118 protein-coding genes and 1 pseudogene (1 of these 119 running past the window's edge) are annotated in these 111101 nt (G+C 64.3%); 62 read left to right on the top strand and 57 right to left on the bottom strand.

Translation table 11 applies throughout. From position 1 onward, the window contains the following. Positions 1-95: 95 nt before the first annotated feature. The gene (locus LB538_RS15525) at positions 96-2129 is read right to left on the bottom strand and encodes a lytic transglycosylase domain-containing protein (protein WP_224525189.1); all 2034 of its coding nucleotides are present in this window, start codon (positions 2127-2129) and stop codon (positions 96-98) included. A 462-nt stretch (positions 2130-2591) separates the two neighbouring features. On the opposite strand from LB538_RS15525, the gene dapA reads away from it, so the two are divergent. The 3 genes from dapA (at position 2592) to LB538_RS15540 (ending at position 5001) form a co-directional block, all read left to right on the top strand. Continuing rightward, a complete protein-coding gene (gene dapA, locus LB538_RS15530) occupies positions 2592-3473 on the top strand; it encodes a 4-hydroxy-tetrahydrodipicolinate synthase (protein WP_224525187.1) in 882 nt (293 codons plus the stop codon). Between the two features lie 246 nt (positions 3474-3719). Further along, positions 3720-4199: an SsrA-binding protein SmpB gene (smpB, locus tag LB538_RS15535; RefSeq protein WP_224525185.1), complete on the top strand. Its 480-nt coding sequence runs from the start codon at positions 3720-3722 to the stop codon at positions 4197-4199. Between the two features lie 85 nt (positions 4200-4284). Further along, entirely contained in the window at positions 4285-5001 is a 717-nt protein-coding gene (locus LB538_RS15540; protein WP_411909023.1) for a GH25 family lysozyme, read from the top strand. 148 nt (positions 5002-5149) lie between these two features. On the opposite strand, the gene LB538_RS15545 is transcribed toward LB538_RS15540, so the two are convergent. Together LB538_RS15545 and LB538_RS15550 are read right to left on the bottom strand one after the other, a co-directional pair. Beyond that, a complete protein-coding gene (locus LB538_RS15545) occupies positions 5150-5464 on the bottom strand; it encodes a hypothetical protein (protein ID WP_224525183.1) in 315 nt (104 codons plus the stop codon). Between the two features lie 147 nt (positions 5465-5611). After that, entirely contained in the window at positions 5612-5968 is a 357-nt protein-coding gene (locus LB538_RS15550; RefSeq protein WP_224525182.1) for an EamA family transporter, read from the bottom strand. Positions 5969-6112: 144 nt separating this feature from the next. Between LB538_RS15550 and LB538_RS15555 the strand changes: the two genes are divergently transcribed. Beyond that, positions 6113-6586: an Lrp/AsnC ligand binding domain-containing protein gene (locus LB538_RS15555; RefSeq protein WP_224525181.1), complete on the top strand. Its 474-nt coding sequence runs from the start codon at positions 6113-6115 to the stop codon at positions 6584-6586. A gap of 33 nt (positions 6587-6619) precedes the next feature. On the opposite strand, the gene LB538_RS15560 is transcribed toward LB538_RS15555, so the two are convergent. After that, positions 6620-7291: a uracil-DNA glycosylase gene (locus LB538_RS15560; protein WP_411909024.1), complete on the bottom strand. Its 672-nt coding sequence runs from the start codon at positions 7289-7291 to the stop codon at positions 6620-6622. Next, positions 7288-7869, bottom strand: a complete 582-nt coding sequence (locus LB538_RS15565) for an NYN domain-containing protein (RefSeq protein ID WP_095766928.1) — start codon at positions 7867-7869, stop codon at positions 7288-7290. Before LB538_RS15565 ends, LB538_RS15560 begins: the two co-directional genes overlap by 4 nt. Positions 7870-8173: 304 nt before the next feature. Here LB538_RS15565 and rpoZ point away from each other — a divergent pair, with 304 nt between their 5' ends. The 4 genes from rpoZ to LB538_RS15585 all read left to right on the top strand — a co-directional run bounded on the left by rpoZ (position 8174) and on the right by LB538_RS15585 (position 12033). Further along, positions 8174-8575 carry a DNA-directed RNA polymerase subunit omega gene (gene rpoZ, locus LB538_RS15570; protein ID WP_095766929.1) on the top strand — a complete coding sequence of 134 codons (402 nt, stop codon included), beginning with the start codon at positions 8174-8176 and terminating at the stop codon, positions 8573-8575. 124 nt (positions 8576-8699) lie between these two features. Continuing rightward, complete coding sequence (locus tag LB538_RS15575; protein WP_095766930.1) at positions 8700-10931, top strand: RelA/SpoT family protein; 2232 nt, start codon at positions 8700-8702, stop codon at positions 10929-10931. 64 nt (positions 10932-10995) lie between these two features. Next, the gene (gene pyrE, locus LB538_RS15580) at positions 10996-11574 is read left to right on the top strand and encodes an orotate phosphoribosyltransferase (protein ID WP_224525179.1); all 579 of its coding nucleotides are present in this window, start codon (positions 10996-10998) and stop codon (positions 11572-11574) included. A 75-nt stretch (positions 11575-11649) separates the two neighbouring features. Beyond that, the gene (locus tag LB538_RS15585) at positions 11650-12033 is read left to right on the top strand and encodes a VOC family protein (RefSeq protein ID WP_224525178.1); all 384 of its coding nucleotides are present in this window, start codon (positions 11650-11652) and stop codon (positions 12031-12033) included. On the opposite strand, the gene LB538_RS15590 is transcribed toward LB538_RS15585, so the two are convergent. Further along, positions 12011-12235 carry a hypothetical protein gene (locus tag LB538_RS15590; RefSeq protein ID WP_224525175.1) on the bottom strand — a complete coding sequence of 75 codons (225 nt, stop codon included), beginning with the start codon at positions 12233-12235 and terminating at the stop codon, positions 12011-12013. The two genes, LB538_RS15585 and LB538_RS15590, sit on opposite strands and share 23 nt — an antisense overlap. 214 nt (positions 12236-12449) lie before the next feature. Here LB538_RS15590 and LB538_RS15595 point away from each other — a divergent pair, with 214 nt between their 5' ends. The 6 genes from LB538_RS15595 to LB538_RS15620 all read left to right on the top strand — a co-directional run bounded on the left by LB538_RS15595 (position 12450) and on the right by LB538_RS15620 (position 16860). After that, the gene (locus tag LB538_RS15595) at positions 12450-13037 is read left to right on the top strand and encodes a DUF2062 domain-containing protein (protein ID WP_095766933.1); all 588 of its coding nucleotides are present in this window, start codon (positions 12450-12452) and stop codon (positions 13035-13037) included. Then, positions 13034-13447 carry a holo-ACP synthase gene (gene acpS, locus LB538_RS15600; RefSeq protein ID WP_041009542.1) on the top strand — a complete coding sequence of 138 codons (414 nt, stop codon included), beginning with the start codon at positions 13034-13036 and terminating at the stop codon, positions 13445-13447. Before LB538_RS15595 ends, acpS begins: the two co-directional genes overlap by 4 nt. A gap of 79 nt (positions 13448-13526) precedes the next feature. Next, positions 13527-14276 (top strand): signal peptidase I, encoded by a 750-nt coding sequence (gene lepB / locus LB538_RS15605; RefSeq protein ID WP_095766934.1) that lies wholly within the window; start codon positions 13527-13529, stop codon positions 14274-14276. Next, a complete protein-coding gene (gene rnc, locus LB538_RS15610) occupies positions 14263-14997 on the top strand; it encodes a ribonuclease III (protein ID WP_411909030.1) in 735 nt (244 codons plus the stop codon). Before lepB ends, rnc begins: the two co-directional genes overlap by 14 nt. Then, positions 14982-15914: a GTPase Era gene (gene era / locus LB538_RS15615; protein ID WP_224525172.1), complete on the top strand. Its 933-nt coding sequence runs from the start codon at positions 14982-14984 to the stop codon at positions 15912-15914. The genes rnc and era overlap by 16 nt, the downstream gene beginning before the upstream one ends. Before the next feature lie 40 nt (positions 15915-15954). After that, a complete protein-coding gene (locus tag LB538_RS15620) occupies positions 15955-16860 on the top strand; it encodes an aminoglycoside phosphotransferase family protein (protein WP_224525169.1) in 906 nt (301 codons plus the stop codon). On the opposite strand, the gene LB538_RS15625 is transcribed toward LB538_RS15620, so the two are convergent. After that, complete coding sequence (locus tag LB538_RS15625; protein WP_224525165.1) at positions 16852-17379, bottom strand: GNAT family N-acetyltransferase; 528 nt, start codon at positions 17377-17379, stop codon at positions 16852-16854. The genes LB538_RS15620 and LB538_RS15625 overlap by 9 nt on opposite strands. Next, positions 17376-17654 carry a DUF1778 domain-containing protein gene (locus tag LB538_RS15630; protein ID WP_224525163.1) on the bottom strand — a complete coding sequence of 93 codons (279 nt, stop codon included), beginning with the start codon at positions 17652-17654 and terminating at the stop codon, positions 17376-17378. Before LB538_RS15630 ends, LB538_RS15625 begins: the two co-directional genes overlap by 4 nt. Positions 17655-17751: 97 nt before the next feature. Here LB538_RS15630 and recO point away from each other — a divergent pair, with 97 nt between their 5' ends. Next, complete coding sequence (gene recO, locus LB538_RS15635) at positions 17752-18510, top strand: DNA repair protein RecO (protein WP_224525160.1); 759 nt, start codon at positions 17752-17754, stop codon at positions 18508-18510. A gap of 12 nt (positions 18511-18522) precedes the next feature. On the opposite strand, the gene LB538_RS15640 is transcribed toward recO, so the two are convergent. Then, positions 18523-18987 carry an NUDIX domain-containing protein gene (locus tag LB538_RS15640; protein ID WP_224525159.1) on the bottom strand — a complete coding sequence of 155 codons (465 nt, stop codon included), beginning with the start codon at positions 18985-18987 and terminating at the stop codon, positions 18523-18525. Between the two features lie 349 nt (positions 18988-19336). Here LB538_RS15640 and LB538_RS15645 point away from each other — a divergent pair, with 349 nt between their 5' ends. Then, a complete protein-coding gene (locus LB538_RS15645) occupies positions 19337-22105 on the top strand; it encodes a DUF2339 domain-containing protein (RefSeq protein WP_224525157.1) in 2769 nt (922 codons plus the stop codon). A 28-nt stretch (positions 22106-22133) separates the two neighbouring features. Here LB538_RS15645 and LB538_RS15650 read toward each other — a convergent pair whose 3' ends face one another. Together LB538_RS15650 and LB538_RS15655 are read right to left on the bottom strand one after the other, a co-directional pair. Next, entirely contained in the window at positions 22134-22529 is a 396-nt protein-coding gene (locus LB538_RS15650) for a hypothetical protein (RefSeq protein ID WP_224525155.1), read from the bottom strand. Continuing rightward, positions 22522-22773, bottom strand: a complete 252-nt coding sequence (locus LB538_RS15655) for a prevent-host-death protein (RefSeq protein ID WP_224525153.1) — start codon at positions 22771-22773, stop codon at positions 22522-22524. The genes LB538_RS15650 and LB538_RS15655 overlap by 8 nt, the downstream gene beginning before the upstream one ends. A 215-nt stretch (positions 22774-22988) precedes the next feature. On the opposite strand from LB538_RS15655, the gene LB538_RS15660 reads away from it, so the two are divergent. The 7 genes from LB538_RS15660 (at position 22989) to LB538_RS15690 (ending at position 29682) form a co-directional block, all read left to right on the top strand. Next, entirely contained in the window at positions 22989-23507 is a 519-nt protein-coding gene (locus LB538_RS15660; RefSeq protein ID WP_224525150.1) for an RNA polymerase sigma factor, read from the top strand. Then, positions 23504-24298 carry an anti-sigma factor family protein gene (locus LB538_RS15665; protein WP_095766943.1) on the top strand — a complete coding sequence of 265 codons (795 nt, stop codon included), beginning with the start codon at positions 23504-23506 and terminating at the stop codon, positions 24296-24298. Before LB538_RS15660 ends, LB538_RS15665 begins: the two co-directional genes overlap by 4 nt. A 208-nt stretch (positions 24299-24506) precedes the next feature. Further along, on the top strand, positions 24507-25604 hold the full coding sequence (locus tag LB538_RS15670) for a GNAT family N-acetyltransferase/peptidase C39 family protein (RefSeq protein WP_224525147.1): 1098 nt from the start codon (positions 24507-24509) through the stop codon (positions 25602-25604). Positions 25605-25608: 4 nt separating this feature from the next. Then, positions 25609-27072: a RimK family protein gene (locus LB538_RS15675; RefSeq protein WP_224525143.1), complete on the top strand. Its 1464-nt coding sequence runs from the start codon at positions 25609-25611 to the stop codon at positions 27070-27072. Between the two features lie 203 nt (positions 27073-27275). Continuing rightward, a complete protein-coding gene (locus LB538_RS15680; RefSeq protein WP_224525140.1) occupies positions 27276-27548 on the top strand; it encodes a DUF3303 domain-containing protein in 273 nt (90 codons plus the stop codon). Positions 27549-27659: 111 nt separating this feature from the next. After that, on the top strand, positions 27660-28760 hold the full coding sequence (locus LB538_RS15685) for a hypothetical protein (RefSeq protein ID WP_224525137.1): 1101 nt from the start codon (positions 27660-27662) through the stop codon (positions 28758-28760). Between the two features lie 31 nt (positions 28761-28791). Further along, positions 28792-29682 (top strand): fatty acid desaturase family protein, encoded by an 891-nt coding sequence (locus LB538_RS15690; RefSeq protein ID WP_318011892.1) that lies wholly within the window; start codon positions 28792-28794, stop codon positions 29680-29682. A 44-nt stretch (positions 29683-29726) separates the two neighbouring features. Here the strand turns inward: LB538_RS15690 and LB538_RS15695 are convergent, their stop codons facing one another. The 3 genes from LB538_RS15695 to LB538_RS15705 all read right to left on the bottom strand — a co-directional run bounded on the left by LB538_RS15695 (position 29727) and on the right by LB538_RS15705 (position 33436). Continuing rightward, positions 29727-31868 (bottom strand): putative bifunctional diguanylate cyclase/phosphodiesterase, encoded by a 2142-nt coding sequence (locus tag LB538_RS15695; RefSeq protein ID WP_224525130.1) that lies wholly within the window; start codon positions 31866-31868, stop codon positions 29727-29729. Between the two features lie 66 nt (positions 31869-31934). Further along, positions 31935-32573, bottom strand: coding sequence for a YfbR-like 5'-deoxynucleotidase (locus tag LB538_RS15700; RefSeq protein WP_224525126.1), 639 nt, complete (start codon positions 32571-32573; stop codon positions 31935-31937). Next, the gene (locus LB538_RS15705; protein WP_224525123.1) at positions 32573-33436 is read right to left on the bottom strand and encodes a YgfZ/GcvT domain-containing protein; all 864 of its coding nucleotides are present in this window, start codon (positions 33434-33436) and stop codon (positions 32573-32575) included. Before LB538_RS15705 ends, LB538_RS15700 begins: the two co-directional genes overlap by 1 nt. An 85-nt stretch (positions 33437-33521) precedes the next feature. On the opposite strand from LB538_RS15705, the gene LB538_RS15710 reads away from it, so the two are divergent. Further along, the gene (locus LB538_RS15710; protein WP_224525122.1) at positions 33522-34853 is read left to right on the top strand and encodes a dihydroorotase; all 1332 of its coding nucleotides are present in this window, start codon (positions 33522-33524) and stop codon (positions 34851-34853) included. A gap of 49 nt (positions 34854-34902) precedes the next feature. Continuing rightward, positions 34903-35127, top strand: a complete 225-nt coding sequence (locus tag LB538_RS15715; protein ID WP_224525119.1) for a hypothetical protein — start codon at positions 34903-34905, stop codon at positions 35125-35127. 244 nt (positions 35128-35371) lie between these two features. Here the strand turns inward: LB538_RS15715 and LB538_RS15720 are convergent, their stop codons facing one another. The 4 genes from LB538_RS15720 to LB538_RS15735 form a co-directional block, all read right to left on the bottom strand. After that, positions 35372-36160, bottom strand: a complete 789-nt coding sequence (locus LB538_RS15720; protein ID WP_224525117.1) for a hypothetical protein — start codon at positions 36158-36160, stop codon at positions 35372-35374. A 124-nt stretch (positions 36161-36284) separates the two neighbouring features. Further along, positions 36285-36542, bottom strand: a complete 258-nt coding sequence (locus LB538_RS15725) for a hypothetical protein (RefSeq protein ID WP_040984202.1) — start codon at positions 36540-36542, stop codon at positions 36285-36287. Positions 36543-36895: 353 nt separating this feature from the next. Then, a complete protein-coding gene (locus tag LB538_RS15730) occupies positions 36896-37273 on the bottom strand; it encodes a TIGR02301 family protein (protein WP_224525208.1) in 378 nt (125 codons plus the stop codon). A gap of 71 nt (positions 37274-37344) precedes the next feature. Continuing rightward, a complete protein-coding gene (locus LB538_RS15735) occupies positions 37345-37770 on the bottom strand; it encodes an NUDIX hydrolase (protein WP_140842471.1) in 426 nt (141 codons plus the stop codon). A gap of 117 nt (positions 37771-37887) precedes the next feature. On the opposite strand from LB538_RS15735, the gene LB538_RS15740 reads away from it, so the two are divergent. Further along, positions 37888-38649 (top strand): SOS response-associated peptidase, encoded by a 762-nt coding sequence (locus LB538_RS15740; protein WP_224525115.1) that lies wholly within the window; start codon positions 37888-37890, stop codon positions 38647-38649. A gap of 110 nt (positions 38650-38759) precedes the next feature. Here LB538_RS15740 and LB538_RS15745 read toward each other — a convergent pair whose 3' ends face one another. Further along, positions 38760-38915, bottom strand: a complete 156-nt coding sequence (locus LB538_RS15745) for a hypothetical protein (protein WP_095766957.1) — start codon at positions 38913-38915, stop codon at positions 38760-38762. A 392-nt stretch (positions 38916-39307) separates the two neighbouring features. Between LB538_RS15745 and cysS the strand changes: the two genes are divergently transcribed. The 9 genes from cysS to LB538_RS15790 all read left to right on the top strand — a co-directional run bounded on the left by cysS (position 39308) and on the right by LB538_RS15790 (position 47350). Continuing rightward, positions 39308-40759: a cysteine--tRNA ligase gene (gene cysS / locus LB538_RS15750; RefSeq protein WP_224525113.1), complete on the top strand. Its 1452-nt coding sequence runs from the start codon at positions 39308-39310 to the stop codon at positions 40757-40759. A 202-nt stretch (positions 40760-40961) separates the two neighbouring features. After that, a complete protein-coding gene (locus LB538_RS15755) occupies positions 40962-41360 on the top strand; it encodes an endonuclease domain-containing protein (RefSeq protein ID WP_224525112.1) in 399 nt (132 codons plus the stop codon). Next, complete coding sequence (locus LB538_RS15760) at positions 41357-41743, top strand: VOC family protein (protein WP_224525110.1); 387 nt, start codon at positions 41357-41359, stop codon at positions 41741-41743. Before LB538_RS15755 ends, LB538_RS15760 begins: the two co-directional genes overlap by 4 nt. Before the next feature lie 21 nt (positions 41744-41764). Further along, on the top strand, positions 41765-42256 hold the full coding sequence (locus LB538_RS15765) for a GFA family protein (RefSeq protein ID WP_095766961.1): 492 nt from the start codon (positions 41765-41767) through the stop codon (positions 42254-42256). Next, positions 42253-42729, top strand: coding sequence for a GFA family protein (locus tag LB538_RS15770; RefSeq protein WP_095767181.1), 477 nt, complete (start codon positions 42253-42255; stop codon positions 42727-42729). Before LB538_RS15765 ends, LB538_RS15770 begins: the two co-directional genes overlap by 4 nt. Continuing rightward, positions 42726-43691, top strand: coding sequence for a prolyl aminopeptidase (gene pip / locus LB538_RS15775; protein WP_224525106.1), 966 nt, complete (start codon positions 42726-42728; stop codon positions 43689-43691). Before LB538_RS15770 ends, pip begins: the two co-directional genes overlap by 4 nt. Before the next feature lie 52 nt (positions 43692-43743). Next, positions 43744-45360, top strand: a complete 1617-nt coding sequence (gene cimA / locus LB538_RS15780; RefSeq protein WP_224525105.1) for a citramalate synthase — start codon at positions 43744-43746, stop codon at positions 45358-45360. Between the two features lie 311 nt (positions 45361-45671). Continuing rightward, complete coding sequence (rarD, locus tag LB538_RS15785; RefSeq protein WP_224525102.1) at positions 45672-46601, top strand: EamA family transporter RarD; 930 nt, start codon at positions 45672-45674, stop codon at positions 46599-46601. 62 nt (positions 46602-46663) lie between these two features. After that, positions 46664-47350, top strand: a complete 687-nt coding sequence (locus tag LB538_RS15790) for a glutathione S-transferase (RefSeq protein ID WP_224525100.1) — start codon at positions 46664-46666, stop codon at positions 47348-47350. A gap of 4 nt (positions 47351-47354) precedes the next feature. Here LB538_RS15790 and LB538_RS15795 read toward each other — a convergent pair whose 3' ends face one another. Next, the gene (locus tag LB538_RS15795) at positions 47355-48350 is read right to left on the bottom strand and encodes a transporter (protein ID WP_224525098.1); all 996 of its coding nucleotides are present in this window, start codon (positions 48348-48350) and stop codon (positions 47355-47357) included. 191 nt (positions 48351-48541) lie between these two features. Beyond that, entirely contained in the window at positions 48542-51079 is a 2538-nt protein-coding gene (locus LB538_RS15800) for an EAL domain-containing protein (RefSeq protein WP_224525207.1), read from the bottom strand. A 422-nt stretch (positions 51080-51501) separates the two neighbouring features. Here LB538_RS15800 and LB538_RS15805 point away from each other — a divergent pair, with 422 nt between their 5' ends. The 4 genes from LB538_RS15805 to LB538_RS15820 all read left to right on the top strand — a co-directional run bounded on the left by LB538_RS15805 (position 51502) and on the right by LB538_RS15820 (position 54152). Continuing rightward, the gene (locus LB538_RS15805) at positions 51502-51723 is read left to right on the top strand and encodes a DUF680 domain-containing protein (protein WP_224525096.1); all 222 of its coding nucleotides are present in this window, start codon (positions 51502-51504) and stop codon (positions 51721-51723) included. A gap of 303 nt (positions 51724-52026) precedes the next feature. Further along, entirely contained in the window at positions 52027-52998 is a 972-nt protein-coding gene (locus tag LB538_RS15810; RefSeq protein WP_224525094.1) for an MBL fold metallo-hydrolase, read from the top strand. Between the two features lie 36 nt (positions 52999-53034). Continuing rightward, positions 53035-53496: a tetratricopeptide repeat protein gene (locus LB538_RS15815; protein ID WP_224525091.1), complete on the top strand. Its 462-nt coding sequence runs from the start codon at positions 53035-53037 to the stop codon at positions 53494-53496. Between the two features lie 173 nt (positions 53497-53669). Then, on the top strand, positions 53670-54152 hold the full coding sequence (locus LB538_RS15820; protein ID WP_224525088.1) for a DoxX family protein: 483 nt from the start codon (positions 53670-53672) through the stop codon (positions 54150-54152). A 26-nt stretch (positions 54153-54178) separates the two neighbouring features. Here LB538_RS15820 and LB538_RS15825 read toward each other — a convergent pair whose 3' ends face one another. Both LB538_RS15825 and LB538_RS29180 read right to left on the bottom strand, forming a co-directional pair. Then, on the bottom strand, positions 54179-54961 hold the full coding sequence (locus tag LB538_RS15825) for a glucose 1-dehydrogenase (protein WP_224525084.1): 783 nt from the start codon (positions 54959-54961) through the stop codon (positions 54179-54181). Continuing rightward, positions 54948-55079, bottom strand: a complete 132-nt coding sequence (locus LB538_RS29180; protein WP_263481625.1) for a hypothetical protein — start codon at positions 55077-55079, stop codon at positions 54948-54950. The genes LB538_RS15825 and LB538_RS29180 overlap by 14 nt, the downstream gene beginning before the upstream one ends. Before the next feature lie 132 nt (positions 55080-55211). Between LB538_RS29180 and LB538_RS15830 the strand changes: the two genes are divergently transcribed. Beyond that, on the top strand, positions 55212-55586 hold the full coding sequence (locus tag LB538_RS15830; protein WP_224525081.1) for a FadR/GntR family transcriptional regulator: 375 nt from the start codon (positions 55212-55214) through the stop codon (positions 55584-55586). On the opposite strand, the gene LB538_RS15835 is transcribed toward LB538_RS15830, so the two are convergent. Both LB538_RS15835 and LB538_RS15840 read right to left on the bottom strand, forming a co-directional pair. Next, a complete protein-coding gene (locus tag LB538_RS15835; protein ID WP_224525078.1) occupies positions 55546-56574 on the bottom strand; it encodes an isopenicillin N synthase family dioxygenase in 1029 nt (342 codons plus the stop codon). The genes LB538_RS15830 and LB538_RS15835 overlap by 41 nt on opposite strands. 186 nt (positions 56575-56760) lie before the next feature. Further along, positions 56761-57531, bottom strand: a complete 771-nt coding sequence (locus LB538_RS15840) for a pyrroline-5-carboxylate reductase (RefSeq protein WP_224525073.1) — start codon at positions 57529-57531, stop codon at positions 56761-56763. A gap of 160 nt (positions 57532-57691) precedes the next feature. Between LB538_RS15840 and LB538_RS15845 the strand changes: the two genes are divergently transcribed. Together LB538_RS15845 and LB538_RS15850 are read left to right on the top strand one after the other, a co-directional pair. Next, on the top strand, positions 57692-58066 hold the full coding sequence (locus tag LB538_RS15845) for a hypothetical protein (RefSeq protein WP_224525071.1): 375 nt from the start codon (positions 57692-57694) through the stop codon (positions 58064-58066). 65 nt (positions 58067-58131) lie between these two features. Next, positions 58132-58983, top strand: a complete 852-nt coding sequence (locus LB538_RS15850) for a hypothetical protein (protein ID WP_224525069.1) — start codon at positions 58132-58134, stop codon at positions 58981-58983. Positions 58984-59010: 27 nt separating this feature from the next. Here the strand turns inward: LB538_RS15850 and LB538_RS15855 are convergent, their stop codons facing one another. Continuing rightward, positions 59011-59301 carry a muconolactone Delta-isomerase family protein gene (locus LB538_RS15855; protein ID WP_140842423.1) on the bottom strand — a complete coding sequence of 97 codons (291 nt, stop codon included), beginning with the start codon at positions 59299-59301 and terminating at the stop codon, positions 59011-59013. A 113-nt stretch (positions 59302-59414) separates the two neighbouring features. Between LB538_RS15855 and LB538_RS15860 the strand changes: the two genes are divergently transcribed. The 3 genes from LB538_RS15860 (at position 59415) to modA (ending at position 61170) form a co-directional block, all read left to right on the top strand. Next, positions 59415-60086: a LysR family transcriptional regulator gene (locus LB538_RS15860; protein WP_263482347.1), complete on the top strand. Its 672-nt coding sequence runs from the start codon at positions 59415-59417 to the stop codon at positions 60084-60086. Then, positions 60004-60294, top strand: a complete 291-nt coding sequence (locus LB538_RS29185; protein ID WP_318011891.1) for a LysR substrate-binding domain-containing protein — start codon at positions 60004-60006, stop codon at positions 60292-60294. Before LB538_RS15860 ends, LB538_RS29185 begins: the two co-directional genes overlap by 83 nt. Before the next feature lie 183 nt (positions 60295-60477). Continuing rightward, positions 60478-61170 (top strand): molybdate ABC transporter substrate-binding protein, encoded by a 693-nt coding sequence (gene modA, locus LB538_RS15865; RefSeq protein WP_224525068.1) that lies wholly within the window; start codon positions 60478-60480, stop codon positions 61168-61170. Positions 61171-61178: 8 nt separating this feature from the next. Here modA and LB538_RS15870 read toward each other — a convergent pair whose 3' ends face one another. Continuing rightward, on the bottom strand, positions 61179-61790 hold the full coding sequence (locus LB538_RS15870; RefSeq protein ID WP_095766979.1) for a TIGR00730 family Rossman fold protein: 612 nt from the start codon (positions 61788-61790) through the stop codon (positions 61179-61181). Positions 61791-61910: 120 nt separating this feature from the next. On the opposite strand from LB538_RS15870, the gene LB538_RS15875 reads away from it, so the two are divergent. The 4 genes from LB538_RS15875 to LB538_RS15890 all read left to right on the top strand — a co-directional run bounded on the left by LB538_RS15875 (position 61911) and on the right by LB538_RS15890 (position 66394). Then, positions 61911-63404, top strand: a complete 1494-nt coding sequence (locus tag LB538_RS15875) for a LysM peptidoglycan-binding domain-containing protein (RefSeq protein WP_224525067.1) — start codon at positions 61911-61913, stop codon at positions 63402-63404. Positions 63405-63498: 94 nt separating this feature from the next. Then, complete coding sequence (locus LB538_RS15880) at positions 63499-63834, top strand: ArsR/SmtB family transcription factor (RefSeq protein ID WP_224525066.1); 336 nt, start codon at positions 63499-63501, stop codon at positions 63832-63834. After that, positions 63834-65717: an ABCB family ABC transporter ATP-binding protein/permease gene (locus LB538_RS15885; RefSeq protein WP_095766982.1), complete on the top strand. Its 1884-nt coding sequence runs from the start codon at positions 63834-63836 to the stop codon at positions 65715-65717. The genes LB538_RS15880 and LB538_RS15885 overlap by 1 nt, the downstream gene beginning before the upstream one ends. 335 nt (positions 65718-66052) lie before the next feature. After that, positions 66053-66394 (top strand): antibiotic biosynthesis monooxygenase, encoded by a 342-nt coding sequence (locus LB538_RS15890; protein WP_411909025.1) that lies wholly within the window; start codon positions 66053-66055, stop codon positions 66392-66394. Here LB538_RS15890 and LB538_RS15895 read toward each other — a convergent pair. After that, positions 66370-67266, bottom strand: coding sequence for an SMP-30/gluconolactonase/LRE family protein (locus LB538_RS15895; protein WP_411909026.1), 897 nt, complete (start codon positions 67264-67266; stop codon positions 66370-66372). The genes LB538_RS15890 and LB538_RS15895 overlap by 25 nt on opposite strands. A gap of 137 nt (positions 67267-67403) precedes the next feature. Between LB538_RS15895 and LB538_RS15900 the strand changes: the two genes are divergently transcribed. Together LB538_RS15900 and LB538_RS15905 are read left to right on the top strand one after the other, a co-directional pair. After that, on the top strand, positions 67404-68141 hold the full coding sequence (locus LB538_RS15900) for a phosphatidylserine decarboxylase (protein ID WP_318011893.1): 738 nt from the start codon (positions 67404-67406) through the stop codon (positions 68139-68141). A 3-nt stretch (positions 68142-68144) separates the two neighbouring features. Then, on the top strand, positions 68145-68960 hold the full coding sequence (locus LB538_RS15905) for a CDP-alcohol phosphatidyltransferase family protein (protein WP_095766986.1): 816 nt from the start codon (positions 68145-68147) through the stop codon (positions 68958-68960). A 9-nt stretch (positions 68961-68969) separates the two neighbouring features. On the opposite strand, the gene LB538_RS15910 is transcribed toward LB538_RS15905, so the two are convergent. Continuing rightward, positions 68970-71192: an AMP-binding protein gene (locus tag LB538_RS15910; RefSeq protein ID WP_224525063.1), complete on the bottom strand. Its 2223-nt coding sequence runs from the start codon at positions 71190-71192 to the stop codon at positions 68970-68972. 301 nt (positions 71193-71493) lie between these two features. Continuing rightward, positions 71494-71901: a tautomerase family protein gene (locus LB538_RS15915; protein ID WP_224525061.1), complete on the bottom strand. Its 408-nt coding sequence runs from the start codon at positions 71899-71901 to the stop codon at positions 71494-71496. 111 nt (positions 71902-72012) lie between these two features. Here LB538_RS15915 and LB538_RS15920 point away from each other — a divergent pair, with 111 nt between their 5' ends. Further along, positions 72013-72867, top strand: a complete 855-nt coding sequence (locus tag LB538_RS15920) for a LysR substrate-binding domain-containing protein (RefSeq protein WP_224525058.1) — start codon at positions 72013-72015, stop codon at positions 72865-72867. A gap of 145 nt (positions 72868-73012) precedes the next feature. Here LB538_RS15920 and LB538_RS15925 read toward each other — a convergent pair whose 3' ends face one another. The 3 genes from LB538_RS15925 to LB538_RS15935 all read right to left on the bottom strand — a co-directional run bounded on the left by LB538_RS15925 (position 73013) and on the right by LB538_RS15935 (position 76500). Beyond that, a complete protein-coding gene (locus tag LB538_RS15925) occupies positions 73013-73930 on the bottom strand; it encodes a DMT family transporter (RefSeq protein ID WP_224525056.1) in 918 nt (305 codons plus the stop codon). Positions 73931-73967: 37 nt separating this feature from the next. Next, positions 73968-74864: a DMT family transporter gene (locus tag LB538_RS15930; protein WP_224525052.1), complete on the bottom strand. Its 897-nt coding sequence runs from the start codon at positions 74862-74864 to the stop codon at positions 73968-73970. 139 nt (positions 74865-75003) lie between these two features. Further along, entirely contained in the window at positions 75004-76500 is a 1497-nt protein-coding gene (locus tag LB538_RS15935; protein ID WP_224525050.1) for a S10 family peptidase, read from the bottom strand. 319 nt (positions 76501-76819) lie between these two features. Between LB538_RS15935 and LB538_RS15940 the strand changes: the two genes are divergently transcribed. After that, entirely contained in the window at positions 76820-77326 is a 507-nt protein-coding gene (locus LB538_RS15940; RefSeq protein ID WP_224525047.1) for an OsmC family protein, read from the top strand. Between the two features lie 14 nt (positions 77327-77340). Here LB538_RS15940 and LB538_RS15945 read toward each other — a convergent pair whose 3' ends face one another. The 18 genes and pseudogenes from LB538_RS15945 to LB538_RS16030 all read right to left on the bottom strand — a co-directional run bounded on the left by LB538_RS15945 (position 77341) and on the right by LB538_RS16030 (position 94065). Then, positions 77341-77565: a hypothetical protein gene (locus LB538_RS15945; protein WP_041008353.1), complete on the bottom strand. Its 225-nt coding sequence runs from the start codon at positions 77563-77565 to the stop codon at positions 77341-77343. A gap of 146 nt (positions 77566-77711) precedes the next feature. Next, the gene (locus LB538_RS15950; protein ID WP_224525045.1) at positions 77712-78455 is read right to left on the bottom strand and encodes an SDR family NAD(P)-dependent oxidoreductase; all 744 of its coding nucleotides are present in this window, start codon (positions 78453-78455) and stop codon (positions 77712-77714) included. Between the two features lie 59 nt (positions 78456-78514). Further along, positions 78515-79996: an amidophosphoribosyltransferase gene (purF, locus tag LB538_RS15955; RefSeq protein ID WP_224525040.1), complete on the bottom strand. Its 1482-nt coding sequence runs from the start codon at positions 79994-79996 to the stop codon at positions 78515-78517. 101 nt (positions 79997-80097) lie between these two features. Next, a complete protein-coding gene (locus LB538_RS15960) occupies positions 80098-80775 on the bottom strand; it encodes a CvpA family protein (RefSeq protein WP_140636064.1) in 678 nt (225 codons plus the stop codon). 42 nt (positions 80776-80817) lie between these two features. Beyond that, a complete protein-coding gene (gene radA / locus LB538_RS15965) occupies positions 80818-82221 on the bottom strand; it encodes a DNA repair protein RadA (protein ID WP_224525038.1) in 1404 nt (467 codons plus the stop codon). Positions 82222-82440: 219 nt separating this feature from the next. Next, complete coding sequence (locus LB538_RS15970; protein WP_095766996.1) at positions 82441-83931, bottom strand: replicative DNA helicase; 1491 nt, start codon at positions 83929-83931, stop codon at positions 82441-82443. Positions 83932-84567: 636 nt separating this feature from the next. Next, the gene (locus tag LB538_RS15975) at positions 84568-85533 is read right to left on the bottom strand and encodes a small ribosomal subunit Rsm22 family protein (protein ID WP_224525035.1); all 966 of its coding nucleotides are present in this window, start codon (positions 85531-85533) and stop codon (positions 84568-84570) included. 1 nt (position 85534) lies between these two features. Then, positions 85535-85858: a YnfA family protein gene (locus LB538_RS15980; protein ID WP_224525032.1), complete on the bottom strand. Its 324-nt coding sequence runs from the start codon at positions 85856-85858 to the stop codon at positions 85535-85537. 68 nt (positions 85859-85926) lie between these two features. Then, positions 85927-87213 carry an SAM-dependent methyltransferase gene (locus LB538_RS15985; protein WP_224525029.1) on the bottom strand — a complete coding sequence of 429 codons (1287 nt, stop codon included), beginning with the start codon at positions 87211-87213 and terminating at the stop codon, positions 85927-85929. 245 nt (positions 87214-87458) lie between these two features. Further along, entirely contained in the window at positions 87459-88043 is a 585-nt protein-coding gene (gene rplI, locus LB538_RS15990; protein WP_095767000.1) for a 50S ribosomal protein L9, read from the bottom strand. A gap of 217 nt (positions 88044-88260) precedes the next feature. Then, the gene (gene rpsR, locus LB538_RS15995; RefSeq protein WP_006203718.1) at positions 88261-88509 is read right to left on the bottom strand and encodes a 30S ribosomal protein S18; all 249 of its coding nucleotides are present in this window, start codon (positions 88507-88509) and stop codon (positions 88261-88263) included. Then, positions 88509-88994 (bottom strand): 30S ribosomal protein S6, encoded by a 486-nt coding sequence (gene rpsF / locus LB538_RS16000; RefSeq protein ID WP_095767001.1) that lies wholly within the window; start codon positions 88992-88994, stop codon positions 88509-88511. Before rpsF ends, rpsR begins: the two co-directional genes overlap by 1 nt. A 358-nt stretch (positions 88995-89352) precedes the next feature. Further along, positions 89353-90474 (bottom strand): ABC transporter permease, encoded by a 1122-nt coding sequence (locus LB538_RS16005; protein ID WP_095767002.1) that lies wholly within the window; start codon positions 90472-90474, stop codon positions 89353-89355. Positions 90475-90477: 3 nt separating this feature from the next. After that, a complete protein-coding gene (locus LB538_RS16010) occupies positions 90478-90654 on the bottom strand; it encodes a hypothetical protein (protein ID WP_224525210.1) in 177 nt (58 codons plus the stop codon). Between the two features lie 93 nt (positions 90655-90747). Further along, a pseudogene (locus LB538_RS29340) lies at positions 90748-91212 on the bottom strand (ABC transporter ATP-binding protein); the annotation flags it as partial. Further along, positions 91209-91772, bottom strand: a complete 564-nt coding sequence (locus tag LB538_RS16020; RefSeq protein ID WP_224551531.1) for an ABC transporter substrate-binding protein — start codon at positions 91770-91772, stop codon at positions 91209-91211. The gene LB538_RS16020 and the pseudogene LB538_RS29340, both read right to left, overlap by 4 nt. A gap of 47 nt (positions 91773-91819) precedes the next feature. Next, positions 91820-93049 (bottom strand): sulfotransferase family protein, encoded by a 1230-nt coding sequence (locus LB538_RS16025; protein ID WP_224525024.1) that lies wholly within the window; start codon positions 93047-93049, stop codon positions 91820-91822. Further along, entirely contained in the window at positions 93049-94065 is a 1017-nt protein-coding gene (locus LB538_RS16030; protein ID WP_318011874.1) for a type III polyketide synthase, read from the bottom strand. The genes LB538_RS16025 and LB538_RS16030 overlap by 1 nt, the downstream gene beginning before the upstream one ends. Positions 94066-94335: 270 nt before the next feature. On the opposite strand from LB538_RS16030, the gene LB538_RS16035 reads away from it, so the two are divergent. Both LB538_RS16035 and LB538_RS16040 read left to right on the top strand, forming a co-directional pair. After that, the gene (locus tag LB538_RS16035) at positions 94336-95106 is read left to right on the top strand and encodes a class I SAM-dependent methyltransferase (RefSeq protein ID WP_224525019.1); all 771 of its coding nucleotides are present in this window, start codon (positions 94336-94338) and stop codon (positions 95104-95106) included. Further along, the gene (locus tag LB538_RS16040; RefSeq protein ID WP_224525016.1) at positions 95103-96275 is read left to right on the top strand and encodes an NAD(P)/FAD-dependent oxidoreductase; all 1173 of its coding nucleotides are present in this window, start codon (positions 95103-95105) and stop codon (positions 96273-96275) included. The genes LB538_RS16035 and LB538_RS16040 overlap by 4 nt, the downstream gene beginning before the upstream one ends. A 203-nt stretch (positions 96276-96478) precedes the next feature. Here the strand turns inward: LB538_RS16040 and LB538_RS16045 are convergent, their stop codons facing one another. Then, positions 96479-98404 (bottom strand): LTA synthase family protein, encoded by a 1926-nt coding sequence (locus LB538_RS16045; protein ID WP_224525014.1) that lies wholly within the window; start codon positions 98402-98404, stop codon positions 96479-96481. Between the two features lie 276 nt (positions 98405-98680). Here LB538_RS16045 and fabD point away from each other — a divergent pair, with 276 nt between their 5' ends. The 7 genes from fabD (at position 98681) to gmk (ending at position 105657) form a co-directional block, all read left to right on the top strand. Next, positions 98681-99634: an ACP S-malonyltransferase gene (gene fabD, locus LB538_RS16050; protein ID WP_224525012.1), complete on the top strand. Its 954-nt coding sequence runs from the start codon at positions 98681-98683 to the stop codon at positions 99632-99634. A 302-nt stretch (positions 99635-99936) separates the two neighbouring features. Further along, complete coding sequence (gene fabG / locus LB538_RS16055) at positions 99937-100674, top strand: 3-oxoacyl-[acyl-carrier-protein] reductase (protein ID WP_140783695.1); 738 nt, start codon at positions 99937-99939, stop codon at positions 100672-100674. A 198-nt stretch (positions 100675-100872) separates the two neighbouring features. Then, positions 100873-101109 carry an acyl carrier protein gene (locus LB538_RS16060; RefSeq protein ID WP_006203723.1) on the top strand — a complete coding sequence of 79 codons (237 nt, stop codon included), beginning with the start codon at positions 100873-100875 and terminating at the stop codon, positions 101107-101109. 34 nt (positions 101110-101143) lie between these two features. Beyond that, entirely contained in the window at positions 101144-102406 is a 1263-nt protein-coding gene (fabF, locus tag LB538_RS16065) for a beta-ketoacyl-ACP synthase II (protein ID WP_224525009.1), read from the top strand. A gap of 243 nt (positions 102407-102649) precedes the next feature. Further along, on the top strand, positions 102650-103840 hold the full coding sequence (gene mltG / locus LB538_RS16070; protein WP_224525007.1) for an endolytic transglycosylase MltG: 1191 nt from the start codon (positions 102650-102652) through the stop codon (positions 103838-103840). Positions 103841-104087: 247 nt separating this feature from the next. Next, positions 104088-104978, top strand: coding sequence for a YicC/YloC family endoribonuclease (locus LB538_RS16075; protein ID WP_140842361.1), 891 nt, complete (start codon positions 104088-104090; stop codon positions 104976-104978). 4 nt (positions 104979-104982) lie between these two features. Further along, complete coding sequence (gene gmk / locus LB538_RS16080) at positions 104983-105657, top strand: guanylate kinase (protein WP_095767013.1); 675 nt, start codon at positions 104983-104985, stop codon at positions 105655-105657. Between the two features lie 185 nt (positions 105658-105842). Here gmk and LB538_RS16085 read toward each other — a convergent pair whose 3' ends face one another. The 5 genes from LB538_RS16085 to LB538_RS16105 form a co-directional block, all read right to left on the bottom strand. Continuing rightward, a complete protein-coding gene (locus tag LB538_RS16085) occupies positions 105843-106136 on the bottom strand; it encodes a DUF1330 domain-containing protein (protein WP_224525004.1) in 294 nt (97 codons plus the stop codon). A gap of 68 nt (positions 106137-106204) precedes the next feature. Further along, entirely contained in the window at positions 106205-107050 is an 846-nt protein-coding gene (gene rsmA, locus LB538_RS16090; protein ID WP_140842357.1) for a 16S rRNA (adenine(1518)-N(6)/adenine(1519)-N(6))-dimethyltransferase RsmA, read from the bottom strand. 7 nt (positions 107051-107057) lie between these two features. Next, positions 107058-108113: a 4-hydroxythreonine-4-phosphate dehydrogenase PdxA gene (gene pdxA / locus LB538_RS16095; protein ID WP_224525000.1), complete on the bottom strand. Its 1056-nt coding sequence runs from the start codon at positions 108111-108113 to the stop codon at positions 107058-107060. Between the two features lie 128 nt (positions 108114-108241). Continuing rightward, on the bottom strand, positions 108242-109162 hold the full coding sequence (locus LB538_RS16100) for a SurA N-terminal domain-containing protein (RefSeq protein ID WP_224524998.1): 921 nt from the start codon (positions 109160-109162) through the stop codon (positions 108242-108244). 235 nt (positions 109163-109397) lie between these two features. Then, on the bottom strand, positions 109398-111101 hold the 3' portion of the coding sequence (locus LB538_RS16105; protein ID WP_224524996.1) for an LPS-assembly protein LptD. 705 nt of this gene lie beyond the right edge of the window; 1704 of the gene's 2409 nt are visible here — the last part of the coding sequence; its start codon lies beyond the right edge, outside the window — the gene reads right to left on this strand; it ends in the stop codon at positions 109398-109400.

Here is a 111101-nt window from a genome sequence, read left to right on the forward strand (position 1 = left end):
AACCGCTCCCATGGCCTTCAAAAAACGCCTCATTAGCCCAACAAACAGAATTCACTCTCCCGTGCAAAGCCCTCACAGGGGGAGAAGGAAGAACCTCAGCTCCGCCCATTCACGAGATCGCCCACGATGTCGTATTTGCCTGAAATACGCATCTTGTAGACCTCGTAATTCTCCATCACACGCTGCACGTAACTTCTTGTTTCCGTGTAGGGAATCCGCTCGATCCAGTCGACGACGGCGTCGACGTCCTTGCCGCGCGGGTCGCCGTATTTCGCCACCCATTGGGCGGCGCGGTTCGGGCCGGCATTGTAGCCGGCGAAGGTCAGCACATAGGAGCCGCCGAAACGGTCGAGCTGTTCGCCGAGGAAGGCCGAGCCCAGCGTCGCGTTATAGCCGGCATCCGTCGTCAGCCGCGCCTGCGAGAAATTCATGCCGGCCTTTTTTGCCAACTGCTTGGCGGTGCCCGGCATCAACTGCAGCAGGCCGCGCGCGCCGGCGCTGGAAACGGCGCCGATATTGAACTCGCTTTCCTGGCGGGCGATGGCATAGGCGAGCGCCTTGCCGGATCCGGAAATGTTGGCCGAATCGGGAATGACGCCCAGCGGATGCGAAAGCGCGCCGACATCGATGCCGCGCTGGGCGGCGATCTTGCCGACCTTCAGCGCCATGAAATGGTTGCCCTGCTTTTCGGCCAGCACGGCTAGCAGCGCCAGCTCGCCCGGGCTGGTCAGCTGGCCGGCAAGGTCGCGGTAGAGCGTCTCGGCGTAGCGGTCATAGCCCGCTTCCTGCAGCCGTTTGATCGCGCTCACCACCTCGCGGCCGTCGAAGCTCTGGCGGTCGGCCGCGCTCGGCTTCGGATAGGCGATGTTTAGGGTCCTTAAGCCCACGCGCTCGCCGGCGAGCTGGCCATAGAAGGTCGTGCCGTAGCTGGCCGCGCGGTTGAAATAATCCTTGGCGCTGCCCGGGCCGCCGACTTCCGCCGCCCGGCCGAGCCAGTAATAGGCGCGCGACAGCGACACCGGTCCCTGGGCGAGCTCGGTGATGCGCTTGAAGTGAGTGGCCGCGGTCGCCGGATCGTTGAGGCCGCGCAGCGCGTACCAGCCGGCGTGGAATTCGGCCTCGGCGGCATTTGCCGGGCTTTCGGCCGCATGCATGGAGACAATCTTGTAGGCGGTCTTCATGTCGCCCCGGTCGACCAGCTCGCGCGAGAGCACGCGGCGTTCGACCCACCAGGCATCGGGGTCGACCAGCGAATCGCGGTTCGTCGGCGCTTTCATCACGGCAGCAGCGGCTTCGGCGAATTTCTGCTGCTTTCGCAGATACTCCGCCTCGGCGAAGAAATAGCCGGCGGAGCGCAGCACTGCGGGCACTGCCTTCAACAGCTTGGCGGCGTTCTTGTCGCCCTTGTCGACCGCCGCCCAGGCATCCGCCAGCGGCTGTGCGCCGGCGAGGCCGGCGACCCGCAGCGCCGACGACGGCCGGTCGGCATAGAACATGCGCTCCATGCGGTAGCGATGGTCGGCCGCCGGGATCAGCGTGCCGAATTCCTTGATGACGGCTGCCTCATCCTTCGCTTCCAGTTTTTCCGTGCGCCAAAAGGGTACCAGCACCGACCGCGCCGCGGCCTGGTTGCCAAGCGCCACTTGCGAGCGGGCGAGGATGATGACGCCCTCAGGCGTCAGCGGCTGGCTGCGGCCGAAGGCCTGCACGACCACCCGCGGCGGCGGGTTTTCGCGATAGAGCGCACGCTCGCTGTTCTTGCGCAGCGCGATCGTGCCCGGCCATCCAGGCAGCATCTTGGCCGCGTCGGCAATCTCGCCGCTCGGCACCTGGTCACCGCCGTAAAGCGCGATCGCCCAGGCGAGGATGTGCCGGTCGAGCGAGGTGGCGGGCAGCGTGTCGCGCGCATTGCGCGCGCCGACGATGTTGTTGGCGGCAAGCGCATCGAGCCCGCTCTTCAGTTGCGCTATGTCGAGGGCGGTCGGCGTCTGGCCCGGCGCCTGTGGCGCATCTGGCGCCGGAATCGAGGCCGTCGCGCGCGCGTCGACGCTGCCACCGATCGCCATGGTAGGCGTCAGCGCGACGATCGCGCCCAGCAGCGCGAAAAGATGGGGCCGCCTCGTCGGCATTTTATGATCCTAGCACATCGCCAGCAGGCGCGGGCATTGAGAACCCGATGCGAAGCCTAGACTTAGGTCGTGAAGGGCTCGTAAACAAAAGGTTATCGAGGCCGTTCGAATGGCGCTTGCTGGTATCCCGATTCTGAATTCGCATGACCTTGATATCGGGCGCGGCGCGAATTTCAGAATCGCAGGACACCAGCCAACTGTCGAATCCAGTATCGTTTTGGTTTTCGATGTTCGCCCCGAGCCTGATATCAACGTCTAGCGAACATCGAAAACCACGACACTGGCATTACACCGATGTTGCCGCTGAACCATGTCGAGACTATGGTGCGCGGCTTCGCTTTCGGGTAGAAGGCGCGCACTGACCGATCTGATGAAACACCGATGCATGTCGCCCAGAAGCGGAAACCGGTTTTGGGACGACGACATACATAAACCGACAAAGTTCCAAGGAGTTTGGACGACATGCTGAGAGGCTCGCTGACTGCGCTCGTGACACCGTTCGAAAAGAGCGGGCGCTTCGACGAGAAAGCCTTTCGCTCGTTTGTCGAATGGCAGATCGCCGAGGGCACCAAGGGTCTCGTTCCCGTCGGCACCACCGGCGAGTCGCCGACGCTTTCGCATGAGGAGCACCGCCATGTCGTCAAGGTCGCCATCGAGGTAGCCAAGGGCAGGGTGCCGGTGGTGGCCGGCGCGGGCTCCAACAACACCGAGGAAGCGGTCGGCCTGGTGAAGTATGCCGAACAGGCCGGCGCCGATGCCGCCCTTGTGGTCACGCCTTACTACAACAAGCCGACGCAGCGCGGCCTCTATGAGCATTTCGCGGCCATCGCCAGGGCGACCAAGCTGCCGATCATCATCTACAACATCCCGCCGCGTTCGGTGATCGACATGACGCCGGAGACGATGGGCAGGCTGCGCCACGACTTCAAGAACATTGCCGGCGTCAAGGACGCGACCGGCAAGGTCGAGCGCGTCTCCGAGCAGCGCATGACCTGCGGCAAGGATTTCATCCAGCTTTCCGGCGAGGATGCCTCCGCGCTCGGCTTTAACGCTCATGGCGGCGTCGGCTGTATTTCGGTCACCTCGAATGTCGCGCCGCGCCTTTGCTCCGAGTTCCAGGAAGCGACGCTTTCCGGCGACAGCGCCAAGGCGCTCGAGCTGCAGGACCGACTCTTGCCGTTGCACAAGGCGATCTTCATTGAGCCTGGCGTATCCGGCGCCAAATACGCGCTGTCGAAGCTGGGCAAGGTCGAGAACGTGGTCCGTTCGCCGCTGGTGACGGTCGAGTCCTCGACCGCCGAGAAGCTCGACGCGGCGCTCAAGCACGCCGGCTTGATTAATTAGCGAGCCCGTTTGGAAACTCTACTCCTGCGGCCATCTGAAGGCGCCACCTGCGCTTCCGGTGCTCACGTACTATATGTACGCTCCGCTCCGGTTCCGCGCATGGCCCCGAAAGCATCCGCTTTCGGAAAGGACCATGCGCAAAGTCGGGCTGCAGAGCGTCCTTTGCGCGTTTAGAAAACGCGCGGCGCTCTGTTGACACCTTCACCTGACTCGCAGGAGCGAGTTTCGAAACGGACTCTGGACGTCATGAATCAAGTCAAGAAAACCGATCCCAACAACAAGACCGTTGCGGAAAACCGCAAGGCGCGCTTTTCCTACGAGGTGCTCGACACGATCGAGACCGGCTTGGTGCTGACTGGCACCGAGGTCAAGTCGCTGCGCCAAGGCCAGGCCAACATCCAGGAAAGCTACGCCTCGGCCGAGGGCGGCGAGATCTGGCTGATCAATTCCTATCTGCCGGAATATCTGCAGGCCAACCGCTTCAATCACGAGCCGCGCCGCCGTCGTAAGTTGCTGGTCTCCAAGCGCGAGATGGCAAAGCTCTCGCAAAGCGTCGAGCGCGAAGGCATGACGCTGGTGCCGCTGAAAATCTATTTCAACGACCGCGGCCGCGCCAAGCTGCTTCTCGCCGTTGCGCGAGGCAAGAAGCTGCATGACAAGCGCGAGACAGAGAAGCAGCGCGACTGGTCGCGCGAGAAGGGCCGGCTGCTGAAGGAGCGCGGCTGAGCCTCCAGGGCTGGCAGCGCCGGCCGCCTGAAAAAAGCCACTGGCCGGTTCTCCGGTCAGGCGCGCACGAGCCTTTGCGGCAGGGGTGGTCTTGGGGAAGCGGATTGTTTTCTGGGGCCTTGCCGTAGCGGTTGTCGCCAGTGCCGTCGTGGCGGGCGCCTTCTTCTGGTTCCGCGGCTTTTCCCCGGATCGCGAGGAGTTTCCGATCCGGGGCATCGACGTCTCGCATCATCAGGGAAAGATCGACTGGCCCCGCGTCGCCGCCGACGATGTCGCCTTCGCCATCATCAAGGCGACCGAAGGCGGCACCCATGTCGATACGCAATTCTCTATCAACCTGCGCGAGGCCCGCGCGGCCGGCCTGGCGGTCGGCGCCTATCACTTCTTCACCTTCTGCCGGCCAGGCGCCGACCAGGCGAAGAACTTCATGTCGGTGGTGCCGCGCGGTGAGCCGCTTCTGCCGCCGGTGGTCGACATCGAGTTCGGCGGCAATTGTCCGCAGCGCCCATCGCCCGAGCAGTTGAACGCCGAGCTTGCCGCTTTCCTCGACCCGGTCGAGACGGCATTCGGCAAGCAGGCGATTTTCTATCTGACCGACGAGGCGGCAGACGCCTATTCCGGCAGCATTCTTAGCCGCCGGCGCTGGTTGCGTTCTCTGGCGACGAGACCGCGCGAGAACGATTGGATCTACTGGCAGTATCACAATATGGGTCGCGTCGACGGCATCGAAGGCGATGTCGATCTCAACGTCCTGAAGGGCAGCCGCGAGACGCTGGCGAAGTTGTTTGCGCCGACGCCTTGAATTGCCGGTCCTTGAATCGCTTGCCGTACCGCTGAAGGCTTACGATCTCCCGGCGCCGGTGCATTAAGGCGTCTATTGGCAATCCGCCCTCCGATCGCTGACAAGCCCATCCCGGCGGCCATGATGGCAATGGCTGCGAACTGGATCGTCATCGGCTCTTCGCCGAGTACCGCCATGCCGACAGCCACGGTGCGATGGGTATGCCGGGCAGGAACAGCGATGCCGTCTGCGGCCCCAACTGCCCGACGACATAGGTATAGAGGAACATGGCTGCCGCGCCGGCCAGAATCCCCTGGATCGCTATCTGGCTGATGATCTCCGTGGTGGCCGCGGCATGGATATGGCTTGGTGCGACGAAGTAGAGAACCGGCAGCGGCAGGCAGGACAGGAGCACTACCGCGGCCGTGGCCGTAACGGGATCGGCACGCCAGCGCCTGACAAGAACGGCATAGGCCGAAAACATCAGGCCCGATCCGATGAAAAGCATATCGCCGAAGAGAACGCCGCCGGTGCCGTCGCGCCCCGGCGCGATGAACAGCGACAGGCCGGCGACAATCGCGAGGACACCGATGGTCCGTTGCCGCGAAGCGCCGTCATTGAAGACGATGCGTCACAGCAGGAACGAAAAGAAGACGATCGACGCTGGACAAAGCGCGGCCGCATGGGCGGCAGGGGCATAGGTCAGGCCCCAATTGATGATCAGCGGATAAGGCAATCCGGCCAGCGCCGCCAATGCCAGGGCCCGGCGCCAACCGAGCGCCCTCATGCTTACAAAGCCGCCGTGCCAGACGATCGGCAGAAAGACCACCCCCGCGCCGCCAAAGCGCAAGGCGGCCAGATCCGTCGCCGTCAGATGCTCCCTGAGGCTGAAGCGGGCGGCGACGAATTGGATGGCGTAGATGCCGATCATAATGAGACCCGCGATGATCGCCAGCCTGGAGTTTCCTGAGTCTCGCGCGTCCGCCATGTTCCGCCGCCGTCGTGACATCGCCATCGAAGATCATCTCCGCACAAAGCGATGAAAGCGCAGGCTATTGCCGAAAAGCCCGCGGCAAAATACGCTCTTTTCTCGAAATTCGAGCGAAACTCGCAGATTGGAGGCAGATCTAGCGTGAATGCTGAAGCAAGCGACCTCGACGGCGTCGACCGCAATCTCCTGCGATTGCTGCAAGAAGATGGGCGTCGCACCACACTTGATCTGGCGGCGCGTGTCGGCCTCTCGCCGACCGGCACCAGCCTACGGGTGAAGCGGCTGTTTCGGGAAGGCTACATCACCGCGGTCAGGGCCGTGCTCAATCCGGCAAAGATCGGACGCGGTACGCTCGTCTTCATCGAGGTGCGTCTCGATCACACGGCGCCGCATATTTTCGAGCGCTTCGCCGAGGCGGTGACCAAGGCGCCCGAGGTTCTCGAGTGCCACATGGTGGTCGGCGGCTTCGACTATCTGGTAAAGGCGCGCATCTCGGAAATGGCCGCCTATCAGGATTTCCTGACGCGGGTCATTCTCGCACTGCCGGGAGTGAAGGAGACGCACACTTATACCTCCATCGGCGACGTGAAGCCGGATGCGCTGCTGCCGGTATGAGTGGGTCTCAGACCGACAGGAAGCCGCCTGAATCTAGCTCTTCAGGAACGCCGCAATCTCCTTGAACACGCTGACGAACATCTCCTGCGTCAGCACGCCCGTATTGGTGTTGTAGCGTGAGCAGTGGTAGCTGGAAAACAGCGCGATGCCGCCAGCTTGCTGCCTCCCGCCATGGCGGAACGGAAAGGCCGCGACGCGCTCGCCCAGCGCCCGCACCGTCGACTGATGCGCGATCGCACCCAGCGTCAGGATAGCGCGCAGGTTGGGAAAGCGCGCGATGGTCGGCTTGAGAAAGGTCCGGCAGGTGGCGATCTCGGCGCCCACCGGCTTGTTCTCCGGCGGCACGCAGCGCACCGCATTGGTTATGGCCGTGCCGACGAGTTGCAAGCCGTCATCCGGCCTTGCCTTGAACTCGCCACGCGCAAAACCGTGGGCGATCAGCGTGCCATAGAGCAGGTCGCCGGCATAGTCGCCGGTGAAGGGGCGCCCCGTGCGGTTGGCGCCGCGCAGGCCGGGCGCCAGCCCGACGATCAGGAGCCGGACTGAATCTTCACCCTCCGGCGGCAGGAAGGTCGGCACTGGCGCGTTGAACCAGCCGGGCTCACGCTCGCGCCAGGCGGCGATGAAATCATGCAGCCGCGGGCAAAGCGGGCAGTCACGGCTGGGTTCGGGGGAGGGCACGGCGGTCAAGGCCGCCGCCGTCAATAATCTTCCTCGTCGACTTCGGCGGGTTCCGGCCGGCGCGCCGGCCGCTCGGACGGATCGCGGCCGACCTCGCTCTTCAGCGTCATCAGGTCGATGAAATGATCGGCCTGGCGGCGCAGATCGTCGGAGATCATCGGCGGCTGCGAGGCCATGGTCGAGATGATCGACACCTTGCGGCCGCGCCGCTGCAGCGCTTCGACCAGCGTGCGGAAGTCGCCGTCGCCGGAGAAGATGACATAATGGTCGACGACATCGGCGAGCTCTAGCGCATCGACGGTCAACTCGATGTCCATATTGCCCTTGATCTTGCGGCGGCCGGTCGAGTCGGTGAATTCCTTGGCGGGCTTCGTCACCACCTTGAAGCCGTTATAATCCAGCCAGTCGATCAGCGGCCGGATCGACGAATATTCCTGATCCTCGACCAGCGCGGTGTAATAATAGGCGCGCAGCAGGTAGCCGCGCTTCTGGAAGCTCGACAGGAGCTTGCGGTAGTCGATGTCGAAGCCCAGCGCGCGGGACGTGGCGTAGAGATTGGCGCCGTCGATGAAAAGAGCGATCTTTTCACGGGGATCGAACATTGAAAAACATTCCTTTCGAAAATTTTTGTCGTCTAAAAGCGCTTGACGAATAGGTCCGGCAAATGGACCTTTGTACCGTCACCTCCGAGATAACGCGCAATTTGTGGATATCCAAGGGCATGGCCCTGTGTTGCAAGCAATTGTGATCGCCACTATGTGGGTAGCTTCACGGCGTGGCGCGATGATGAGCCGGGCAACGGCCCGCCAAGCCGGCGCTGGCGCCATAAAGCTTGTATTTCGGCCGCGCCCGCGTTATGGAGCGCGCCAGCTTTCCATCAAATCCATCGCATGAAAGGGGCAGTCCATGGCCCGCGTAACCGTTGAAGATTGCATCGACAAGGTCGACAACCGTTTTGAACTCGTGCTGCTCGCCGGCCATCGCGCCCGCCAGATCAGCCAGGGCGCGCAGATCACCGTTCCGCGCGACAATGACAAGAACCCGGTCATCGCACTGCGCGAGATCGCAGACGAGACGTTGTCTCCCGACGACCTCAAGGAAGACCTGATCCACTCGCTGCAGAAGCATGTCGAGGTCGACGAGCCGGAAGCCGAGGGCGAGGCGATCGCCGACCAGACCGGCGCGACCGCCGTTGCCGCCGACGCCGACGACGCCGAGGAGAACGTCACTTTCGACCGCATGAGCGAGGAAGACTTGCTCGCCGGCATCGAAGGTCTGGTGCCGCCGGAAAAGAGCGACGACTACTAAGTGCTTTTGTCCGGGTTGGATCAACCATCCAGGACTTCCGTATCTTAGGTTTCGTGGCTATCTATGAGATGCGTCGCACGTCGGTGCGGCGCATCAATCATTTCAGCACCGCGAGATCCCGCCCATGATGCGTCAGTATGAGCTTGTCGAGCGCGTCCAGCGCTACAAGCCTGACGTCAACGAGGCGCTGCTCAACAAGGCCTACGTCTATGCCATGCAGAAGCATGGCCATCAGAAGCGCGCCTCGGGCGATCCCTATTTCTCGCATCCCCTCGAAGTCGCGGCCATCCTCACCGACATGCATATGGACGAGGCGACCATCGCCGTTGCCCTGCTGCATGACACGATCGAGGATACGACCGCGACCCGCGCTGAGATCGACGAGCTCTTCGGCCCCGAGATGGGCAAGCTGGTCGAGGGGCTCACCAAGCTGAAGAAGCTCGATCTGGTCTCGAAAAAGGCCGAGCAGGCGGAAAACCTGCGCAAGCTCCTGCTCGCGATCTCCGAGGACGTCCGCGTTCTGCTCGTCAAGCTCGCCGACCGCCTGCACAACATGCGCACCCTCGACCATATGCCGGAAGCCAAGCGCCTGCGCATCGCCGAGGAGACGATGGAGATCTATGCGCCGCTGGCCGGGCGCATGGGCATGCAAGGCATGCGCGAGGAGCTGGAGGAAATAGCCTTCCGCTACATCAATCCGGAGGCTTACCGCGCCGTTACGGCAAGGCTTGCCGAGATTTTCGAGCGCAACAGGGGCGTCCTGCAGGAGATCGAGACGGCGCTGTCGGGCCTGTTCGAAAAACACGACATCAAGGCGAGCGTGAAGAGCCGGCAGAAGAAGCCGTGGTCGGTGTTCCGCAAGATGGAGGCCAAGGCGCTCTCCTTCGAGCAGCTCTCCGACATCTTCGGTTTTCGCGTCGTGGTCGATTCGGTCGACGACTGCTACCGCGCGCTTGGCGCCATCCACACCACCTGGTCGATGGTGCCAGGCCGTTTCAAGGATTACATCTCGACGCCCAAGCAGAACGACTACCGTTCGATCCACACCACCATCGTCGGCCCGTCGCGCCAGCGCGTCGAATTGCAGATCCGCACCAGGGAGATGAACAAGATCGCCGAATATGGCGTCGCCGCGCATTCGATCTACAAGGATACCGGCGGCAAGATGAACGGCGCGGGCCATGCGATCTCCAGGGAGACCAACGCCTATGCCTGGCTGCGGCGCACCATCGAGCAACTGGCCGAAGGCGACAATCCGGAGGATTTCCTCGAGAACACCAAGCTGGAGCTGTTCCAGGACCAGGTGTTCTGCTTCACGCCCAAGGGCATGCTGATCGCGCTGCCGCGCGGGGCTACTCCCATCGACTTCGCCTATGCCGTCCACACCGATGTCGGCGACACCTGCGTCGGCGCCAAGGTCAATGGCCGCATCATGCCGTTGATGACCGAGCTCAAGAACGGCGACGAGGTCGAGATCATCCGCTCCAAGGCGCAGGTGCCGCCCGCCGCCTGGGAATCGGTCGTGGTCACCGGCAAGGCGCGCGCCGCCATCCGCCGCGCCACCAAGAATGCGATCCGCAAGCAATATTCCGGCCTCGGAGCCCGCATCCTGGAGCGCGCCTTCGAGCGCGCCGGCAAGACATTCACCAAGGAGAGCCTGAAGCCGGTGCTGCACCGGCTGGCGCGCAAGGATATCGAGGACGTGCTGGCCTCGGTCGGCCGCGGCGAGCTGAGTTCCACCGATGTCATGAAAGCGGTCTTCCCCGATTATAAGGATGAGCGTGTCACCGTCGCGGCGCCCAAGCAGCGCGAGGAGGGCTGGTCGAAGATCCGCAACGCCGCCGGCATGCTGTTCCAGATGCCGGGCACCCGCGCCGCGAAGAAGGACAAGGACCAGCAGCGCGACGGCGCGGTGCCGATCCGCGGCGTGCGCGGCGACCTGCCGGTGCGTTTCGCGCCGGAGGGCGCTGTACCCGGCGATCGCATCGTCGGCATCATCCAGCCCGGCACCGGCATCACTATCTATCCGATCCAGTCGCCGGCTTTGCAGGCCTTCGACGACCAGCCCGAGCGTTGGATCGACGTGCGCTGGGACATCGACGAGCGCACCAAGGAACGTTTTCCGGCGCGCATCTCGGTCACCGCCATCAATGCGCCCGGTTCGTTGGCCGACATCGCTCAGGTCGTCGCATCCAACGATGCCAACATCCACACGCTGTCGATGATACGCACCGCACCCGATTTCACCGAGATGCTGATCGATCTCGAGGTCTGGGACCTGAAGCACCTCAACCGGCTGCTGTCGCAGCTCAAGGACAATTCGAGTGTCAGCGATGCGCGGCGTGTGAATGGATGAATAGAAGGTGCTCTCACTGCCATTAACCATTCACCCTTCACCACTCGCCAAGGGGGACCGAACAATGAACACCGACGAAGTGCTGGACATTTTCCGCGAGGCCGGCGCCGTGCTCGAAGGGCATTTCATCCTGACGTCCGGACTGCGCAGTCCGGTCTTCCTGCAGAAGGCCCGCGTGTTCATGCATGCCGACAAAACCGAGCGCCTGTGCAAGGCGCTGGCCGAGAAGATCCGCAAGGCGGTGCCGGGCGGGATAGACTACGTCGTTGGCCCGGCCATCGGCGGCCTGATCCCGGCCTATGAGACCTCGCGTCATCTCGGTGTCCCGGCGATCTGGGTCGAGCGGGAAGGGGGCGAATTCAGGTTGCGCCGCTTCGAGATTGCCAAGGGCTCGCGCGTCGTCATCGTCGAGGACATCGTCACCACCGGCCTGTCGATCCGCGAGACCATCGACTGCCTGCGCGAGCTTGGCGCCGAGGTCGTGGCCGCCGCTTGCATCATCGACCGTTCGGCCGGCAAGACCGATGTCGGCGTGCCGCTGATCGCGCTTGCCGAATATGAAGTGCCGGCCTATCCCGCCGACCGCCTGCCGCCGGAACTTGCCGCGATTCCAGCCGTTAAGCCGGGAAGCCGCAACATCTGACATCGCAATGTATGAAAACAGGCGCTTGAGCGCGTCGCTTGAATCTCTTTGCCGGAGACGCGCGCCGAGGTGACAATGATCGCCGGGATCGACCATTTCGTGCTGACGGTCCGCTCGCTGGAAGCGACCTGCGATTTCTACCGGCGGGTGCTCGGCATGCGGCGGCTCGACGAACCGAACCGGCCGACCGCGCTTCTGTTCGGCTCGCAGAAGATCAACCTGCACGAAGTCGGTCGCACCTTCGAGCCGAAGGCGAAGGCGCCGACGCCGGGTTCCGGCGATTTCTGCCTCGTGGCGGCAGTGCCGCTTGCCGAGGTCCAGGCCAGCCTCGAGGCCAATGGCGTGGCGATCGAAGTCGGTCCGGTCGAACGCACCGGCGCGCGCGGCAAGATGATGTCGGTCTATTTCCGCGATCCGGACGGCAATCTGGTCGAGGTCAGCGAGTATCAACTCGGCTGAGATCGAGCCGCATGGCGCAGCGCTGGCCCGTAGGCATGCCGTGCCTGGCCTCGTCGTCGAGCAGGCTTGCCAGCCGTTCGTCAATCTCGGCGTCTTCCAGGATGCGAAATCCGGCCTTGCGATAGAAGGGCGCGTTCCAGGCGACGGCGCGAAACGTGGTCAGCGCCCCGGCGTCCTCCGCCCGCGCCGGTCTAACGGTCATCATCGGCTCCGCATCCGGGTTGTTTTCCTCAGTTTCGCCAGAATGACGCTGTTGTTACAGGCTGCGGCAGACCATCGCGGCGGCGTTCGTTGTTGCGCGGCCCGGTCGTCGCTATATCAAAGCTTGTTGCCTTTCTGCGCCCTCGAAGCGCAAGATGTGTTTGCGCGACCCGGTGGGTAGGGGCAGCGCGTATTGGACCGGGAACTGGAACAGAGTGCTTTTTCGACGCCGAGAGCCTGATGGCTTCCTGGAACAGGTGCGTACTTATCTTTGGCCGCGCCGCTCGTTCTCGCGTTCCGTGCAGTATTTCTCAAAACGCATCCTGCGGCTGAAGGCGACGCCGCATTCCGTCGCCGCCGGTGTCGCCGCGGGCGTTTTCGCCTCCTTCTTCCCGCTTGGCTTCCACTTCATCGTCGCCGCCGTGCTGTGCTGGATCATCGCCGGCAATCTGGTCGCGGCAGCGCTCGGCGCGGTGTTCTTCGGCAATCCGCTGACCTTCCCGCTTTTGTGGGGCGCGTCCTGGGAGATCGGCAAGCTGCTCCTGCATGAGCATCTGCCGAAGCACGGCCCGCCCGAGCATCTGGGCGAAATGATGCACAAGCTTTCCTTCGCCAAGCTCTGGCACCCCATTCTGGAGCCGATGCTGATCGGCGCGGTGCCGCTCGGCCTGGTCTTCGGGCTCCTGTTCTACGCCATCACCCGCTGGGGCATGACGGTGTTTCGCGAGCAGCGCCGGAAGCGCATGGCCGAGCGTGCCGAGAAGAAAGCGCGGCAGGGCCGACGGGAAGTGCCGGCGGAATGATCATCGGCATCGGCAGCGACCTGATCGACATCAGACGTATCGAGAAATCGCTGGAGCGGCACGGCCAGCGCTTCGTCCAGCGCATCTATACCGAGGTCGAGCAGGCCAAGTCGGAAAAGCGTGCCGCCCGCGCGGCTTCCTATGCCAAGCGCTTCGCCGCCAAGGAAGCCTGTGCCAAGGCGTTGGGTACCGGCATGGCCGAGGGCGTGTTCTGGCGCGACATGGGGGTGGTCAACCTGCCGAGCGGCGCGCCGACCATGGCGCTGACCGGCGGCGCCGCGGCCAGGCTGGAGAAAATCCTGCCGAAAGGCCACCGCGCCCTCATCCATCTCACCATCACCGACGATTTCCCGCTTGCTCAAGCCTTTGTGATCATCGAGGCAGTGCCCGCCGAACAAGCGCCACATTGATTCCATCTGACCACGAGCGGCATGACGTTGCCCAGCGCCCGCCGAGACTCTATACCAACATCGCACAATCGAGGACGACATGAGCGTGGCTGAAAAATCGCAGAAGAAATCCGGCGGGCTTGGTGAGACCTTTTCCGTCATCATCCAGGCTCTGCTGCTCGCGCTCGTCATCCGCACGCTGCTCTTCCAGCCTTTCTCCATTCCGTCCGGCTCGATGCGGCCGACGCTGCTCGAAGGCGACTATCTCTTCGTCACCAAATGGGCCTATGGCTATTCGCGTTACTCGTTGCCCTTCGGTCCCGATCTCTTCTCGGGCCGCATCTGGGGTTCCGAGCCCAAGCGCGGCGACGTGGTGGTGTTCAAGTTCCCGCCGGATCCGTCGGTCGATTACATCAAGCGCGTCGTCGGCCTGCCCGGCGACAAGATTCAGGTGAAGGACGGCCAGCTTTTCATCAATGACGTCGGCGTGCCGCGCGTGAAGACCGGCCAGATCGACAATCCCGATGTCACCGAAGAAAACCGGCCGATCGATGTCTACCGCGAAACGCTGCCGAACGGCGTCAGTTACGACACGCTCGACATCAATTCCGATTCGATCGGCGACAACACGCGCGAATTCGTCGTGCCGCCTGGGCACTATTTCATGATGGGCGACAATCGCGACAATTCCTCCGACAGCCGCTTTGCCGTCGGCTATGTGCCGGCCGAGAACCTTGTCGGCCGCGCCAACCTCATCTTCTTCTCGATCGCCGGCAAGGCGAGCCCGCTCGAGATATGGAAATGGCCGTCGTTGATGCGCGCCGGGCGCCTGTTCCATTTCGTCCACTAGAGCGATGGCGGCCAGCAAGCGTTTGACCGCCGATGCCCTTGCCGAAGCGCTTGTCGAGCGCACCGGCCATGTCTTCGCCGACCGCCAGCGCCTGCAGCGGGCGCTGACCCATGCCAGCGCCCGTTCGACCCATGCCGGCGTTGACTATGAGCGGTTCGAATTCCTTGGGGACCGTGTTCTCGGCCTCGTCGTGGCCGACATGCTGCTCGCCTCCTTTCCCGATGCCGCCGAAGGCGAGCTTTCGCTGCGCCTCAACGCGCTGGTCAATGCCGAGGCGCTGTCGGAAATCTCCGAACAGATCGGCCTGCCGGAATTGGTGCGCGCCGGTTCCGATGTGCGCAATCTCGAGGGCCGCAAGCGCACCAATCTGCGCGCCGATGCGCTGGAATCGCTGATCGCCGTGCTCTATCTCGACGGCGGGATGGACGCGGCGCGCGCGTTCATCCACCGCTACTGGCAGCCGCGCTCGCAGGCGATGGGCGCTGCCCGCCGCGATGCCAAGACCGAATTGCAGGAATGGGCGCATCAGGCCGCCGCCGGCGCCGTGCCCGCCTACCATATCGACGGCCGTGACGGACCGGACCACGACCCGGTGTTCACGGTCAGCGTAAAAGTCGGCTCTTTCGCGCCCGCCGTCGGCAGCGGCCGCTCCAAGCGCGAGGCCGAGCAGGCCGCGGCGGCTACTCTTTTGCTGCGCGAAGGCGTATGGAGCGCGGCATGACAGAAACGGAAACCACTCAAGTCCCCGCGACGCGCTCCGGTTTCGTAGCGCTGATCGGCGCGCCAAATGCCGGCAAGTCGACGCTGGTCAACCAGCTCGTCGGCGCCAAGGTGTCGATCGTCACCCACAAGGTGCAGACCACCCGCGCCATCGTGCGCGGCATTGCCACGCATGACAACGCGCAGATCGTCTTCGTCGACACGCCGGGCATCTTCAAGCCGAAGCGGCGGCTGGACACGGCGATGGTGACCACCGCCTGGGGCGGCGCCAAGGATGCCGATGTCGTAGTGCTGCTGATTGACGCCGAGCGCGGCATCAAGGGCGATGCCGATGCCATCCTCGACCGGCTGAAGGACGTCAGGCAGCCGATGCTTCTGGTTCTCAACAAGGTCGACCGCGTCAAGCCGGAAACGCTTCTCGCCCTGGCCGCGACCGCGAACGAACGCGTGCCCTTCAAGCGCACTTTCATGGTCTCCGCGCTGACCGGCTCCGGCTGCAAGGACCTGCTCGATTATCTCGCCGAGACGCTTCCGGCCGGTCCCTGGTACTATCCGGAGGACCAGATCTCCGACCTGCCGATGCGCCAGCTCGCGGCCGAGATCACGCGCGAAAAACTTTATCTGAGACTGCATCAGGAGCTTCCCTATTCCTCGCATATCGAGACCGAGAAGTGGGAAGAGAAGAAGGACGGCTCGGTGCGCATCGAGCAGGTCATCTATGTCGAGCGCGACAGCCAGAAGAAGATCGTGCTCGGCCACAAGGGCGAGACGATCCGCGCCATCGGGCAAGCCGCGCGGATGGAGATCGCTGGCATTCTGGAGCAGAAGGTGCACCTCTTCCTGTTTGTGAAGGTGCGCGAGAACTGGGGCGACGACCCCGAGCGCTACCGCGAGATGGGGCTGGAGTTTCCCCATTGATGCATGCCGCGTAGAAGGACCCGGCAACGGGCCAGCGACATTGCATAATCCAAAGATAACCATCGATACCGATCTCGTCCGCCGGCTGGTCGATGCACAGTTTCCGCAATGGCGGCATCTGCCGGTCAGCCCGGTCGAGTTCGGCGGCTGGGATAACCGCACCTTCCATCTTGGCGATGAGATGACCATCAGGCTGCCAAGCGCGGCCCCCTATTCGCTGCAGGTCGAGAAGGAGCATCGCTGGCTGCCGAAACTTGCGCCGCTCCTGCCGCTGCCCATTCCAACGCCATTGGCCATGGGCGAGCCGGCGGCGGGGTATCCCTGGCATTGGTCCGTCTATCGCTGGATCGAGGGCGAGACGGCGAGGAATGCACGCATTGCCGATCTCCCCGCGTTTGCCGTCGCGCTCGCTGATTTCCTTGTCGCTTTGAGGGGCATCGAACCGACGGACGGGCCCGCGCCCGGCCAGCACAATTTCCATCGCGGTGGATCGCTGAGTGTCTATGACGGCGAGGCGCGGCAGGCCATCGCCGCGCTCGAAGGCCGGATCGACACGCAAGCCGCGACCACCGTGTGGGACGCGGCACTCGCCGCCACCTGGCATGGCTCGCCGGTCTGGTTCCACGGCGATGTCGCCTCGGGCAATCTTCTGGTCGAGGACGGCAGCTTGAGCGCCGTCATCGATTTTGGCACCTGCGGCATCGGCGACCCATCCTGCGATCTTGCTATAAGCTGGACGTTCTTCGAAGGCGAAAGCCGCGAGGCTTTTCGCACCCGCATTGCCGTCGATGACGCCACCTGGGCGCGTGGTCGCGGCTGGGCGCTGTGGAAGGCGCTGATCACCGTCGCCGGCCACGACGCCAACCAGGCAGAGGCCGAAAGGCAGCGCCGCGTGATCGACGCGGTGCTTGCCGATCATCGGCGCTGGGTTACGGGACTACAATAGGCCTTTGCCGCTGAAATCAGCTGCAAAGGACGCCAGTGGCATCACAAGCGTCAGCGGCCGCTCCAAAAGTGGCTCGGCTCCATATCCGCGGTACCAGCTAGCGGCGCGCTCGCTCTTGGCATCGATGATCAGCAGGAGGCCGCCGCTTTCGGCCGCAACCCGCAGGCAGCGCAAGGCCGCTGCGGCGAGGAGTTGGCCACCGAGCCCTTGTCCGGTCACGGTCAGATCGGTTGCAAGGCGGGCAAGCTTGAAACCGGACACTTCATGTCGGGCGAGCCCCTTGGTCAGGGTCGCTGGCACTTGCTCGTGGGCAACGGCGGACGGAGCGATCGTATAGAAGCCAAGAATGCGGCTTGGATTTGCGCCGTCGACAGCACAAAACGTTTTCGATGCGTTTTGCTCATGGCTCTGCCTGGCGAAGCGCCGCAGAAAATCGTTCATCTGCTCGTCGCCGCAGTCGAAGGACGCACGATCATGCGATTTCGAAATCGGCTCCTCGTGCCAACCTGGCAGCGTCATATGGTGTCAGGAAGCGCTGCGATGGCAGCCCGCAACTTCGCGTTGGGCTTAGGCGGATGCTCAAGCAAATCGAGAATACGCTTGAAATCGTGCTCGGAGACCTCAATTTTCTCGACCGCCTTGATCACGGCCTCAGCCTCGGGCAGCACTTTGTCGAGGATGAAGTCGGTCATATCCTTGTTCGACAGCGCCGCCGCGCGAGCTATCATGGCCTTTTGCGCCGGCCGTATGCGGATGTTGAAACGCTCGGATTTGTCGGTAGCTATTTTGGGCATGGGTATCTTCCTTCACGTCAAATATAGCGTACGCACATCATGCGTACAACTCTTCCCTCTCTTGATTTCACCACCCAACGGGTGAAAAGCTCTACTCATGGAATGGCGCGACGAGGGAATCGTTCTCGGCACTCGCAGGCATGGCGAAACCAGCGCCATCCTCGAGGTGATGACGCGTGTCCATGGCCGCCATCTCGGTCTGGTGCGGGGCGGGCGCTCGCGCAAGCAGCAGCCGGTGCTGCAGCCCGGCAACCGCGTCGATCTTCTGTGGCGGGCGCGGCTCGACGAGCATCTCGGCATCTTCCAGGCCGAAGCGATCGAGATGAACGCTGCGCGGCTGATGGACAGCGCCGTCGCCGTCTACGGCCTGCAGACCATGGCCGCGCATCTGAGGCTGCTGCCCGAGCGCGACGCCCATGGCGGCCTTTATGAGGCGCTCGCCGTGATGATTTCGCACCTGGACGATGCCGACGCGGCGGGAGAGCTGGTGGCGCGCTTCGAGCTGCTTATCCTCGATGAACTGGGCTTCGGCCTCGATCTCAGCCAATGCGCGGCGACCGGCACCAGGCAGGATCTTGCCTATGTCTCGCCGAAATCCGGGCGCGCCGTGTCGCGCGAAGCCGGCGCGCCTTGGCACGACAAGATGCTGGCGCTGCCCGCCTTCCTGCAGCGCGGCTCCGGCCTGCGCGCCGATGCGGCAGCCCTGGAGGACGCGTTCCGGCTGAGCGGCTTCTTCTTCACCCGTCACGTCTACGAGCCACGAGGCCTCGAGCCGCCCGATGCTCGCGCCGGCTTCCTCGCCGCGCTGCGCCGGCATCATGCCTCGGTGAGGGCGATTGCGGGCGAGGCAGGATAGCGAGGCAGCCGCCTATTCGGCGCTGCGTCGCTCCAGGAAATCGTCGAGCATGGGGCGTTGGCCCTTGAGAATTTTGACGCCGGCTTCGGGCAGCGAAAACCAGCCGGCCTTGTCGACTTCAGGAAACGCTTTCATGGTCCCCGATTTCGGCGGCCACTCCATCGTGAACATATTGCTCCTGACGGCATCCGCATCGATGTCCGCGTCGACGCTCCATGCGATGATGATCTTCCCGCCCGGCTGCTTGTAGCTGCCGAGCGGCCGGAAATCGCCGTCGACGGTGACGCCGAGCTCTTCTTCGGCTTCCCGCTTGGCGGCCTCGAGCTCATCCTCGTTATCGCCGATCAGTCCTTTCGGGATGGTCCACGCGCCTTCATCCTTTCTTGCCCAGAACGGCCCGCCCGGGTGGACGAGCAGGAATTCGAACACACCGGCGGTGCGCCTGTGAATCAGCAGGCCAGCGCTTTTTTGCGGCATCCGTCACCTCGCGGCATTTGCTTCGCCCGTGCGAGAATAGCATGAGTATTCCGCGTCAGAGGTCACGTAATCTCGCCGGCAATGCCGACGCCTCGGCGGCCCGACATTGGATAAACCGGCAAGTTGCTGGCAATCGGCGACGAAACATGCTCGATCTTGCCAGTGCATGCCGCCCAAAAATGCGCAGTGGTTTTGGGAGAACGACATGCACCAAAACAATGACTAAAGGCGCGTCGCCTGATTCCGTTTCGGCGCGAGGCGCCTTTAGCCGGCAAGACGCTGATTTGCACCAGCCGTCTCATTGCCGCATTCTTTGGCCACGACCGGTCTGGTTTTGAGGGAAACCGCCATGTTTTTCAGCCTGATCGCCATTGCCGCCGTCATAGCTCTTTTCGTCATCGTGTCACGACAGCAGAACCGCATTGCGCTGGTCGAGCGCGAGCTCGGTATCCTGCGCGGCCTTGTGCAGCCTGGAGCTTCGCTGTCGGCGCCCAACGCGGCGGACGCCGCGCAGGACGGTCTTGCCGAGAAGGCCAAGGCAGCCGCGGCGCCTGCCGCGCCGTTGGCGGATGGCGCGATCGTGGCCGAGGAGGTCGTCGCGACGCCCGAGACTGCCGAAGGCGAGGCCGTGGCCGGACCCTGGACGAAGGGCAAGGCGGCCCCGGTGCAATCCGCCGAACCGGCGCAACCTGCCACCGTAGCCGAGACGCCCGCGGCCGGATCCCCCGAGGCCCCCAAGGCGGCGCGCCAAACCGATGTCGAAACAGCGCTGGGCACTCGCTGGGCAGTCTGGGTCGGCGGCATCGCGCTGGCGCTGGGGGGCCTGTTTCTGATCCGCTACACCATCGAGGCCGGCATTTTCGGCCCTGGCGTGCGCCTCGCCATGGCCGGCATCCTCGGCCTGGTGCTGATTGCCGGCGCCGAATTCATCCGCCGCACCGGCTTCAGGGTGCCGGTGCAGGGCGCCGCTGGCGCCTACATCCCCGCGATTCTGACCGGGGCGGGAGCCTTCATCCTGTTCGGCACGGTCTACGCGGCGCACGCCATCTATGGCTTCATCGGTCCGGCGACGGCTTTCGCGCTGCTTGGCGTCATCGGCGTCGCGACCATTGGCGCTTCGCTCCTGCATGGCCTGGCGTTGGCCGGCATCGGCCTCGTCGGCGCCATGGTAACGCCGGCGCTGGTCGCCTCGGAAGCACCCAATCCCTGGGCCTTGTTCGTCTGTCTCGCGATCGTGCTTGCCGCCACGGCGGCAATCGCCCGCATCCGCGACTGGAGGGCGCTGGTGGCCGCGGCCTTTGCCGGCGCCGGCGTCTGGACCATTCTCTATATGGTCGACGCGCCGCAGGTGAACCTCGCCGCCGTCCTGTTCATCAGCCTGGCGACGCTCGCCGTGCTGGCTTTCGTCTGGCTCGGCCTTTTCTTGGTTACTGGCCGCGACGATACGGTGCGCGGCTTCGACTGGCCTTCGATCGTGCCCGGCTTCTTCATCGCCTTGAGCGCGCTCGGCCTGTCCGTCGATCCGGCCTTTGCCGGCGCCGGCGATGCCTTGCACGGGGCGATCCTGTTGGCTGCGCTGGTCGCGGTGGCGCTCTACCGGCCGCGCGCGCTTCCGCTCGTCTTTGCTGCCGGTATCGCGACCGTGCTGATCTATCTGGGTATCATCCCGCCCGCCACGATCGGGGCGGATGCGCTCGATGTCGGGCTCGACGCTCAGCCTTTGGCGTCGTCCGACACCCTGACTTTCCGCATCGGGGTCGCGCTCGGCATGATCTTCCTCGCCGCCGGTTTCTGGGCGGCACGCCGCTTCGCCGCCGCCGCTCCATTGCGCGCAGCCTGCTGGGCGGGCTGGGGCGTCATTGCGCCGCTGGTGGTGCTTCTGGCGCTGTGGCTGACCTTCGGCGATATCGACCGCGATCTCGGCTATGCGCTGCCGGCCCTGTTGCTGGCGCTCTCCTTTGCCGCCGGCGGCGAATGGATCGCGCGCGCCGAGGAGCCGCCGCTCAGCGGCGGCCCGGCCGTGTCATTCGCGTTCGGGGGCGCCGGCGTCGCAGGCCTGCTGATGCTGCACATGGCCTTCGGCTCCGGCTGGACGACCCTGCTGCTCGGCGCCGCCGCTGTCCTCCCGGCGCTGGCAACGCGCTGGCGCACCTACCCCGTGCTGGGCTGGATCGCGGTGGGCGCGGCGGTCGCCGTGCTCGGCCGCGTCGCCTTCGATCCGACCATCGTCGGCGCGGCGTCTCTCGCCAGGACGCCGGTCTTGAACTGGCTGCTGCCGGGCTATGGCGTGCCGGCGCTCGCCTTCGGTTTCGCCGCTTGGCAGCTCGCCCGCACCACCAATGGCCGGCCGCGCCTTGCCATGGAAGCGGCGTCGGCCCTGTTCGCGCTGCTCACCATTGCCATGCTGGTGCGCCATGCCATGCATGGCGGCGTCATCGACACCGGCACCGTCACTCTTGCCGAACAGGCGATCTACACGCTGATCGCGCTCGGCGCCGGCGCCATACTGGTCGCCATCGACATGCGTTCGCCGAGCTCGGTCCTGCGTTATGGCTCGATGGCCGCCGGCCTGGTTTCGGCCGGCCTGATCGCCGTCCAGCATTTCGTCGTGCTGAACCCGCTGCTGACGGACGAGTCGACCGGCACGGTTCCCGTCTTCAACCTTTTGTTTCTCGCCTATCTGCTGCCGGCGGTCGCCGCCGGGGCGCTGGCACTCTATGTCCGCGACAAGCGCCCGCAATGGTATGCGGCAATGCTCGCACTGATCGCCGCGCTGCTTGCCTTCGCCTATGCCACGCTCTCGGTGCGCCGCCTGTTCAAGGGCGAGTTCATCGCCCTGTGGAGCGGGCTCGGCCAGCTCGAGACCTATACCTACTCCGCGCTCTGGCTGGTCATCGGCGTGGCGCTGCTCGCCGCCGGCGTCCGGCTGAAATCGCAGGTATTGCGCATCGCGTCGGCGGCGCTGATCGCGGTTGCGGTGCTGAAAGTCTTCCTCTTCGACATGTCGGAACTCGAAGGCGTGCTGCGCGCGCTGTCCTTCATCGGTCTGGGTGCCGTGCTGATCGGGATAGGGCTGTTCTATCAGCGGCTGCTGACAAGGGCGGCGAGGGAAGCGTGAGAGGCTGGAGCTCCTTGGGTCGTTGCGGCTATTTTCGAACGATCCCGCGCAGCCGGCGCTGGTCGGCTGCCTCTTTGATGCGGCCAGCAATCTTTCGAACGAATGCTGGACTGAAAGAACCGATGGGTTTCACCGTGACGAGGTCGTAAGCTTCGTCGGTCCGCACCCGGTTGTACTCGTCGAGGATCAGCCATGACGGAAAATCGAGGCCGCCCCTCCGACACTCGATCTCACTGACTGCAATGTACGTGCGGGTCGCGTCGGGTTGCTGCGACGTAAGCGGGAACAGGAACAGCGTAGCCGGCGCGGTCGGCGCTCTGACCACGATGCAGGCAGGGCGCGCCTTGCGGCCGGATTCCTCACCGGCATCGGCCTGCCGCGCCCACAAATAGTGGTATCGAAGCAGGTCGCCGGGTTTAAACATCCGGCTCATCACCGACTATGATGGCTTCCAACCCCGACATCAGTTCGTCGTGGACCTCGTCCGGTGCGCCCTCCAGCGTGTAAGCGGCGGCATGAGACGAACCGACGAGTTGCCGGTATTGTCTGGCCGATAGGATGATCAGCTTCTCCTTGCCGCGTTTTGTGAGAGCGACGGGCTCAATCATCGCCGTTTCGAGGATTTCGCCCGACGCGCGGTTCATATCTGAAAAGGTGAATTGCTTCATTGGTCACCTCATACGTGATATACCTAGTATACCTATATTACGTAATTAAACACAATCCGTCCTGCGCACTTCGAGTCGGGAATAAACCGGCCTGCGCCATCGTTTTGAATATGCTTGGGTAACCGCAGCGGTTGGGCCGCTTCGCGCTGACTGCTTGCACCGCGCCGCAAAGGCGCGTTCTATCCGGATGGAAAGCGACCTCGAAACAAGCGGTCATGGACGACAAGAAGGCAGCGATCCTGAGCGAAATACCGCGGCTGCGGCGCTATGCGCGCTCGCTGCTGCGCGAGCGCGATTCCGCCGACGACCTGGTCCAGGATTGCCTGGAGCGGGCGCTCGTGCGGCTCGACAACTGGCAGACTGGAGAGAGCCCCCGGAGGTGGCTGTTTACGATCATGCATCACTTGTTCATCGACCAGATGCGCAAGGTCAACCGGCGAGGCGAGGCGGCGATACTGCCTCTCGAAGCCGGTGAGGCCCAAGCCGCGCCCGCCGATCAGGTCGAGACCATCGCCTCGCGCGAGATTATGGATGCCTTGCAGGCGATCAGCCCCGATCGCCGCGCGGCATTGGTGATGGTCGCCATCGAGGGCTTTTCCTATGCCGAGGCCGCCAACATCCTTGGCGTGCCGGCCGGCACGCTGATGTCGCGCATCGCGCGCGGCCGCGAGGAATTGCGAGGATTGCTCGACGACACATCGCGCCGCCGCTCGATAAGGATCGTCGAAAAATGACCCGCAGCGATTTTTCCGAACGCGATATCCATATGGCCCTCGACGGCGAACTGCCGGGCGAGGAGCGCATGGCTTACGACGCCTGGCTCGAAGCCAATCCCGAGATGAAGGCAAAGTCCGCGCGCTACATCGCCGACCGCGCCGCCATGCGCGCCGCCCTGGCCGGCGTGATGGAAGAGCCGGTGCCGGCAAGGCTGCGGCAGGTCGTGCTTGGCGAGGCGCCTGCAAAAGCATCGCCCTGGCGCTCGCGCTGGTGGCTCTCGGCCGCAGCCGCCGTTGTGCTCGCTGTGGGCGGCCTCGGCGGCTATGTCGCCGGCATCGACAGCGTCAGCCGCGGCGACGACGGCGACGACCAGCTCGCCGAGCAGGCGATCGCTGCCCATGTCTTGTACGCCGCCGAGAAGCGCCATGCCGTCGAGGTCCCGGCAAGCGACAAGGACCATCTCCAGACCTGGCTGTCGAACCGAGTCGGGCTGAAGCTGGTCGCGCCCGACCTGGCGGCCGAGGGCTTCCAACTGGTCGGTGGCCGGCTGCTGCCGGCCGGCGGCCAAGGCAAGGCGGCGATGCTGCTCTACGAGGACGCCAAGGGCGAGCGCATCTCGCTCTTCGTCACCGCCGAATCGTCGGCGACGTCCAAGGGCACCTATACTGCCGAGGGGGGCGAACCGGAGGCGGTCTACTGGCTGGATAAAGGCTATGCTTGCGCCGTCGTCGGCTCGTTGCCGCCGGAGCGGCTGTCGGATGTCGCAAAAACCGCTTATGGCCAGCTCGTGGCAGGCATATCGAGCTGAACCGGCTGCCTTTTTCGGCGGCCGGCAGCCCTTTGAACGGCAGTCCTGTTCAAACGCTTTGCCCTTTCCAGCCGGGGCGGAAACTGTCACAATTCAGCCCTAATCAAGGAGCGATAGCGCTTGATGAATACTGGCGGTCCGGCCGGTGTTCGCGACGCATCCACCGGGGCCGCTTTCTTTAATCCAATCGAGGTTCTCCCAAGCCCGCATGCCTGCCGAGATCCGCAAGGCCCGTGCGTCAGACGTCGATGACCTCGCCGCCATCGAGAAGGCGGTTTTTCCGGGCGACAGGCTCTCGCGCCGCTCCTTCCGCCAGTTCATCGAACGCGACACCGCCGAGATGCTGGTGGCCGAGAACGAGGGCCGCGTCGCCGGCTATGCGGTGGTGCTGTTTCGCAAGGGCAGCGGCGTCGCGCGGCTTTATTCCATCGCCGTCGGACCCTTCTTCGGCCGCCTCGGTATCGGCCGCCTTCTGCTGGCGGCCGCCGAGGAAGCGGCCTTCGAGCACGACCGGCTGTTGCTGCGCCTCGAAGTGCGCGAGGACAACGATCGCGCCATTCGTATCTACGAGCAGGCCGGCTATCGAAAACTGGGCCGCGAGCCCGACTATTACGAGGATGGCGCCACGGCGCTGCGCTACGAAAAGACGCTGCGCGGCGACACCCCGACCGCGACCAGGGTGCCTTTCTACCAGCAGACCTGCGAGTTCACCTGCGGCCCTTGCTGCCTGATGATGGCGATGGCCAATTTCGATCCTGGCTTCGTGCCCGATCCGGTCATGGAAATCCGCCTGTGGCGCGAGGCGACCACTGTCTTCATGATGTCCGGCCCTGGCGGCTGCGAGCCATTCGGCCTGGCGGTCGCCGGCTACGAGAGCGGACTCGCGGCCGAGATATTCGTCTCCTTTTACGGCGCGTTGTTCCTGCAGTCGGTGAGGAGCGAGGACAAGCGCCGGGTGATGGAGCTTGCCCAGGTCGATTTCCGCCGTCGCGCCGAACTTTACGGCATCCCTGTCAATTACCGTCCGTTCGGCATCGGCGACATCCGTGACGCCCTTGCCGAGGGCAAGCTGGTTGTGGTCCTGATCAGTGGCTTCCTGATGTTCGGCAAGAAGGTGCCGCATTGGGTGCTGGCCATCGGCGACGATGGCGACCATATCCTGATCCACGATCCCTGGGTCGAGGATGAAAGGCAGGAAACGATCCTCGATGCCGCGAACATTCCGGTGCCCTACGACATCTTCATGAATATGGCGCAGTTCGGCCGCGACGGTTTGCGCGCCGCCATCACTCTGGGAAAACGCTGAGACAATGACCTGGGTTATCCTGACAGGCAGGCAGAACGATCTCGATCAGGTGGCCACACCCCACAAGATCATCACCAACCGGGACTATCTCGCGCATCCGGCGCTGTTCCGCGGCCAGCGGCCGAAGGTGATCAACCTGTCGAACAATTACGGCTACCAGAGCCGCGGCTACTACGCCTCGCTTCTCGCGGGCTCGCGCGGCCACAGGGTGATCCCGACCGTCGAGACAATGATCGACCTTTCGGAGCGCAAGCTCTACGAGCACGCGCTGCCGGAGCTCGAGCTCGCCCTGAACAAATGCCGCAAGGATCTCGGCGGGATTTTTCCGGCCAAGGTAGCGATCTTCTTCGGCATCGGTCCGTCGAAAGTATGGGATCGTTTCGCCAAGCTGTTGTTCGACTGGTTCCGCGCGCCGGCGCTCGAGGTCCACATCAAGGACAGCGCCGAATGGGCCTCGATCCGCAAGATCGGCTTCCTGCCGCTTGCCCGCATGTCCGAGGATGAGGAAGAGTTCTTCCTGCAGTGCCTGGACACCTACACCAACCGCGAATGGCGCGATACCAAGGGCCGCACGCCGGCGCGCTACACGTTCGCGACGCTGGTCGACCCGCATGAGGAACTGCCGCCGTCGGAGATTTCCTCGCTGCGCTATTGGGCGAGGATCGCTGAGAAGATGGGCGTCGAGGTCGAGCCGATCACCAGGAAGGACCTCGCCAAGCTCGCTAACTACGACGCGCTGTTCATCCGCGAGACCACGGCGATCTCCAACCATACCTACCGCTTCGCGCGCCGCGCCCAGCAGGAAGGCATGCCGGTGATCGACGATCCGCTGTCGATGATCCGCTGCACCAACAAGGTCTATCTCAACGAGCTGATGACCTACAACAAGGTGCCGGTGCCGCCGACGGTGATGATCGCCGGCACGTCCGACTTCGAGGTGGCGGCGCAGACGCTCGGTTTCCCCCTGGTGCTGAAGATCCCGGATTCGTCGTTCTCGCGCGGCGTCAAGAAATGCGAGAACATGGCCGAGCTGACCAAGCTCGCGACCGAATGGCTGGACGATTCCGATCTCTTGATCGCGCAGAAATTCATCCCGACCGAGTATGACTGGCGCGTCGGCGTGCTCGGCGGCCAACCGCTGTTTGCCGTGCATTATCTGATGGCGAAAAAGCACTGGCAGATCGTCAACCACAAGGCCAGCGGCAAACCCGACCAGGGCGGTATCAAGACATTCACACTTAAGCAGACGCCGCCGCATGTCGTCGAGACGGCGGTGCGGGCGGCAAAATGCATCGGCGACGGGCTCTACGGCGTCGACCTCAAGGAGACCAAGGACGGCGTCTTCGTCATCGAGGTCAACGACAATCCCAACCTCGACCATGGCTGGGAGGATTCGGGTGAGAAGGACGAGCTCTGGGTGCGGCTGACGCAGTGGTTCCTGGAGCGCCTGGAGAGACCGGACAAGTAGCGGCGGGAGAAGAGGAACTGGGGAACTGAAGAACTGAGGAACTGAAATTGAAGAATTGAAGAATTGAAGAATGGAGTGTCTGGCGGAACCATCCGTCCTCGCTTTCTCAGCTCCTCGTTTCCTGATCTCCTCAGTTCATCAGTTCCCCAGTTCCCCAGTTCCTCAATTCCCCAATTCGCAATCACTCAAACCGAGGGAAACAAATGCTGTTCCTAGTGATCGAGGGCTTTCATGGCGCGGACCGCAAGGAGATCTATCGCCGCTTCCGCGACAAGGGCCGGCTGAAGCCTGACGAGCTCGTTGTCCACCACTCCTGGATCGCGGCCGATATGAGCCGCTGCTTCCTACTGGTGGAGGCCGATGACGTCACGATCCTGCAGCGCTGGGCCATCGAGTGGAACGACCTCGTCGAGTTCGAGATCATTCCAGTGGCGACGAGCAAGGACATGGTTGCGGCGCTGGCCGGGCATCTCTAAGCGAATATCCTGGCCCGCCGTTTCTTCAATTTGCACAGAACTGCCTAACTGCGTCTTAAGCCTGGCTTGCTATTCCGCCTATATTGTGGATTGCTCAGAGGCTCTAAAAAGATGATCAGGCTGTTTCAATCGGGCAATTGCGGCCAAATTCTTTACCTCGTTCTTTTGGTCTTCTTGATTGGGTTTGATTTTGCCAAGGGCCCTATCCAGCATTTTCTGGTCGGGACCAAAGAGAACATTCAAAGGCAGATCTATGCGGCTGACGGCAACAGTATGGCCCTGAGCCAAAAGTCCTTTGTCGAGGAACTGAGGACGCCGGACTATGGGATGCACGATAAGCCGAAATCCGCCGAGCAACTTGCTTCCGGCATGGTCGCCAGAGGGCTCGCTATGGAGGCAAAGAGCTCCGCCATCGGCACGGTCTATATCTCCATCCTTGTGGCGATGGGCTTTGCCACCATCGTCGCGATCATTTGGATGGTATTCGCCCGCGTGCGCGACATTGGTTGGCCGGCCGCGGTAGGGTTCGGCGTTCTTGCGCCGAAGCTTGCAATTTCAGTTCTTCCCGGCAGTCTTCCGCCGCCGGCCTTTGACATCCTGCAATACAGCTTCATCGCCGCGATAATAGTGCTTGGGTTCGTGCCGGGTGGATTTGCCCACGGACCGCGTGCCGAACCGGCTCGGCAGGCAATCATACCCGAGCCGGTGCCCCTGGCCAATTCGGTCAAAGACGGCGCTGAGTTGCGGCGCCAAGCGCCGGCGATCCAACGGCGCGCACGCATTCCCCAATCAGCCATTCGCGGAACGCCGCCACGATATCGCGTCCGGCGCCGCGTTCCGGGATCGTCGGGCAGTAGGGCTGGCGCAACTCCAGCGATCTGGCAACGGGCCGGACCAGCCGGCCGTCTTCCAGCGCCTGGGCGCAGTCGGCGCCTTGCGCCTTGCGCCAGCGCCATGCCCAGCCCTGAAATGGCGAGATCGAGCGCTGCCCGCGACGAATACGCGGAGAGACCGCTCTGCATTGCGTGGTCCGCTTCGCTTCCCCGTCGCCTCGAAGCAGTTGCGCCAGGATGGGAAAGATGCGCCGGTCGGTCCTCCGTCGGTCCGCGCAAGGAGCGAAGGGCGGCCATGACAATCCGAAAGAGAGAGGATTACCTTACCTATTTCGCAGAAATCCTCGTTTTTCGAGAGGTTTGTTTCTGGGTATCGTGATCTCATGAACGCAATCGACCACGACGCAGCCATCGACCATCGCTCCGTGATAGCCTCGCTGACGAATGAGGAGCGCAGTCGGCTGACCGGCAAATCGGATGGGCCGGCCCTTGTTCAGTTCGCGCTCCATCTCGGCGCGATCATCCTCCTTGGCGCGCTGATCGCGGCCAAGGTGCGTTTCTGGCCGGTCCTGATGCTGCCGCAGGGCATCCTGATCGTCTTCCTGTTCACGCTGCTGCATGAAACGGTGCACAGGACGGCGTTCGAAACGCAGTGGTTGAACGATACCGTCGCGCGCTTTTGCAGCCTGGCGCTTGCGCTGCCGGCCGACTGGTTCCGCTACTTCCATTTCGCCCATCACCGCTTCACCCAGGATCCCGAAAACGATCCGGAACTCGCATTCCCGAAGCCTGAGACGATGCGACAATACATCGTCCACGTCTCCGGGCTGCCGGTGTGGTGGGGGCATTTCAAGACGCTCTACACCAATGCAATGGGGCGCTGCCGCGACACTTACGTGCCGCCGAAGGGCTTGCCAAAAGTGAAGGCCGAGGCGAGGGTGATGATCGCCTTCTATGTCGTCCTGCTGGCGCTTGCGGTCTGGTTCAGTGCCTCGGTGCTGCTCTATGTCTGGATCGTGCCGGCGCTGCTCGGCCAGCCGTTCCTCAGGCTCTATCTGCTGGCCGAGCACGGCCGCTGTCCCTTTGTCGCCAACATGCTGGAAAACACCCGCACGACGCTGACCAATTGGTTCGTGCGCAAGCTCGCCTGGAACATGCCTTATCATGCCGAGCACCACGCCTATCCCGGCGTGCCGTTCCACCAGCTGCCGGAATTTCACCGTCTGATCGAGCGGCACCTCAAGGTGGTCGAGCCAGGCTATGTCTCTTTCCACGAGAAATACATCGAGACGCTGCGCTGACTTGAAGCGCGTCGCCCGACCTTTGGTGCGACGCGCTTTGGTCCTCAGCCTGACTGGCGCAACAGCGCCTGCGAGCGCAGCAGCCTGCCAATGTCGGACGCCTTGGCCGGCACGCCGATCAGAAAGCCTTGCGCCTCGCCGCAACCGGCTTTGCGAAGCATATCGAGCTGCGCTTCGGTCTCGACCCCTTCGGCGGTGACGGTGATGCCGAGCTCGGCGCCGAGCCCGATCACCGTGCGCACGATCGCCGCCGTGTCGCGCTTGTCGAGATCGCGGATGAAGGAGCGGTCGATCTTGATCTTGTCGACGGGGAAGCGCCGAAGGTAGCCGAGCGAGGAATAGCCGGTGCCGAAATCGTCGAGCGCGATGCGCACGCCGAGACCGCGCAACTGGCTCAGCGTCGTCTGCACCGCGTCGCTTTCGTCCATCATCACCGTCTCGGTGATTTCGAGCTCCAGGCGGTCGGCCGGGAGGCCGGAAAAGGCGAGCGCCGAGATCACGCTGCGCGCGAAGCCGCCGCTCTTGATCTGCGCGGGCGAGACATTGACGGCCATGCGCATATTCCGCGGCCAATTGGCCGCGACGTTGCAGGCTTTGCGCAGCGCCCAGTCGCCGAGCTGCACGATCAATCCGGTCTCCTCGGCGGCGGGAATGAAGGTCTCCGGCGATATCAGGCCGCGCGCCGGCGAGCGCCAGCGCATCAGGGCTTCCGCGCCGACGATCTTGCCGGAGCCGATGTCGAGGATAGGCTGGAAATCCAGCTCGAATTCGCGCTTGGAAAATGCTCCTTCGACATCGGCCTCGAGCGCCCGGCGCTCCCGCATCAGCGCATCCATACCCGGCTCGAAAAAGCGATAGACGTTGCGCCCTTCGCTCTTGCCCCGGTAGAGCGCCATGTCGGCGTTCGTGAGCAGCGTGTCGGCATCATGTCCGTCGCCGGGATAGAGCGCGATGCCGAGGCTCACGCCCACATGCATCTCGCGCCCTTTGTCGCGATAGGGCTTGCCGACGATCTCGACGATGCGCTTGGCGAGCTTTTCGGCGTCGGCGACGCTCTTGATGCTCGACTGGATGATGGCGAATTCGTCGCCGCCGAAGCGCGCCACCACGTCCTTGCTGCCGCGCACGGCATGCTGCAGCCGTTTGGCGACGCATTTCAGCAGCCAGTCCCCGGCCGGGTGGCCGAACGTGTCGTTGACGGCCTTGAAGCGGTCGAGGTCGAGCGAAAAGATCGCCAGCGGCTTGGCCTTGGTCTCGCCGAGCGCCTGATCCAGTTTCTCGCGAAACATCGAGCGGTTGGGCAGGTTGGTCAGCGTGTCGTGATGCGCAAGATGTGTCATGCGCTCTTCGGCGCGCCGGCGCTCGGTAACATCCTCGAACGTCGCCACCCAGCCGCCGCCCCGCATCGTCTGGCGCACGACCAGGACCGTCCTGCCGTCGGTAAGCTGGCGATACGTCGAATGCATTTTTGTCGCCTTCAGGCTGGCCTCCGCCTTGGCGACCTCGCTGTCGACGTCAAGCTCGGTGTAGACGCCGAGTTGCAGCAGTCGCTCGAGCGCATCGCGATGGGTGGTCCCGAGCGGGAAATCCGCTGCGGTGACGTTGAAGAGCTCCAGAAAACGCTTGTTGCGCACGATCATCCTGCCGTTGGCGCCGTACATCAGCAGACCTTGCGACATATTGGCGAGCGCGGCGTCGAAGCGGCGGTATTGCTCTTTCAACTCGGCTTCGGCGCGCCGCTGCTCCGTCACATCCTCGTAGATCGACACCCAGCCGCCGACGGCGATCGGCCGGTGCGAAATGACGATGATGCGCCCGTCCGACAGAATTTCCTCGTAGGTCGAAGGCTTGGCGCCGTCGATGTAAGGCTTGCGGATGGCGTAAAGCTCGTCGGCGCTCTGCGCGGCGACGCCGATGTCGACGCTGTGCTGCAGGATATCGAAGAAACGAATGCCGGGCTTCACCACTTTGGCGTCCAGGCGGAAGATCTCGATGTAGTTGCGGTTGCAGATAATCATCCGCTCATCGGCGTCGAACATGCACAGGCCATGCGACATATTCTCGACAGCCGCCGCGAAGCGCTCGTTCTGCGCGCGAAGTTCTTCGGCTATTCGTCGCACCGGGCCAACACCGGCCGCTTTTCGCTTGCCGGCGAACGAACCAGTCTTGACATGTGCGCCGGGCATGAGCACGCCTTCGGATCGTGACCGAACGCGAATACTGTCCTGCTCGCCGGTTAATTTAGCGTTCTATCAAGAGGTGGAATTGACCGCGCGCGACGACTGGCGCCTGGCTTCCAGCGTCTTGAAACGCCTGAGAAAAGCTGTTTGCGCCCAGGTCACGGATTTTGGCGTGAAGTCGAAGCTATCGGCGGAGAAGCCGCGCGGCCGGCCGAAATACTCGGTCGCCTCAGCGGTCGAAAAGCCGGCCAGCAGCGTCGCCTCGTAATAGGCGGCGATCTGGTCGGCGCGCTTGATGTCGTTGCGCAAGGAGGCGGCGAGTTCCGCCGGCAGCGAGAAACGCAGATGGATCGCGCGCTGCAGGCGCAGCTCGCAATCCTTGTAGGAACCGCCCATCACCGATTTGAAGGGCGAGATCATGTCGCCGATGACATATTCCGGCGCATCATGCAGCAGCGCCGCGAGCCGCGCCTCGGCCGGGGCTGCAGGCACCAGTTCACCGTAGAGAGCTTCGACCAGCAGCGAATGCTGCGCCACCGAGAAAGCGTGCTCGCCTCTGGTCTGGCCGTTCCAGCGCGCGACGCGGGCGAGCCCGTGCGCGATATCGGCGATCTCGATGTCCAGCGGCGAGGGATCGAGCAGGTCGAGCCGCCGGCCGGAAAGCATGCGTTGCCAGGCGCGCGGCGGCGCGCCGGCCCGGTCGGCCGCCATCAGGCCTCCTCCGCGCTGGCCGCACCTTCAGGGAAGGTGTACTTCACCCAGGCGGGAATGGCGAGCCTTACCGGAATCTCGCCCGCCGTGATCGCCTCGCCGGCATCCAGCGCCGCCTTGACGCGGTCGATGCGGGCAATGGCGAGACCGGTCCGGTGGCCGACAGACCCGAGCGTGCCCACCAGTCGGCCGGCCACGGTTAGCTCGGTCCCGGCGGCGGGCAGGGGGCTGTCGGCCGAAGCGATTAGCACACGACGCCGCGCGGTGCCGCGATGCTGCATGCGCGAGACCACTTCCTGGCCGATATAGCAGCCCTTCTTGAAACCGACGCCGCCCGTCTCGTCGAGCAGCACGTCATGCGGGAAGGCATCGCCAAGCTGGTAGTCGCTGCCGCTTTCGACAATGCCGTTGCCGATGCGCATGTTCAGCCAGCCATTCGGGTCGCCGCCGTCCCGCGCCTCGCCGCCATAAGTGCGCGTAACCGTGATATTTTGAAATCGCGTGTCGGAGAGCGCTGTTGAATCAGAACGTGAGGCGGTTGAATCATCACCCCATGCGACTGTGACAAGCACCTGATCCTGCTTGGCGATCTCGGCCTTTGCCCTTAGCCGGTAAAGCATCAGCCTGCGCACGAAGTCGTCGGCGATGTCGGCCCGGCATTCCAGTTGGAAGCCATCGTCGCCGGCGCGCGAGACCAGGAAATCGAACAGGATCTTGCCCTGCGGCGAAAGCAGTGCGCCGGGTCTCGCCTCACCGGGCGCAAGCATGTCGAGATCGGTGGTGAGGATGTTCTGCAAAAAATGCTCGGCATCGGGGCCCGACACGGAAACGAGCGCGCGGTCTTTGATTTGGGCAAAGGGCATGGGCGTGAAATCGGCCTGATCTTGCAAAACGTCCGGTCATTACGTAAGCCGGCCACACTCCCCCCGCAAGAGATTGGACCTGCCCATGGCAACCACCTTCGACCTCATCCTGACAGGCGGCACGGTGATCAACCATGACGGCGAGGGACGGCGCGACATCGGCGTGAAGGCCGGACGCATCGCGCGGATCGGCGATCTCGGCCAAGCTTCGGCCGGCGAAGCCATTGACTGCACGGGCCTGCACATCCTGCCGGGCGTCGTTGACAGCCAGGTGCATTTTCGCGAACCGGGGCTGGAGCACAAGGAGGATCTGGAAACCGGCTCCCGCGCCGCGGTGCTGGGCGGCGTCACCGCCGTCTTCGAAATGCCCAACACCAATCCGCTGACCACCAGCGAGGCAGCACTTGCCGACAAGGTGCGCCGCGCTACCGGCCGCATGCATTGCGACTTCGCCTTCTGGGTCGGCGGGACGCGCGACAATGCTCGTGATGTCGGCGAACTGGAACGGCTGCCGGGCGCGGCCGGCATAAAAGTGTTCATGGGCTCGTCCACCGGCGACCTTCTGGTCGAGGACGACGAAGGCGTCGCCTCGATCCTGCGCAACACCCGCCGCCGCTCCGCCTTCCACTCGGAGGACGAGTTCCGCCTGCGCGAACGGCTCGGCGAGCGCGTCGACGGCGATCCGTCGTCGCATCCCGTCTGGCGCGACGAGATCGCGGCGCTGCGTTGCACGGAGCGGCTGGTGCGCATCGCCAGGCAGACGCGTGCGCGCATCCATGTGCTGCACATATCGACGGCCGAGGAGATCGTCTTCCTCGAGCAGCACAAGGATGTCGCGACCTGCGAGGCCACGCCGCATCATCTGACGCTGAGCGCCGACGACTATGCGCGGCTTGGCACGCTCATCCAGATGAACCCGCCGGTGCGGGCGCCACGCCATCGTGAAGGCGTCTGGCACGGCATTTCGCAGGGCATCGTCGATGTCCTTGGCTCCGACCACGCGCCGCACACGCTGGCCGAGAAGGCGAAGCCCTATCCGGCCTCGCCGTCCGGCATGACCGGCGTGCAGACGCTGGTGCCGATCATGCTCGACCACGTCAATGCCGGCCGGCTCAGCCTGCAGCGCTTCGTCGACCTTTCCAGCCATGGTCCGCAGCGCATTTTCGGCATGGCCAGGAAAGGCCGCATCGCCGCCGGCTACGATGCCGATTTCACGATCGTCGACATGAAGCGGCGCGAGACCATTACCAATGCGCAGGCCGGCTCCAGGGCCGGATGGACGCCCTATGACGGCAAAGAGGTCACCGGCTGGCCGGTCGGCACCATTGTGCGCGGCACGCGCGTCATGTGGGAAGGCGAGATCGCGACACCCGGCCAGGGCAGGGCGGTGGAGTTCTCCGAGGCGCTGCCGGCCTGATCCCGCCGACATTGGATTTGTTAAGCGCTCTGCATTACTTGAGTGGGCTATGACCGCGAATATTGCGCCGATCATTCCTGCGGAGTTTCCTGAGCTCCAGGCGCTCGCCTGGAACCGCGATGTCGCGCGCCCTATTCCCGCGAAAGAGGCCTTTGCGCTTTACGAACGCGACTGGCGCTTTGTCGATCAAAAGCGCCTTACGGCGCGTGAGAAGCGGCTTATCATGAAATTGACCGACGAATTCGGTCACGGCATCCTTCTGACCACTGCCTGAGCCATCGCAACAATCCTCGGCAATAGGACGATCCGCTATGATCGTGTTTCTTCGCGCCCCCTCTGTCCTGCCGGACATCTCCCCCACGAGGGGGGAGATTGGCAGCTTCGGCGCCTCGCTCGCCCCACAGCGTTGGTGATTGGCGAAAGCCGGCGTGACATCTGATCTCCCCCCAAGTGGGGGAGATGTCCGGCAGGACAGAGGGGGGCGCTGTCCCGCCAGCCTTACCGAGTAAGGGCGAAATTCAATCCCCGGCGACGAAGAACAGCCACTGTCCCGTCGGCGTGATGCCGACGCGGTAAAAAATGTAGGCGCCGAACTGCTTCATGTCGTCATAGTCGCTGGCGGTGACCAGCTTGAACAATTCGACGCGCTGCCTGGCATCGAGCTTGTCGAGCGGCAGCGCGAAGAAATACGGCCAGACATAGAGTTCCTGCGGCGTACCGGTGTCGACATGGACGTAGCCGGCCGAAAGCACCTCTTCCAGGATGGCGAGGATTTCCTGGCCGTCGCCGTCGCCCGAAAGGCTCTTGAGGAAGGTGACTGGGTCCCCATCGATGTCGCCCAGCGACAGTTGCGTCATGGAATCGCCTTTGCCGATCAGCGGCCTCAGCTTCTCGATGTCGCCGGTCCGGCAGGCCTCGATGAGCAGCCCGTGCATGCGCTTGACTGGTTCGGGAAGCGTGTTGAGGTCGTAGACGACCGCGGGCGGCGGCGCGTCAGGGTCTGCGCGCGGGCTGGTGATGCCGCCATTGGCGGGCGGCGTCTCCGGCTCCGACTTGTCGGTGTCGTCGGCCGGCTGGCCGTCCGCGGGCTTGGTGCCGGGCGGCTCCGGCATCGGCACGGCAGCGCCGGGCGCGGCGCTGTCGCTATTGGCGGGCGGGGTGACCGGCGAAGGCACGTCCTCGCGCTGAATCTCGCTCAGCGCGTAGGAAGGCGTGCTGGTAAGGCACAGAGGCAGCGCCAGGCAGGAGGCGGCGATCAGGATGCTGAGGGCCAGCCCGCGCGGCCGACCTGACATCGAAAATCTCACCGCTTGCCTCTCCATGGTTCCCGGGTTCGGCCCGGCCGGCACATTCAATGTCCGAGCGCATGGACATGATGCCCAAACGGCGCGTCAAAAGTCACTATCAAAAAGTCGCTGTCAAAACGGGTGGCTAGTGCTTCAGCCGTTCCGGCTCGAACGCGCCGGCGATCACTTTTTCCCGCATGCGGTCGAGCAGGGCAAGCGCCGAGGTCTCGCCATTGGCGCGCAACATCTCGCCGAAAGCGGTCTCCAGCGCCGCTTCGGCGATGATTTCCGGTTCGATGCCGGCCGACAGGCCCTCGGCCCACGCTTCGCTGTGGCTCTCCACGGCAGTCAGCCGCTTTTCTTCCCTGACCAAAGCGTCGATGTCGCTGACACCATGTTCCATTGCGATATCCACTTTCTACAAGCGTCGATCCGACGAGGGATCCGGCTTGGTCTGTCAGTTCGTCCGCAGTCTCAATTAAGTCTTTGTAAATACGACATTTTTACGGTCGAAATCCACATTCCGGGCGAGACTGCCCTCAATTGATGCCGAGCTTAGCCGATTAGACCGGCTTGGGGCATCGAAACCTTCAGTTTGAGTTAATTCCACAACTGCGCGCTAACGTTTCATTAACACTGTTGCGCAAGTGCAACACATGATTGCACCAGAGCGGGACAGGACACAATAAGGCACGTCACATTGGCGCCGATTGCCCGCAACAAATCTGCGCAAAACACGCAGCGGCCGAGCCGGTCTCAATTCCCGTAGCGGGAAGCGATGTCGCGCGACAGCGTCTCGCCTTCCTTCATGTAGCGGGCGATGGCCTCGGTCGCCGACGGCGTGCATCGCGTGTAGGTGCCGCTGAAGGAGCGGTAGCCGCGGTTGAACGAGGCGATGAAGCGGGCGCGCCGGTCGGGATCGGGATTTTCCGATTCGAGCAGCTTTTCCATCTCGACCCGCCACTTGTCGCCCTTCTCGCCACACAGGTTGCGCAGGAAGTGCAGCGATCCCAGGACTTCCGCCAGCCGCATCAGCCCGGGCTCGAAAGGCGCCTCGGCGGCGGGCGCTGGGGACGCTGCGACGGTCATGCTGACGGCGAGGCACGCGGCGAGAAAAGCGGGAGCGCGGGTCATCAAAGCCTTGCGGTGAAAGGGCAGGGCTTTGTGGCGAAACATTTCGTCGCCTGCAAGGCCATTCTGGATGCTCACCGCCTTGTGCCTTGCGCTGACCCAAGCAATTCCTCGGCGACCGAGAACACGTCGCCCGCCAGCGGCATTCCTGCCATTTCCGCCAGCGTGTAGAACGCAGCGGTCTCGGCATCGTCGCTGGCAACGGGCTCGCCGCCGGCATAGGCAGCGCCGAACACGGTCAGCAGGTAGTCGACCGCGTGGTTTTCAGCATGGCCGTCGATATGGATGTCGCGTAGCGGCCGGTAGCCTGTTGCCTCGAGCCCGGTCTCTTCCTGCAACTCGCGCGCCGCGGCTTGCGCAAGCGTTTCGCCCGGCTCGACCTTGCCGCCGGGATAGGCATAGAGCCCTTGCGACGGCGCCCGCGCGCGCTTGACCAGAAGCACGGTGCCGCCGCGCACGACGGCGACGGAAACGGCCGGTATGATCTTGCGCTGTTCCATGCGTGCCGATCTTTCTGCAGCCTTTTGTGGATCGATTGGGCGAATCCAGCTTTAGCCGTTGCAGCCTGGCGGTTCCATCGCCACTTTCGTGGCACGTCAATCGAAGAACCCAGATCCATGTGCGGACGCTTTGCCCTGACCGCCACGCCGGACCAGACCGCCGCCTTGCTCGGCCTGGCGGAACTGGAGGAATTTCCCGCGCGCTACAACATCGCGCCGACGCAGCCGGTGCTTATGGCGCTTGCCGGGCCGCAACGGGAGCCGAGCTCGAACCTGCCGGACCGCCAGGCGATGCTTGTGCGCTGGGGCCTGATTCCTACCTGGGTCGAGGACACCAAGGCGTTTCCGCTGCTCATCAACGCCCGCTCTGAAGGCGTGCTGCAAAAGGCTTCGTTCAAGACTGCCATGCGCCACCGCCGTGCTCTGGTGCCGGCCTCCGGCTTTTACGAATGGCAGCAGTCGGGCGGCAAGAAGGGCCAGCCTTACTGGATCCGGCCGAAGCGAGGCGGGGTGATTGCCTTCGCCGGGCTGATCGAGACTTACTCCGAACCTGGCGGTTCCGAGATGGACACCGGTGCGATCATCACGACCGAGGCCAATGCCGGCATCGCCCATATCCACGACCGCATGCCCGTGGTGATCGAGGAGTGCGACTTCGCCCGCTGGCTCGATTGCCGCACGCAGGAGCCGCGCGACGTGCTCGATCTGCTGAAACCTGCCGAGCCCGATTTCTTCGAGGCGATTCCGGTTTCAGACCTGGTCAACAAGGTCGCCAACACCGGGCCCGAGATTCAGGAACGGGGCGTCGTCGGGCCACAGGCCGAGAAGCCCAGGCGCCAGAAGCCCGGCGCGGACGAAAACCAAATGACGCTCTTTTAGCGAAGGCTGCTCGCCTCGAGAGGCTGCTTTGGGGCCTTCATCTCCAGGGCGCTTGTTTGCGCCCTCATCGCCGGCGTCCCCATGATCGGGGACCGTGCCGGTCGTTCTTGTCAGGCGGCGCGCGGCGAGACGATCTTCTGCGTCGGCTTCTTCTTCTTCGCGGTGTGAAGAAGCGCTGCGACGATGGCCGCCGGGCCGATCGCGCGGTAGTGGCTGGCGAGAGCCGGCTGCGTTTGTCGGTCCTGTTCCTGCTTGGTGCGAGCCATGATTCTCTCCCTGATAACGGTTTCGTGTTCAGCGTTTGTCGGCTGATTCCGACCAAATCGTGACTTCTGGCGGTCTAGTCGGCGAATGTTTCATCACTGTGCCGACATGTTTAATAAAATGTTTCGGCCTGTCTTTACCTGTGACCCAACGACATCTTTCCTGAGCGGAGCGACTTGACGGCAACACCCGCCGGCGCGATAAAGCCGCCCATGAAAACGTCTTTCGCCATTTGTGGCATTTGCATTATTGGCTAGCCTCGCGCTGGTCCGGACGTTTTCGCCTCATCTTTCCCCAGATCGGAAAAAACGCCCCGGCCAGCAGGCTGGAGCCTGATTTGCGCCGTCGGCGCAGAGCCGGTTCCAGTGAACCCAAATTAAGGACCGGGAACCGCATGTCGGACGCATCGAAGGGCCTCAGCCTCTACAACACGCTGACGCGGGCGAAGGAACTTTTCGTTCCGATCGATCCGCACAACGTGCGCATGTATGTCTGCGGCCCGACCGTCTACGACTTTGCCCATATCGGCAATGCGCGTCCGGCGATCGTCTTCGACGTGCTCTTCCGTCTGTTGCGCCATCTCTACGGCGAAAGCCATGTCACGTATGTGCGCAACATCACGGATGTCGACGACAAGATAAATGCCAGGGCGCTGCGCGACTTCGGCGGCGACATCGCGGCCGGAAAGCTGTCGCTCAACGACGCGATCCGCAAGGTCACCGAAAAGACCGCCGATCAGTACCACAAGGATGTCGCCGCACTCGGTTGCCTTGAGCCCACCTACGAGCCGCGTGCGACCGAGTTCGTCGCGCCGCGCGCCGACGGCAAGGCCGACATGCTGTCGCTGATCCGGCAGCTGATCGAGCGCGGCCACGCCTATGTCGCCGGCGGCGAGGTGCTGTTCGACACCGCCTCGATGCCCGACTATGGCGAGCTCTCGAAGCGCAATCTCGACGAGCAGCAGGCTGGCGCGCGCATCGCTGTCGACGCGCACAAGAAGAACCCCGGCGATTTCGTGCTGTGGAAACTGTCGAGCCCGGAAGAGCCCGGCTGGGAGAGCCCGTGGGGCAGGGGCCGGCCCGGCTGGCACATCGAATGCTCGGCCATGTCGGCCGCCTATCTCGGCGAAGTTTTCGACATTCATGGCGGCGGGCTGGACCTGATTTTCCCCCACCACGAGAACGAGATTGCCCAGTCGCGCTGCGCCCACGGCACCAAGGTCATGGCCAATGTCTGGATGCACAACGGCTTCCTGCAGGTCGAGGGCCAGAAGATGTCGAAGAGCCTCGGCAACTTCTTCTCGATCCACGAGCTGCTGGAGACCGAGACTTTCGGCGGCCGCGCCTGGCCGGGCGAGGTGCTCAGGCTGGCGATGCTAATGACGCATTACCGCGAGCCGATCGACTTCTCCGTGCGCAAGCTGGAAGAAGCCGAAAACACGCTGCGCAAATGGAAGCGCGCCGCCGACCTTGCGCCTGTGGCGGCAAAAGAATTGCAGGCCGAGGTGGTGGAAGCGCTGTCGGACGATCTCGCCACCTACACTGCCTTCCAGCGGCTGACACAGCTCGCCGGCGAGGCGGTTGAGCACACCGGTGCCAATGAGAATACTGCCGCCGCTTCGCTGAAGACTGCGCTTGCCTTTCTAGGTTTCGATACGGGCGCGGCCAAGGTGGACGAGGCGGCGGTGGCAAAAGCGATCGCCGATCGGCTGAAGTTTATCGCTGCCAAGAACTGGGCCGAGGGTGATCGAATCCGCAACGAGCTCCTGGCGCAGGGCGTGCAGCTGAAGGACGGCAAGGATCCGGTTACCGGCGAGCGCGTGACGACCTGGGAGATCAAGCGGTGAGGGCGGATGTTCCTTTAGTGGAGAGGTTGGCGCGAGGCGCCCCCCTCTGCCCTGCCGGGCATCTCCCCCTCAAGTGGGGAGATCAGCAGCTTCGGCGACAGCGTCCCATCTCCAACGTTGGCGATTGGCGAAAGGTTAGGCGACATCCAATCTCCCCCCTTGAGGGGGAGATGTCCGGCAGGACAGAGAGGGGGGCCTCGCGATGACCCATCATCGGGTATCTCCCGCCAATCGCGGCAATGCGCGCAAGATGCGCAAGCAAATGACAGATGCGGAACTGAAGCTCTGGAACGAGATCAGGGCACATAGGCTCATGGGCCTGTCATTCCGACGCCAAATGCCTATCGCAGGATACATCGTCGACTTTGCTTGCCCCGACAAAAAGCTGATCGTCGAGATCGATGGTTCTCAGCACGCCCTTGAAGAAGTTTCGGCTTCCGACGCAGCGCGAACCGCGAAGCTCGAAGCTTTAGGCTGGACCATCCTGCGCTTCTGGAACGACGACGTGATCCGCGATATCGACAATGCCTGCCAGCACATCGTCATAGTGGCCGGCCTGGCCGATGCACCCGCGCCACAAACGGAGGAGCTCGTCCCGTGATCGATCATCTCGGCATCAATGTCTCCAACTTCGAAAAGTCCAAGTCCTTCTACGACAAGGCGATGGCGCCGCTGGGGGCTTCGCTGCTTTACATGGTGCCGGAAGAATATACCGGCGGCGCCAAGGTTGGCGGCTACGGCCGCGACCGGCCGGTGTTCTGGCTGAGCGATAGCAGGGACAAGCCCAAATCCACTCAGCATGTCGCCTTCACCGCACGCAGCCGCGCCGAGGTCGACGCTTTCCATGCGGCAGCGCTTGCCGCAGGCGGCAAGGACAATGGTGGGCCGGGCCTGAGGCCGCACTACCACCTCAACTATTACGGCGCCTTTGTCTTCGATCCCGACGGCAACAATGTCGAGGCGGTCTGCCATGATGCGGAGTAAGCCCATGATCAGGAGTGAGCGATGAGCCTCGACAACCGGCCGGTCTATACAGGCGGCTGCCAGTGCGGCGCCGTGCGCTTCCGTGTCGAGGGCGCGCTAGGTGACGCTTCGGTCTGCCATTGCCGCATGTGCCAGAAGGCGAGCGGCAATTTCTATCTGCCGCTGGTCTCGGTGCGCGGCGCCACGCTCGACTGGACGCGCGGCGAGCCGAAGCGCTTCCGCTCGTCCAACGCCGTCTGGCGCGGCTTCTGCGCCGAATGCGGAACGCCGCTGACTTTCGAGGCACCGGATGGCACAGCACTGGCGATCGCCGCCTTCGATGATCCGACCGGCATCGCGCCCACCATCCAGTGGGGCATCGAAGCAAAGCTTCCCTATGTCGACGCCATCCCCAAACTGCCGTCCGAGGACACGATGGCCGATATCGCGTCTGCGCCTTACCTGGCCGAGCTCGTCTCCTATCAGCATCCCGATCACGACACCGACCAATGGCCGCCGGAGGAAAGACCATGACCGATCAAGTTCGAACAGGCGGCTGCCAGTGCGGCGCCGTACGTTTCCGAGTCCACGGCAAGCTCGGGCGCCCGTCCATCTGCCATTGCCGTATGTGCCAGAAACAGTTCGGCAATTTCTTCGGCGCGCTGGTGACGGTGCCGAAGGACGGCGTCGAGTGGACCCATGAGGAGCCGAGCTACTTTCAGTCCTCGGTCAACATCGACCGCGGCTTCTGCGCCCGCTGCGGCACGCCGCTGACCTATCGCCAGCCCGGCTCGCTGGAGATCGCCATCGGCGCTTTCGACGACCGCTCCGACCTCGCGCCGCAGATCCAGGTGAATTATGCGGTTCGCCTGCCCTGGGTGGAAAAGATCTTCGAGGCGCCGATCCTTGACGACCCCGACTTCTATCGGCGGCAGGAGCAGATCATCTCCTTCCAGCATCCCGACCACGAGACGGCCAACTGGCCGCAGCAGGGCTTGAAACTATGACGATCCACAGCGGTTCCTTGCGTACGCTCTACCCCGAGATCGAGCCGTTCGATTCCGGCATGCTCGACGTCGGCGACGGCCACACCGTCTATTGGGAGCGCTGCGGCACCAAGGGCGCCAAACCCGCCGTGTTCCTGCATGGCGGCCCGGGCGGCACCATCTCGCCGAAGCACCGGCGCCTGTTCGACCCGAAACTCTACGACGTCATCCTGTTCGACCAGCGCGGTTGCGGCAAGTCGACACCCAACGCCTCGCTGGAGGCCAACACCACCTGGCACCTCGTCGCCGATATCGAGCGCCTGCGTGAGATGGCCGGCGTCGACAAATGGTTGGTGTTCGGCGGCTCCTGGGGTTCGACGCTGGCGCTCGCCTATGCCGAGACGCATCCCGAGCGTGTCAGCGAGCTCGTCGTGCGCGGCATCTACACGCTGACCCGCGCCGAGCTCGAATGGTATTATCAGTTCGGCGTTTCCGAGATGTTCCCTGACAAATGGGAGCGCTTCCTGGCGCCGATCCCCGAGGCCGAGCGCGGCGACATGATGGCCGCCTATCGCAGGCGGCTGGTCGGCTCCGACCGCAAGGCTCAAGTTGAGGCCGCCCGTGCCTGGAGCATCTGGGAAGGCGAGACGATCACGCTGCTTCCCGAGCCCGAGACCAGCGACCCGTTCGCCCGGGACGACTACGCGATCGCCTTCGCCCGTATCGAGAACCATTATTTCGTCCATGCCGGCTGGTTGGAGGAGGGGCAGCTTTTGCGCGACGCCTGGAAGCTGAAGGACATCCCCGGCACCATCGTCCACGGCCGCTACGACATGCCGTGCCCGGCGAAATATGCCTGGGCGCTGCACAATGCCTGGCCGAAGGCGGATTTCCACCTCATCGAGGGCGCAGGTCACGCCTATTCGGAGCCCGGGATACTGGACCGGCTGATCCGGGCGACCGATCGGTTCGCGGGGAAATAGTGATGCACGTCGCTCTCCACGGCGAAGGATCGCAGCCTTTCGAGCTACAGCCATGACCAAGCAACGCCTTTACCTCTTCGACACGACTCTTCGCGACGGCCAGCAGACGCCAGGCATCGACTTTTCCGTCGAGGACAAGATCGCGATCGCCAGGCTGCTCGACGACTTCGGCATCGACTATGTCGAGGGCGGCTATCCGGGCGCCAACCCGACCGACACGACGTTTTTCCAGAAGAAACGGACTGAGAGCGCGAAATTCGTCGCCTTCGGCATGACCAAGCGGGCAGGGGTCTCGGCTTCCAACGACCCGGGGCTGGCGGCGCTGGTGCAGTCGAAGTCGGACGCCATCTGCTTCGTCGCCAAGAGTTGGGACTATCATGTGCGCGTTGCGCTCGGCTGCACCAACGAGGAGAATCTCGAATCGATCAAGGCCTCGGTCGAGGCGGCGGTCGCTTCGGCCAAGGAGGCCATGGTCGACTGCGAGCATTTCTTCGACGGCTTCAAGGCCAATCCGGATTACGCGCTGGCCTGCGCCAAAATCGCCTACGATGCCGGCGCGCGCTGGGTGGTGCTGTGCGACACCAATGGCGGCACGCAGCCTTCGGAAGTACGTGCCATCGTCGAAAAGGTCATCGCCGGCGGCATCCCGGGCGATCATCTCGGCATCCATGCCCATGACGACACCGGCCAGGCGGTGGCGAATTCCCTCGCCGCCGTCGAAGCCGGCGTGCGTCAGATCCAGGGCACGCTGAACGGCATCGGCGAGCGCTGCGGCAACGCCAATCTCATCTCCATCATCCCGACGCTTTCGCTGAAGCCCGCCTTCGCCGATCGTTTCGAAACCGGCATTTCGACCGAGGCGCTGACCGGAATCTCCAGGCTCTCCCGCGCCTTCGACGAATTGCTCAACCGGGCGCCGGAAGCGCAGGCACCCTATGTCGGCTCCTCCGCCTTCGCCACCAAGGCCGGTATCCACGCCTCGGCCCTGGCCAAGGAGCCGGCGACCTATGAGCATGTGCCGCCGGAAGCCGTCGGCAACCGCCGTCGCGTCATGGTCTCGGACCAGGGCGGCAAGGCCAATTTCCTCGCCGAGCTGAAGCGGCGCGGCATCGACGTGCCGAAGGACGATCACCGGCTCGACGCGCTGATTGCAGTGGTCAAGGAGCGCGAGGCTGAGGGCTATGCCTATGAGGGCGCCGACGCCTCCTTCGAGCTGCTTGCCCGCAAGATGCTGCACGGCCTGCCGGAGTTCTTCAACGTCACCTCTTTCCGTTGCATGGTCGAGCGCCGCTTCGATGCCAACGGCAATCTGAAGACCGTCTCCGAGGCGATCGTGAAGGTCGAGGTCGACGGCGAGGAGAAGATGTCGGTGGCCGAAGGCCACGGCCCGGTCAACGCGCTCGACATCGCGCTGCGCAAGGATTTAGGCAAGTACCAGAGCGAGATCGTCGACCTCGAGCTCGCCGACTTCAAGGTGCGCATCCTCAACGGCGGCACCGAGGCCATCACCCGCGTTCTCGTCGAATCGCACGATTCCACTGGAGCCCGCTGGTGGACGGTCGGCGTGTCGGAAAACATCATCGACGCGTCCTTCCAGGCGCTGATGGATTCGATCGTCTACAAGCTGATGAAGAACCGCGAGATGGCCGGGCTGGTGGCGGCGGAGTAGGCCGCCGCCCTTCCTCGCCCCCACAAAGTGGGGGAGAGGTGTCCCGGCGCAGCCGGGACGGAGAGGGGGCGACCTTCGCGAAGCCAGAGTCGAAGCAAGAGAGGGCGCGAGGTTGGTCACCAGAATGCTTACCCGAAGCGGTGATTGTCAGCCGCGGCGCTGACCCCTCTCCGTCCCGGCTTCGCCGGGCCACCTCTCCCCACTCCGTGGGGCGAGGAACTGCGACCTCCTTGAACCATCACCAAAACTCCGTTGATCCATCATAATTTTGTGATGGTCTTGGGCGCTCCGCTGGGCCATAGCGTTAGGCCATGGTCACCGCTACAGCCGATCTCGATCAGGATGCCAAAGCCCGCCGCGGCTTCCTCCTGGCACTTGGCGCCTATTTCCTTTGGGGGCTCTTGCCCTTCTACATGAAGGCGGTGGCGCATCTGCCGCTTGCCGAGGTGATCGCCAACCGCGTCGTCTGGTCAGTGCCGATCGCCGCGGCGGTGCTCATCTGGGCCGGCCGCACCGTCGACTTCAAGGCGGCGATCCGCTCGCCGAAAAGCCTTGCCATGGCTGCGCTGACGGCAGTGCTGATCTCGGTCAACTGGGGCATCTATGTCTGGGCGATCGCGGTCGACCGCACCGTCGAGACGGCGCTCGGCTATTACATCAACCCGCTGGTCAGCGTCGTCGTCGGCGCCGTTCTGCTCGGCGAACGGCTCGACAGGCTGCAGATCGCCGCGGTGGCGCTCGCCACGATCGCGGTGACGGTGCTCACAGTCGAGGCCGGCAAATTGCCATGGGTATCGCTGGCGCTCGCCTTCTCCTTTGCCGCCTATGGCTTTTTCCGCAAGACGCTGCCGATCGGCCCGAGCCAGGGTTTCCTGCTCGAGGTGCTTTTGCTTTCGGTGCCGGCGCTTTGCTACATCGTCTACCTGATCGCCACCGGCCAGGATCATTTCATCTCCAGCACCCGTTTCGACACGGCCTTGCTGATCGGCTGCGGTCCCGTCACCGCAGTGCCGTTGCTGCTGTTTGCCTTCGGCGCCAGGCTGCTGCGCCTGTCCACCATCGGCATCATGCAATATATCGCGCCGACCATGGTGTTCCTGATCGCCGTGCTGATCTTCGATGAGCCGTTTGGCACCACCCAAGCCATCGCCTTCGCGCTGATCTGGACGGCGCTGGCGATGTATTCATGGTCGATGTTCAGGGGCCGCGAGGTCCGCCAGCCGGAGCCCGCGATAAAGTAACTTCCAGGAAAAGTCCGAGACGGTTTTCCGTCTAGGGTTGCAACAAACAGGGCAGGGGACTGATGTACGTTCTGCATATCGGCAACAAGAACTATTCGTCCTGGTCGCTTCGGCCGTGGTTGCTGATGCGCGTCCTCGACATTCCCTTCGAGGAGCGGTTGACGCCGTTCCCGAGCGGATCGAGTTTCGATTTCTACCGACAATTCTCGCCCAACGGCCGGGTGCCCTGCCTTATCGATGACGGCTGGGCGGTCTGGGATTCGCTCTCGATCGTCGAATACCTGGCCGAACGCCACCAGGGCATCTGGCCGGCGGAGGCGAAGGCGCGCGCCTGGGCGCGCTCGGCCGCCGCCGAGATGCATTCGAGCTTCACCGCGATGCGCAATGACTGCCCGATGAGCTGCGGCGTGCGCGTCGCGCCATTGCCGATGTCCGGCGCGCTGAAGCACGATATCTTCCGTATGGGAGATTTGTGGAACGACGGCCTTGCGCGTTTCGGCGGACCTTTCCTGGCCGGCGACCGTTTTGGTGCCGTCGATGCCTTCTTTGCTCCGATTGTATTCAGGGCGCAGTCCTATGGCCTGACTTTCGAAGGCGAAGCGGCTAACTATCCGCGGCGGCTGCTCGACCTGCCGGCCATGCGCGAATGGTACGCGGCCGGACTTGCCGAGACGTGGCGCGAGCCCGGCCACGAAGCCGAGGTCCAGGCCGCCGGCACCATCGTCGAGGATTTGCGGGGGACCGCCTGAAGCGCTACACGCGCCCCAGCCGTCGCACGAACATATAGATGATGCCGGCGATGACGACCGAGATCGCCGTCACCACCCAGAATCCCAGCGGCGTGCCGACCAGCGGCAATCCGCCGACGTTCATGCCGAACAGCCCGGAGATGATGGTCATCGGCAACAGCACCGCCGTCATGACGGAGAGGATATAGAGCAGCTGGTTCGACTGCTCGGTCAGCTTGGCCATCAGCTCGTCCTGCAACAGGCGTGTGCGCGCCTGCAGTTGCTCGCCGTCGTGATGCAGCGTGTGCGCCCGGTGCGAGAGCCTGGTCGCCATGTCGTTGATGGGGTCGGGCAGTTCGTTGCGATGCGAATGGTCGAGATGGCGGAAGAGGCTGGTGAGCGTCGCCATCTGCCGGTGGATCAGCACCAGCTGCCGGCGTGCGTCGACCAGCGCCTGGCGCTCATTGTGCCATGCGTCGCACACGATGCGGTCCTCGATGCCGTCGAGCGTGTCGCCCATCTTGTCGAGCTCGGCCGACATGCCGTCGAGCGACTGGCCCATCACCGCCTCGATCAGCTCGGCCGGCGTGCGGAATTTTCGCGCGCCGCTCTCCACCAGCTTGCGGATCTTGTCGACCGATTCCAGCGGCTGCTTGCGGGCGCCGATCAGCATCCTGTCGTTGAAGGCGAAGCGGAAATGGGTGAGCCCGCGCGCCTCGGCGAAATCGTGCCTGAGGTCGGGCAGGTCGCCATAGAGGAAGTCGTCCTCGAAATCGATCTGGCAGCCATGGCTGGGTGACAGGAACGCATCGCGCACCGGCGCCGGCAGGGCCTGCTCGGCGCCGATCTCCTGGCGGGCGCGCATGTCGGTGATCTGGTAGCTGCGCCAGCTCCAATGCGCCTCCGCTGGATCCTTGGTGCGGCTTCCATCGGCCTTGAAATGGTAGATGAAGAACAGCCCGTGCTCGTCCGGCAAATAGGGCGAGAGGTCGGTGCCTTCGGCGGGAAGGGCGATGTTCATGGCGGCTTCGCCGGCTCTTGATGCGGTCGGGGTCGCGGGGGGCGGCCACGGCAAACCTAGCATGGAGGTTGCCGCCTGGTGTGACAGTTCGATGACTACAGCTCCTGTCACTCTCGACAAGGCTGTCCTATCGTTGCTGGACAACCCGCGCGGCCGGCGGCGGTGCTGTCAACGGCAGCTCGCATCGTCCACTATGCCGTGGCCAGCCATTTGCGCGATATGGCGAAGGTCCTGAAGGATTTTGCGTCCATCGGGCGCCCGAATGCGTAGCCTTGCAGGATGTCGCAGCCGAGGTCCTTCAGGATGCGCGCATGTTCCATCGTCTCGACGCCTTCCGCCACGACGCCGATGCCGAGCGATTTGCCGATCTCGATGATTGACGATACCAGCCGCCGCTGCGCCGCCGAGCCGGTTATCGGCGTGACGAGCTGCCGGTCGATCTTGAGACGGCTCGGTTGCAGTTTGAGCAGGCTGACGACGGATGCATGGCCCGTGCCGAAATCGTCGATCTCGATGTCGATCCCGAGTTCTTTGATGTGCTCGATGTTCCAAGCGACAAGCTCGTCATTTTCGTCCAGGAAAATCGATTCCACGAGCTCGAATGAGACGGTTTCTTCCTTGATCGGCAGCTTGCGCAGGCCGTTGATGAGGTCTTTGTCCTCCAGCCTTCTTGCCGAGACGTTGACGGAAAAGCGCGGGATGTTGAGACCGTCGCGCGACCAGCGCTGGAAATTCTGCAGCGTTTGTTCGAGGATCATGCGGTCGATCAGCGAGACCACATTCAATTCCTCGGCCACTTTGAGGAAGATGTCGGGGGCGAGGATGCCGCGTCTTGGATGGCGCCAGCGAGCCAGCGCCTCGACGCCGACGATCTCGAGGGTCTTGGCATCGAACTGGGGTTGGTAGTAGGCGATGAATTCGTTGCGCTCCAGCCCGCCCAGGATCTCGTCCGCGGTCTGCTTGGTCCTGACGATCTCGCTCTGCAGCTCTTCGTTGAAGAACTCATAACGATTGCGACCGCGGCTCTTGGCTCGATAGAGCGCGAGATCGGCGTTGACCAGCAGCTGCTTTGCATCGACGCCGCTAAGCGCGGCAATCCCGATGCTGACTCCGAACCGGCATTGGTGGCCTTTATAGTCGACCGGCTGGCGCATCTCTTCGATGATACGGTCCGCGAGCGCGGCGAGCTCATTGTCATCGCGCCCTTGGCACACCACAACGAACTCGTCCCCGCCGATGCGCGCCACGAAGTCGCCTGCGCGGACGTTGGCTTTGATGACCTTCGAGGCATGCATGAGCATGGCATCGCCCGCCGCATGGCCGAGCGTGTCATTGATGTGCTTGAAGCGATCGAGGTCGAGATGCAGCAGCGCAGTGCGATCCTCGGGCGAATTGGCCAGCATCTCGTCGAGGTAACGGCGATTGGGCAGGCCTGTTAGCGAATCGTGCAGCGCAACATGCTCGATGCGCGCCTTGGCGGTCTTGAGTTCGGCATTCTTCGATTCCGACAATTGCCGTTCACGCACCAGATTCTCGTTGAGCAGAACGTCGCTGGTCACGTCCCATTCGGCCCCGACCATCTTCGGCGTGCCGTCGCTGTCCTGGAAGTAGCTTGCACGCGCCCGCACATGGCGGACGGTGCCGTCTGGGCGAAGCAGTCGATACTGCGACGAGTAGGGACCTTTTGCAGCCACGGCAAGGTCGAACTCGCGCTGTGCCCGCGCGATATCCTCGGGGTGGATCGCCAGTGCCCAGTCGTCGTAGCCGCGCGGCTTCCCGTCGGCGGGCTTGCTGTAGATCTCATTGACGCGATCGTCCCACAGCAACTCGTCGGTGACGAGGTCTTGCTCCCACACGCCGATGCCTGAAGCCTCCAGAGCCAGTTCCAGCCTCCCGGACAGGCGCCTCAATTCGGCATAGTTTTTCTGCCTTTCGCCGAACAGCCGTCCGGCCACCAGGATGGGCAGCACCACCAGCACAGCGGCGAGCGCCATGAGCGCCTGCAAGACCCGCTCATTCTTCGGCACGGTCGGCCAACCGCCCTTGGGGATTGCCGATATCTGCCAGGAACCGAACGGCAGCTGCACTTCTGCCGTCACCGGATTGTTCTTGACGATGTCGGCGCCACCGAAGAAGCGCTGGCCGCCACCGCCAAGCGCATCCTTTCCGGTAAGCGCCACATCTATGTCGAGACCGGGGTCGGTGAGGCCGCTTGCGGCGTAGAGCCGATCGATGTCGATAGCCGCCGAGACAAGGCCCCAGAAGCGATCGCCGCCCCCCGCTGTCGGCACGAAGACAGGGATCCGGCCGATGAAGGCGCGCCCGCCCTGCCTGAGGTCGACGGGACCGGCAAGCACCGATATGCGCTGGTCGCGCGCCCTAAGCGCCGCCAAGCGTTGCGCCTCGTTCTTGCGGTAGTCGAGCCCGATCGCCTTCTCGTTGCCCTCCATGGGATACATCAGCGAAATGACGAGATCCGGCGCGCCGCCAATGTTGCGCAGCTGCGATTTCTGCTTGAAGAGATTGGCAGCGAGGGAGGCAAATCTCTGCTGCCCCATATAGGGCTCGGTGACGATGGCCGAGACGAGGCCCTGAACCAGCTGGAGATTGCCGTTGATGTTTCCTTCCAGCTTGGCGCGGATGATGTTGACCTTGTAGAGGACGTCGGCGCGCGTGAGTTGATCGGAAACCGTTTTGTTCTGCTGGTCGACGAAGATCGCGCAGATCATGAGCACGACGAAGGCAATCGCCGCCGGCACGTTGGCGGAAGAGAAAACGGCCTGCCTGATACGACCGATGTTGAAATTTGTCGCGGTCAATTCAACCCGAATAGCTTTCCTGGGCGACGCTCCGTCGATCGGAGGACGATGCGCCATCGATCGGAGTTAAAGGAAAGTGCTTAAATTAGAACTTCCATGCCCGCCTCAAGTTGCGCCATTCGCGGCCTGGAGGCTTGCCTTGAGCCAACAAACTCAAGCCATGATTAACGCCGGCTAACCGGGCCGTTCATCGCGCAAAAATCGTGATCTTCCGTTGCCTCCAAAAAATTCTTTCCGCCCCCGGGGAATAAAGCCCGGGCCTTCCGGGTCTTGGCTGTAGCGAGGGCCATCCTCCCAAGGCACGCATCAACCTACCCGGAAGGAATACGCACATGAACAGAACCGCCTTTGCCGCAGTCGCCATCCTGGTTGTCACCGGCAGCGCCTTTGCCGGCAGCGACCACTTCTCCTGGACGAATGGCGGCCAGCAGGCTGCCGTCGTCGACACCACCACCACCGCCTCCATCGCGAGGCCCGAAATGGCCCGCCACGTCACGAAGCCGGCGGCCAGGATTGCTGCGGAAGAGCCCGGCCAGGGCATTTGGGGTCACTGAGCCGGCGGGACCGAAAGGTCCTCGCTCCGGAGCCCGGGGCGAAGGGTTCTGATCGCGGCGGGGAAGGCACGCCTCGCCGGGTCGGAAAACCACAAGTCCTGATCTCCGCGGAGCCGGTCGGTCTTCAGTCGGACCGGTCGGCGCCGGTTTCCGCAGTCTCGGCGGAGGGCAGCACCGGGCCCTCCGCCATTCCCTGCATGTCGCCCAAAAGTGCGCAGCGGTTTTGGGACAACGACATGCGGCAAACCAATGGACTACCGCCTGAAACCTGAAACAACCCGCAGCCATTAGAGGAGATTTCCGATGTTCAACATGACGCGTCGCATGGTGCTGGGATCCGCCGCCGCCGCTGCCGCCTTCGGCATTGCCGGCAAGCTGGAATTCGCGCCCGCGGCTTACGCCGAAACCCCGGTCGAGCCGCTGGTCGGCTTCTACAAATACAAGGTCGGGTCACTCGAAGTCACCGCGATCTATGACGGCATCTGGCGCAAGCCGCACGACCCGGCCTTCATAAAGGACGTGTCGATCGACGACACCAAGGCGGCACTCGCCAAGGCGGGACTGACGACGGAATTCATGCCAATCCCGCTCACCGTCGTGGTGCTCAAGATGAACGGCCGCACCATCATGATGGACGCCGGCTCCGGCGTCGGCCAATGGCAGGCCAACGCCACGCATCTGCCGGCCAACATGAAGGCGGCCGGCATCGACTATAAGGCGATCGACACCATCATGATCTCGCATTTCCATCCGGACCATGTCTGGGGCTTGATGGAAAAGGGCACCAACGATCCGGTGTTCCCGAATGCCGAGCTGATCGTCAACGCCACCGAGTATAATTGGTGGACCGATCCGAGCCGGCTGGCCAAGCTGCCCGAGGGTCGCAAGCCCGCGGGCAAGCGCATCGCCGAGAACTTCCCGAAATGGAAGAACTGGAAGCTGGTCGATGACGGCACTGAAGTGGTGCCCGGCATCCGCATCATGGCGGCGCCCGGCCACACGCCCGGCCATTCCGTCTACCATGTCGATGGCGGCTCCGAGCAGTTCCTCGTCTCGGCCGACACCATGTACGTGCCGGCGCTGCTCGCCCCGCATCCCGAATGGCAGGGCGCCTACGACCAGGACGGGCCGATGGCGATCGCCACGCGCCATAAGATCATCGACCAGGTGATTGCCGACAATGTCCGCATCTGCGGCTCGCACTTTCCGTTCCCCGGCACAGGCAACTTCGTCAAGGACGGCAATGCCTACGCCTTCACCCCAACCCAGATCTGATTTGAATCGGATCTTGAACAGAAAGCGACAGCTACAATGAAACACGCACTTTTCGCAGTGCTCGGTGCCATTGCGGTCTTGACGGCGGCCCCGATCGCCATCGCCGTTCCGGCCTATGCCGTGGACGACATCGAAGGCGCCGACGCGCCGGACCTGACGGCGGTGAAAGCCAAGATCGAGGCCAAGGACTATCAAAGCGCGCTGGCCGACCTGCGCGACCTCGCGCAGGACACGCAGCAGGCCGACGTCTACAACCTGCTCGGCTTCACGCTGCGCAAGACCGGCGACTACCAGACCTCGCTCACCTACTACACCAAGGCGCTGGAGCTTCAGCCCGACCACAAGGCGGCGCATGAATATCTGGGCGAGCTCTATGTCGAGACCGGCGACATGGCCAAGGCCAGCGAGCAGCTCGCCTCACTGCAAAAGCTCTGCCCTGCCGGCTGCGAGGAGCTTGCCGACCTCAAGCAGGCGATCGCCACCAAGGTGACGAAATAGGCGGCTCGCAAGAGCTCACCACCTTTTGGACGCCACGGCGGTAGCGCCCGAAAACCGGAGCCGGCGTTCCTCTCCCTCGCGCCGGCTCCGATCTTTCAATCTCAAGCGCACCTGCGTGGACGCGGGCGACCGCCATTTTTTAAACTGCCTGTTTCCAAAGACTGGACCCGACTATGACACCGATCGAACTTGCCGAAAAACTTCACGCCAGGGATGTCGTCCTGCTTGCCGGCCGGCTGCTGCTGTCGCTGATCTTCGTGCATGAAGGCCTGCAGCTGGCGACCCATTTCGAGGGCGCTGAGAAGGCGATGGCCGCGCTCGGCGTCGGCACGCCGCTGCTTCTCGCCACCATCGCGTTGCAGCTTGGCGCCGGCCTCTCGGTGGCGCTCGGCATCCTGGCGCGGTTGGGCGCGATCGGGCTCAGCCTGTTCTGCCTGATGACGGCCGGCCTCTTCCACACCAACTTCGTCAGCCAGAACGAATTGCTGCATTTCGAGAAGGACCTCGCCATTGCCGGCGGCATGTTCATCCTGGCGCTCGCCGGTTCCGGCAGGCTGTCGATGGACAGGGTGCTGACTGGGTTCGCGAAGGACACCAAGATCGATCCGCCCGTCGAGCAGCATCCGTCGGTGGGGGAGACGAGCTTGCCGGTTTGAGACACGGGTCCGCGTGAGGGCGGCCTCTACAACACGCTCGTGATCCCGCCATCCACCAGCAGCGTCTGTCCCGTCACGAAGCTTGCCGCATCCGACGCCAGGAACAGCGCCGCGCCCGCCAACTCTTCGACATCGCCCCAGCGCCGCATCGGGGTGCGGCCGGCGAGCCAGGTGGAGAATTTCTCGTCGGCGACCAATGCTGCGTTGAGCTCGGTCTTGAAATAGCCGGGCGCGATCGCGTTGACGCGCACGCCATGCTGGCCCCATTCGCCGGCCATCGACTTGGTCAGCATGGTGATGGCGCCCTTGCTCGCCGCGTAAGGCGCGATCGAGGGCCGGGCGAGCGCGCTCTGCACCGACGACACGTTGATGATCACGCCCTTGCCGCGCGCAATCATCCCTTTGACCGTCGCCCGGCTGACCTTGAACACGCCGTCGAGATTGGTCGCCATTAGCGCTTCCCAGTCGGCATCGGAAAAGGTCTCCAGAGGCGCGCGGCGCTGGATGCCGGCATTGTTGACGAGGATGTCGATCGGCGCGGTGCCGGCTTCGCTCGCCGCGATTGCCGCGTCGACCGACTGCGTGTCGGTCACGTCGATAACCGCTTCCGCCACCATGTAGCCTTCGGCGCGCAAACGGTCGCCGGCGGCCTTCAACTCGTCCGCCTTGCGGCCGCCGATGGTGACGCGTGCGCCCGCGGCAGCCAATGCCTCCGCGAAGGCGAGCCCCAGCCCGCGACTGGCGCCGGTGACGAAGGCATGCCGGCCTTCAAGGCCGAAGAGACGGCCGAGATAATCAGTCGAACGCAATTTGCACCTTCATCGATTGCGATTTGTCGCTGGCCAGTTTGACCTTGCGGGCCTCGGCGAGCAGCAAAGTGTTGCTGAGCAGGGGTGCCGGGATTGTTCCTCGCACAGCTAGCAGCAAAGCCCGGCTCCATTCAACCGATTCATCTGATAAATCGGACTAACAAGCGGGCTGTGCCGCCCTGGCAATTAGTCGGTGCGGTCGATCCCGCACGTGTAACACTCGGCGGCAGACTCGAACGGGCCGGGACAAATGGCGGGCAACCAGACCTCATCGGTGACGGATGACATAGCCAACAGCCTCGGCCGCGAGATACTCGGCGGGCTGTTTTCGTCCGGCGCGACGCTGCTTGGCGAGGAAGAGATCTGCGCCCGCTTCGGCGCCAGCCGAAGGGCCGCGCGCGAAGCGGTGAAGATCCTGTCGGCCAAGGGCCTGCTGCTCACCCGCCCCCGGCGCGGGTCGCGCATCCGCCCGCTGAAGGACTGGAATTTCCTCGACCCTTCGGTGCTGGGCTGGTTGCGCGCCAGTGCCACCCCTCGCCATTTCATCATCGAGCTTCTGCCGCGCTCTCGGCAGGCATTGGCATTCAAGCGGCGGCCGGCCGCCTTGGCTTGCGCAAAGTCTTGACGCCGGCCATCTCGACGAAGTTGGTCGCCGACTCCCACAGGTAATCGCCATAGAGGAACGGCGCGAAGTCGCTGGCGCCTTTGATCGGCAGCGGCGCGATCTCGGCGTCGACGCGCGGCTCATAGAAGAAGGGAATGGAGTAACGCGCCGTCTTCGGCGCGATCACCCGGTGGCGCGTCGCCTGCACCACGCCGCCCGTCCAGCGTTCCAGCAGCTGGCCGAAATTCACCGCCAGCGAGCCGTCGGCGGCCGGCACGTCGATCCATTCGCCGGCATGGCGCCTGGCCTGCAGGCCTTCGACGCCGTCCTGCGCCAAAAGTGTCACGAAGCCGGAATCGGCATGCTCACGGCCGATGACCAGCCGCCGCTCGCCCTTGTGCATGACCCAATATTCAGGCTTCGACAGGTCGACCGCGCCGTCCTCGCTGCGCAGCGGGTAGCGGATCAGCCTGAGCGTCGAGATGCCGCCCCGGAAATGGCCGTCGAAAATACCGTCCTCAAGCCCGAGGCTGCGCGCGATCGAGCCCATCAGCGCCGCGCCGACCTTCTCCATCGAGCGGTAGTAATGCGCGGCGGCCGCCTTCCATCCTGGAACATCGGCCTCGGCGGGAAGCGGCGTGCGCTCGAGCAGCGGATCGTCGGGCGCGAACCCGGCGTCGGCATGGGCGATGTCCGGCCCCATGTCGATGCCTTCCTTGTAGGACACCGCAGTCGGCTGCAGCGGGAACCAGCCGCGATAATAGTTCGATTTCGACGGGTCGAAATTCCAGCGCAGCAGCTTCCGCTTTTCCGCATCGGGCAAATCGAAGATCTTCAGGAGCTCGCCGCGCCGCTCGCGCGTCAGAAGCTCCGCGCCCGGAAAACCGCGCGCGGTCATGAAGCCGATGCCAGAGGCAGCAGTGAAGATCTGGCGGTCGGCCTCGTCGCGTGCGGGCGAAGTCGGGCCGAACAGCGGCGCGATGTCGATGGCGGGGATAGTGTCACTCATCTCATGATCCTAGCGGTGCTTGGGAGCCGTGTGCCGCAATCGTGGAGAAGCGCATGCGCGATGACAAGCCGCGGCAGACTTGGCGTTGTTCGAGCGGTCGGGCTTGGCGACTGGCTCAGCGCGCCGAGGCCGTCGCCGCGGATGCTGCCGGCTGAGTGATCGGCAATCGCCGCTTGGGTCCTCCGGCTACTTCCCCGCAATGCGCCGATGAACCCGCTCCAGGCTTTCCGCGAAGGCATCGAATGTTCCGCGCTCGGTCAGCTCGCGCAGCACCTGCTCGTTGATGCCGCCGCGCGTCGCATAGTCCTGCGCAAGATGCATGAAATCTTCGTCCGGCGCCGTATCCGGCGCATTGGCTAGCGCCTTGAAGATGCTGGTGATGTAGTCGCGTGCCCTGTCGCCCGAAACACCCTGGCTGCGCACCCAGGCGTGGATCGTGTCGAGACATTTGAAATAGCTGGCATAGGTCGCGGTGACGACGCTCAGCGCATCGAACTCGCTTTGGTCCTCGACCTCGATCACGCCGCCAAGCCTGCCGAAGAACGCCGCCGCCATCGGGTCCGGCGGGCAGATGATCGTCGCGCCCTGCAGCCGGGCGATCATCGGCATGGGCAGGGCTTTCGTCACCTGTGCCGCTGGCGCGACAAGCGCGGCGATCTCCTCGCGCGACACGGTGGCGATCAGGCTGACGACGTGATGGTCCGGCCGGAACCGCAGTTCCTTCAGCACCTCGCGCGCGATCTGCGGCCGCACCGCCAGCATCACGGTGTCGCAATCGTCGAGCACGGCCTGGTTGTCGGTAGCGACGCGCACGTCCGGATAGCGCGCGGCAAGCTCGGCGGCGATCGCCTCGTTGCGCGGCGAGACCACCACCGGCGTCGTCTCCCCCGGCAGCGATTTCAGCCCCGCGACAATGGCCGAGCTCAACGCGCCCGTGCCGACAAAGCCAAGTTTCATGGAAGTTTTCGCCTCTGTTTCGGATAGCCGCCGACAATAGCGACGGTTCCGTTGCCGGCAAGGGGAGGCCCGGTCCGACCGCGCTGGCAAGGATTCCAACTGTTACGCGCAATTAAGGCCAGACTGATAGATTCCGGGGCATTCGATCGGGGGTGTGGCCATGAGCCAGCGCGCGTTCATCACTCTGCTCGTCCTGATGGCGGTGCTCGTGGCACTGTCGGCCACATCGTTCCTGGGCGCCATGATCGGCTTCCTGTTCGGCATTGCCATTGCCTTCTTCGTTGCCGGGCCGGTGATGCTGATCGGCAAGGTGCTCGAGAAAAACGGTATTGCGATATCCGGCCAGACAGCCCTGTGGGTGCTCGCCGGCTTTTATGCGCTGCTCATTCTCGCCGCGGCATTCCAGATCTGGCGCCGGCTTCAGCGCCACGAGCCGGACCAAGCGCGATCCGCGGGGATGCGGCTGGCGCTGCTCGTCGCGCTTCCCGCGATGGCGTGGCTGTCGGTGAACGCGATGCAGGACGCCTGGCCGTGAGCCATCTAGGCTAGGTCGCAACAAACTGGCAGGATGGCTCGATCAACGCGATTTGGGGTGATCGCATGACTTTGCTTCAATTTCCGGTCACCGGCGAACAGGTCTCGAACGATGAGACGGAAGAGGTCATCCGCGAGGCCGAACCGCATCGCGCGCTGGTACGCTATCGCCCCGAGGGCGGCGAGCTCTTCATCCATACGCGGGTGAACATAGCGCTGCTGCGGGCCGCCGCCTCGCTGCCGATCCTGCGCCTGAAGCTCACACCGCGCCCAGACGAATTGACGGCGCGTGACACTCTGCTGACGCCCAGGGGGTCGCAGCGAAACTACGCTTTCCTCGAAAAGCTTTGCCACGATCTGGCTACTGCAAACTGCCCAGCCTGTTATATCGCCGAACAGCATGGCGCGGGCGGCCGCGATTTCTATTTTACGACCGAAGACATCGCCGGTTTCGAACAGATAGCTGGCAAGGCCGCCGAGGCGCTGGCCTTTCCGCTCACGCTGGAACAGCATTCGCTTGCCGCGCTGGCGCCGCTCATCCTTCCCGCCGAGGCGATAGGCGACCTCCGGCTGGAAATCGCCGCGGATGCCCGCATCCGGCCGACACGCTTCGAGTTCTGGGGCGCCGAGCCTTCTCTGGCAAAGCTGCGCACCGAACTTGAAAAGCGCGGCTACCGCTTCTTGAGTCTGGAGATAGTCTCGCGTGAGCTAAGGATGGCGAAGGACGTGCCGATCGACGGCGAGGGTTTCGGCTCCGTGCTGAAGGAAATCGTTCCGCTGGCAAGGTCGCTGCAATGCAGCTATCGGGGTACCGAGACCGTCGAGGGCCACGAACAGTTCCTGCTCACCCGCCCTCTGCCCGAGCGCTACAGCGGCGCGCGCCCGGGTATTTTCAGTCGTCTTTTCGGTCGCGGGTAGGCTGCCAGGTGGGCCGCCGCAGCGGCTTTACCGCTTCGGTCCGAAACCCGGATAAGGGTTGAGCGGCACGATGGCCGTGATGTCCATCATGCCGGCCTCGATCAGCGGCAGCGTGGCGAGATGGCCGCGCACTTCCTTCTCGTCGGCCGCTTCGAACATCATGCCGCTGCCGGGAACGTCGCCGCGGTTCCAGATCTGGCGCACGGCGCCTTGGACGTAGAGCGTCTTGCGCTGTTCGGATTCGGGCGGCAGCAGCGGCGCGAAATCGGCGTCACCGAACTTCTGGGTGTTGCGGGTGAGCAGGGCAAAGAACTGCATGGCGATCTCCTTGGTGGCCGGTTGATGCCGGGAGATATCGCGCCCGCTGGTCAGACTGTCCAAGACTGATTAGGCTAAAATCAAGACCTTTGAGGACTTGAGTTGGGGGGGGAATGCTCGACCTGCGCCAGATCAGATATTTTGTCGCTGTCGCCGAGGCCGGCAATGTCGGCCGCGCCGCCGAGCAGTTGCACATCTCGCAATCGCCCTTGAGCCGGCAGATCATCCAGCTTGAGGAACAGCTCGGTGTCGCCTTGTTCGAGCGGGCGAGGCAGCGTGTCCACCTCAATGCCGAGGGCAGGGCCTTTCTTGCCGAAGCCCGAGCGCTGCTTGCCAATGCTGCGCGGCTGGAAGAGCTCGGCCGCAACCTTGCCAGCGGCGCCACAGGCAGCCTCGCCATCGGCTATGTAGAGGGCGCGGTGCATTCCGGATTGGTCGCGGACATGCTGCGGGATTTCCGCCGCGCGCGGCCGGATTTTCATCTGCAGTTGCGCAGCCGGCGGACGGCTGCGCAATTCGAAGATCTGAGGCAGCGCGTCCTCGACCTCGGTTTCGTCTATGCGCCGGCGCCGCAAGGCGATCCGGATATCGAGAGCATATTGGTGCGGCGCGAGCCGCTGGTGCTTGCGATACCCGAAGGCGATCCGCTCGCCGCTGTCGCCGACATCGCGCCCGGCCAACGGCCGCGTTTGGATCACAGTCGTGCGCCAGCCCGGCGACACCAACCGCGCGCAGTTCCTGGCGGCCTGCGCCGAATCCGGCTTCATGCCCGACATTGCCTATGAGACTGCTGATCCCTTGACCTCGCTCGGCCTGGTCAGCGCTGGGCTGGGGCTGGCGACGGTACAGGAAAGCCTGCGCTCGACCGCGCCTCCCGGCATCGTCTTCCGGGACCTGTTCTGGTTCAAGCGCAGCGTTGAGATCCACCTTGCCTGGCGGCGCAATGATCGGAGGGCGGCGATTGCGGATTTGAGACGAACAGTAGGACAGTAGGGCAACGGTACGTCAATTCCAGGCATGCTCCAATGGGGCGGAAAGGTGCATTCTGGACATGATTTTGGCGCGATTCAGCGAGTCGATTTGACCAGAAGGTCGGCACCACCGGACGCGGAGCATGGAGTCCGGCCTTAGCTAGGTATTATAAGGAAGGCCGTTCGGCCGATTTCGGGTTAGGCCATGAATAACGCTGTCCGACTTTTTGGTGCTATTGCGGTTCGTCCCGCCGTGGTTGCACTCATATCCCAGTTCGAAAAGGCCACAGGATTCACAGTAGCGGCCAAGTGGGAGCTCAATCCGACAGTAAGAAAGCAGATTGAGGCTGGGGAACCTTTTGACCTTGTCATCACCAATCCGAACCTGATCCAGGGTCTGGTCGTCTCGGGAAAGGTCAAGGCCGGAAGCCAGGCGGCGTTCGGACGGGTATCAATGGGGGTGGCGGCCAAGGCAGGCAGTCGACAGCCTGACATTGGGTCCGTGGAAACATTCGAACATGCGTTGAAGAGCGCCAGATCAGTCGCCTACGCCAGCGAAGGGACCAGCGGTGGCTACTTCTCCGATTTGCTGGAACGCTTGGGAATAGCAGATGAGGTGAAGCCCAAGCTGGTTGCCATATCGGGAGGGCAGACAGCAGCGGCCGTAGGCCGTGGGGAAGCTGAGTTGGGGGTCATTCCCGTGACTTCGATTCTCGCCGCCGCTCCCGAGGTCACGCTTGTCGGTCTGTTTCCGGCGGAACTCGAAAGTTACGTTGAATTCGCCATTGGCCTCAGTACCGATCCAACGCGTGCAGAAGCCGCCAAGCAGCTATCAGGATTTCTGACGTCGATGGCCGTTGACGACATCTTGGCTGCAAAGGGCGTCGAGCGCCGCTAAGCGCGCCCTTACATCTTGTCGATCACCGACTGCACCCCTTCAGTCGGCGCGTCGACCGACGAGCCCGCCACCATGATGGCGGCGACGATCGCTTCCGGGTCGTCGACCACCAGTGGCTTCACCTTATGCGCGGTGTGGATGAAGCCTTCCTCGGACATATGCTCGATCAGCGTCAGCATCGGGTCCCAGAAACCTTTGACGTTGGCGAAGACGATCGGCTTGCGGTGGTGGCCGAGCTGCGCCCAGGTCATGATCTCGACGATCTCCTCGACCGTGCCGATGCCGCCCGGCAGCGCCACAAAGGCGTCGGATTTCTCGAACATGCTGTGCTTGCGCTCGTGCATGTTGTCGGTGATCAAGAGTTCGTCGAGCTTGTCGAGCGCGGTCTCGGTCGCCTCCTTGTTGATCAGGAAGCGCGGGATGATGCCGGTGACCTTGCCGCCGGCCTTGAGCGCGCCGTCGGCGACAGCGCCCATGATGCCCTTGGTGCCGCCGCCATAGATGAGGCGCAACCCGGATTTGGCAAGCGAGCGGCCAAGTGTGTGGCCGGCCTTGATATAGGCCTCGTCGCGGCCCGGAGACGAGCCGCAATAGACGCAGACGGATCGAATCGTGTTCATGGCGATGATTGGTGATGGGGACGGTCGGCCGGGTCAAGCCCGCGGACGGGCTTTTTCTTGTCGGACTCGGGAAAACACGCTAGACCGGGCGTTAGGTGGCTAAGGGGGCAATACGGAATTATGGCGATCAATCCTTCTAAGGCGTTTTTGTTCGCGGCGGGCGGCGTTGTCGCCGTCGCGGCGGTCGCCTACGGCTCGGGCGCGCTCGATCCTTACATCAACAGCCAGAAGCCGGCGCAGGTCGCGACGCTGCCGCAGACCGATGCGAAACCGGCTGAATCCTCGAGCACCGGCACAGAGGCGCGCGTGCCCCAGGCTCCGGCAAACACAATGGCTCCGGCCAACACGATGGCGCCAGCCAACACTATGGCGCCCGCCAATAAGATGGCGCCGGCCGCCCAGGCGCCCGCCGCCGGCCCGACACTGCCGACCTTCGATGTCGTGCGCGTCGAGGGCAATGGCTCGATCGTCGTCGCCGGCAGCGCCGCGCCCAACGCCAAGGTCGAGATCTTGAATGGCGGCACGGTGCTCGGCTCGACCGAGTCCGGACCCGACGGCGCCTTCGCCATCGTGCTCGACGATCCGCTGAAGCCCGGCGACTATACGATCACGCTGCGCCAGACGGTTGGCGGCATTGCCGTTGCCTCGGCCCAGACCGCCGTCGTGTCGGTGCCGCAGAGCCCGACCGGGCAGGTGCTGGCCATGGTCGAGGAGCCAGGCAAGGCCTCGCAACTGATTACCGTTCCTCAGACCGAGAGCAAGCCGGCGGCGACCGATCAGGCAGCGGCGCCTGCGACCCAAGCTCCGGCAACGACCGCGCCGGCGGCATCGGGCACGGCCTCGGCGCCGGCCGCGACCGCGCCGGCCGCCACAGACCAGGCGACCGCGCCGGCTGCGGCCGCCGCGGCGGAGCCCAAGATCGCGGTCGAAGCGGTCGAAATCGACGGCAGCAAGATCTTCGTCGCCGGCACGGCCGATCCCGGCCGCAAGGTGCGCGCCTATGCCGACGCCATCCTGCTCGGCGACGCCAAGACTTCGGCCGATGGGCATTTCCTGATCGAAGCGACGCGCGACATTCCGGTCGGCAGCTACACTATCCATGTCGACGGCTTGGACAATGACGGCGTCAAGGTCGTCGCCCGCGCTGCCGTCCCGTTCGAGCGCGAGGCCGGCGAGTCGGTCGCCGCCGTCGCCTCAAGCAAGACAAAGCCGGCAGAGGCCAAGCCGGCCGAGACCAAGACCGCCGAAACCACGACCGACACAGCAACGGCCGAAGCGGCAAAGCCCGCCCCGGCCGCCGGGGGCGCTGCCAAGGTTGCCGAGGCGACGCCCTCGACCGACGTGCCCGAAACGGTCGCGCCAAAGCTCGAACACGCCGACAGCTCCGTCATCATCCGCCGCAACGACACGCTCTGGCGCATCTCGCGCCGCGTCTACGGCCATGGCACGCGCTTCTCGACGATCTATCTGGCCAACAAGGACCAGATCCGCGATCCCGATCGCATCTGGCCAGGCCAGGTGTTCAAGGTGCCCTCGACTTCGAAGGAAGGCGAGGCCGCCGACATGAAGGCCATGGGCGAGCAGATGACAGCCGCGCCGGCGAAGACGGAGTAGGCGATTAGCTGATCTCCCCCACAAGGGGAGATTACGCTGCTACCCATGCGCCTAGCTTGCCCTCTCACCGTTCATCGTCTATCGCCGATGAACGATGTCCGAATCCCCCGAGACCCGCTGCACCGAAAGCCGTGCCATTGCCGCGCGGCTGGCGGCGCTGTCGCATCCGGCGCGCATCGAGATCCTGAAACATCTCTCGGCCAGCCGCTGCTGCTCCTGCCGTGAGGTGGTCGATCACCTCGATCTCGCACAGTCGACCGTTTCGCAGCATCTGAAGATCCTGGTCGAGGCCGGACTCGTCCGCTTCGAGACCGACCGCCAGCGCTCGCGCTACGCGGTCGACCACGACGCCCTCGCGGGCGTCTCCGCTTCGCTCACCCAGCTCGTCAACTCCTGCTGCCCCAGCCTCTCACCCATAAGGCAAGACTAGTGGCCGAAAAGACCGTATCCGCCGAAGCCGGCACCCTCACCACTTTGCGCAATCTGTGGCCCTATATGTGGCCGGCCGACCGCGCCGATCTCAGAGCCCGCGTCACCTGGGCGACGCTGCTTCTGGTCGTCGCCAAGGTCACATTGGTCGCCGGCCCCTATTTCTTCAAATGGGCGACCGATGCGCTGGCCCATGGCTCGAAGACACCGCCGCCGCTGCCATCCTTCCTGCTGGCGCCCGTGGCGCTGGTCATCGCCTATAACGTGCTGCGCCTGATCCAGCTCGGCTTCAACCAGCTGCGCGACGCGCTGTTCGCCCGTGTCGGCCAGTATGCGGTGCGCCAGCTCGCCTTCCGCACCTTCGTCCACATGCATCAGCTGTCGCTGCGCTTCCATCTCGAGCGCCGCACCGGCGGCCTGTCGCGCATCATCGAGCGCGGCACCAAGGGCATCGAGACCATCGTGCGCTTCATCATGCTGAACACGGCGCCGACCATCCTCGAATTCGCGCTGACGGCCGGAATATTTGCCTTCACCTATGGCTGGAAATACGTCGCCGTGGTCGCCGTCACCGTCAGCCTCTATGTCTGGTTCACCGTCAAGGCGAGCGACTGGCGCATCTCGATCCGCCGCGACATGAACGACAGCGACACCGACGCCAACACCAAGGCGATCGACTCGCTGCTCAACTTCGAGACGGTCAAATATTTCACCAATGAGCACATGGAGGCCGAGCGCTTCGACCGCTCGATGGCACGCTACGAGCTCGCCGCGACGAAAACCTGGACATCGCTCGGCTGGCTGAATTTCGGCCAGGGCCTCATCTTCGGCCTCGGCACGGTCATCGTCATGTGCATGTCGGCGCTGGAGGTGCAGGCCGGCAGGCAGACGGTTGGCGATTTCGTCTTCATCAACGCCATGCTGATCCAGCTTTCGGTGCCGCTCAATTTCATCGGCTTCATCTACCGCGAAATAAGGCAGGGGTTGACCGATATCGAGCATATGTTCGACCTGCTCGACGTGCCCCAGGAGATCGTCGACAAGCCGGATGCCAGGCCTTTGAAGGTCGGGCCCGGCAAGGTCGAATTCCGCGACGTCCATTTCTCCTATGACCCCAGCCGCAAGATCCTGAAAGGCGTCTCCTTCGAGGTGCCGGCCGGCAAGACCGTGGCCATCGTCGGCCCGTCCGGCGCCGGCAAGTCGACCATCTCCCGGCTGCTGTTCCGTTTCTATGACGTTCAGGGCGGCCAGGTGCTGATCGACGGCCAGGACATCCGCGACGTCACGCAGGAGAGCCTGCGGGCGGTGCTCGGCATGGTGCCGCAGGACACCGTGCTGTTCAACGACACCATCGCCTACAACATCCGCTACGGTCGCGTCGGCGCCGGCGAGGAGGAGGTGCGCAAGGCGGCCGAGCTCGCCCAGATCGGCCCGTTTATCCAGAAGCTGCCCGAGGGCTACAAGTCGATGGTCGGGGAGCGCGGGCTGAAATTGTCGGGCGGCGAGAAACAGCGCGTGGCGATTGCCCGCACCATCCTCAAGGCGCCGCCGATCCTGATGCTGGACGAGGCGACCTCGGCGCTGGACACCCAGACCGAGCAGGAGATCCAGGCAGCGCTCGACCTGGTCAGCAAGGGCCGTACCACGATCGTGATTGCCCACCGGCTGTCTACGGTGATTTCGGCCGACGAGATCATCGTGCTGAAGGACGGCCAGATCGCCGAGCGCGGCACCCATGCGGCGCTGCTTGCCAAGCACGGCCTCTACGCCTCGATGTGGGACCGCCAGCGCGAGGCGACCGAAGCCGAAGAGCGCCTGCGCATCGCGCGCGAAGGCGACGAGCTTGGGGTGATTGTGAGGAGAAGGACGTCGGAGGTGAGCTAGCGCCTCTTCCCCTTCTCCCCCTGTGGGAGAAGCTGGCCGCGAAGCGGCCGGATGAGGGGTGCTCCAGCGGAGTGAGACGCTGGCATTCCCTGGAACACCCCTCATCCGACCGAGCTTCGCGCCGATCCACCACCCGGCCCTTCGCAGGCTCAGGGCGTTCGAAGCTCGAAAAGCCAAGCAATTGGCTTTTCGTCCGCTAACGCGGACCGCTTCTCACCCCACAAGGGGAGTGGGTAAAGTCGGCGCTAAAAATCCCGCTTGACCTCAACCTATCTTGAGCTTGCAAACCGTCTCCGAGCCACCGCCAACAACCTTCCAAATCGGAGATGGATGAAATGAGCACCAACAATCATCGCACCGGTAGCGTCTTCCGCGTCGACAAATTCGTCGTGCCGGCGCAAGCGCGCGACGAAATCCTCAGCAAGGCCAGGATGACGCATGAACTGCTGCGCCAGCAGGAGGGTTTCGTGCAGGACTTCCTGCTTGAGCAGTTCTCCGGCCCCGGCGAGTTCAACCTTATCACCATGGTCGAATGGGAAAGCCAGGCCGCGGTCGACAAGGTGGTGCCGATCGTCAAGGCAGCGCACGAGCGCATCGCCTTCAGCGCGCAGGAAACGATCGCCCGCCTCGGCGTCAAGGCCGACATAGCCAACTATCGGCGCGTGCCCGAACTATAGGAAGGCCACCCGGCTCCGGGCACCGAAACAGCGGCGCTCAGCACCTGGCCGGTGCGGGCGTCGCTCACCATGTTTTCGAACCCACGCCATTCGGCGGCGGCGATGAACAACGTCCTGCCGTCGGAGCCGCCCAGCATGCAGGCAAAGCAGCCGCGATCGACCTCGACCCTGTCAATTTTCTCGCCGCCCTCGCGCACGCGCACGCAGTGCCGGTTGGGCACGTCGGCATACCAGACGCAGCCCTCGGCATCGATGCAGATGCCGTCGGGATAATTGTTCCCGAGATCGGCCCATACGCGCCGGTTTGAAAGGCTCCCATCTTCGGCGATATCGAAGGCGGTCAATCGGTTGGCGTGGGATTCGGCGACGACCAGTGTATTGTTGTCCGGCGTCACCGCCATGCCGTTGGCGAAGGCGATATCGTCGGCGACCTGCCGCACGCCGCCGTCCGGCCTGAGCAGCACAATGGTGCCCGGTCCGAAATGCTCGCCCGGCGCCGGTGCCGGCCCGCCGCCATTGACATAGATGTTGCCGCGCCCATCGACGACGATTTCGTTCCAGGGGTTCTTCGACAGATGCCTCAGATCGGCATGGGTGACGAGCGTCCCGCCTGCCTCCTGCCTCAGCAGCAGGCCTTCCCGACCCGAGACTACCAGAAGCCGGCCATCCGGCAACCAGTCGATCGAATAGGGCAGGACGGCCGGCACGGTAAGCATCACCTCGCTCCGGCCGTTTTCGTCCACCGCGACGATCTCGCCGGTGCCCCAGTTGCAGAGCCAGAGCCGACCGTCATGCCAGCGCGGCGACTCGCCGAAGGCGAGGCCTGTTGTGATGATATTGGCGCTCATTGCAGACGGTTTCGGCGAAGGCATTGGCGGGCTCCTTGGGTGTCCACTCGCCAAGGACGCGCGACGGAGCCGAGTTCCGACACCCGGAGCAAAATTTAGGCTTGCACGCCGGCGTTGCTGCCTCCCCCATTGTTGCGTTGCGGGGAGGGGGGCTTTCCGCTATTGAGGCGCAACCTGAAACAGGGACCGCCCCAAGCCCTATGACGCTTCTCGACTCGGTCAAGAATACGTTCGTTCCGATCCATCGCGAAGGCTACCCCTTCATCGCCGCCTTCGCCGCGGCAACGCTGTTCCTCGGCTATTTCTCCTCGATCCTGTTCTGGATCGGGCTGATCCTGACCGCGTGGTGCATCTATTTCTATCGCGATCCCGAGCGCGTCACGCCGGTCGACGACCGGCTGGTGGTGAGCCCGGCCGATGGCGTGATTTCTGCGGTCGGCCCCGCCGTGCCGCCGAGCGAGCTTGGCCTGGGCTCCGGCGAGATGACCCGGATCTCGGTGTTCATGAACGTGTTTTCGTGCCACATCAACCGCGCTCCGGTGCGCGGCCGGATCACGCGCATCGAGCACAAGCCCGGCAAATTCCTCAATGCCGAGCTCGACAAGGCAAGCGCGGAGAACGAGCGCAACGGCCTGGTCATCGACAGCCCGAACGGCACGATTGCCGCCGTGCAGATCGCCGGCCTTGTGGCGCGCCGCATCGTCTGCTGGGCCGAGGCCGGCGGCACGATCGCGATCGGCGAGCGTTTCGGCCTGATCCGCTTCGGCTCGCGCGTCGACGTCTTCCTCCCGTCGGGCGCCGTGCCGCGCGTCGCGGTCGGCCAGACGGCGGTCGGCGGCGAGACCGTGCTTGCCGAATTCGGTGGCACCGCGGTCACGCCCTTGGTCAGGGTTTCCTGAGCGTTGGGCGCGCCGTTCAAGAAATTCGAAGCCCATGCCAGCGGCGGTCCGCGCATCCGCGAGATCCCGATGCGCATGGTGCTGCCCAACCTGGTCACCGTGCTTGCCATCTGCGCCGGCCTATCCGGCATCCGCTTCGCCTTCGAGAACCGCTTCGAGATCGCTGTGGTCATGGTGTTGCTTGCCGCCTTCCTCGACGGCATCGACGGGCGACTGGCGCGCATGCTGAAGGCGACCTCGAAATTCGGCGCCCAGATGGATTCGCTGGCCGATATCGTCAATTTCGGCGTGGCGCCGGCCCTGGTGCTCTATGCCTTCCTGCTCGACCGCGCCGGCTCGCCAGGCTGGATCGCCGCACTTCTCTTCACCATCGCCTGCGGCATGCGGCTGGCCCGCTTCAACGTTCTGGCCGACGACGCCGAGCAGCCGGCCTGGCAGACCGAATATTTCGTCGGCGTGCCGGCCCCGGCGGGTGCTGTGCTGGTCATGCTGCCGCTCTATCTTTATTTCCTGCGGCTCGGTCTGGAGCCCAGCCGGCCGGCCGCCTTCGTCGCCACCGGCTTCACCGTGCTGGTCGCCTTCCTTCTGGTCAGCCGCCTGCCGGTCTACTCGGGCAAGAGCGTCAAGGTGCCGGGCGACAGGGTGCTGCCGGTCATCCTCGGCGTCGTGCTCTACATCCTCTTGCTGATGACCTATCCTTGGTACACGCTAACGGCTTCCGTCGCTGGGTACCTGCTTTTCCTGCCGTTGTCGGTGCGCGCCTATTCCAAGCGGGCCATGCGCGAAGGCGAGAAGGTGCCGCCGTCGGATATCGGGTAGCGCTGCGCCCTAGGCCGCCGCACTCAGCCCCAGCCGGTCGATCGCCAGCTTGCGCGCCGAGATGTAATCCGTCTTGCCCGAGCCCAGCACCGGGATCTCTTCCACCTTGATGATGTCGTTGGGCACCATCAGCTCGGCCGCGCCGGCCTTCTTGCCGAACTGGCGCAGCTCCTCGGCATTGGCTTCGTCGGCGGTGGTGACCAGCACGATGCGCTCGCCGCGCCTCTTGTCGGGCACTGCCACCGCCGCGTGGCGCTCTTCCGGCCATAGCGACTGCACCAGCATCTCGACGGCGCCCAGCGACACCATCTCGCCGGCGATCTTGGCGAAGCGCTTGGCCCGCCCGCGTATGGTGATGAAGCCCTCGCGGTCGACCGAGACGATATCGCCGGTATCGTGCCAGCCTTCCAGCCGCTGCAATTCGCCGGGACGGTCGGCGGTCATGTAGCCCATCATCATGTTCGGTCCGTCGAGCCACAGCCGGCCGCCCTCGGCGATGCCTTCGACCGGCTCCAGCTTCATGCGGATCGCCGGCAGCGGACGCCCGACTGTGCCGTCGCGGCTGTGGATGGCGGTGTTCACCGCCACCACGGGCGCGGCCTCGGTCAGCCCGAAGCCTTCCACGATCGAGGCCTGGAAACGGTCGCGGTAGGTGCGCCGCGTTTCCGGCTTCACCGCTTCGGCGCCGGCCACGACAAAGCGCAGGCTGGAGAAGTCGCCGTCCTTGGCGGTGCGGGCGTAGTTGGCCAGAAAAGTGTCGGTGCCGAACATCACGGTCGGCTTCACCTTGCGGGCGATCTCTGGGATGATCTTGTAGTGCAGCGGCGAGGGGTAGAGGAACAGCTTTACGCCCAGCACCAGCGGCAGGATGGTGCCGCCGGTCAATCCGAAGGAATGGAACACCGGCAGCACGTTGAGCAGGATGTCGGCCGGCGAGACGGAGACGCGCGCCTCGGCCTGCATGACATTGGCAAGCAGGTTGCGGTTCGACAGCACCACCGCCTTCGGCGTGCCTTCCGAGCCGGAGGTGAACAGGATGACAGCGGGCTTCGAGGCTTGCTGCCGCTGCAGCGGCAAACGCCACAGAAGCGCTGCGGCGACCTTGTCCAGGGTCGTCACATTGGCGCGCACATCTTCCAGCCACAGCATCTTGGCGCCACCCGCCTCGACCGCGGCGACGATGTCGTCGATGCCGGCCTTTTCGATGAAGGCGCGGGAGGAAACCACCGTTCTGATGACGGCAGTGCGGACCGCCGCGGTCACGCTCGCCGGGCCGGCGGTGTAGTTGATCATCGCCGCCACGCGGGCAGCTGAGACCAGGCCGACGAAGGTAAGCACCACACCATTGGCATTGGGCAGCAGCACGCCGACCGCTTCGCCGGGCGCGGTCACCGCCTCGAAATGGCGGCCGAGCACGCGAGCGCCGATGAACAGCTTACGGTAGCTGAGCGAACCGGAAATCACATCCTCGATGATCGGGCGCGAAGGTCCGATGCGGTCGGCGGCGTCGCGCATGGCGAACAAGAGCCCGCGATCGAGATTGGTGCCGTAAAGCCGCGCCTCGGCGAAGCGGTCGAACAGCGCGTTGGTGTTGGATGCCATGTCGGGGTTGCGCGCCACCAGCTCGGCGATGGTCATCGGCTCCAGCACACTCATCGAAAGCCGCGGGAACCAGTGGCGCGGCGCTTTTTCCTTCGGCGTCAGCGACACCGGCAGGTCACGCGTGCCGGCAACGAAGATCGGCACGATGCGTGCGTCGGCCTGCATGGCGATGCGGGTGATGGCACGAAATAGCCTGAAGGACTTGACGTCCGGCTCGACATTGTCCGGCAGATAGACGGCAAGCCGCCCCTTGCCCTTCAGCACACGCACCAGCCGGCGGCTGACGAAGATATGCTCGGCGTTGAAGGCGATGGTACGCGCAAGCTCGCGCCACGGCTCCAGCCAGGGCGAGCGCGCCGAAGCCTCGTCCAGGATATGCAGCGTGTCGTCGGGAAGCAGCGACAGCATCAGCGCCGGCTCGATGCGTGACTGGTGCCAGACGACATAGATGACCGGCGTCTTGGCGCTGCGGGCGATGCGCATGCGATTGTCGGCGATGCGGTAGGCGAGCTTGAACGGCACATAGAGCAGCGCCTGGGTGAAGCGCAGGTCGAGCCGGAACCGCTCGATCACGGCAATCAGCAGCCAGGCAAAGACAAGGCCCGCCAGCAGCGCCAGGGTCAGGATCATGCCGCTCTCTCCCAGTCTCCTCCAGGGCGCGGCTCTTGAGCGACCGCTTCGGTGGCAGAGGGTAGCGGAAGTGCGGGCAAGGTCAATGCGGGGTCGGAGAGCTTTCCCTTCTCCCCTTGTGGGAGAAGGTGGATCGGCGCGCAGCGCCGAGACGGATGAGGGGTGTTGGAAGAAATGAGGCGCTGGAAAATCCAGCTCTTGAGGCGCTTAGCTTGCGACGCCGCGCTCCGTCCAACACCCCTCATCCGACCGAGCTTCGCTCGGCCACCTTCTCCCACAAGGGGAGAAGGGGAAGACGGCGCTACGCCGCCTTCAACCTCCCGCTGATGAACCGGAACTCCTGGCTTTTGCCGCCATAGCCATAGGCCGCCGCCGGCACTTCGTGCACGAAGGCGTAGCTTTCCTCATGCACGCCGCCCAGCAGCCGGCCGAAGGCCCCGAAGATCGCCTTGAGATAGGCTTCGAGCTCGAGCTTGGTGTTGGTGCCGTCGACGACCTTGATGTCGAGCCAGAACGTGTTGGTGTCGTGCTCGGCCAGCGACTTGCCGCCGGCGAACCAGTGCTGCGAATCGATGTAGTTGACGGCGACCGCGGTGATCGTCGGATCCTTGTGCAACAGTTTCGCGGTGATATCGGTCGCCTCCCTGGCGATTGCCGCGGACAGCTTGGCGTCCGGCTTGCCGGTGACGCTCACATTGATGATCGGCATTTTCTATCCTCCGAGTTGGGCGCCTCGCGCCGACGATGGGAGGATCATGCCACCGGCATAGCATCAATAAAATCGAATTGTTTTTGATAAAAGCTTCGATATCATCGAAGTATGGAAACGCTCGATCCGGATCTTCTGAAAACCTTCCTTGCCTTTGTCGACGGCGGCTCGCTCGCCAAGGCCGCATCCACCGTCGGCCGCACACCGTCAGCGGTGACCGCGCAGATGCAGCGGTTGGAGGAGATCGTCGGCGAGCCGCTGCTCATCCCGCAGGGCAGGGGACGCGGGCTGACGCCGGCCGGCGAAGATCTTGTCGGCCATGCGCGGCGCATCCTTGCCGTTCACACCGAAGCCTGGCTGGCGCTGAAAGGCGCGCGCGCCGGCGGCCGCATCGCCATCGGCACGACGCAGGATTTCGCCGATCAAGGGCTGCCGGACCTGCTCCGGGCCTTCGCTGCCAGCCACCCGCGCGTCAGGGTCGAGCTGCGCGTCGGCCGCTCCCTGGAGCTCGGGTCGGCGTTGCAGGCGGGCCAGCTCGACCTCGCGATCACCATGCGCCATGCCCCGTTGCCGGATGAAGCGGCCCTGATCAGCGAGCCGATGCTGTGGCTCTGCTCGGAAAAAGGCCTGGCGGCGCGACAGGAGGTGGTACCGCTGGCCCTGCTCGATCCCTATTGCGGCTTCAGGGAGGCAGCGCTCAATGCGCTCGATGCAGCCGGCCGCCGCTATCGCATCGCCGCCGGCAGCGCCAGCCTTGCCGGCCTGCGCAGTGCGGTCAATGCCGGCATCGCGTTGACGCCGCGCACCCGGCGTTTCGCCTATTCCGGCATCGTCGAGGTATCTGCCGATTTCGACCTCCCGCCGCTGCCGATGGCCGATTTCGCCATCCGGCTCGGCCGCGAAGCCGCCCGCCCGGCGCGGGACCTGGCGGAGCTGCTTGCCGGCGGCCTGGCCCTTCCGTCCTGAGGCCGGTCGCCCAAAGAAAAAGCCGACCTTTTTGAGGGTCGGCTTCTAGTCGGACGGGTCGAGGGGTTTGGGGGGACTTGGGGGGTGACCCGTCGATCCAATAATGCTCCACGCGGATGATGGTTCCGTGACCGGCGAAATATTTTTATGAACCCGCCGATTTCGCCTTCAGCCAGTCGCGTCCGGCATGCGCAAAGACCGCGCAAAGCACGATGGCTCCGCCGATGATGCTGGCCATCGGTGGGAGTTCGCCCAGAAACAGCAGGGCAAACAGGATGGCGAACGGCACCTCTGCGGAACCGAGCAGGCCGGCTTCCGCCGACGGGATCAGCCGCGAGCCTTCCGTCCACAGGATCGAGGCGAGCGCGAAAGAGCAGCCGAAGGTGGCAAGCAGCGCCACGTCGCGGGCGGACACGGCCAGCGGATCGGTGACGAACCAGCCGAGCACGAAAAGCAGGAAGGCCGAGACAGCGCCCGCCCAGACGACCGGCGAGTCGCGAAAAGCGCGCACCATGATCATGTAGAGCGCGCTGCCGGCGGTCATCAAAAGCGCCAGCGCGTCGCCGAACAGGTGCCCGCTGCCGAGGCCGGCGCCCACCATCATGGCGACGCCGCAAAGCGATACGGCCGCGGCCAGCATCGTCTGCAGCCGGAATTTTTCCCGCACCAGAAGGAAGGCGAGCAGTGCGGCGATGAAGGGCGAGGTCGCGTAGATCACCGCGACATTGGCGACATAGGTGAATTTGAAGGCCGAGATGAAGGCGATGCTGGCGGCGGCGCCCTCGACCGCGAGCAGCCAGCCCCGCCAGCCGAGTTTCAGGCTTTCGCGCCCGCCCGAGCGGCGCCGGCGCCACAGCACGTAGAAGCTGATCAGGATCGAGCCAAAAAAACCGCGCCAGCAGGTGATCGTCAGCGGATCGGCATGGATCGACTTGGTCAGCACGCCAGTGAGCGCGAAGGCGATCGCCGATGCCGACACCAGGATAATGCCGAGCGTGCGCTCGGCAGCCACGTCGGCGGCGGCAGGCGCAAGCTTTTCCGGCATGTCGAGCGTGTCCGTCATGGCGCCAGCCTACCCGGTTGCTCCTGACAGCTCTCTGTCATGAGACCTGCTCCCGTCTGCGGAAATGCTCGTTGCCGACGATGAGCAGGCCGGCGCCGATGATCAGCGCCGCGCCCATGAACACTTCCGTGCGGGGCACGTCGCCCCAGATGGCGTAGCCCAGCGCGAAGGCCCAGACCAGCGAGGTGTATTCGAACGGCGCAATAATCGACACCGGCGCGCGCTTCATGCCTTCGAACAGCGCATATTGCGCCACCCCGCCGAGCGCCCCGACGCTGACAAGCAAAAGAAGCTGCCGCCAATCGGGCATGCGCCACCAAAGCAGCGCCGGCACGGCCGAGAAGAGCAGGAAATAGAAATTGTTGAGCACGAGCTGGATCGTCGTGCGCTCCTGCAGCGCCGTCTTGCGCAGCAGCACCACGGCGATCCCCCAAAGGACGGCCGCTGCCAGCACCAGGAGCACCGGCACGGAGAAGCCGAGCCGGGTCGGATCGCAGGCGATGAAGACGCCGACGAAGCCGATGAACACCGCCAGCCAGCGCAGCAGCGGCACCGTCTCGCCCAGGATCAGCACGGACAGCACGGTGACGATGATCGGCGCGGCGTAATAGATGGTGGTGAGCTCGGCAAGCTGCAGCGAGCGCGCGGCGTTGTAGTAGCAAAGCCAGGCGGCGAGCGTGAAGGCGCTGCGCACCAGCATCGGCCTGACGATCGGCGAATCGATCGTGTCGGCGAACAGCCGCCTGCCGCCGGCCGCGCCGCAGGCGACGAGCACGGTGATCGAGCGGACGAACATGATCTGCCAGACCGTCATGCCAGCGACCAGGAGCTTGATCGAGGCATCCTGCGCCGAAAACAGGAAATAGGCGGCGGCCGTGAGCAGGATGCCGGCCAGCACCCTTTCGCGGCTTTCCAGGATGACGACATCGGCCATAAGGGCTCAGCGTGTTTGCGTGAGGCGGTTCCGCCCCGGTCGGGACCGTTGCTCCAGCTATAGGGGCGAAAGCTTGCACTGCGCTGCTCCAGCGCGGCGCTTGCGTTGGCGCAGGTCGTTTGCCGGAGGCCGGTCGGCCTTACTGCGTCGCCTGATAGAGCTCCGATGCCGCATCCTTCAGCGCGCGCCGTCCGTCCGGCCGCAGATACATCATGTGGCCGCCCTCGACGACGTCGAGTCGGATCGGCCTGGCGCCTGACAGCGAAGGAAGCTGGTTCACCAGATAGCGCGAGGCGAGATAGGGGGTGACGAGGTCGGTATAGCCGTTGACGATGACGACACCCAGCGCCGGGTTGAGCGAGCGGGCGCGCTGCAGGTCGTTCATCACACCGGCATAGCCTTGGCCTGATGTGCCGTAATCCCAGCTGCGGCTGACCTCGCCATTGAGCAGCCGGTAGCTGACGTCAGTGCGGTAGTTCAGCTCGTCGCGGGCGTAAGCGACGAAGGCGGAGGTCAGCACCGGAACGCTGCGGTCGAGCACCGGGTCGGGGCCGGCCTCACGGGCGCTTTGCGGCGCGATGTCGGCAGTGCCGATGGTGGCGTCGTAGGGGCTCAGAACCTTGCCGGTGGCGCGCTGGAATTCCTTGGCGAAAAGCCCGATGGGGATGCGGGCGAAATTGCGCTGGACGAGCTCCAGCGGCAGGCCGGTGATCTCCGAAACGCGCCCGCTGGCGAGCTTGCTGCCTTGCTCCAGTCCGCTGTTCAGCGCCGTCAGGTAATCGCCGAGCGCATAATGCTCGACCTCGGCCAGCCTGTCGCGCAACGCGTCGCCACTCACGCCGACGCCCTTCAGCCGCGTTGCCGCCAGCGAAGGCAGCTCCAGCGCCCAGTGCAGCTGGTCGAATTGGTCGGGGCGCACCAGCATGAATTCCAGCGCCGGCGAGATCAGCACGATGCCGCTGGGGCTGAGGCCGACATCCTCCTGCAGCGTGCGGGCAAGCAGCGCCGCGCGAAAGCCGCCATAGCTCTCGCCGGCGAGGAACAGCGGCGATCCGGTGCGGCCGTTCTGCGCCAGATAGAGGCGGATGAAGGCGCCGACCGAGCTGGCGTCGGCATCGACGCTCCAGAATTCCTTCGGCTCGTGCCCAGGCGCCTCACGGCTGTAACCGGTGCCGACCGGATCGACGAAGACGAGATCGCTCATGTCGAGCCAGCTGTCGGGATTGTCGATGAGCTTCTGCGGCGGCCGCAGGAACTCGCCGTCGGCGGCGGTCTCGACGATGCGCGGCCCGATCGCGCCGAGATGCAGGTAAGCTGACGCAGCACCGGGCCCGCCGTTGAAGACAAAGGTGATCGGCCGCTCCTTCGCCGGGGCGGACGATTGCTGCGAGTAGGCGACATAGAAGATCTCGGCCGTCACCTCGCCCTTGCCGGATAGGAGGGACAGCGTGCCGGCCTTGGCCTGGTAATCCAGCTTGCGCCCGCCGAGCGTGATCGAATGCTCTGTCACCTGCGGAGGCGGCAACAGCGACAGCACGCCGCCGGTCGGGGCTGGACGCTCGGGTGCTTCGGCGAAGGTGGGCTGAGCGAAGGCGGCGAGCGCCAACAGGACGAGGGAGACGAGCTTGGATCGCATGTGGGCTCCGGAAATGGTCTCGGAATAGGTATGGCCTGGGCGTGTGAAGTCAAAACAACAATCGCAAACGTTGCGATCCTTCGCGCCCCCCTCTGCCCTGCCGGGCATCTCCCCCTCGAGGGGGAGATCAGATGTCGCGTCGGCCTTCGTCATTCACCCACGCTCGCTAATCTCCCACGCGCTGCAGAAAGGGCGCCGCCGGAGAAGCTGCCAATCTCCCCCCAAGAGGGGGAGATGTCCGGCAGGACAGAGGGGGGCGCTGTCCCGCCGGCATATCAGTGCTATCAAGGCATCAAAGGCTGATCGGAAGGACAACACAATGGACGCAACCGCCCTCAAGGCCATGCAGGCCCCGTTGAAGGACGCCTATCGCGAAGACGCCGCGCGAGCGCTGATCACGCTGAGAGCCCGCGGCACGCTCGACGACCAGTCGATCGCCTGCAAGGTGGAGACCGGTAGGGCGCTTGCTGTCGCCGGGCTTCATCCGGCCACCGGCGGCTCGGGCCTCGAGCTGTGCTCGGGAGACATGCTGCTGGAAGCGCTGGTCGCCTGCGCCGGCGTGACGCTGAAAGCGGTGGCGACCGCCTTGGAGTTCAAGCTCGGCAACGCTACCGTCGAGGCCGAGGGCGATCTCGATTTTCGCGGCACGCTGGGCGTCGCCCGCGACGCGCCGGTCGGCTTCCGCGAGATAAGGCTGAAATTCGATCTCGACACCGACGAGCCGCAAGAGCGCATCGATTCACTCATCAAGCTCACCGAGCGCTACTGCGTGGTGTTCCAGACGATCAACAACAAGCCGGCGTTGAGCGTGAGCGCGCGGCGCTGAAACGACGCTTCGCGCTACTGCGCCGAGGGCGTTTCCGCATCCCCTTCATCGGTAAAGGGCGAGGCGCTCGGCACGCATTGCACGGCCCAGCCCTGAGGGGTCGGCTGCTTCTGATATTCGGTGATGGCGTTGGTGCATTGTTCGCGGGTGTCGAAGGTGCTGGGCAGCACCACCATGCCGCCTTGCGGGCCGGCGATTACCAGATACCAGACCAACGCTACGCTGGGAGTAGCAGCCATGGGAATTCCTCGCTTTGAAATGTCGGAGTCGGGCCGATCCTAGCAACTCCCATGGAGCAGCGAAAGCAGCGAGGCGGCACACGCTTTCGCCGCCCCGTTCACAGACCCGTGAATAGAGGGGTCGCGACGCCTCAGGCACCCAGGCTTTATTCCGGCTTCCGGTAGGCGACGAAGCGGTTGTGCTTGGCCTGGAAGATCAGGCCGGTTTCCTTCAGTTCCGGGCTTGCCAGGGGCACGATGCGCTTGGCGATCTCGGACGGATGCGGCAGCGTCTCCGGGTCTTCGCCCGGCATGGCCTGCGCGCGCATTGCGGTGCGGGTTGCGCCGGGATCGGCGGCGTTCACCCTCAGCGGCAGGCTCTCGGTTTCATGGGCCCAGGAACGCATCATCGTTTCGACCGCCGCTTTCGAGGCCGCATAGGGCGCCCAGAAGGCGCGCGCCGAATGCGCCGCATTGGACGACAGGATGATGGCGCGGCCGGCGTCGGAGAGCCTGAGCAGCGGATCGACCGAGCGGATCAGCCGCCAGGTCGCCGTCACGTTGATGGTCATCACCTTCTCGAAGGTCTTGGCCTCGACATGGCCGATCGGCGAGATGACGCCGAGCACGCCGGCATTGGCGACCAGGATATCGAGCTTGCCCCAGCGCTCATGGATCGCGCCGCCCAGCCGGTCGATGCCGGCCATGTCGGCAAGATCGAGCGGCACCAGCGTCGCCTGGCCGCGGCCATCGGCCTTGATCTGGTCGTCCAGCTCTTCCAACCCGCCCACTGTGCGCGCCACCGCGATCACATGCGCGCCGGCCGCAGCCAGCTCCTTGGCGATGAAATAGCCGATGCCGCGCGAGGCGCCGGTGACGACCGCCACGCGGCCTGAAAGGTCGAGGGTCATGTGAGAGATTCCATAAGGCGCGAAACAGCTCGGCGAAGGCAATTGATAGTCCGGGCGCCCTACGCCCCGCCGCTCGCCAGCAGCGACAGCGTGCGCACATTGTCGTGGCCTTCGAAGTCGAGCAGGCGGGTGGGGTACTGTCCCGTGAAGCAGGCGTCGCAGAATTGCGGCTGGTCGTTGTCGCGGCGTGCCTCGCCGACGGCGCGGTAGAGCCCGTCGATCGACAGGAAGCCGAGCGAATCGACGCGGATGAACTCCGCCATCTCCTCGACCGACATGCGCGACGCAAGCAGCTTCGACTTCTCCGGCGTGTCGACGCCGTAGAAGCAGGACGCGCTGGTCGGCGGCGAGGCGATGCGCATATGCACTTCCCTGGCGCCGGCGTCGCGCACCATCTGCACGATCTTCTGGCTGGTGGTGCCGCGCACGATCGAATCGTCGACCAGCACCACGCGCTTGCCCTCGATCATGCGGCGGTTGGCGTTGTGCTTGAGCTTCACGCCCATGTGGCGGATGGAATCGCCTGGTTGGATGAAGGTGCGGCCGACATAGTGATTGCGGATGATGCCGAGCTCGAAGGGAATGCCGGCAGCCTGCGAGAAGCCGATCGCGGCCGGCGTGCCGGAATCCGGCACCGGCACGACGATGTCGGCCTCGACCGGGCTTTCCTGCGCGAGTTCCGCGCCAATGCGCTTCCTCACATCATAGACGTTGCGGCCTTCGACCGAGGAATCCGGCCGCGCGAAATACACATATTCGAAGATGCAGAAGCGCGTCTTCTGCGGCTCGAACGGGAAGATGCTTTCGATGCCCTTCGCGGTGACCACCACCATCTCGCCGGGCTTGATGTCGCGCACGAAGCGGGCGCCGATGATGTCGAGCGCGCAGGTTTCGGACGCGAGGATCCAGGCGCCGTCGAGGTCGCCAAGCACCAGCGGGCGGATGCCGAGCGGATCGCGGCAGCCGATCATCTTCTTGGCGGTCATCGCCACCAGCGAGAAGGCGCCTTCGACCTGGCGGATCGCATCGATGAAACGCGAATTCAAATCGCGCTCCTTGCTGGTCGCGACCAGATGCAGCAGCGTCTCTGTGTCGGAGGTCGAGGAGAAGATCGAGCCCTGCTTCTGCAGCGCGCGCTGCACGGTGAGCGCGTTGGTGAGGTTGCCGTTGTGAGCCACGGCAAGACCGCCTTCCGCGAGCTCGGCGAAGAAGGGCTGGATGTTGCGCAGCCCGGCGCCGCCGGTGGTGGCGTAGCGCGTGTGGCCGATGGCGCGGTTGCCTTGCAGACTGTCGATGACGCGCTGTTTGGTGAAGGTATCGCCGATCAGGCCGACATGGCGTTCGACATGGAACTGGGTGCCGTCATAGGAGACGATGCCGGCCGCTTCCTGGCCGCGATGCTGCAGGGCATGAAGGCCGAGTGTGACGATGGCCGCCGCGTCCTGCCGGCCGAAGATGCCGAACACGCCGCATTCGTCATGAAAATGATCGTCGGCCTCGGCGGAAAGGACCTCGCCTTCATCTGCCGTTGAGTCTGCCATCTGGTGCTCAAGCTCCGCTAAAGCCGCCATATAAGGCGATCTATCGCCGAACGCAACGCACGCTTTTTTGCATTCACAACCGGCGCCAGGCCGGCTCGCGATCAGTTTGCCGGCGCTGGAGCCGGTGCGGGCGCTGGCGTGGCCGGCGCCGGCTCGTTGTCGGCAGGCGCCTCGCCCTCGCTGTCGTCAGGCGCCGGCGCGTTGTCGTCGCCTGCCGGCGGCTCGGCCGCGGGCTGGTCGGTCGTGGCCGGTGCGCCGGCCTGCGGCGTGCCCTTATGGGTGTATTTGTTGACCAGTTCCTCGGTGTTTTCCGGCAGCACGCTTTCGAGCTTGGCGCCGATCGTCTCCAGCAACGGCCGCGACTTGGCGTTGGCGATCCAGGCAGGCGCCTTGGCGCCGGCCAGCCAGTTGAAGAACAGCAGCGCCACTGCGACCACCAGGATGCCGCGGGCCGCGCCATAGAGGAAGCCGAGCGTGCGGTCGAGCGCGCCGATGCGCGAATCGATGATCCAGTCGGCGAGCTTCATGGTGATGACGGAGACGACGATCAGCGCGATGAGGAAGACGATGCCCGCCGAAGCCGCCATCGCGATCTTGTCGTTGTCGACATAGGGCTGAACATAGGGCAGGACCGGCTTGTAGAAGAAGAAAGCCGCCGCCGCCGCCGCCGCCCAGGAAACCACCGAGAGCACTTCGCGGGAGAAGCCGCGCACCATGGCGAGCATTGCTGAGACCAGGGTGAAGCCGACGAGGATTCCGTCAAGCAGCGTAATCGGCATGGTTCTCGCCCCACTTCCTGTCTCACGGCCCGACGAGCCGCATCACTCCCCGTCGTCGGCACGACCGCGCCGTATGCCGGCTATGCGCGCCACGAGGTCGGCAAGCTCGGTGGGCTGGAAAGCGCCGGCCCCGATCCCCCCGGCAAGTTCCTCGCTGCCAAGCGGCAGCACCGCGCTTCCAAAACCCAGCTTTTCGGCTTCCTTGAGGCGCTGCTGCGCATGCGCAACCGGCCTCACGGCGCCCGATAGGCTGATTTCGCCGAAATAGACGCAATCGGCGGGAAGGGCAAGACCGGTGAGTGACGAAACCAGCGCCGCGGCGACCGCGAGATCGGCCGCCGGCTCCGAGATCCGATAGCCGCCGGCGACGTTGAGATAGACGTCGTGCTGGCCGAAGCGGACGCCGCAATGCGCCTCCAGCACGGCGAGCACCATCGACAGCCGCGCGCCGTCCCAGCCGACGACGGCGCGGCGCGGCGTGCCGAGCGAGGAAGGCGCGACAAGCGCCTGGATCTCGACCAGCACCGGCCTCGTGCCTTCCATGCCGGCGAAAACCGCGGCGCCCGGCGACTTTGCGTGGCGTTCGCCGAGGAAAAGCTCGGATGGATTGGAAACCTCGCGCAGCCCCTTGTCCGACATTTCGAACACGCCGATCTCGTCGGTCGGCCCAAAGCGGTTCTTCACCGTGCGCAGGATGCGGAAGTGATGATTGCCTTCGCCCTCGAAGTAGAGCACGCCGTCGACCATGTGCTCGACGACGCGAGGGCCGGCGATCTGGCCTTCCTTGGTGACATGGCCGACGAGCACGATCGCCGCGCCTGTGGATTTCGCGTAGCGGATCATCGCCTGGGCGGCGGCGCGCACCTGGGTGACGGTGCCCGGTGCCGAATCGGCAAGGTCCGTCCACAGCGTCTGAATGGAATCGAGGATGACGAGGTCCGGCCGCTTGCCGTCGGCGATGGTCGCCAGGATGTCCTCGACATTGGTTTCGGCCGCAAGCTCGACCGGCGTCGAGGCGACGCCGAGGCGTTGTGCCCGCAGCCGGATCTGCGCCACCGCTTCCTCGCCCGAGACATAGACGATGCGGTGGCCTTTCGAGGCGAGCGCGGCGGCTGCCTGCGTCAAGAGCGTCGACTTGCCGATGCCGGGATCGCCGCCGACCAGAAGGGCCGAGCCGCGCACGAAGCCGCCGCCGGTGGCGCGGTCGAGCTCGCCGATGCCCGACACGATGCGCGGCGCGTCCTCGATGTCGCCCGACAGGCTGGTCAGCACCACGGCACGCCCTTTGCGGGCGTTGCGCGCGTTGGCCGGCCCCGAGCCGATGCCGCCGGACGTGCCTTCCTCGACCAGCGTGTTCCACTCGCCGCAGGCATCGCATTTGCCGGCCCAGCGCTGATGCACCGAGCCGCAATTCTGGCAGATGAACTGAACGCGTGATTTGGCCATTAGGGACGGCCCAACATTGGATAGGCCGGCGGGACAGCGCCCCCCTCTGTCCTGCCGGACATCTCCCCCGCAAGGGGGGAGATCGGCAGTTTCGCCGACGGCGCCCATCTTGCAACGTCGGCGATTGGCGAAAGCCGATGCGACATCCAATCTCCCCCCTTGAGGGGGAGATGTCCGGCAGGACAGAGAGGGGGGTGACGGAGTGAGACCTGTCTCAACTCACTCGAACCTCTCCGGCAGATGATGCTCTTCCGCCAGATCCGAGAACCGCGTGAATTCACCGTGGAAGGCCAGGCTGACGGTACCGGTCGGTCCGTGGCGCTGCTTGGCGATGATGCACTCGGCCTTGCCGCGCGCCTCGTTCATCTCGTTTTCCCACTTGATGTATTCCTCGGTGCCGAGCTTCGGCTCGCGGTTCTTGAGGTAATATTCCTCGCGATAGACGAACAGGACCACGTCGGCGTCCTGTTCGATGGAGCCGGATTCGCGCAGGTCCGAGAGCTGCGGGCGCTTGTCGTCGCGGCTTTCGACCTGACGCGACAGCTGCGACAGCGCGATGATCGGCACGCCGAGCTCCTTGGCCAGAGCCTTCAGGCCCGTGGTGATCTCGGTGATTTCCTGCACGCGGTTCTGCGAGGCGCGCGCGGAGGAGCCCTGCATCAGCTGGATATAGTCGATCACGATGAGGTCGAGGCCGCGCTGGCGCTTCAGACGCCGCGCGCGGGCGGAAAGCTGTGCGATCGAGATACCGCCGGTCTGGTCGATGAACAGCGGGATCTTCTGCATCGTCTGCGAGCAGGCGACCAGTTTTTCGAAATCCATCTCGGTGATCTCGCCGCGGCGGATCTTCGAGGACGAGATTTCGGTCTGCTCGGAGATGATGCGGGTAGCCAGCTGCTCCGACGACATTTCGAGCGAGAAGAAGCCGACGACGCCGCCATTGGCGGCCTTGAAGCTGCCATCGGCTTGCTGCGCCGGAACGTAAGCCTCGGCAATGTTGAAGGCGATGTTGGTGGCCAACGAGGTCTTGCCCATGCCCGGACGTCCGGCGAGCACGATCAGGTCGGAGGGCTGCAGGCCGCCCATGCGGCGATCGAGGTCGCGCAAGCCGGTGGCGATGCCCGACAGGTGGCCGTCACGCATATAAGCGGCGTTGGCCATGTCGACGGCGGTCTTGACCGCATCGTTGAAGCTCTCGAAGCCGCCGTCATAGCGGCCCGTTTCGGCAAGCTCGAACAGCCGCCGTTCGGCATCCTCGATCTGGTCGGAGGGCGACATGTCGACCGGCGCGTCATAGGCGATGTTGACCATGTCCTCGCCGACGGTGATCAGCGCGCGGCGCGTCGCAAGGTCGTAGATGGCGCGGCCATAGTCGGTGGCGTTGACGACGGTGACGGCCTCGACGGCGAGGCGCACGACATATTGCGCCACCGTCATGTCGCCGACCTTTTCGTCGGCCGGCAGGAAGGTCTTGAGCGTGATCGGCGTCGCAATCTTGCCCATGCGGATGAGTTCGGCCGCGATCTCGAAGATGCGGCGGTGCAGCGGCTCGTAGAAATGCGCCGGCTTCAAGAAATCGGAGACACGATAGAAGGCGTCGTTGTTGACGAGGATGGCGCCGAGCAGCGCCTGCTCGGCCTCGATGTTGTTCGGTGCCTCGCGATAGAGCGGCGTTTCCGCCGCGCCGAATTTCAGTGCCGCCTCTGCCATGATATCCCCGGTTTCGATCCCGCTGTCCTCGATATCAGAACGGGAAGATTCGATGCTGACCTTTCTGCAACACCCTCGGTCCAACCAGCTTGACGCCCCAATGTTCACAGGATCGGCAAACCATCCACAGGACAGTATTCCGGGGGCCTGATTCCAGTTGACTCGGCAAGCGGCGATTCTTAGTTGCAATTATGGAACGAAGCAAGAACATTTTGGGCGACCGATTGTCGTCCGACGCTCGCTCACAACCGACCAGCCGCATCCGCTCGCGCAAAGAATCGCGGACGTCCTCGGCTGATCGCCAAAGTAGCGAGTTGCTTCTTTTGGGCGTTCACCTTTGAGATTAGCCGAAACGTTGGTGAAGTCGTCATCCACGGGCGGAGCAAGGAGCGAAGCGACGCGCGCAGACCCGAGGATCCATTCCGTGACCTGTGGGCGTCGCGGCGAGCCGGAACGAGCTCCGTTCTGCGCCGCCTTCATTCTTCGCGCAACGTCACGGAATGGATCCTCGGGTCTGCGCGCCGCTTCGCGTCGCTCCGCCCGTGGATGACGAAGTTCGCGCGCGTCGGCTGATCTCCAAAGTAGCGACGGGCATCGACGATACGTCTTCTCCCGATTTCATCGGCCTACGCTCCCTCAGTCCAGCGTATCGCCCCAGTCCGCCCGCCGCGCGGCCCTGTACACGTCCCCGTCGCGCTTGCTGAACAGTTGCTCGCCGGCGCTGCCGTCCGTTTGGCAGAGTTTCAGCACCGCCTTGCCGGAGCCGCCCTTCGGCGGAGCGATCACCCGCGCCAAGTGCGCCGGCGCCGGCTGCCGGGAGGCGGCGAGGTAGATGAACTTCTCGTCCTCCCATGGCACCTCGGCCTCCTTGACCAGGCGATGTAGGCGCGACCGGGCGACGCGGCGCGCGAAATGGCACCAGTCGGGCGGAGCAAGCGGGCATGGCGCCGCGTGCGGGCAAGGTGCCGAAACATGCGCGCCGGCCGCAATCAGTTGGCGGCGCGCGGCAAGGATGCGCTGCCAGCCGGCGGGCGTGCCAGGCTCGACGATGAGCAATGTGTCGACCGTGAGCTGCCAGAGGCGACCGACGAGCTTCGGCAGCGATAAAGGCACGATCTCGTCCAGCACATAGGCGGCGCTGACGAGATCGGCGGGCGTGATGCCGTCGAGATCGATGGTCGCGTCACCGGCGATCCAGTCGGCGTGGGCCGCGATCGCGCCCTCCGCGAGCGCCTGGCCGACTTTGCGCACGGCAGCGCTTGCCTCGACAAGCACCGCCCGTTCCAGCTCAGGCCAGGCGTCGGTCGTGGCCCAAAGCATGGTGCCAGGTCCGGCGCCGACATCGAGCAGGCTCGCCGGCCGGAAGTCGGGGCGAGCCTCGATCAAGGCATCGAGGCTGGCGCGCACGGCGGCATAAGTGGCGGGCAGCCGCGTCGCCAGATAGGCCTTGACGGCCATGTCTGCGCCCATATGCAGGCGGCCGTCGCGCAGCTCGGCGCGGTAGCGCTCCGAGAGCGTCCGCGCCGCCTGCCTCAGCGCCGGCAATGGTACCTTCTCCAAGAGGCTGTCGACGCCTTGCCGGAGCGGGGCGGGCAGTTCCATCTCAGGCTCCCCTTGGAGCGAGCAGGATGACCGAGGCGCCGACGATGCAGAGCGCAGCGCCGGCCAGATCCCAGCGGTCGGGACGCACGCCTTCGACCAGCCACAGCCAGCCGAGCGAGGCGGCGATGTAGATGCTGCCATAGGCGGCGTAGGCGCGGCCCGCCGCATCCGTGCCGACCAGTGACAGCAGCAAGGCAAACAGCGCCAGCGAGACGAGGCCGGGGAGAAGCCAGAGCGCCGACTTCTCCAGCCGCCACCACGCCCAGAACGAAAAGCAGCCGGCGATCTCGGCAAGAGCGGCTGCGGTGTAGATGAGGTAGGTCATGAAAAAAGGTCTCGCGAACGAGACCTTTTTCGTGGCGTCAGGCCGCAATGGCAAGCGGCATTGCGCGGCTACCCCACCTTCTTGCGGCGGGTCGGCTTGGGGGGCGCCGGCGCCGCCGGCTCCTGGTGGCCGATATCGCGCAGCTCCAGCGCCTTCTCGCATTTGGCCATGTAGTCGCGCGTCATCGGCAGCGTGTCGTTCTTCTTGGCGATCTGGAACTGGAAGATCACCAGGTCCTGCCAGCGGAAGGCGGCCTCGGAAGCGGCGAGATAGAACTCCCACATGCGGCAGAAGCGCTCGTCATAGATCGCTTTCGCCTTGTCGCGGTTGGCGGCGAAGCGCTCGCCCCAACGCTTGAGCGTATCGGCGTAATGCAGCCGCAGGATTTCGATGTCGGTGACGACCAGGCCGGATTTCTCGATCGCCGGCATCACCTCCGACATCGCCGGGATGTAGCCGCCCGGGAAAATGTATTTGCGGACGAAGGCGCTGGTCGCCCACGGCACGCCGGAACGGCCGATGGTATGGAGCAGCATCACGCCGTCGGGCTTGAGCAGCGTCGCGGCCTTGTCGAAGAAGGTGCGGTAGTGGTTGACGCCGACATGCTCGAACATGCCGACCGAAACTATGCGGTCGAAACGTTCGTTGATGTGGCGATAATCCTTGAGTTCGAAATGCACGCGGTCCTGCAGGCCCTGCGCATGCGCTCGATCGGTGGCGACGCCATGCTGTTCGGTGGAGAGGGTGACGCCCTGCACGTCGACGTCGAAGACCTTGGCGAGATAGAGGCCCAGCCCGCCCCAGCCGGAGCCGATGTCGAGCACCGTCTGGCCGGCCTTGAGCCTCAGCTTGGCGGCGATGTGGCGCTTCTTGGCAAGCTGCGCCTCGTCGAGCGTCATGTCGGGCTGTTCGAAATAGGCGCAGGAATACTGCATGTCCTCGTCGAGGAAGAGCTTGTAGAGCTCGCCCGAGAGATCGTAGTGGCGTTCGACGTTGCGGCGCGAGCGCGCGGCGGTGTTGATCTGCTGCAGCCGGCGGAAGGCGTGGCGCAGCCCCTCGATCGCCTTCGACCAGGTCACGTCGATGCCGCTCGATCCCATGTTCTGGAACGCGATGCGCATCAAGCCGAGAACGCCGCCCTCGATCACGTCGAGCTCGCCGTCCATGTAGGCTTCGGGCACCGCCAGCATCGGATCGAAGGTGATGGCGCGCTCGGCATGCGTGGTCTTGATATGGATATGCACCGGCTCGCCGCTGCCGTCGCCGAACTTGTGCGTCGCGCCCTTCGGTCCGGTCACCTTGAGGTCGCCGGCGCGCACCAGGCGTTCGAGAACGTGTTTCAACAGGATATTCATGACCAAATGTCCCCTCAGTCGGATCACCCGGTAATCGGACTGGAATGCCAGATCGAAAATGCCACGGCGCCTCGCCCGCGTCCAATCGACGCGCCACGCTGTAATGTGCACAAGATATGGGGTGTCGAAAAGTTCCTTTTGGCACAAAAAAGCCCGGGTCGAAGACCCGGGCGTTGGTCCAGAAATCCTGGACGTCTGCGAGCCGAAGCGACGCTTCGGAGGATGTGCCAAATCAGGCCGAGAGATCAGGCGTTCTCTTCGCCGCCTTCGAATTCGGCGTTCGGGTCGAAGAAATTCTCCGGCCGGGCGTTGTCGTTGATGTCCTCGCCATAGATGGCTTCGGCGGTGGTCAGCGTCTCGCCCTTGGCCTGGCGCTCCGCCTCGTCGGCCGAACGGGCGACGTTGAGCGTCACGGTGACCTCGACTTCCGGATGCAGCGCGATCGCCACGTTGGAGAGGCCGATGGTCTTGATCGGCTGGTTGAGCTCGACCTGGTTGCGGTTGACGGTGAAGCCTTCGGCGATCAGCAGATCGGCGATGTCGCGGGTCGACACCGAGCCGTAGAGCTGACCGGTCTCGCCGGCCGAGCGCACCACGATGAAGCTCTTGCCGTCGAGCTTCTCGGCGACCTGCGCGGCCTCCGACTTACGCTCCAGGTTGCGGGCTTCGAGCTGGGCGCGCTGGCCCTCGAACTTCTTCTTGTTGGCTTCGTTGGCGCGCAGCGCCTTGCCCTGCGGCAGCAGGAAATTGCGGGCGAACCCGTCCTTGACCTTGACGGTCTCGCCCATCTGGCCGAGGCGGGAAATGCGCTCGAGGAGAATGACTTCCATGGTTTCGTTCCTTCGGTTGGCGCCGGCCGGAAGGCTGGCGCAATGATCTGGAACAGGTCAGGAAGCTCTTTGCGGCGCTCGCCGCTCTTGTCGCTGTCCTGCCTGTCCTGGCAGTTAGAGGCCATCCGGCCCCAACTCGGGATTTGATTTGAACCGCGGCGCCCGTCGCCGTGGGTGGGGATGCGGGCGCCAAGCGCCCGCATCGAAGTTTCAGGCCTCAGCGAACCACATAGGGCAGCAGGCCGAGGAAGCGGGCGCGCTTGATCGCCTTGGCGAGCTCGCGCTGCTTCTTCTGGCTGACGGCGGTGATGCGCGAGGGCACGATCTTGCCGCGCTCGGAAATGTAGCGCTGCAGGAGACGCACGTCCTTGTAGTCGATCTTGGGCGCGTTGGCGCCGGAGAACGGGCAGGTCTTGCGGCGGCGGTGGAAGGGGCGCCGGGTCGGGATCTGGTTGATGTCGACCATTATTCTGCACCTCCTTCAACGCCTTCGCGCGGACGGCGCGGGCCACGGTCGCCGCCGTCACGGTCGCCGAACGAACGCGGGCCGCGGTCACCGCGGTCGCGGTCGCCGAACGAACGCGGGCCACGGTCGCGGTCGCCGAAGCCGCCGCGCTCGGAGCGCTCTTCGCGCTTCTGCATCATCGCCGAGGCGCCTTCCTCATGCGCTTCCACCTTGATGGTCAGAAAGCGAAGGACGTCTTCCGACAGGCCCATCTGGCGCTCCATTTCGTTGAGCGCGGCCGGCGGGCAGGTGATGTCCATCAGCGTGTAGTAAGCCTTCCGGTTCTTCTTGACCCGGTAGGTGAGGGACTTCAGTCCCCAGTTCTCGATCCGGCCGACCGAGCCGCCATTCGCCGTGATGACGCCCTTGTACTGTTCGACAAGCGCATCAACCTGCTGCTGCGACAGGTCCTGCCGGGCAAGAAACACATGTTCGTAAAGAGCCATTATGTTTAAGTGCCTTTCTTCGTTTCTCTCACCGGCCCTCGCGGCTAAGCCTCTGCAACTTGTCTGACCCGATCGCGAAAGAGCGGGGAAGAAAGGAGCATCACGAGACGGTCGAGAGCGGAGACACGGGAGGCTGGAAGCCCTTCCGGCTTCGTGTCGCGACCTTCGAAAAGGCCACGGCCCTCCGTTCAGCCCCCAGCAAGGACCGGCAGATTGCGCGGGTCTAATAGCAATTCGCCAGGAAGGCAAGGCCCGGCCTGCGTCGCCGATGCCGCGGACCTGCGAACCGGTCGTTTCGTTTACACGACAGATCGATGCTTTTGCTGGCACCGGAGCGCTGCCCGGCCGACACGGCAAGTCAGATCCTGCGGAGCGCTTCAGCGGGGAGAAGGCGCGTGGCGCGCCAAGCCGGGTAGAGTGCGCCGAGCGGACCGGCGATGAAGACGAAGATCAGCGCCTGGGCGATCGACCAGCCTGACAGATAGGGCACGATCAGCCCCGCCGCGACCCTTGTCTTCGCCGCCGCTTCCATGGTCAGGGCGCCGAGAACGATACCGATAACGCCGCCGGCTGCGCTCATGAAGACGCCTTCGATGAGGATGAGCCGAAGAATCCGCCGCGGCGCCCAGCCAAGCGCCGCCAGAACACCAATCTCGAACGTCCGTTCGTTCACGGCCATCAGCAGCGTGTTGGCGACCGCAACCGAGGCCATCGCCATGACGACCAGCGAAATCGTGCGGGCGATCGCCCGAAGCAGATCGAAGATGCGGATGCTGTTGGCGAACTGCTCGGTGTCGACGACCACGAATCCCGGCGCGGCTGCAACGAGCCGGGTTCGGGCAGCGGCGATGCCGTCGGCGTCGAGCGGGCGCTTCAGTCTCACCTCGAACAAGGTAAAGGCGTCCTCCCGCGACAGGAGCTGCTGCAGCCCCTCGAGTGGAACGATGGCGCTGTTCTGGTTCAGCATGGACGAGAACGACGCGATGCCGACGATCCGATAGGGCTGGAACTGCAGCTCGACGGTATCGCCGACCCGCTTGTCCAATGCGCCGGCGATCGATTGGCCAAGGATCACCGGCCACTGGTCCCCCGGCACAGGGAGCCGCCCCGCCACGAGCGGCACGTCTTTCCACAGGAAGCTGCCGCTTGGCCAGCCGGCCATGACGATATTGGCGTCCTCGTCGGCGGTGGTGATGTTGAGGAGAACGCCCGACACCGCCTCGACATTCGGCACCGCCGAAAGCGCCGGGCCGAGCGCTCTGGGCACGGTGCTGCTCACCAAATTGAAGGTGCTGCGCTGGCTAACCACCAGATCCGCGCCGTTCTCATCGATTCCCGACGCAAATGAGCGCTGGACGCCGGCGGTCAGGCCGGTAAGCGCCACGAAGCCGGCGACCGCCAAGGCGATGCCGAGCACCGTGAGCAAAGTGCGCAGGGGACGTGCGATGAGACCGCGCAAGGGCAGGGTCAGCTCCGTCATGGGCTAGCCGATCCGCGATGCCGGTGCGGGCGCTGAGATTGCCGCCGCCCGGCTGTCCGAGCGGATGCGGCCATCCGAGATCTCGACCCGGCGTCCGCACAACGCGGCCACGTCCTCGTCATGGGTCACCACGATCACTGCGGTCCCGAACTCGCGATGCGCATTGCCGATGATGTCCATGACGGATTGGCTTGTCTGCACGTCGAGGCTTCCTGTCGGCTCGTCGGCAAGAAGAAGCTTCGGACGGTTGGCCAGCGCCCGCGCAATGGCAAGGCGCTGGCGTTCGCCGCCGGAAAGCTCGGCCGGCCGCAGCGCAGCGCGATCGGCAAGACCGAAATGCGCCAGAAGTTCCAGCGCGCGAGCGCGACGCTGCTGCGCTCCGCCGAGGTTTCCCAGCAGGGCCACCTCGATGTTTTCGCGCGCCGACAAGGAGGGGAGCAGGCAGAAGTTCTGGAAGACGATGCCGATCCTGCTGGCCCGGACTGCTGCCCACGCAGCGCTTCCATTGACGGCCCGGCCTTCGAACCGAACTTCGCCGCGGGTCGGCCGGTCAAGCCCGCAGACCAGGTTCAGGATCGTCGATTTGCCGCTGCCGCTGCGTCCGACAATCGCGACGGTCTCGTCATTCCCGATCGCGAGCGACACGTCGTCGACGGCGACGATGCGGCCGCCGTCAAAATCGCGGCCGACATTGCTCAATTCGACGAGGGGAGGACATGAGCGCCGGCGAGGAGTCATACCCGGCCTTTCCTGAGATCGACGACAAGCGCGGGGATCGAGCCGCCATTGCCGGCGAGGATCTGGCCGATGCGGTCCCGCTGCCGCACGGTCACCGACCCGCCGTCGACAAAGACATCGCCGATACAGAGTTGCCCGCGGCAGCGGCGGACACGCCAGTCCACGGACGTTGGGCCGCGGAGCTGCCGGCGGAATTCGCTGCGCACCAGTATGTCGCCGTTGGCCAGGGTCTTTGTGCCGAGCACGGTGAAAGTCTTGTCCTGCGTCCGTTCCAGCTTGTCGGCCAGCCCGTGTGCGATGGCATAAAGAAGCGCATCGACCACCGCGGCGCGGTCGTCCGCGCTCGCGCTGCGCCAGCGCGTCCCGAGCACGGCCTGGGCAATTCCCTTTCCGTCGAAGGCCGCTGAGATCGAGCGGAGCTGCGCCTCGGCGGGCCCGCCGTGCCCGAGCACGAGCGCCGCCTGGCGCACGGTCTCAACCAGCTTGATCGCATCGCCTTGCTCGTCGGCAACCGCCGAGATCGGCGGGGCGCAGATGCTGAGCAACAGAGGGACGAGCAACAGCCGGGCCAAACCTGCCCAGCTTGCGTATGACCATGGGCCCGCCGTCATGATGCCATGTCATCCAATGCGCGGTTGGCTGTCAATATTGACCGTCCGGGAGGCAGCGCAGGCACATGCCCGAAATTGGAAGCGAGCAGTTCGAGGCGGGCTAGGCGCGCTTTCTGCCCTTCCGTCAGGTCGGGATGGCGGTTGCGCGGCTGTTTGCCGAACGTCGCGGCGACTTGCAGCATGCGCTCCTCGCAGCCGTGGGAGAATGGCAGGCCCAGTTCGCGGTAGATCCGCTTCATCTCGCCCGTCGGATCGGCAATAAGATCCTGTAGCCGCACCTCGGCGAGGTCGGCGGCTGGAATCCGGGTTCTATCAGCCAGATAGTGCATCTCCGTCGCAAGATATTCGCAGGCGATGATCTCTTCCTGCTCGTGCTCGGGCAGCGGCGGCTGCAGGGCGAACGCACGCTGCAACTCGCGCGTCAGAACAAGGTTGGACCGGAACACCGCTTCCGGCGAACGCGAGATGTGGACAAACTTGGCGCCAGGGAACAGCTCCAAAAGGTGGCGGACGCGCGCCGTGTGGCTCGGCGACTTGAGCAGAAGTCGCCGCCCTCCGGCAACGAGCGTGAGCTTCTGCACGAAAGCGAGCTGATGTGAGCGCCAGCGGTTCAGCTCTTGCGCCGAAAGCGAGTCGAGATCCTGATACCGATTGAAGAAGGCTTGCCGGCGGGGAAGCACGGCGCGTCCCGCCAGGATCGACATTCCACCCAGATTGTTCAATGCGAAGTCGTCCTCCGCCGGCAGCCTGGCGCCAACCGGCACGACCGCGTCGAGGCGCGTCAACGGCAGCAAGGGCACGAAAAGATAGCGCAGCAGGGCCCAGCCAAGGACGAATGTCTGAGGCGCCAGGACCTGCGGCCAGCCCGGCGATCTCAGGTCCGGGTCCGCCGACAGCAGGTTCTGCAAAAAAGTCGTCCCGGAGCGGAAGTAGCCAAGAACGAACACAGGCGCGTTATCCGGTTCCATCCGGGGAGGTCGCAGCCGCAGCCATGCCCCAAGGATCACGCGCTCCGGCAGGGAGGCGATCGTGTTGATGCCCGAAATCAGGAACAGGAGCATCAGGCGCGGCCAATAAACGGGAGGCAGCCGGCCTTCCGCACGCCATAGGACCCGCAACACGGCGTCAAGAGGTGCCACACACATGAAGTGCGGATACGGCAGGTAGGGCACCAGCCAACGGGCTGCGAAAGCACGGACGCGGTGCCGGATGGCGTTCGACTTCATCAGGCAGTCCGGAACATCATGGTCTCGGTGGTCAATCCCGGCCCGAACGCCATGCCGCAGCCGAGCAAGCCCGACGGCTCCTTCAGCATTTCGGCCATCGCGAACATTACGGTGGCCGACGACATGTTGCCGTATTGCCGGAGCACTTCGCGCGATGCGGCGAGCGCGGTCGGCTTCAGTTCGAGCGCCCGCTCGACCGCGTCGAGCACCGAGCGGCCGCCGGGATGGACCGCCCACAAATCGATCTCCTTGGCGGGCCTGCCGCCGAGGATCGCCCGATGCTCGTTGCGCAGCGTCTCACGGACAGCGCCAGGAACCTGGCCCGACAGCACCATGTCAAAGCCGTCGTCGCGGATATTCCAGCTCATCAGCTCCTTGCGCTCCGCCGCCACGATCGCGTGGAAGCTTTCGAGCAGGATGCCGTGCGGCTCGGCTGTCACCAGCGAGGCCGCGCAACCGTCGCCCCATAGACAGAACGAGATCAGCTTCTCGAGCTCCGTGGCCTCCTTGAAATGCAGCGTGCACAATTCGATGTTGACGATCAGCACGCGGGCCTTCGGATCCGATCGCACGATGTGGCGCGACAGCTTCAAGGCGTTGATGGCGGCATAGCATCCCATGAAGCCGATTATGGTGCGCTCGACCGACGTCGACAGGCCGCATCGCTGCACCAGTTCCAGGTCGATGCCGGGCGCCGAAAAGCCGGTGCAGCTCGTCACGATCAAATGCGTGATCAGCGAGCGGTCGTCGTTGGCCAGAAGTCTGTCGACGGCCCTTTGCGCGAGCTCCGGTGCGGCGGCTTCGTACATCCGCATACGCATTGCGGTGCTGGCGAACGAGCCTCTGACCGAGGTGCCGTCGCGGTCGATTGCCCCGCCGCGCGGATCGTCGGCAGGCGCAAAGCAGGAATAGCGATGTTCGATCCCGGCCAGAGCGACCATTCGCTCGAAGAGCGCAAGGCGCTGCGCGTCGTTTTCAAGCAGCGAGGCTCCATAGCCGAGGAAGAACCGATGCACGTCATGTTCGGGGACACACGTGGCAATGCCGTTCAGATACGCTTGAGGGGACAAAATAGCTCCGAGCATGAGCGCAATCGGGCTCATAAGGTCTGCGAATTGGAGAAGCGTTCCTAAGGTAAACGCCTGCATAGAGCATTTTATTGCGCGGTGCCGATATTTCTCATTAGCAAACTGTGATATCAGCCTCCGATGTCGCATGAAGGGACCGACTTTCTTCGGTATCCGGGTGGGTTCAAATGCGGGTTCCGCGACCAGCAGCGCGCTGCCATGAAGGAACGACCCGAATTCTATTTGCCGGATTGCCGGCTGAAGCCTAGATTTCCGATCCATCGCATGACCGACATGGACATCCGGCATCTGGAGCCAGAACTCCTCGACGGCCTCCCGGCTGACGATCCCAGTGCGATTGCATCCCGTCGCGATCTCGTTCGCATCAATGCATTGATGTTCCAGGCCAGGATCATGGCATCGCTGATGCGGCAAAACGTGCAAAAGCCGCCGCTGCGCATCCTCGAAATAGGCGCCGGCGACGGAAAGTTCATGCTGGCGGTGGCGCGGCTGATGGCGCGCCATTGGCCCGACGTCGAGATCGTCATGGTCGACAGGATCGGCTTGATAGGCGAGGACTTGCGCAGCTCTTTCGCTGAATTGGGCTGGCGGGCGCAGCCCGTGACTGCGGATCTGTTCGATTGGACCCAGGACAGGCCCTTCGACCTTGTTTGCGCCAACCTTATCCTCCACCACTTCGACGACATGCGCCTGCAGGAGCTGTTTTCTCGGATGATGACGGTGGCCCCGATGCTCGTCGCCACGGAGCCGTTGAGAGCCAAGGTGCCGCTTTTGGCGACAGGGTTTCTGCGATTGATCGGCGCCTGTGCGGTAACGCTGAATGATGCAGCGCAAAGTGTGCGCGCCGGTTTTCGTGGCACGGAACTTTCACAATTGTGGCAACTGTCAGGTGGAACGCCCGTGATGGAGGGCCGCAGAGGCCTGTTTACGCAAGGTTTTGTTGGCGCGAGCACGCTCGATACGAAATGATGCACGACGCAATTGTCATCGGTGCCGGTCCTGCCGGAAGTTCCACCGCCATTGCACTCGCCCAACATGGTTGGTCGGTGGCAATGGTGGAGAAGGTGGTATTTCCTCGCCGCAAGGTCTGCGGCGAATTCATGTCGGGCACCAGCCTTGCCTTGCTCGATCAGCTGGGCGTCGGCGAGAGCTGGCGCGCGGAAGCCGGCCCCGAGATAAGGCGCGTCGGGTTCTTTTCGGGCGATGTCTCGGCGCAGGCGCGAATGCCGAGCGCCAAGACGGGTCTCGGCCGCGCGCTCGGCCGCGATCGTCTGGACACCATCCTGCTGCAGGCTGCCGAACGTGCGGGTGTCGAGATCCTCCAGCCTTGCAAGGCAGTCGCTATCCGCCGGCGCGATGACTTGCAATTTCTGACTGTGGAATCTGACCAGCAACAGAAGCTGCTCAGCACACCCGTCATCATTGCCGCGCACGGATCCTGGGAAACTGGGAAACTTCCGAGCCAGCTTGAAAGAACCAGCCAACCCTCCGACCTTTTCGGCTTCAAGGCGCATTTTACCGGCGCCGCGCTGGCGCCCGATCTGATGCCGCTGCTGGTATTCCCAGGCGGATATGGCGGGATGGTAACTGCGGACAATGGCCGGGTTTCAATCTCCTGCTGTATCCGCCGCGATGTTCTATCCGGGCTGCGCCGGCGCTTTGGGAATATTGCGGCGGCGGATGCGGTGTCGCGTCACGTCCTGGCCTCGTGCCGAGGCGTGCGAACTGCGCTGGCAGGTGCCGAATTGGATGGCCCATGGCTGGCTGCGGGACCGATTCATCCGGGCATCCGGGCCGGCTACGATCAGGGCATCTTCCGTGTCGGCAACATCGCGGGCGAGTCGCATCCTGTCATCGCCGAAGGGATTTCGATGGCGCTGCAATCGGGCTGGCTGCTTGCGCGAGAACTGATCGCATCGGGCAAACGTCGCGAGGACCGCGACGCCGCCGGGCATCGCTACGAACGCGAATGGCGTCGGCAATTCTCGACCCGTCTGCGTGCCGCGGCCTTGATTGCCAAAATAGCGCTTGGGCCAGGTGGCGCGCCGGCCATGCGCGCCGTGATCAAGAATTTTCCGGCCGCTTTGACGCTTGGCGCTCGGCTGAGTGGAAAGGTCCAGCCCGTTCCAGGCTTTTGACGTCTAGCGCGTTCACCGTTTCACGGAAACGGCGAAACGCCCTATCTCCTTGTTTTTTACGCAATTTCGGAGGGAAAACCGCTCACACTTTTCCTGGAATTGCTCTAAATCGCAGCGACGAAATCTTTCCAAGGCCCGGCATCGGAGCATCGTTTCCCGCCACGGACCGGGATAGCCGCGATCGGCTGTGACCGCCGGTCAGCTCAGCTTGTATGCGCGACCAGCCTGTTCACCGTCTCGGGGAAGAAATCGGGCGCCGAGAGCCGCTTGCCGAACATCATGTCGTATTGGATGAGCCGGAAATCGTTGATCTTCGGATCGATCTGCTTCTGCCTCGCCCAATCCGGCGTTGCTTCGCCCACGGGCGACAGGAGCAGGTTGCGGTCGACCACCCGGTAGTGTTCGCGCAGCGCGCCGAGGAAGCCGGTGTAATAGGGGTGGCTGATGCCTGCCGTGGTCAGGATATGATAGGGCAGGAAGGCCGGGCTCACCGAGCCGATGTTCTCGACCGGACCGGAGCGGTTCGACCAGATAACCAAAGGCGTATCGTGGTGTTCGAGCGCGGCGACCGCCGGCTCCTTGCGCGGCGCGACATTGTCCTTGAGGAAGCCGGTCTCGACATAGACGGGTCCGAGCGGCGGCAGATGGTCGCCGAAGAAGGCGATGATGGTCGGCCGCTGGCGGGCCTTCGCCCAGTCGATCAGGCGCTGCAGGCCGCGGTCGGCGTCGGCCGACCCCTCGGCATAGGAAAGCAGCGATTCCCGCGCCCAGGAACTGATCGGCGCGTCGATCGAATGCGTCGGGTTGTAGTAGCGGTAGGGCTCGTAAGGACCGTGGTTCTGCAGGCTGACGGCGAACAGGAACACCGGATCGTCGCTGGTGTCGGCCTCGCGGATGATCTCGTCGGTCATCGCCGCGTCGGAAGCCAGCGGCCCGCGCTTTTCCATCGGCGGCAGCGTCTCTTCGGAGCGGAAGTCGTTGAAGCCGAAATCGGCATAGACGGCGCCGCGGTTCCAGAACCAGTTGGTGCCGGGATGGATGGCGCGCGCCCGGTAACCCTGGCTCTTCAGGAAGGTCGCCAGCGACGGGGTCGGGGTGCGCACATATTGCTGATAGGGGATCGAGCCGGCCGGCAGGAAGGCGTTGGAAAAGCCGGTCAGCGCCTCGAACTCAATATTGGCGGTCATGCCGCCGAACTCGGGCGAGAACATCGAGCCGGAGCGCAACGCCCTGACCGTCGGGATCGGGTCGGGCTTGATGGTGACGCCGGGCAGGTGCGTCGGATCCCAGAAGGATTCGCTCATCACCACCACGATATCCGGCTTCTCGTCCGGCATGGAAGCGGCGGCGTCGGGGCGCTGGATCGCGGCCATCGTCTTCTCGGAATAGCCGGGCGGCGCCGCGACATGCGCCATCGGCACGTTCATCGCGAAGGCCAGCGCAAAGCCGTTGGAGGCGTAGTTCTCCTTCTGGTCCCACATGATCGGGATGATCTGCAGCCGGTCGCGCGTCCACGAGAAGGTGGCGTAGTCCATGATCGAGACGAAGAAGGCGAGCAGCGGCACGGCAAGCGCCAGCCGCGCCATGCGGCCCTTGCGGCTGAGGATGGGTACTCGCCGGCGCCAGGTCCGCCAGCCGTAGACGAGCAGCGTCAGACCGCCTACGATGCCGACCGCCAGCATGACGGCCGTCCACGGGCGCTCGCGCACCAGGAGCGGCATCAGCGCCATGATCTGGCGGGCGAACAGGAAATCCGTGGGATAGAGCGGGTCGCCGAGGTAACGCGATTTCTGGTGGCCGACAAAGGCCAGCGCCAGCGTCAGCGGCGCCACGATCATCAGGCTCTGGTGGCTTCGGCCGAGTATGGCGTCCAGCCCGAGCAGCACCAGGGCGAAGACGATGATGGTGGTCCAGCCGGGCTTGAAGGGCTGCATGAAGAAATCGACTGTGCCGAAGAAATCGCCGCGTACGATCAGCTCGATCGCGAAGACGAGCAGGGCTGAGGCAAGAAGCGTCGACAGGCCGTAGCGTACGGTCGGCCAGGCTCGTCCCGGCAGATAGCCGGTGGACGGATCGTCTTCCAAAAATTGCGGCGCGGGTTTGGCCGCGCCTTTTCTGATCCTTGCCACTTTGCTTCCCCGGCCCTTGTCACGCGTCTTCCACTCGCGTCACGCCACTGTCATCGAAATGTCACGCAAAGCTAGCGCCTGTGGCGGAAATAAGAAGAGCCAGCAAACTAAACGTGAGCGGTTTTCATCAGGTGTGATCAAGTAAAAGGCCTTTTGGAACAGGCAGTCAGCAGGATTTCCGACCGAAATGCAGGCCGAAGAGACGCCTGCGGGCTTGACTTGGCTGTCCGCCTTGCGCCAGAGGCAGACAAAACCAGCCTCTGGAGAGACCTCAAAATGGCCGTCGCATTCACCTTTCCGGGACAGGGCAGCCAGGCCGTCGGCATGGGCAAGGACCTCGCCGATGCATTCCCCGAAGCGCGTCGCATCTTCGAGGAAGTGGACGCAGCGCTCGGCGAAAAACTGTCGAAACTCATCTGGGAAGGGCCGGAAGAGACGCTGACGCTGACCGCCAATGCCCAGCCGGCGCTGATGGCGGTGTCGCTGGCGGCGATGCGCGCGCTCGAAGCGCGCGGCTTCTCGCTGAAGGACAAGGTGGCTTATGTCGCCGGCCATTCGCTTGGTGAATATTCCGCGCTTGCTGCGGCCGGCTTCGTTTCGGTCGGCGACGCGGCGCGGCTGCTTCGGACCCGCGGCAACGCCATGCAGGCGGCGGTGCCGGCCGGCGAGGGCGCCATGGCCGCGATCATCGGGCTGGAACAGGCCGACGTCGAGGCCGCTTGCGCCGAGGCAGCTCGCGAGGTCGGCAACGGCTCCGTCTGCCAGGTCGCCAACGACAATGGCGGCGGCCAGCTGGTGATCTCCGGCGCCAGGCCGGCGGTCGAGCTGGCGGCGAAGCTGTGCACCGAAAAAGGCGCCAAGCGGGCGCTGATGCTGCAGGTTTCCGCCCCCTTTCATTCGGCGCTGATGACGCCTGCCGCCGACATAATGCGCGAGGCGCTGGCCGGTGTCGCGAAATCCGCGCCGGTGGTTCCGATCGTCTCGAACGTCACCGTAACCCCGACCAGCGACCCCGATGAGATCGTCCGCCGCCTGGTCGAGCAGGTGGTTGCCCGGGTGCGCTGGCGAGAGACGGTGGAATGGTTTGGCGCCAACGGCGTCGCGAGCCTCTATGAAGTCGGCGCAGGCAAGGTGCTGTCGGGCCTGGCGCGCCGCATCAACCGCGACATCGCCACCGGCGCCGTGGGCACGGCGGCGGAAGTCGAGGCCGCGCTGGCGGCTTTGGGGTGAGGCCCCGTTTTCGTCATTCTAGGGCGGAGCAAGGAGCGAAGCGACGCAGCGCAGACCCTAGAATCCATGCCGTGACTTGGAAGTGCCGCCGCGGTGCAGAATTCTGCTCCGTTGCATCCTTCGGCCAATGTCACGGCATGGATCCTCGGGTCTACGCGTCCGCTTCGCTCCCGCTCCGCCCGTGGATGACGACGGGAAGGAGGCCTTCGCCAATGTCCGACGCTTGTCTAGCGTGACTTGGACGATATGACGTATACGGAACGCGACTGCTTGCAGCCGTCTGGAAAAATGAGGTTGAAGATATGTTCGAACTGACCGGCCGGAAGGCGCTCGTCACCGGCGCATCGGGAGGCATCGGCGAGGCGATCGCCAGGGTGCTGCACAGCCAGGGCGCGATCGTCGGCCTGCACGGAACCCGTGTGGAGAAGCTGGAAGCCTTGGCGGGCGAATTGGGCGACCGCGTAAAACTGTTTCCGGCGGACCTGACGAACCGCGACGCGGTCAAGGCGCTCGGCCAGAAAGCGGAGGCCGATCTCGAAGGCGTCGACATCCTGGTCAACAATGCCGGCATCACTAAGGACGGCCTGTTCGTGCGCATGTCGGACGCCGACTGGGATTCGGTGATCGAGGTCAACCTTACTGCCGTGTTCCGGCTGACCCGCGAGCTGACGCATCCGATGATGCGCCGCCGCCATGGCCGCATCATCAACATCACCTCGGTGGTCGGCGTCACCGGCAATCCCGGCCAGACCAACTACTGCGCCTCCAAGGCAGGCATGATCGGCTTTTCCAAGTCGCTGGCGCAGGAGATCGCCACCCGCAACATCACCGTCAACTGCGTCGCCCCGGGCTTCATCGAATCGGCCATGACCGACAAGCTCAACGACAAGCAGAAAGAGACGATCATGGCCGCGATCCCGACCCGGCGCATGGGCACCAGCGTTGAAGTGGCGTCCGCCGTCGCTTATCTCGCCTCCAATGAGGCGGCCTATGTCACCGGCCAGACCATTCACGTCAACGGCGGCATGGCAATGATCTGAGGCAGGGCGGGCGCCTGTGAAAACAGCCATTTCGGCTTGGACGCCCGTCATTTTTCGTGTAATGCGGCCCGCAACCCGGCGGTTCGGGCAAAAACCGGTCCTGTGGCGTTGCGTTGCCCGCAAGACCATCTTTCAGCTTGATTAGCGGCATTCCGCCCGCTAACGAAGATAGACAACCTAAGACGAGGATTGCCCCAAATGAGTGACACCGCAGAGCGCGTCAAGAAGATCGTCATCGAGCATCTCGGCGTCGATGCCGACAAGGTGACGGAGCAGGCGAGCTTCATCGACGATCTGGGCGCGGACAGCCTCGACACGGTTGAACTCGTCATGGCGTTCGAAGAAGAGTTCGGCGTCGAGATTCCGGACGATGCGGCCGAGACCATCCTCACCGTCGGCGACGCCGTCAAGTATATCGACAAGGCCTCGGCCTGAGTTCTTTCGCAGGCATAACCGGGGAGGACCTGCGATGAGGCGTGTCGTCGTCACGGGCCTTGGCCTGCTTTCGCCGTTCGGCATGGGCGTCGAGCATAGCTGGCGGGAATTGCTCTCCGGCCGCAGCGCCTGCCGGCGTGTCACCGAATTCGAGGTGGACGATCTTGCCTGCAAGATCGCCCACATCATTCCGCGCGGCGACGGCTCGAACGGCACCTTCAATCCGGAGGCTGTGCTCGAGCCGAAGGAACTGCGCAAGATCGGCGAGTTCATTCTCTACGGCATCGCGGCCGCCGACGAGGCGCTGGCCGATTCCGGCTGGAAGCCTGAGACACATGAGGACCAGTGCGCCACCGGCGTTCTGATCGGCTCCGGCATCGGCGGCATCGACGGCATCGCCGAGAACGCGATGATCCTGAAGGAACGCGGCCCGCGCCGCATCAGCCCCTTCTTCATCCCCGGACAGATCATCAATCTGGTTTCTGGCCAGGTTTCCATCCGCCACGGCCTGAAAGGCCCGAACCATGCGGTGGTCACTGCCTGCTCGACCGGCGCGCACGCCATTGGCGACGCCGCCCGGCTGATCATGTGGGGCGATGCCGATGTGATGCTGGCCGGCGGCGCCGAGGCGCCGGTCACCCGGCTGTCGATTGCCGGCTTCGCGGCCTGCCGGGCGCTGTCCACCGAGCGCAATGACAGCCCCGAAACAGCGTCGCGTCCTTATGATCGCGACCGCGACGGCTTCGTCATGGGCGAGGGCGCGGGCGTCGTCGTCCTGGAAGAGCTGGAGCACGCCAAGGCCCGCGGCGCCAAGATTTATGCCGAGGTCACCGGCTATGGCCTGACCGGCGATGCCCACCATATCACCGCGCCGGCCGAAGATGGCGATGGCGCCTTCCGCTGCATGATGGCGGCGCTGAACCGGGCGAAACTCTCGCCGGCCGACGTCGACTACATCAACGCGCACGGCACCTCGACCATGGCCGACACGATCGAGCTCGGCGCCGTCGAGCGGCTGGTCGGCAATGCCGCTTCGAAGATCTCGATGTCGTCGACCAAGTCGTCGATCGGCCATCTGCTGGGCGCCGCGGGTGCCGCGGAAGCGATTTTCTCGATCCTCGCCATCCGCGACAACGTCGCGCCGCCAACCATCAATCTCGACAATCCGGAACGCGAGACGGCGATCGATCTCGTGCCGAACAAGCCGCGCCAGCGTCAGATCGATGTCGCGCTGTCGAATTCCTTCGGCTTCGGCGGCACCAACGCCTCGCTCGTGTTCCAGCGCTACAATGGCTGAAAGGCCAACGGGAGCAATCCCGGAAAGAGTGCTCAACGCTTTCCGCCCCGGGATTGCTCAGAAAAAGACAACCAGCCGGCAGTCCCGCCACCTGCCGTCATTTTTGCCAAATTCTCCCCTAGTTTGTAGCTAGGGGATTCGTTGCAAGATCAGACGGTAGGGCGCGCCATGAGCACAAATCCTGGGAGCACAAATCCGGGCGGCGACGGGGATTTCGCACGGCAGGGCACAAAGGTGCCGATCATGCCGAAGACCGCGGCCGAGGCGTTGCGCCCGGAAGCCGGCACGCCGCCGCCGTCGAAGCGCTCGCGCGCTTCGCGCAGCCAGTTCGTCGTGTTCCTGAACTTCTTCCTCTCCATGGTTATCCTTGCGGTCATCGCCTCGGGTGCGGCGCTCTATTTCGGCATGCAGGCTTTCGTCGAGCCCGGCCCGTCCGCCAATGGCGACACCTTCATGATCAAGCCGAACACCGGCGTGCAGGAGATTGCGGACCAGCTGGAACGCCGCAGCCTGATCAGCGATGCCCGCATCTTCCGGCTCGGCGTGCGCGCCACGGGTAATGAATCGGCGCTCAAGGCCGGCGAATACGCCATCAAGCCGCGCGCCTCGATGCGCGACATCATGGAGCTCTTCAAGAGCGGCAAGTCGGTGATGTACTCGCTTACCATTCCCGAAGGGCTGACGGTCGAGCAGGCGCTGCAGCGCGTCGCCGATCAGGAGGCGCTCACCGGCGATATGCCGCCGACCTTGCCGCCGGAAGGTACTATCGCCACCGACACGCTGCGCTTCACCCGCGGCGCCACCAGGCAGCAAATGGTCGACAAGCTGGTCGCCGACCAGAAGAAGCTGGTCGAGGATGTCTGGTCGCATCGCGCGGCCGACCTGCCGATCGCCAACATCGACGACTTCGTCACGCTCGCCTCGATCGTCGAGAAGGAAACGGGCAGAAGCGACGAGCGCTCCCGCGTCGCCGCGGTGTTCCTCAACCGCCTGGCCAAGGGCATGCGGCTGCAATCCGACCCGACCATCATCTACGGCCTGTTCGGCGGCAAGGGAAAGCCGGCGGACCGGCCGATCTACCAGTCCGACCTCGACAAGCAGACGCCCTACAACACCTACATGATCAAGGGCCTGCCGCCGACGCCGATCGCCAATCCGGGCCGCGCGGCGCTTGAAGCGGTCGCCAATCCGTCCAAGACCGACGACCTCTATTTCGTCGCCGACGGCAATGGCGGCCATGTCTTCGCGGCAACGCTGGAAGAGCACAACCAGAACGTCGCCCGTTACCGGGCGCTGCAGAAGAAGCAGGCTGATGCCGCCGCCAAGGCCTCGGGCCAGACGACGGCGCCGGCAGCCCCCGATGGCAACGCCGACAGCAGCGACGCCGGGGCCAATGGCGAGAATGGCGACGCCGGCGGCGACGACGCGCAATAGGCGCAATGCATGTCGCCCAAAAGCGCACAGCGGTTTTGGGAAAACGACATGCATCGAAACTCACTGCATGTCGCCCAAAAGTGCGCCAGCGGTTTTGGGAAACGACATGCACCACGCAGAAGAACGCGTCCTTTGACGCGAGGCCATATTCATGTTTTGAGGGGACGCCGGCCGATCATCCGGCGATTTTTGGGCGCGCAGCGCTGGGCAACGCATGCCTTGGCTGCGACAGGGGGACGACAGGGCAATGAGCCTGCAAAGCATGACCGGTTTTGCGCGGTGCGCCGCTGACAGCGAGGGCACCTCGATAGCCTGGGAGGTGAAATCGGTGAACGGCAAGAGCGCCGAGGTGAGGCTGAGATTGCCGCAGGGTTTCGACCGGCTGGAGACGGCCGTCCGGCAGACCGTTCAGAAGCGTTTCGCGCGCGGCAATTTCCAGGCGACGTTGACCGTCGGCCGCGCCGCCGCAAGGCAAATCCAGCCGGTGGTCAACGAGGCGTTCCTCAAGGACCTGGCAGGGCTGGCCAGGCGTTTGCAGGAGCAGTTCGGCACCGAGCCCGCCACCGCCGACGGCCTGCTCTCCCTGCGCGGTGTGCTCGACATTCCCGAAGCCGTGGAGACGGAGGAGGAGCGGGCCGCTCTCGACGCCGCGATCCTGTCTGCGCTCGAGATGGCGCTCGCCGGGCTGGAGCAGGCGCGCCGCAGCGAGGGCGCGGCGCTGGGCGCGCTTCTTGCCGGCCATGTCGACATCATCGAGGCGCTGACGCTGAAGGCCGAGGCCGACCCGTCGCGCGAGCCCGCGGCAATCCGCGAGCGTATCGCCGAGCAGGTGCGCCTCTTGACGGATGCTTCGGCCAATCTCGACGCCATCCGGCTGCATCAAGAAGCGGCCTTCCTCGCCAGCAAGGCCGACATCCGCGAAGAGATCGACAGGCTGAAGACGCATGTCGCTTCGGCGCGCGCGCTGCTTAAAAGCGGCGCCGCCGTTGGCCGCAAGCTCGATTTTCTGGCACAGGAATTCAATCGCGAATCGAATACCTTATGCTCCAAGTCGAACGCTGCCGCGGTTACCGCGATCGGGCTGGAGCTCAAGGCGGTGGTCGACCAGTTTCGCGAGCAGGTCCAGAATCTGGAGTGACGGGATGGTTGCCAAGGAGCCGACGGCCGCCAGGGATCTGGGGTCCCGCATCCGCCGCCGCGGATTGATGCTGGTGCTGTCGTCGCCGTCGGGCGCCGGCAAGTCGACCATCGCGCGCAATCTTCTCGAAAGCGATGGAAGTCTCGAGCTTTCGGTCTCCGTCACGACAAGGCCGCGCCGCGGTTCGGAGATCGAGGGCGTCCACTATCACTTCCGCACCATGCGCGAGTTCGAGCGGCTGCGCGATTCCGATGCGCTGCTCGAATGGGCCGAAGTGCACGGTAATTGCTATGCGACGCCGCGCGAGCCGGCCGAAATCGCGCTGGCCGAAGGCCGCGACATGCTGTTCGATATCGACTGGCAGGGCGCCCAGCAGCTCAAGGAGAAGATGCGCGCCGACATCGTCTCGATCTTCATCCTGCCGCCGTCGATGAAGGAATTGAAGGCGCGCCTGAAGCGCCGCGCCGAGGACCAGGAATCGGTCATCGAGACCAGGCTGAAGAACGCCCGCCTCGAGATCGAGCATTGGAAGGAATACGACTTCGTCATCGTCAACGACGATCTCGACCGCGCCTTCGCCGAGGTCCGCGCCATCGTCACGGCGGAGCGGCTTCGCCGAGACAGGCGGCCGGGGCTGTTCGACTTCATTTCGGGCTTGCTGGACGAGAAGACGGGGTGACTCTTCCTTCTCGCCGCTTACGGGGGAAGGTGGCCCGAAGGGTCGGATGAGGGGCAGCGCCGGCCTGCGGCGGTACAAAAAGCAAAAGTGAACCAAACCTCTATTTGCGACCCGTTGCCGCCCGTTTCTCGGCAAAAAGCGCCTCAGCTTGATCGTGCGCGGCCGTTTTCGGGCAATTCGCCGCGTCACGAACTGATCCCGTCGACCAGAATGAGGTTGCGGCTAAGCGCAGCGTCGCGAACCTCAAGTGCGGCCGCGTAATTGCCCGAGCGATACCAGCGCCGCGCGGTCTCGATGTCGGGAAACTCGACGACGATGAGCGGCCCGGGTTTCCAACTCCCCTCCAGTGTCTCCACCTCGCCGCCACGAACGAGATAGCGTCCGCCATGCGCGGCGATGGAGGCCGCGGCGCGAGTTCGGTAGGTTTCGAACGCCTCCCTGTCGCGGATAGTGACATCGGAAATGACATAGGCAGGCATTGCAGGCTCCGGCTGGTTTCGCCTGACTATCTATGGCGCCGGGGTCTGGATTCCAGTGACGCTGGCGGTCAAACCGCGTTGGTCAGCCTGACAAACTCTTCCACGCTGAGCGTCTCCGCCCGCCGCGTCGGGTCGATGCCGGCCCGCGTCAGCAACGCCTCGCCGCCAAGGCTCTTCACGCTTTGCCTGAGCATCTTGCGGCGCTGGCCGAAGGCGGCCTCGGTGACGCGGCCCAGCTTTCTGGCGTCCACGGGCAGGGGAGATAAGCGCGGCACCAGATGCACCACCGATGAGGTGACCTTCGGCGGCGGCGTGAATGCCTGCGGCGGCACGTCGAAGGCGATCTTCGCCTCGGTGCGCCAGCCGGCTAGGATGCCGAGCCGGCCATAGCCGTCGCTGTCCGGGACCGCGGTGATGCGCTCCGCCACCTCGCGCTGGAACATCAGCGTCATCGATTGGTAGAAGGGCGGCCAATCGGCCACCGTCAGCCAGCGGATCAGAAGCTCGGTGCCGATATTGTAGGGCAGGTTGGCAACGATCTTCACCGGCCCGCCGTTCGCCCCGCCGGCAAGCGCGGCAAAATCCGTCTTCAACGCATCGCCGGGAATGACCTCCAGGCGACCGGGATAATGGCTGGAGACCTCGGCCAGCGCTTCAAGGCAGCGCTCGTCGCGCTCGATGGCGATCACGCGCCGCGCACCGTTGAAGAGAAGCGCCCGCGTCAATCCGCCCGGGCCTGGGCCGACCTCGATCACCGTCGCCTCGCCGAGATCGCCGGCGGCGCGCGCGATCTTGCTTGTCAGGTTGAGGTCGAGCAGAAAATTCTGCCCGAGCGCCTTCTTGGCCTGCAGGCCATGCCGCTCGATCACCTCGCGCAACGGCGGCAACCCGTCGATTGTGGTGCGCCCGCTCAATGGATCCTCACGCGGCGGTGGCCTGCCGTCCGCTGTCGGCCAGCCGGCGCGCCAGCCTTAGCGCGGCGATCAGGCTGTCGGCGCGCGCGATACCCTTGCCGGCAATGTCGAAAGCGGTGCCGTGATCGGGCGAGGTTCGGATAAAGGGCAGGCCCAGCGTCACGTTCACCGCCTCGTCGAAGGCTAAGGTCTTGGCCGGGATCAGCGCCTGGTCGTGATACATGCAGAGCGCCGCGTCATAGGAAGCGCGCGCGCGCGGATGAAACATCGTGTCGGCCGGCAGCGGTCCGATCGCGTCGATCCCTTCCGCTTTGAGCATCTCGACGGCCGGGGTCACGATCGCAGCATCCTCCAGGCCCATGGCGCCGCCTTCGCCGGCATGAGGGTTGAGTCCGGCGATCGCAAGCTTCGGCCGCGCAATGCCGAAGCGGCTCTCGAGATCGGCGGCGGTGATGCGCGCGGTCGCGACGATCAGCTCCGTCGTGAGCAGCTTCGGCACTTCGGCCAAAGCGATGTGGATGGTCACCGGAACGGTGCGCAGATCGGGTCCCGCCAGCAACATCACCGGCGTCACATCCCTGCCGGTGTGGCGCGAAGCCAGGTGTGCCAGATATTCGGTGTGGCCGGGAAAGCCAAATCCGGCATCATAAAGCGGCTTCTTGGAGATCGGGCAGGTGACTATCGCCGCGGCGTGGCCGGCGAGACAGTCGGCGACGGCGCGGTCGATGGCCTCGATGGTGCCGGCGGCGTTGGCCGGGTTCGGCTGTCCCGGGCTGTCGAAATGACGCGCATCGAGCGGAACGACAGGCAGAGCCCGGGCAAAGTGGTGCGCCGCCTGTCCGGGCAAGGTCTCGGCGATCGTCACATTCGCGCCGACCAGGCGGGCGCGGGCTTCGATCAAAGCGGGGTCGGCAAGCAGATAGAAGGGCGGCACACCGGCGCTGTCGCCAGCTTGCCAGGCGGCGATGGCGATCTCAGGCCCGATGCCCGACGGATCGCCGACACTGAGCGCCAGCGGCGCGTGGGTCTTCTGCGTGCTCATGCGGTCGGCTGGCTGCGGCATCGCACGCTTGTCGCTCAGAGCATGATGCCGAAAAGTGTGCAGCGGTCTTCGGACGACATCATGCCCTATCTCTTTGATTTAGAGCCGGATTCAGATTTCAGGTCGACTCGACCTGAAATCATCCGGCTCTAGCGTTCGACGATCTTGGCCTTCTGGCGCAGCTCGGCGACATATTTCTTGCTGAGCTCGTCGGCGTCCTTGTCGTTGCTGCCTTCCGCCTGGAACACCATCTGTGCGGCCTTGTCGTCGGAAACCTCGCGCGAGGAGCAGATGCCGATGAACTCGACGCCGCGCTCGGTCTCGCGCGTCGGCGTCGCGGCGCCGACCTTGGTCGCCTTGATCTGCTCGGCCCAGTCGGACGGCAATTGCGGCGCCAGCACGCGGCCGAGGTCGCGCACGGTGACGTCGATCAGGCCCTTGGCGAATTCCCGCGTGGTGCTGCAGCTGCTGAAGCGGGCGCGCATGGCGTCGGCCTCGCGCTTGCGCTTGGCGAGCGTGCCGGCGCGCTCCGATGCCGGAACCACGAAGATCACCTGTTGCAGCATGTATTCCGTCGCGGTCGGCTTGGCGCCGCCCTTGTCCAGCATGCGCCGCACGGCGTCCTGCTCGGTCACCGAGCCGCCTTCGCCGGAGCGGTAGCGCGCGCTGAGCGCCTGGTTCCAGGCCATCTGGGCACGGATGAATTCCTTGAAATGTTCCTTGGTGACGCCCGACTGCGCCATGATCGCGTCGAGTTTCGCCAGCGGCATCTTGTTGCCCGAGGCAAAGCGCTGGTAGGCGGCGTCGACCTGCTGGTCGGTGATGTGGATGCCGAGCCGCTTGGCCTCGGCCAGGCGCAGCGTCTGGTCGATCATCTCCTGCGCGGCATCACCCTTCTTGTGCTGCAGCTTGAAGAAGGCGGCGCGGTGCGCGATGTCGCCGGTGGTGATCGGCATGTTGTTGACGACATACTTGATCTCAGCGGCGAAAGCAGGCCGCACGACAGCCGTGACCGAAATCGAGGCCGCCACCAGAAGCGCGAATCCCGCTGAAAACAGGTATTTCCTCATCTTACCTTCCTAATTTTTCCCCATCCCGAGTTTCCCGCCATCGCGGCGCCGCGCGTCCTCCGAACGCTTGCGGATGCAGTCGACCCCATGCCCATCTTATGCGGCGAAACGATGTCGCCGACGCATGGCCTTGGGAAACGCGCCCATTTTCGAAGGAACACGCTCCAAATCAAGACCAAAGCCCATCAGCGCCCCAGCCGGCGCACGGCTCGGAGACCGCGCGCCCGCCGCTTGATCACTGGATGGTATCGACCGCGCTTGTTGACGAACCGAAATCGCCGAGCGTGCGGAACGACAGGTTGAAACCGATGTTCTGCGACACTTCCTTGGTGACGGTGTCGCGCGTCTGCGAATACGTCATGATGTAAGTGAAGCAGCTATCGTTGTAGGCGAAGCCGACGCCGTCCTTGACCAGCACATTTGTCTCGATGTCGTAGGTGCCGGTGCCGAACAGCCGCCAGTTCTGCGCCAGATGGGTCGAAGCGCCGAGCGTGAGCTCGTGGCGGTCGGTGGTGAAGCCGTAGAGCGGCTGCGCCTCGATGAAGGCATATTTGGCGCTGAGCGATATCGGCAGGCTGGAATAGGCGGCCTTCACTTCGGCGCGCCTCACCTCGAATGTCTGCTCGTCGAAACGCCCGCTCAGCGAACCGGAGAAGCCGCTCGGGCTGTTGAAGCCGACAAGGCCGACATAATCCGAGGTCTGCTTGTCCAGGCCGGACTCGGCCCCGACATTGACGAGGTCGGGCGCGGCAAAGGAGTTTTCGCCCGCGAGCTGGTATGACTGGCCGAAAATTGCGTTCGTGGCCCAGCCATTGTCATAGGCGCCTGAATACCGGAAGCCGACATTGGCGCGCGTGCCGCCTTCTATGCGGTCATAGCCCGAGAATTTGTCACGTTCGAACAGCGTGGTGGCGTCGAAGACGAAGCTCTGCGCGTCTTCGTTCGGGACGGCCAGCCCGCCGACATATTGCTCGTTCGGGCGCACGAAGACCTGCGCCGTCGGCTCCAGGACATGGCTGGAGTTCGCCATCGAGAACAGGAGCGGCCAACGCGCCTCGAGGCCGAGAGTGGCCATGTAGCGGGCAAGCGAGGAACGCATATCATCGCCGGGTGTGCCCACCACGGGATTGTTAGCCATCGACGTAATTGCGTCAAGCGAAGCCGAATTCGCATTGACATAGCCGGCGTCGCCACGGAACGCCAGCAATGGCGTCACCTGCAGGCCGTCGTCGGTAGTGAAGGTACGCTTCCATTCGGCTTCCGCCGACAGCCGGCTTGATTGGCCCTCTATACCCGGAACGCGTAGAACCGAGCCTCCGTCAAGTGTTTCGTCCAGCCGGTTGCGGCTGATCACGCGTGTATTGACGTTGAATGACAACTGGCCGCCGGCCACCGACGTGTCGGGGATATAGGCGTAATCGAGCGACGGCAGCACCCAGGGCTGCTTGGCCGAGCGCGCCGTCGGATCGCTGGAGAGCGTGTCTTCCTGCACCTCGAAGCGCATGGCGCGGACATCGAAATAATTGCGGTCGCTCAAGCCTGTCAGATAGATCGACGACTGGTGGACGAGGTCGCTGTAGCCTTCGATGTTGTAGGTGCGCGAGAATTCCTTGTCGGTCTGGAGCAGCACGTCCCAGCCGAAATCCCAGCGCTCGTTGATGGCGAACTGGCCCTTGGTGCCCATCATGCCGCGGAACTTGTTCGGATCGTTGGCAGGCCCCGAATTCACATTATGGCCGGCGGAATCGACAAATGCGCCGGGATCCTGCTGATTGATGCCGGCAATCTTCAGCGTGTACTGGCCGTTGTTGAAGCGCTGGCGCCACTCGGCCTCGCCGAGGAAACCCTGCTTGGTATAGCCACTGCCGGTGACGGTCAGGTCATAGGTCGGAGACAGGGCGAAATAATAAGGGACTTTGATGCCGACGCCGAGATGGTT

Source organism: Mesorhizobium sp. Ca11 (assembly GCF_020165275.1).
Classification (GTDB): domain Bacteria; phylum Pseudomonadota; class Alphaproteobacteria; order Rhizobiales; family Rhizobiaceae; genus Mesorhizobium.

Bases quoted from the DNA above. Each gene is read 5' to 3' on its own strand.
- LB538_RS15525 (WP_224525189.1), bottom strand. From the start codon at position 2,129: ATGCCGACGAGGCGGCCCCATCTTTTCGCGCTGCTGGGCGCGATCGTC.
- dapA (WP_224525187.1), top strand. From the start codon at position 2,592: ATGCTGAGAGGCTCGCTGACTGCGCTCGTGACACCGTTCGAAAAGAGC.
- smpB (WP_224525185.1), top strand. From the start codon at position 3,720: ATGAATCAAGTCAAGAAAACCGATCCCAACAACAAGACCGTTGCGGAA.
- LB538_RS15545 (WP_224525183.1), bottom strand. From the start codon at position 5,464: ATGTTTTCGGCCTATGCCGTTCTTGTCAGGCGCTGGCGTGCCGATCCC.
- LB538_RS15550 (WP_224525182.1), bottom strand. From the start codon at position 5,968: ATGGCGGACGCGCGAGACTCAGGAAACTCCAGGCTGGCGATCATCGCG.
- LB538_RS15565 (WP_095766928.1), bottom strand. From the start codon at position 7,869: ATGTTCGATCCCCGTGAAAAGATCGCTCTTTTCATCGACGGCGCCAAT.
- rpoZ (WP_095766929.1), top strand. From the start codon at position 8,174: ATGGCCCGCGTAACCGTTGAAGATTGCATCGACAAGGTCGACAACCGT.
- LB538_RS15575 (WP_095766930.1), top strand. From the start codon at position 8,700: ATGATGCGTCAGTATGAGCTTGTCGAGCGCGTCCAGCGCTACAAGCCT.
- pyrE (WP_224525179.1), top strand. From the start codon at position 10,996: ATGAACACCGACGAAGTGCTGGACATTTTCCGCGAGGCCGGCGCCGTG.
- LB538_RS15585 (WP_224525178.1), top strand. From the start codon at position 11,650: ATGATCGCCGGGATCGACCATTTCGTGCTGACGGTCCGCTCGCTGGAA.
- LB538_RS15590 (WP_224525175.1), bottom strand. From the start codon at position 12,235: ATGACCGTTAGACCGGCGCGGGCGGAGGACGCCGGGGCGCTGACCACG.
- acpS (WP_041009542.1), top strand. From the start codon at position 13,034: ATGATCATCGGCATCGGCAGCGACCTGATCGACATCAGACGTATCGAG.
- lepB (WP_095766934.1), top strand. From the start codon at position 13,527: ATGAGCGTGGCTGAAAAATCGCAGAAGAAATCCGGCGGGCTTGGTGAG.
- era (WP_224525172.1), top strand. From the start codon at position 14,982: ATGGAGCGCGGCATGACAGAAACGGAAACCACTCAAGTCCCCGCGACG.
- LB538_RS15625 (WP_224525165.1), bottom strand. From the start codon at position 17,379: ATGACGCTGCCAGGTTGGCACGAGGAGCCGATTTCGAAATCGCATGAT.
- LB538_RS15630 (WP_224525163.1), bottom strand. From the start codon at position 17,654: ATGCCCAAAATAGCTACCGACAAATCCGAGCGTTTCAACATCCGCATA.
- recO (WP_224525160.1), top strand. From the start codon at position 17,752: ATGGAATGGCGCGACGAGGGAATCGTTCTCGGCACTCGCAGGCATGGC.
- LB538_RS15640 (WP_224525159.1), bottom strand. From the start codon at position 18,987: ATGCCGCAAAAAAGCGCTGGCCTGCTGATTCACAGGCGCACCGCCGGT.
- LB538_RS15645 (WP_224525157.1), top strand. From the start codon at position 19,337: ATGTTTTTCAGCCTGATCGCCATTGCCGCCGTCATAGCTCTTTTCGTC.
- LB538_RS15650 (WP_224525155.1), bottom strand. From the start codon at position 22,529: ATGTTTAAACCCGGCGACCTGCTTCGATACCACTATTTGTGGGCGCGG.
- LB538_RS15655 (WP_224525153.1), bottom strand. From the start codon at position 22,773: ATGAAGCAATTCACCTTTTCAGATATGAACCGCGCGTCGGGCGAAATC.
- LB538_RS15660 (WP_224525150.1), top strand. From the start codon at position 22,989: ATGGACGACAAGAAGGCAGCGATCCTGAGCGAAATACCGCGGCTGCGG.
- LB538_RS15665 (WP_095766943.1), top strand. From the start codon at position 23,504: ATGACCCGCAGCGATTTTTCCGAACGCGATATCCATATGGCCCTCGAC.
- LB538_RS15670 (WP_224525147.1), top strand. From the start codon at position 24,507: ATGCCTGCCGAGATCCGCAAGGCCCGTGCGTCAGACGTCGATGACCTC.
- LB538_RS15675 (WP_224525143.1), top strand. From the start codon at position 25,609: ATGACCTGGGTTATCCTGACAGGCAGGCAGAACGATCTCGATCAGGTG.
- LB538_RS15680 (WP_224525140.1), top strand. From the start codon at position 27,276: ATGCTGTTCCTAGTGATCGAGGGCTTTCATGGCGCGGACCGCAAGGAG.
- LB538_RS15685 (WP_224525137.1), top strand. From the start codon at position 27,660: ATGATCAGGCTGTTTCAATCGGGCAATTGCGGCCAAATTCTTTACCTC.
- LB538_RS15695 (WP_224525130.1), bottom strand. From the start codon at position 31,868: ATGCCCGGCGCACATGTCAAGACTGGTTCGTTCGCCGGCAAGCGAAAA.
- LB538_RS15700 (WP_224525126.1), bottom strand. From the start codon at position 32,573: ATGGCGGCCGACCGGGCCGGCGCGCCGCCGCGCGCCTGGCAACGCATG.
- LB538_RS15705 (WP_224525123.1), bottom strand. From the start codon at position 33,436: ATGCCCTTTGCCCAAATCAAAGACCGCGCGCTCGTTTCCGTGTCGGGC.
- LB538_RS15710 (WP_224525122.1), top strand. From the start codon at position 33,522: ATGGCAACCACCTTCGACCTCATCCTGACAGGCGGCACGGTGATCAAC.
- LB538_RS15715 (WP_224525119.1), top strand. From the start codon at position 34,903: ATGACCGCGAATATTGCGCCGATCATTCCTGCGGAGTTTCCTGAGCTC.
- LB538_RS15725 (WP_040984202.1), bottom strand. From the start codon at position 36,542: ATGGAACATGGTGTCAGCGACATCGACGCTTTGGTCAGGGAAGAAAAG.
- LB538_RS15730 (WP_224525208.1), bottom strand. From the start codon at position 37,273: ATGACCCGCGCTCCCGCTTTTCTCGCCGCGTGCCTCGCCGTCAGCATG.
- LB538_RS15735 (WP_140842471.1), bottom strand. From the start codon at position 37,770: ATGGAACAGCGCAAGATCATACCGGCCGTTTCCGTCGCCGTCGTGCGC.
- LB538_RS15740 (WP_224525115.1), top strand. From the start codon at position 37,888: ATGTGCGGACGCTTTGCCCTGACCGCCACGCCGGACCAGACCGCCGCC.
- LB538_RS15745 (WP_095766957.1), bottom strand. From the start codon at position 38,915: ATGGCTCGCACCAAGCAGGAACAGGACCGACAAACGCAGCCGGCTCTC.
- cysS (WP_224525113.1), top strand. From the start codon at position 39,308: ATGTCGGACGCATCGAAGGGCCTCAGCCTCTACAACACGCTGACGCGG.
- LB538_RS15755 (WP_224525112.1), top strand. From the start codon at position 40,962: ATGACCCATCATCGGGTATCTCCCGCCAATCGCGGCAATGCGCGCAAG.
- LB538_RS15765 (WP_095766961.1), top strand. From the start codon at position 41,765: ATGAGCCTCGACAACCGGCCGGTCTATACAGGCGGCTGCCAGTGCGGC.
- LB538_RS15770 (WP_095767181.1), top strand. From the start codon at position 42,253: ATGACCGATCAAGTTCGAACAGGCGGCTGCCAGTGCGGCGCCGTACGT.
- pip (WP_224525106.1), top strand. From the start codon at position 42,726: ATGACGATCCACAGCGGTTCCTTGCGTACGCTCTACCCCGAGATCGAG.
- cimA (WP_224525105.1), top strand. From the start codon at position 43,744: ATGACCAAGCAACGCCTTTACCTCTTCGACACGACTCTTCGCGACGGC.
- rarD (WP_224525102.1), top strand. From the start codon at position 45,672: ATGGTCACCGCTACAGCCGATCTCGATCAGGATGCCAAAGCCCGCCGC.
- LB538_RS15790 (WP_224525100.1), top strand. From the start codon at position 46,664: ATGTACGTTCTGCATATCGGCAACAAGAACTATTCGTCCTGGTCGCTT.
- LB538_RS15795 (WP_224525098.1), bottom strand. From the start codon at position 48,350: ATGAACATCGCCCTTCCCGCCGAAGGCACCGACCTCTCGCCCTATTTG.
- LB538_RS15800 (WP_224525207.1), bottom strand. From the start codon at position 51,079: ATGATCTGCGCGATCTTCGTCGACCAGCAGAACAAAACGGTTTCCGAT.
- LB538_RS15805 (WP_224525096.1), top strand. From the start codon at position 51,502: ATGAACAGAACCGCCTTTGCCGCAGTCGCCATCCTGGTTGTCACCGGC.
- LB538_RS15810 (WP_224525094.1), top strand. From the start codon at position 52,027: ATGTTCAACATGACGCGTCGCATGGTGCTGGGATCCGCCGCCGCCGCT.
- LB538_RS15815 (WP_224525091.1), top strand. From the start codon at position 53,035: ATGAAACACGCACTTTTCGCAGTGCTCGGTGCCATTGCGGTCTTGACG.
- LB538_RS15820 (WP_224525088.1), top strand. From the start codon at position 53,670: ATGACACCGATCGAACTTGCCGAAAAACTTCACGCCAGGGATGTCGTC.
- LB538_RS15830 (WP_224525081.1), top strand. From the start codon at position 55,212: ATGGCGGGCAACCAGACCTCATCGGTGACGGATGACATAGCCAACAGC.
- LB538_RS15835 (WP_224525078.1), bottom strand. From the start codon at position 56,574: ATGAGTGACACTATCCCCGCCATCGACATCGCGCCGCTGTTCGGCCCG.
- LB538_RS15840 (WP_224525073.1), bottom strand. From the start codon at position 57,531: ATGAAACTTGGCTTTGTCGGCACGGGCGCGTTGAGCTCGGCCATTGTC.
- LB538_RS15845 (WP_224525071.1), top strand. From the start codon at position 57,692: ATGAGCCAGCGCGCGTTCATCACTCTGCTCGTCCTGATGGCGGTGCTC.
- LB538_RS15850 (WP_224525069.1), top strand. From the start codon at position 58,132: ATGACTTTGCTTCAATTTCCGGTCACCGGCGAACAGGTCTCGAACGAT.
- LB538_RS15855 (WP_140842423.1), bottom strand. From the start codon at position 59,301: ATGCAGTTCTTTGCCCTGCTCACCCGCAACACCCAGAAGTTCGGTGAC.
- LB538_RS15860 (WP_263482347.1), top strand. From the start codon at position 59,415: ATGCTCGACCTGCGCCAGATCAGATATTTTGTCGCTGTCGCCGAGGCC.
- modA (WP_224525068.1), top strand. From the start codon at position 60,478: ATGAATAACGCTGTCCGACTTTTTGGTGCTATTGCGGTTCGTCCCGCC.
- LB538_RS15870 (WP_095766979.1), bottom strand. From the start codon at position 61,790: ATGAACACGATTCGATCCGTCTGCGTCTATTGCGGCTCGTCTCCGGGC.
- LB538_RS15875 (WP_224525067.1), top strand. From the start codon at position 61,911: ATGGCGATCAATCCTTCTAAGGCGTTTTTGTTCGCGGCGGGCGGCGTT.
- LB538_RS15880 (WP_224525066.1), top strand. From the start codon at position 63,499: ATGTCCGAATCCCCCGAGACCCGCTGCACCGAAAGCCGTGCCATTGCC.
- LB538_RS15890 (WP_411909025.1), top strand. From the start codon at position 66,053: ATGAGCACCAACAATCATCGCACCGGTAGCGTCTTCCGCGTCGACAAA.
- LB538_RS15895 (WP_411909026.1), bottom strand. From the start codon at position 67,266: ATGCCTTCGCCGAAACCGTCTGCAATGAGCGCCAATATCATCACAACA.
- LB538_RS15910 (WP_224525063.1), bottom strand. From the start codon at position 71,192: ATGATCCTGACCCTGGCGCTGCTGGCGGGCCTTGTCTTTGCCTGGCTG.
- LB538_RS15915 (WP_224525061.1), bottom strand. From the start codon at position 71,901: ATGCCGATCATCAATGTGAGCGTCACCGGCAAGCCGGACGCCAAGCTG.
- LB538_RS15920 (WP_224525058.1), top strand. From the start codon at position 72,013: ATGGAAACGCTCGATCCGGATCTTCTGAAAACCTTCCTTGCCTTTGTC.
- LB538_RS15925 (WP_224525056.1), bottom strand. From the start codon at position 73,930: ATGACGGACACGCTCGACATGCCGGAAAAGCTTGCGCCTGCCGCCGCC.
- LB538_RS15930 (WP_224525052.1), bottom strand. From the start codon at position 74,864: ATGGCCGATGTCGTCATCCTGGAAAGCCGCGAAAGGGTGCTGGCCGGC.
- LB538_RS15935 (WP_224525050.1), bottom strand. From the start codon at position 76,500: ATGCGATCCAAGCTCGTCTCCCTCGTCCTGTTGGCGCTCGCCGCCTTC.
- LB538_RS15940 (WP_224525047.1), top strand. From the start codon at position 76,820: ATGGACGCAACCGCCCTCAAGGCCATGCAGGCCCCGTTGAAGGACGCC.
- LB538_RS15945 (WP_041008353.1), bottom strand. From the start codon at position 77,565: ATGGCTGCTACTCCCAGCGTAGCGTTGGTCTGGTATCTGGTAATCGCC.
- LB538_RS15950 (WP_224525045.1), bottom strand. From the start codon at position 78,455: ATGACCCTCGACCTTTCAGGCCGCGTGGCGGTCGTCACCGGCGCCTCG.
- purF (WP_224525040.1), bottom strand. From the start codon at position 79,996: ATGGCAGACTCAACGGCAGATGAAGGCGAGGTCCTTTCCGCCGAGGCC.
- LB538_RS15960 (WP_140636064.1), bottom strand. From the start codon at position 80,775: ATGCCGATTACGCTGCTTGACGGAATCCTCGTCGGCTTCACCCTGGTC.
- radA (WP_224525038.1), bottom strand. From the start codon at position 82,221: ATGGCCAAATCACGCGTTCAGTTCATCTGCCAGAATTGCGGCTCGGTG.
- LB538_RS15970 (WP_095766996.1), bottom strand. From the start codon at position 83,931: ATGGCAGAGGCGGCACTGAAATTCGGCGCGGCGGAAACGCCGCTCTAT.
- LB538_RS15975 (WP_224525035.1), bottom strand. From the start codon at position 85,533: ATGGAACTGCCCGCCCCGCTCCGGCAAGGCGTCGACAGCCTCTTGGAG.
- LB538_RS15980 (WP_224525032.1), bottom strand. From the start codon at position 85,858: ATGACCTACCTCATCTACACCGCAGCCGCTCTTGCCGAGATCGCCGGC.
- LB538_RS15985 (WP_224525029.1), bottom strand. From the start codon at position 87,213: ATGAATATCCTGTTGAAACACGTTCTCGAACGCCTGGTGCGCGCCGGC.
- rplI (WP_095767000.1), bottom strand. From the start codon at position 88,043: ATGGAAGTCATTCTCCTCGAGCGCATTTCCCGCCTCGGCCAGATGGGC.
- rpsR (WP_006203718.1), bottom strand. From the start codon at position 88,509: ATGGTCGACATCAACCAGATCCCGACCCGGCGCCCCTTCCACCGCCGC.
- rpsF (WP_095767001.1), bottom strand. From the start codon at position 88,994: ATGGCTCTTTACGAACATGTGTTTCTTGCCCGGCAGGACCTGTCGCAG.
- LB538_RS16005 (WP_095767002.1), bottom strand. From the start codon at position 90,474: ATGACGGAGCTGACCCTGCCCTTGCGCGGTCTCATCGCACGTCCCCTG.
- LB538_RS16010 (WP_224525210.1), bottom strand. From the start codon at position 90,654: ATGGACATCATCGGCAATGCGCATCGCGAGTTCGGGACCGCAGTGATC.
- LB538_RS16025 (WP_224525024.1), bottom strand. From the start codon at position 93,049: ATGAAGTCGAACGCCATCCGGCACCGCGTCCGTGCTTTCGCAGCCCGT.
- LB538_RS16035 (WP_224525019.1), top strand. From the start codon at position 94,336: ATGAAGGAACGACCCGAATTCTATTTGCCGGATTGCCGGCTGAAGCCT.
- LB538_RS16040 (WP_224525016.1), top strand. From the start codon at position 95,103: ATGATGCACGACGCAATTGTCATCGGTGCCGGTCCTGCCGGAAGTTCC.
- fabD (WP_224525012.1), top strand. From the start codon at position 98,681: ATGGCCGTCGCATTCACCTTTCCGGGACAGGGCAGCCAGGCCGTCGGC.
- fabG (WP_140783695.1), top strand. From the start codon at position 99,937: ATGTTCGAACTGACCGGCCGGAAGGCGCTCGTCACCGGCGCATCGGGA.
- LB538_RS16060 (WP_006203723.1), top strand. From the start codon at position 100,873: ATGAGTGACACCGCAGAGCGCGTCAAGAAGATCGTCATCGAGCATCTC.
- fabF (WP_224525009.1), top strand. From the start codon at position 101,144: ATGAGGCGTGTCGTCGTCACGGGCCTTGGCCTGCTTTCGCCGTTCGGC.
- mltG (WP_224525007.1), top strand. From the start codon at position 102,650: ATGCCGAAGACCGCGGCCGAGGCGTTGCGCCCGGAAGCCGGCACGCCG.
- LB538_RS16075 (WP_140842361.1), top strand. From the start codon at position 104,088: ATGAGCCTGCAAAGCATGACCGGTTTTGCGCGGTGCGCCGCTGACAGC.
- gmk (WP_095767013.1), top strand. From the start codon at position 104,983: ATGGTTGCCAAGGAGCCGACGGCCGCCAGGGATCTGGGGTCCCGCATC.
- LB538_RS16085 (WP_224525004.1), bottom strand. From the start codon at position 106,136: ATGCCTGCCTATGTCATTTCCGATGTCACTATCCGCGACAGGGAGGCG.
- pdxA (WP_224525000.1), bottom strand. From the start codon at position 108,113: ATGCCGCAGCCAGCCGACCGCATGAGCACGCAGAAGACCCACGCGCCG.
- LB538_RS16100 (WP_224524998.1), bottom strand. From the start codon at position 109,162: ATGAGGAAATACCTGTTTTCAGCGGGATTCGCGCTTCTGGTGGCGGCC.